A 112816-nucleotide genomic window follows, 5' to 3' on the forward strand; every position below is an offset into this window, starting at 1 on the left:
AACGGCTGTATAGCGGCCCTTTTTATCGCCTGGTTCACGCCGAAGGCGACCTGCTGCCGGGGCTGGTGGTCGATCGCTTCAGCGACGTCGTCGTGGTGCAGCTCAACACCGCCGGTATGGAGGTGCTCGGCGAGGCGATTGTCGATGCCCTGGAAAAGGTCATCAAGCCCGCCGCCATCGTGTTTCGCAACGATACCGGCGAGCGTCGCCAGGAAGGGCTTGCCGAACGGGTGGAAGTCGTCAGCGGCACGCTGCCCGAGGAGGTGCTGATCGAGGAGAACGGCGTGCGCTTTGCGGTGCCGGTGCTCGACGGTGACTACACCGGCTGGCGGTTCGGCCACCGCGACAGCCGCGCCTGGCTGAACCGCCACGTGGCCGGCAAGCGCGTGCTCGACCTGTTCAGCGGCGCGGGCGGCTTTGGCGTACAGGCCGCCGCCAGCGGTGCTTCAGAGGTTCTGTGCGTGGATGCCTCGGGCGACGCCCTGGAGCAGGCGGCGCATAACGCCGAGCTCAACGGCGTGCACGAGCAGGTCGCCATCGGCGAGGGCGATGCCCTGGAGGCGCTGGCCGCGCTCAAGGCCGACGGCGAGCGGTTCGACGTGGTGGTGCTCGACCCGCCGGCGCTGATCAGAAAGCGCCGGGACAGCAACAGCGGCGAACGCGCCTACGGCCGCTTCAACCGCGAAGCCATGCGCCTGCTGGGTCGGGACGGGCTGCTGCTGACGGCCTCGTCGTCGATGCACCTGGCGCCGGAGCGGCTGATGGACGTGGTGCGCGGCGCGGCGCGCCACCAGGATCGCCATGGACAGGTGATCTTCCAGGGCCATCAGGCAGCCGACCACCCGGTGCATCCGGCGATCCCCGAAACCTCGACGCTCAAGGCGCTGGGCGTGCGCGTGTTCCGCGACTGAGGCGCGCCGGGTCGGCAGGCGACAGTGCGTGAGGCATGATAACATCGCCGTCTTGTAAAGTATGGTCGGCGGCGCCTCCACGCCGCCGGTCGAGAAACGGCACTGGCCGCCGTGCAAGGCGGCCAGTGCCGCGTGTCGGGACGACGTAGTGTCCATCCTTTGTCATCTATACAACAAGCGAGCTTTTTATATTCATGAAACCAAAAGTCGTGTTGCGCTGTATTCTCATCAGCCTGTTACTGGCCGCGCCGGCGCCGTTTTTGCTGACGGGCATTTTTCAGCTGGTCAGCGCGCCGCTCATCAATGAGTGGGTTGCCGAGCTTGCCCTGGTGGGCGGTGCCGGCGTGTATTTTGCCACGGCGCTGGGCTGTTTTGTGCTGCTCTGCGTGGGCACCGTTACCGCCGCCGCGCTGGCGCCGCCCATGGTCGTTCGGGCGCCTGCTGCTCCGGTAAAGGAGGCCGCGAGCCCGGCCCCCGAGCCGGTTGAAGAGGAGGAGGTCGACCACGAAGACAACGTCATCGACCCCGACGACGGGCGCGAAGAAGGCGACGTCAAGTGGTTCAACACCAACAAGGGCTACGGCTTTATCACCCGCGACAGCGGCGAGGACGTTTTCGTCCATTTCCGCGCCATCCGCGGGCGCGGCCCGCGCATGCTGCATGAGGGCCAGGTGGTCCGCTATCAGGTGATTCGCAACGAACGCGGTCTGCAGGCCGACGACGTCAGCATCATCGAATAGCGCCTGCCACGGTTACGGCCAAAAGCAGGCTCCAGCATCTAAACCCCGCTTCGGCGGGGTTTTGCGTTCTAAAAAGCAGGGGTTGATTCAGCCGGCGCGCCCCGGGCGGATGACCGCAACATCGCCGCTGGCATTCAGGTATTGGTATTCTTTGCCCTTTTCGCCCCATAGGGGGCGCCGCTGCCGTGGACGAAGGAAACAGCCTGGCGGGTGTAAGGCCGCATTAGGGGGGCGCTATGGGGTTTACGTGGTATTGCCGGATTCGAGCGGATAGGTAAATTGGCGTATGTATTCGCGTCTCTGCTCCTCGTCGTTGCGGTGGCCGTTTGCCTTCGGCGGTAGCCACAGTTCGGCACCTTGCATCCTTTTTGTCTGACGCAATGCGCGCATGACCTGGCGGCACGCTTGAGCAGTGGCTTGGGACAGGCTGGCTCCCCTGGTCCAGTGCCCGGTCAGGGTGGCGCAGAAAAGATCGCCAATGCCCTTGGGGGCGGCTTGAATAAACGGGTGTGCAATAACCTCGACTTGTGTTCGGGTCACGAGCACCACCTGCACTTCATTGCCAGCTCGAGTATCGGGCGCCGTGCTGGTTACTGCGACCCATTGCGTGCGCCCCGTCAGCAACGTGCGGGCAGCGATAATGATGCTGTCAACGTCGTTCACCGCCAGCCCGGTCAGGTGCGCCAGCTCAAAGCCATTCGGCGTTATCCCGTCAGCCAGAGGCAGCAGAGCGCTACGGTAGACGTCGATCAGGCCGGGATCGACATAGATACCGTGATCGTGATCGCCGATCACCGGGTCGATCACGATGCCCGGCTGTGCATATTGTTTCAGCAAGGACCGTATCCAGCGGGCCAGGGCTTGAGCCTGTGCCGGGTTGCCAAGATAGCCCACGAGAATGGTACGAAGCGCATGCAAGGCTCCGCGCGCTGAAAGATCCTGCAAATAGCCAGCGAACCACTCGATGGGCAACGCGCCGCCGTGCATCGTCCGGTAGTGCGGTGTATTGCTGAATATCACGGTGGGCACAGCGGCTACCGTCAATGCCAGCGCCTCCAGGGTCGGAACCGCAATGTTGTTACCCACCCGGCCATACACCACTTGAGACTGCACCGAGACCACATCCAGCTGCAGTGGGTATAGGGCGGCGCCAGAGGCTGCTTCGGACATGGCGTATCCACTCTTGTTGGTTGAGATCCTGGGCGTGATCTGTCAACAGCATACGCCACCTTTCCTGCCTCTTCCCATACTCCAGACTTGAGCTTAACGCCTTAACAGGGCTTGCCTTCGGAGATACCTATGCTTCTACCCTGTTATTCGGCCGCTTGGTCGGGTACGAAAAGCGCTTCGAGGATGGCCGTGTAGATATCCTTGAGCGTTTCCAGGTCGGCGACGCGGACGCGCTCGTTGATCTTGTGGATGGTGGCGTTGGGCGGGCCGAGCTCGACGACCTGGGCGCCCAGAGTCGCGATGAAGCGCCCGTCCGAGGTGCCGCCGGAGGTGGAAAGCCGCGGACGCTCGCCGGTCACGGCTGCGATGCCCTTGACGGTGGCGTCTACCAGCGCGCCTTCGGCGGTGAGAAAGGGGTTGCCGTTGAGCGCCCAGTCCAGCTCGTAGGTCAGCCCGTGGGCGTCGAGCAGCGCCTCGGTACGCGCTCGAAGCGTTTCCTGGGCGATTTCCGTGGAGAAGCGAAAGTTGAATATCGCCTCAAGCTCGCCGGGAATGACGTTGGTGGCGCCGGTGCCCGCGCGCAGGCCGGAGAGCTGGAAGCTGGTGGCGGGAAAGAAGTCGTTGCCGCCGTCCCAGCGCTCCCGGGCCAGCGCATCCAGCGCCGGCATGGCCTGATGAATGGGATTTTGTGCCAGGTGCGGGTAGGCCACGTGGCCCTGAATGCCCTTGACCCGCAGCGTGCCGCCCAGCGAGCCGCGCCGGCCGTTCTTGATCACATCCCCCGGCCGCGCGGTGGACGAGGGCTCGCCGACAAGGCAGTAGTCCAGCCGCTCGTGGCGTTCGCGCAGCTGCTCGACCACGGCGCGGGTGCCGTCAATGGCGGGGCCTTCCTCGTCGGAGGTGATCAGAAAGGCGATGCGCCCGTCATGGTCCGGATGCGCAGCGACAAAGCGCTCGACGGCGGTGACCATGGCGGCAAGGCTGCCTTTCATGTCCGCCGCGCCGCGCCCGCAGAGCATGCGGTCGGCGTCAATGCAGGGCGCGAACGGGGGGTGTTCCCAAGCGTTTTCCGGGCCGCTGGGCACGACGTCGGTGTGCCCGGCAAAGGCCAGTACCGGGCCGTGGTGGCCGCGCACCGCCCAGAAGTTATCGACGTCGCCGAAGGGCAGGCGCTCCACCTGGAAGTCCAGCGCTTCCAAACGCTCAATCAGCACGGCCTGGCAGCCTTCGTCGTCGGGGGTGACCGAGGGCCGGCGTATCAGCTCAAAGGCCAGCCTGAGCGTCGGCGACAGGCCGGCCGGATCAGTTGTGGACATGCAGCGCCTCGTTCAGCGCCGCGGCGCTCTGGTTGGTCAGGCATTCGATGCGTCCGGTTCGGGAGTGACGGCGCAGCAGCAGGTCGCTCTGGCCGGCGAGCTCCCGGGCAGTGACGATGCCGGCCTCATTGCCGTCGGCGTCGATCAGCGTGACCCTGGTGCCGGCGGTCACGTAGAGGCCGGCTTCGACGGTGCAGCGATCGCCAAGGGGAATGCCGACGCCGGCGTTGGCGCCGATCAGGCAGTCTTCGCCCACCCGGATGGTCAGGCTGCCGCCGCCGGAGAGCGTGCCCATGGTCGAGCTGCCGCCGCCCAGATCCGAGCCCCGACCCACGATGACGCCGGCGGAGACGCGACCTTCGATCATGCCCGGGCCTTCGCTTCCGGCGTTGAAGTTGACAAACCCTTCGTGCATGACCGTGGTGCCTTCGCCCAGGTAGGCACCGAGACGAACCCTGGCCGCGTCGCCGATGCGCACGCCTTCGGGCACCACGTAGTCGGCCATGCGGGGAAACTTGTCCACGCTTGCCACGCTCAGGGGGCGGCCCTCGAGGCGGGCCTTCAGCCGGCGGGCGGGCAGCTCGTCGACGTCGATGGCGCCTTCGCTGGTCCAGGCCACGTTGCGCAACAGGCCGAACATGCCGGTCAGGTCAACGCCGTGGGGCTTGACCAGCCGATGGGACAGCAGATGCAGCTTGAGGTAGACCTCGGGGGTCGTCTGCGGCGGCCGGTCGCTATCCAGCAGCATCGCCACCAGCGGGCGCCGGCTGTGGCTCAGCGCCTCGGCAAGCTCGGCCTGTTCGGGGTGGCCTGCGCTCTGAAGCGCGTCGGCCAGGGCCGCGCAGTCCTCGGGCAGAAAGCTCACGGCCGCGGAGCCCGCCGGTGCTTCAAGCGCCGTTTGAACCGCGGCGGCCAGGCCGTCGTCGGGGTGCACGAGCGGTGCCGGGTAGTAGACCTCCAGCCAGTCGCCCCGGGTGTTCTGGGTGCCGATGCCGAGAGCAAAGCTGTGCATGTGTGGTGTCCTCCATGCAGATCGTCAAGGGCCGGGGTGGCAGGCTATACGTCCAGCACTTCGATCAGACGCTCGCGCAGCTGATTCTGACGTTCCGGGTTGGTGAGCGGCTCGCCGGCCTTGGTGGTGATGAAGAATACGTCCTCCACGCGCTCGCCCAGGGTGGCGATCTTGGCGGCGGAAAGGGCAATGTCCTGCTCCATGAAGATACGCCCCACCCGGGCCAAGAGGCCGGGGCGGTCCGGGGCGGTGAGCTCCAGCAGGGTGCGCTCGTTGGCCGGATCCTGCTCGATGAGCACGCTGGTGGGCACCTTGAAGTGCTTGAGTTTGCGCGGCGTGTGCCGGGTGACGATGCGCGGATAGTCGTCCGGGTCGTCGAGCTCTTCGACCAGGTGGCGGCGCATTTCTTCGATGCGCTCGCCGTCGCGGATGGCCTGATGCTGGTTATCCAGCACGATGAAGGTATTGAGCGTCCAGTCGTTGCGCGAGGTGGCGATGCGCGCATCGTGGATCGACAGCCCCAGCTGCTCCATGGCCGCCGCGGTGGCGGCGAAGAGATCGTCTACCGAGCGGGTGTGGATGAACACCTGGGTGCCGCCTTCGGCGGTGTCCTCGGGGGCGCTGATCAGCACCAGCGGCAGGTGCGCTTCCCGGTGGGCAAGGATGCCCCGGGTCTGCCAGCTGATCTCGGCGGGGGCGTACTGGAGAAAATAGTCTTCGCCCAGCGAATCCCACAGCGGGTCGATGTCCACGTCGTCGATGCCGGCGTCGTGGAGCAGCGCGCGGGCTTCGCCCCGGGTTTCGCGCACCCAGTCGTCGCGGTCCGGCGGATTGTGCAGTCCCCGGCGCAGGGCGCGCTTGGTTTCGGCGTGGAGCTGGCGCAAGAGCGTGGCCCGCCAGCCGTTCCACAGCGACGGGTTGGTGGCGTTGATGTCGGCCACGGTGAGCACGTAAAGATAGTCCAGCCGGGTTTCGTTTTGCACCTTGAGGGCGAAGTCGCGGATGACGTCGGGATCGGTGATGTCGCGTTTCTGCGCGGTCATCGACATCAGCAGGTGATGCTCGACCAGCCAGCTGGCCAGGCGAGTGTCGTGGGTGGACAGCCGATGGCGCTGGCAGAAGGCTTCCACGTCCCGGGCGCCGATGATCGAGTGATCGCCGCCGCGGCCCTTGCCGATGTCGTGAAAAAGCCCGACGATCCACAAAACGTCGAGCCTGGGCAGCCTGGGCATCAGCTCGGCGGCTACGGCAAAGTTCGTCCGGGCGTCGGGCTTGCGAAAGCGGTGCAACAGCTTGAGCAGCTTCAGCGTGTGGGCGTCGACGGTGTAGAGGTGGAAGAGGTCGTGCTGCATCAGCCCCACTGCCCGGCCGAAGTCGGGCAGGTACTTGCCCAGAATGCCGTAGCGGTTCATTCGCCGTAGCTGGCGCGGGACGTTGCCCGACGAGCGCAGAAGCGCCATGAACAGCCGCTGGTGCTCGGGGTCGTCGCGGTAGCTGTCGTCGATCAGGTGGCGGTGGTCGCGGATCAGGCGGATGGTATCGGCGCGCACGCCTTCGATCTCGGGGTGCTCGGCCATGAGCAGGAAGAGTTCCAGAAGCGCCTCGGGGTGCTCGCGAAACAGGCTTCGCGAGCGCGCCTGGATATAGCCGCCCCGGGTTTCGAAGCGCGCGTTGAGCGTGACCGTCGCCAGGGACTGCTCGCCGCGCAGGATGACTTCGTCAAAGTGCTGCAGCAGCATGTCGTTGAGCCCGGCAAGCGCCGTCACGTGGCGATAGTAGCGCTTCATGAACTGTTCGACGGCCAGGCGCTCGGCGGTGTCCTTGAAGCCAAAAAGCTCGGCGATGCGGCGCTGGTGGTCAAACAGCAGGCGGTCTTCGGCGCGCCCGGCGAGCATGTGCAGGGCGTAGCGTACCTGCCACAAAAAGGCCTGCCCTTGGCTGACAATGCGCAGCTCGGCGTCGTTCATGAAGCCCTTGGCGACGATGTCGGCGTAGTATTCGGTAGCAAAGTGGCGTTTGGCCACCCAGCCGATCATCTGGATGTCGCGAAGCCCCCCGGGGGAGCTTTTGATGTTGGGCTCGAGATGGTACTCGGAGTTGTTGTAGCGCTGGTGGCGGGCGATCTGCTCGTCGCGCTTGGCGGCGAAAAAACGATCCGCCGGCCACAGGCGCTCGGTGTCAAGGCGCTCGCGCATGGCATCGCGAAGACGCCCGGGGCCCTTGATCAGGCGCGTTTCCAGCAGATTGGTCATCACCGTGACGTCGGCTTCGGCTTCGCGCTCGCAGTCGGCAAGCGAGCGCACGCTGTGGCCGATCTCCAGGCCGATATCCCATAAAAAGGTGATGAACTCGGTGAGCGGCTCGCGGTAGGGACGATCGTCCTCGTCTTCGAGCAGCACCATCAGGTCGATATCGGAATGCGGATGCAGCTCGCCGCGGCCAAAGCCGCCCACGGCGAGCAGGGCAATGCCGTCGTCGGGCCAGGCGTGCTGCTCCCAGGCGATCGCCAGCAGCCGATCGAGGTGCCAGGCGCGGCCGCGCACCAGGTCGCGGATGTCGGCACCCGCGCGAAACCGCGCGTCGAGCCGTTCCTGCAGGGATTCCAGCGCCGCCTTGAACGGCGCCACCGGCGAGCGCGAGCCGGCAAGCTCGGCGCGAAAGGTGTCAAGGTCGAGCAGGGTGGTGTCCGGCACGAAGCGGTAATGGTGGAGTAGCATCAGCGCTCGAGAAAGCTCAGGTCTTCGTCGCTGCGCGCGGTGAGCACTTCCACGCCGGTGTCGGTGACCAGCAGGGTATGTTCCCACTGGGCGGACAGGCTGCGATCCCGGGTCACGGCCGTCCAGCCGTCGCGCAGCACCTTGGTCTTGTAGCTGCCGACGTTGATCATGGGCTCGATGGTAAAGCACATGCCCGCGGCCAGCTCGATGTCGGCTTCCGGGGCGTAGCCGTCGTAGTGGAGAAACTGCGGCTCCTCGTGAAAGCCCGCGCCGATACCGTGGCCGCAGAAATCGCGCACCACCGAGTAGCCGTGCTCTTCGGCGTGGTCCTGGATAACTCGCGCCAGCTCGGACAGGCGCACGCCCGGCCTGATCGCCGCCATGCTTTTATACAGGCATTCCTGGGTCACGCGGCTCAGGCGTTCGCCCTGGATCGACTCGCCGACGATGAACATGACGCTTGAGTCCCCGTGGTAGCCGTCACGGGTCTTGACGGTGATGTCGAGGTTCATGATGTCGCCTTTCTTGAGCTTTTTGGCGTCATCGGGGATGCCGTGGCAGACCACGTGGTTGATCGAGGTGCACGTCGCCTTGGGAAAGCCGTGGTAGTTCAGCGGCGCCGGGGTGGAGCCCAGCTCGTCGACGATATAGGCGTGGCACAGCCGGTCGACTTCCCCGGTGCTGGTGCCCGCCTTGACGTGGGGGGTGATCATTTCAATCACGCTGGCGGCCTGGCGGCCGGCTTCGCGCATCTTGTCGATTTCGGCGGGCGTTTTAATCGGAACGTTCATGGACACTCGATCGCTTCAAGGGTGGAAAAAGCAAGGTGAAAAACGGCGGGGGCCGCGTGCTGCCCGGGGCCTGGCGTATGGTAAACCATGCCTTGCCAGCCGGATTGCAAAGGCGCAGCGACTTCATCTTGACGGGGAACTATGGTATAAAGCCGCGCGCTTTCCTGCAATCTTCCGCCTGCCGGCGGGCCTTCCTGGGAATGGCCATGCCCGGTCGATGGCGCCTGGAGAGAAGCGCAGCGGTAAGCTTTGCCGTGCGCGGCTACCATCACTACATTAACCGCAAGCCTTGAAAACACACATGCACCGGCACATGGTCCCGGGTGCCGGCTGAGCGCCGCGCGGCGTCACCGGTCGGATCCATGGGGTGCGTGGAGGCCTAACCCGAGTTTCAGGAGTTTTACCATGGCACATGTCAACATGCGTGACCTGCTCAAGGCAGGCGCCCACTTCGGCCACCAGACCCGTTACTGGAACCCGAAGATGGGTCGGTACATCTTCGGTGCACGCAACAAGATTCATATCATCAACCTTGAGCACACGCTGCCGGCGCTGAACGAAGCGATCGACGTGGTGGCCAAAATGGCCGCGGCCAACAACAAGATCCTGTTTGTGGGCACCAAGCGCAGCGCCAGCAAGATCATCAAGGAAGAAGCCACCCGCGTGGGCCAGCCGTTCGTCAACCACCGCTGGCTCGGCGGCATGCTGACCAACTTCAAGACGATCCGTCAGTCCATCAAGCGCCTGCACGATCTGGAGGCCATGCGCGAAGACGGCACTTTTGACAAGCTGGTCAAGAAAGAAGTGCTAATGGCCACCCGCGAACAGGACAAGCTCGAGCGCTCCATCGGCGGCATCAAGCACATGAACGGCCTGCCGGACGCGCTGTTTGTGGTCGACGTGGACCACGAGCGCCTGGCCATCAACGAGGCCAACAAGCTGGGCATCCCGGTCATCGGCGTGGTGGACACCAACTCCAACCCCGACGGTGTCGACTACGTGATCCCGGGCAACGATGACTCCATCCGCGCCATCCAGATCTACGTCACGGCCATGGCCGATGCCTGCGCCAGCGCCAAGGAAGGGGACCCGGACGAGTTCGTCGAAGTGACCGACGAGGAGCCCGCTGCCGAGCCGGGCGCCGCGGATCAGAGCGCCGCCGCCGAGTAAGACGGCTCGCCCCTGGTGCCGGTCAGGGAGCATGCGCTCCCTGACCCTGGCGTTTCATCATTCAGTCAGATTCATTAGAGGTGAATTTTCATGGCAGCTATCAGTGCCTCTCAGGTCAAGGAACTGCGCGAGCGCACCGGCCTTGGCATGATGGAGTGTAAAAAAGCACTCACCGAAGCCGACGGCGATATCGACGTTGCGATCGAAAACCTGCGCAAGAACTCCGGCCTCAAGGCCGCCAAGAAAGCCGACCGCACCGCCGCCGAAGGCGCCGTGGTGACCAAGGTGGCCGACGACGGCAGCTACGGCGTGATGGTCGAGATCAACTCGGAGACCGACTTCGTCGCCCGGGACGATAACTTCACCGCCTTTGCCAACACCATCGTTGATGCCTTCTTCGCCGCCAAAAGCGACGACGTGGCCACGGTCATGAACAGCGATCTGGAAAAGACCCGCGAAGAGCTGGTGCAGAAAATCGGCGAGAACATCAGCGTGCGTCGCGCCGTGGTCGTGGAGCCCGGTGAGGGCAGCACCGTGGGCGAATACGTGCACGGCGGCCGCATTGGCGTGCTCACCGTGCTCAAGGGCGGCACCGTCGACGCCGCGCGGGACGTGGCCATGCACGTAGCGGCCATCAATCCCGCAGCGACGCGTCCGGAAGACATGCCCCAGGAACAGCTGGACGAAGAAAAGGCGATCATCCTGGCCCAGCCTGACATGGCCGGCAAGCCGGAAAACATCGCCGAAAAAATGGTGCAGGGCCGTCTCAAGAAATACCTGGCGGAAAACAGCCTCACCGAGCAGGCCTTCGTCAAGAACCCCGACCAGACCGTGGCCGAGTACGTCAAGGAAGCCGGCGGCGAAGTCACCAGCTTTACCCGTTTTGAAGTGGGTGAAGGCATCGAGGTCGAGGAAGTCGACTTTGCCCAGGAAGTGATGGAACAGGCTGGCCGCGCCTAAGGTCAGAGGTTTCATCGCCCAAGGCGTGCGTCTCGGCGCACGCCTTCGTGTATCTGCTCCCCAGGCGGGGAGTCATTGCCATACCATCCGGTGTTCAGGCCTGCTGCAGGAGACTTGCCATGCCCAACGAGACGAATGATCCGCTAATTCCCGCCGGGCAACCGGCCGAGAGCTCGAAGTCGAGCGCTACCCCATCGAGCTACAGACGCATTCTGCTCAAGCTGTCGGGCGAGGCGCTGATGGGGGATCATGAGTTCGGCATTGATCCCAAGGTGCTGGACCGCATGGCGCTGGAAATCGGCCAGCTGGTGGGCATCGGCGTCCAGGTGGGGATCGTCATCGGCGGTGGCAACCTCTTCCGCGGCGCGGCGCTTAACGAAGCCGGGATGGACCGCGTGACCGGCGACCACATGGGTATGCTGGCCACGGTGATGAACGCGCTGGCCATGCGCGACGCCCTGGAACGCTCCAATATCCGCTCCCGGGTCATGTCGGCCATCCAGATGAGCGGCGTGGTCGAGCACTACGACCGCCGTTCGGCGATTCGCTATCTGACCTCGGGCGACGTCGTGCTGTTTTCCGCCGGTACCGGCAACCCCTTTTTCACCACCGACTCCGCCGCCTGCCTGCGGGCTATCGAGGTTGACGCCGACGTCGTGGTCAAGGCCACCAAGGTCGACGGCGTTTACGACAAGGACCCGGTCAAGCACGCCGATGCGGTGAAGTACGAGCAGCTGAGCTACGATGACGCCCTGGAGCAGAAGCTCGGCGTCATGGATTTGACCGCTATCTGCCTGGTACGGGACCATAATATGCCGGTGCGGGTATTTGACATGAACAAGCCCGAGGCCCTGCTGAATCTGGTCGTCGGGGGCCGGGAAGGCACGCTGATCAACAGAGGGTAGACGTAATGGAAGACATCAAGAAAGATGCCGCAGCCCGCATGAAGAAGAGCGTGGATGTGCTGCACACCAACTTCAACAAGATCCGTACCGGTCGCGCTCACCCGAGCCTTCTCGACTCGGTCACCGTGGACTACTACGGCGGCGAGGTGCCGCTCAACCAGGTGGCTTCCATCAACGTGGAAGACGCGCGCACGCTGGCGGTGAGCCCCTGGGAGGGCAGCATGGTGCCCAAGATCGAGAAGGCCATCATCGCCTCGGATCTGGGGCTCAACCCCGCCAGCGCCGGCAACGTGATCCGCGTGCCCTTGCCGATGCTGACCGAGGAGACGCGCAAGGGCTATATCAAGCAGGCGCGCAGCGAGGCGGAAAACGCGCGGGTCGCTGTGCGTAACGTGCGAAGGGATGCCAACCACAGCTTCAAGACGCGGCTCAAGGACAAGGAAATCAGCGAGGACGACCAGCGCTTGGGTGAAGAAGAGATCCAGAAGCTGACCGACAAGCACATCGCCGAAATCGACAAGGCGCTGGCTTCCAAGGAAGACGACCTGATGAAGGTATGACATGCGGCCGCATGCCGTTTTTTTATGCACGATCACGGGGCCGAGACGCTATGACGCCACCGCCGCTTTCTGATGAGCCAAGTGTCGACAAGGCAGGTCCGGCCAGCGCCGGCCAGCCCCGCGCGACGTCGGGCGCCCCGCCGCTGCCTTCTCATGTGGCCGTGATCATGGACGGCAACAACCGCTGGGCCAGGCAGCGCGGCCTTTCCGGCGTGCGCGGCCACCGCGCCGGCGTCGAGTCGGTGCGCGCGGTCATCAAGCGCGCCGCCGAGCGCGGCGTCGACACGCTCAGTCTGTTCGCCTTCTCCAGCGAAAACTGGAAGCGTCCGACATCAGAGGTCAACGCGCTGATGGAGCTGTTTCTGATGGCGCTCAAGCGCGAGGTCAAAAAGCTTCACGAGCGCGGCGTTCGCCTCACCGTTCTGGGCGATCGCGAGGCCTTTTCCCACGCCATCCAGCAGCAGATCCAGCGGGCCGAGGCGCTGACCCGGGACAACCCCGGGATGCACCTGGTGATTGCTGCCAACTACGGCGGCAAGTGGGATATCGCCTGCGCCGCCCGGCGCCTGGCCGAGCAGGTGGCCGCCGGCGAAATCGAGGCTTCCGAGGTGGACGCCGAGCGCCTGGATCAGGCCATGGGACACTCCGGCGTGCCGCCGGTGGATCTGTGCATCCGCACCAGCGGCGAGCAGCGCCTGTCCAACTTCATGCTTTGGCAGCTGGCCTACGCCGAGCTGTACTTTGCGCCGCTTTTGTGGCCGGACTTTGGCGCCGAGGCGCTGGACGCCGCCCTTGACGACTTTGCCGGGCGCAAGCGCCGCTTTGGCAAGACGCACGAACAGATAGAGGCTCGGGGTGCTTAAACAGCGCATTATGACCGCCGCCTGGCTGGCGCCGCTGGCGCTTGCCGGGCTTTTTGGCCTTGAGGGTGGCGCCTTTGCGCTGTTTGCCGGCGCCATTGTCCTGCTGGCCGGCCGCGAGTGGGCCAATCTGGCCGGCGTGACCACGCGGCTCGGGCGCGGGCTGGTGGTGACCGGCCTGGCCGGGGTGCTGCTGGCGCTGTGGTTTGCCGGCGCGGCCCACGCCGTCTGGCCGCTGGTGCTCGGGACGCTGGGCTGGGCACTCAATTTCTACTGGGTGTCGCGCTACCCCGCGGGCACCTCCCGGTGGCGCTCGACGCCCCGGCGACTCGCCATGGGCCTATGGGTGCTGGTGCCGTGCTGGGTCGGTTTCAACGTGCTGCGCGCCACCGAGCCTTCCGGCGTCTGGCTATTGTTCGTGCTGCTGCTGGTATGGGCGGCGGATATCGGCGCCTACTTCGCCGGCCGGCGCTTTGGCCGGCGCAAGCTCGCCCCCGGCGTCAGCCCGGGCAAGACCTGGGAGGGCGTGGCGGGCGGCATGGCCGCCACGGCGCTGTTGGCGCTGGGATTCGCCGCCTGGCAGTCGCTGGAGGCCACCGCCGCCGCCGTGCTGCTGGCGATCGCCGCCGTTGTGACCCTGGTGTCGGTGCTCGGGGACCTGCTGGAAAGCATGCTCAAGCGCCACCGCGGCATCAAGGATTCAAGCCGGCTGCTGCCCGGCCACGGGGGCGTGCTTGACCGTATCGACAGCCTGACCGCCGCGGTGCCGACGTTTGCGCTTTTGTATCTGCAGGTGCTGCCGCTATGACCGACGCCGCCGTTCGCCGGGTGACCGTGCTGGGTTCCACGGGCTCCATTGGCCAAAGTACCCTGGACGTGATCGCCCGCCACCCGGAGCGCTATCGAGTGCATGCGCTGACCGCTCACCGTTCCCGCGAGGCGCTCCTTGCCCAGTGCCTGACACATGGCCCGGCGGTGGCGGTGCTCGACGACGAGCAGGACGCCGCCTGGCTGCGCCGCGAGCTCGCCGCCGCCGGCCTGGAGACGGAGGTGGCCGCCGGCGCCGAGGCGCTTTGCGACGTGGCCCGGGACAGCGCGGCGGACACCGTCATGGCGGCGATTGTCGGCGGTGCCGGGCTGTTGCCGTCGCTGGCCGCGGCTCGGGCGGGCAAGCGCGTGCTGCTGGCCAACAAGGAAGCCCTGGTGATGAGCGGGGCGCTGTTCATGGACGCCGTGGCGCGATCCGGGGCGACGCTGCTGCCGATCGACTCGGAACATAACGCCATCTACCAGTGTCTACCCGCCGAGCATCGCGGGGGGCTTTCCCGCCACGGCGTTTCGCAGCTGCTGCTCACCGCCTCGGGCGGGCCGTTTCGCCATCTGGGGCACGAAGCCCTGGAGCGAGTCACCCCCGAGCAGGCCTGCACCCACCCCAACTGGTCCATGGGGCGGAAAATTTCCGTGGACAGCGCCACGCTGATGAACAAGGGGCTCGAGCTGATTGAGGCCTGCTGGCTGTTCGACGCCGAGCCGGGCCAGGTGCAGGTAGTGGTGCATCCCCAGAGTATCGTGCACTCCATGGCGGCCTACGACGACGGCTCGGTGATCGCGCAGATGGGTAACCCCGACATGCGCACGCCCATTGCCTACGGCCTGGCCTGGCCCGAGCGCATCGATGCCGGGGTACGCTCGCTTGATCTTTTCCAGGTCGCGCGGCTGGACTTCGAACGTCCGGACGAGACGCGCTTTCCCTGCCTGCGGCTGGCGCGCCAGGCCATGCTCGCCGGCGGTACGGCGCCCGCGGTACTCAACGCTGCCAACGAAGTGGCCGTCGACGCTTTTCTGAATCGCCGGCTGGGGTTTGCCGCCATCGGCCGGGTGGTGGAAGACGTGCTCGATGGCCAGGCGGTGGCGGCTGCAGAAAGCCTTGAGGCGATTATCGACGCCGATCGGCGGGCACGCGCGGCTGCGGTTCGGCAGCTGCAGCGCCACGCCGGGGTGCGGCAGGCTTAATCGCGCAGCAAGCGCGCAGGAGACAGGGTCGATGGGTCTGGTACAGAACATTCTTGCGGTCATCGTGGTGCTGGGGCTTTTGGTTACCTTCCACGAGTTTGGCCACTTCTGGGTGGCACGTCGCTGTGGGGTCAAGGTGCTGCGCTTCAGCGTGGGATTCGGCAAGCCGCTGTGGTCCCGGGTGGATCGCCACGGCACCGAGTTTGCCGTGGCGGCGATTCCGCTGGGCGGCTACGTCAAGATGCTCGACGAGCGCGAGGCGCCGGTGGCGCCGGAAGAGCAGCACCGCGCCTTCAACCGCAAGAGCGTCTGGCAGCGTATCGCCGTGGTGGCGGCAGGCCCGGCGGCCAACTTTCTGCTGGCGATCGTGGCCTACTGGGCGCTGTTTGTGGTCGGCACCAGCGTGGTGGTGCCCAAGGTAGGCGCCGTGGCGCCCGAGTCGCCGGCCTTTGAGGCCGGGCTTCGCGAAGGCGACGAGCTGACCGGCGTGGCGGGGGAAACCGTGCGCTCCTGGGAAGACGTCAACCTGGCGCTGGTGGGCCAGATCGGCCTTGACGGCGAGCTCTCCCTCAAGGCGCGGCCGGAAGGAGCGAGCGCTTCCCGGCGCTATACGCTGGCGGTAGAGCGCTACCTGGTCCGTCAGGACCCGCCCAAGCCGCTCAAGACCCTGGGGATTACGCCCTGGCAGCCGGCGTTTCCGCCGGTGCTTGGCCAGGTCCTCGACGACGAGGGGGCAGCGCGCGCCGGGCTCGAAGCTGGCGACCGCATCGTCGCGGTCGACGGCGAGCCGGTCGACGACTGGATGGGCTTTGTCGAGGTCGTTCGTCAAAGCCCGGGCCGGGACCTGGCGCTGCGCTTCGAGCGCGACGGCGATACTCGGGAAACGACGCTGACGCCCGGCAAGCAGACGCTGTCCGGCGATACCCGGATCGGCTATATCGGCGCCGGCGTTGCTCCCGCCGAATGGCCCGAGGAAATGCGCCGCGAGGTGCGTTTCGGTCCGGTGGCCGCGGTAGGCCGGGCGGTGGCGCGCACCGGCGAAATGACGCTTTTGACCCTGGACTCCATCCGCAAGATGCTGGTGGGACTGATCTCGCCGTCGAACCTGTCGGGCCCTGTCACCATTGCCAAAATCTCCGGGGACTCCGCCCGGGCGGGCATGGACGCCTTCGTCGGCTTTCTGGCCTATCTGTCCATCAGTCTCGGGGTGCTCAACCTGCTGCCCATCCCGGTGCTCGACGGCGGCCATCTGCTTTACTACGTCGTCGAACTGGTGCGAGGGCGGCCGGTGTCGGAAAGGACTCAGGCCCTGGGACTCAGGATTGGTCTGGCCATGGTGGGAACGCTGATGCTGATGGCGCTATATTTCGACCTGATGCGCCTGTGGTAATGACGTGTGTCGTGGTAGCGTGCCTTGTCATCTGCCCGCACAAATGTATAAGGTGCCTGTCTGATACGGTGGGCAGACCAACGCGAGCGAACTGACTGCATGAAAATAAAGTCCCTTGGAATGGCGGTATTCCTGCTGGCCACGGCCGGCGGTGCCCAGGCGCAACCCTTTGACGTTTCCGATATTCGTGTAGAAGGACTCAAGCGGGTCTCCGCCGCCTCGGTCTTTAACGCTTTTCCGGTAAGCGCAAGCGATACCGTCACCGAGCGCGAGCTGGCCGCTGCCTCCCGGGAGCTCTTTGCGACCGGCCTTTTTGACGACGTTTCCCTGGCCCGGGAAGGCAACGTGCTGGTGATCAAGGTCGTCGAGCGGCCCACCATCGCTCGCCTGGACATCAGCGGCAACGACCAGATCAAGGAAGACGACCTGCGCCGCGGCCTGACCGAGGCGGGCCTGGCCGAAGGCCAGGTGCTCGAGCTTTCCACCCTGGAGGAAATCCAGCGCGAGCTGGAAAGCGTCTACCAGGCTCAGGGGCGCTATAGCGCGCGCATCGACGCCAGCGTCGAAAAAATCGATACCGGCCGGGTCAAGGTCAATATCGATATCAACGAAGGCGAGGTTGCCAAGATCCGCCAGATCAACATTGTGGGTAACCGCGCCTTTGACGACGAGACCCTGCTCGACCTGTTCGAGCTCGAGGACAAGCCGGGGATGTTCTTCGGCTGGTTCTCCAGCGACGAATATTCGCGTCAGGCGCTGGGCGGCGACATCGAGCGGCTGCGCTCCTGGTATCTCGACCGCGGCTACGCCAACTTCGAGGTGACTTCGACCCAAGTGTCCATCGGTCCGGAAAAGACCGATATCTACATCACCCTGAACGTGGACGAAGGCGAGCAGTACCGAGTGGGCGACATCCGCTTTGCCGGAGACATGGCCATTTCCCGGCGCGAGGCGCGCGATCTGCTCGAGATCGAGTCCGGCCAGCAGTTTTCGCGCAGCAAGCTCAACGCCTCGACCGAAGCCCTGCGCAAGCGGCTGGGGGCCGAAGGCTTCGCCTTTGCCGAGGTCAACGGCCGGCCCGAGATGCACGATGACGGCACCGTGGATCTGATTCTTGACGTCGAGCCCGGCGAGCGCACCTATGTGCGACGCATCGAGTTCAAGGGCAACACCACCACCCAGGACGAGGTGCTGCGCCGGGAGATGACCCAGATGGAGGGCGCGCCGGCCTCCACCGACGAGATCACCCAGTCGCGCCAGCGCCTCAATCGTCTCGGATTTTTCAGCCAGGTCGAGGTCGATACCCAGCGCGTCCCCGGCGAGCCCAACAAGCTTGACGTCACCTACGAGGTGGAAGAGCAGCCCTCGGGCTCGGTGTCGGCAAGCATCGGCTTTTCCCAGAGCGCCGGGGTGATCTACGGCGCCTCGCTTGCGCAGAAAAACTTTCTGGGTACGGGCAACCGCGTCAACCTCGGGGCTCAGCGCAGCGACACCTTCACCAGCGTCAACTTCGGTTTCACCGACCCCTACTGGACGATCAACGGCGTCTCCCGGGGCTATAACGTCTTCTACCGCGAAACCGACTACGAAGATTCGGACATTTCCACCTACTCCACCGACGCCTACGGGGCCGGCATCAACTTTGGCTACCCCATCAGCGAGCTCTCCAGGCTGAACTTCGGCGCCAGCGCCGAAGACCTCAAGGTCAAGACCTACTACGACACCGCGTCGGAAATCGAGCGCTACGTCGAGGACGAAGGCGACAGCGCCCAGAGCGTGAAGCTCACCGCCAGCTGGACGCGCAACAACCTTAACCGCGGCATCATGCCCACCGACGGCAGCTATCAGCGCCTGTCGCTGGAAACCGCCGCGCCGGGCAGCGACGTCAGCTATTACAAGCTGCGCGGCCGGGCCCAGAAGCTGTTTGCTCTGGACGACGACGATCTCTGGTCGCTGAAATTCTCCGGTAACCTCGGCTATGCCGACGCCTTTGGCGGCGACGACCCCTATCCCTTCTACGAGAACTTCTACGCCGGGGGCCTGGGCTCGGTGCGCGGCTTTACTTCCAACACTCTGGGCCAGCGCACCACGCCCAAGTATGTGGGCGGGCGCGACCGTACCCTGGGCGGCAACGTGCTGGTGGAAGGCAGCGCCGAGGTGCTGTTCCCCATGCCGTTCGTGGAAAACCAGGACTCCATGCAGACCTCGCTGTTCGTGGACGGCGGCAACACCTTCCTCACGTCCTGCTACGACGTGCTCGAGGACGACGCCGAGCGTCAGAACTGCAGTTCTGGCGTGGACCTGGGCGACTTGCGCTACAGCGCAGGCATCGGGCTTTCCTGGCTGACGCCGGTAGGTCCCTTGACCTTCAGCGTGGCGAAACCGCTCAACGACAAAAGCGAGGACGATACCCAGTTCTTCCAGTTTTCGCTGGGTCAGTCCTTCTGACGGCCTGAGTCGGCTCGGGCAGACGTGAGCCATCACTTCCGGTCGGTATTGACAAGCCGGATTGACGACGAATACTGACGCACAGTATCCATGAACCCTAGCCACGCGCGTTTAGCAAGCGGGATGAACGAGGAGAGAGCATGCGCAAACTGATAGCGGCCGTTACGCTGTTCGCCATGACGGCGCCGACGTACGCTGCAGAGGTGGCGGTGCTTGACTGGCGTGCCGCCTTGATGAACACCGACTCGGCCCAGTCCTCTTTGCGTCAGCTGGAAAGCGAAGTGGGCACCCAGCAAAGCCAGGCCAAACGGCTGGGTGATGAGCTTCAGCGTCTGCAGCAGCGCCTGCAGGACGAAGGCGACGTCATGTCGGATGACGAGCGCCAGCGGCTGATCGAGGAGCTGCAGCAGAAGGGCAGCCGCTTTGAAAGCCTGCGCCGGGAAGTGATGACGGCTCAGCAGCGCTCGGAACAGCAGTTTCTCAAGCAGGCCGAGCCGACGCTTGAGCAGGCCGTTGACCGGGTCATCGAGCGCCACGGCATCGATATTCTGGTTGAGCCCCAGGGCGTTCTGCATTCTTCCATGGACCTGCCTAACCTCACCGAAGAGGTCACGCAGGAGTTCAATTCGCTGAATTAACCTTATTCGGTGCGGGGTGCCGCACTGCCAGCAGGCTTGAGCTCTTATGACGCACGCTCCTCACTCTTTGACCTTGGCCGACGTTGCCCGCCACCTGGGCGCTACGCTCAGCGGCAGCGGAGAGACACCCATTCGCGGCCTGGCGACGCTCCGGGGCGCCGGGCCCGACCAGGTGGCCTTCGTCACCAGCCGCGCCTACCTCAAGGACCTGGCGGCGACCCGAGCCGGGGGCGTGCTGCTGCACCCCGATCACGGCGGAAGCTGCCCGGTGCCGCGCCTGGAGATGAACAACCCTTATCTTGGCTACGCTCGGCTTTCCCAATTGTTTGATCCGCTGCCGTCCCGGGACCGGGCGGGAATTCATCCCGCGGCAACAGTGGCTGACGATGTCCGTCTGGGCGAAAACGTGTGCGTGGCCGCCAACGCCGTGATCGAGGCCGGCGCGGTGCTGGGCAGCGGCGTGGTCGTGGGGCCGGGCAGCTTCATTGGTGCCGACAGCCAGCTGGGCGAGAACACCCGCCTGCACGCCAACGTCACCGTCTGTCACGGCGTGGTGGTCGGCAAGCGGGTCATCTTGCAAAGCGGCTGCGTGATCGGCGGCGACGGTTTCGGCTTTGCCCACGACGGCAGCGCCTGGCACAAGATCGCCCAGCTGGGCGGCGTGGTGCTCGGCGACGACGTGGAGGTGGGCAGCTGTTCGAGCATCGATCGCGGCGCGCTTGGCGACACCCTGATCGGCGACGACGTCAAGATCGACAGCCAGGTCCAAATCGCCCATAACGTGCAGATCGGCGATCACAGCGCCCTTGCCGGCTGCGTGGGCATCGCCGGCTCCACTCGGGTGGGGCGACACTGCATGCTGGGCGGCGGCGTCGGGCTTTCCGGCCATCTCACCCTGTGTGACGGCGTCCAGGTCACGGGCATGAGCCTGGTCACCAACTCCATCCATGAGCCCGGCGTGTACTCTTCGGGCACCGGCGCCATGGACAACCACCAGTGGCGCAAGAACGCGGTGCGTTTCAAGCAGCTGGATGACATTGCCAAGCGGCTGGCCCGGCTGGAAAAGCGCCGCGGCTAAAAGACCGTCGGCGCATTTGTGCGGTGGCGCGCTTGAGGCTCTCGGTTGGCGCGGTATAATCCACTGCTTTTTTTTACCGGCGGGAGCGCTGGAGCACCCGGGACATTCCCGGGTATCTTGTCATACAGAGGTCGCTACGATGGCTATGGATATCAACGAGATTCGCGAATATTTGCCCCACCGCTACCCGTTTTTACTGGTGGATCGGGTCACGCAGCTGGTGGAAGGCGAAACCATCGTTGCCTACAAGAACGTCAGCATCAACGAGCCGTTCTTCAACGGTCACTTCCCCCATCATCCGATCATGCCCGGCGTGCTGGTTATCGAAGCGCTGGCCCAGGCCTGCGGCATCCTCGGGTTCAAGACCGTCAACAAGCGCCCCGCCGACGGCTACGTCTACTATCTGGTGGGCAGCGACAAGGTGCGCTTCAAGCGCCCGGTCATGCCCGGTGATCAGCTGGCCCTGGAAGCCAACGTGATTCGCGGCAAGCGCGGCATCTGGAAATTCGCCTGCCGGGCGACGGTGGACGGCGAAGTGATTTGCGAAGCCGAGATCACCTGTGCCGAGAGGAAGGTGGCTTGATTCATCCTACTGCTCTGGTTGACCCGTCGGCGAGCCTTGCCGAAGACGTCGAGGTCGGTCCCTTCTGCGTGATCGGCCCCGACGTCACCGTCGGCCCGGGTTCCGTCATCGGGCCCCACGTCGTGATCAAGGGCCCCACGGTGCTCGGAGCGCGGACGCGCATTTTTCAGTTTGCCTCGGTGGGCGAGAACTGCCAGGACAAGAAGTATGCCGGCGAGCCCACTCGCCTGGTGCTGGGGGACGACAACGTCATCCGTGAGGGCGTGACGCTGCACCGGGGAACGGTCCAGGATCGCGGCGAAACCACTATCGGCTCGCGCAACCTCTTCATGGCCTACGTTCACGTGGGCCACGACTGCGTGATCGGCGACGACTGTATCCTGGCCAACCAGGTGACGCTTGCCGGCCACGTCCACCTGGGGCATTTCGCCATTCTCGGCGGGCTTTCCGCCGTGCACCAGTTCTGCCATTTCGGCGAGCACGCCATGGCCGGCGGGGGCTCCATCATTACCAAGGATACTCCCGCCTTTATCATGATCAACGGCAACCCGGCCCAGGCCCACGGGCTCAACGCCGTGGGGCTCAAGCGCCGCGGGTTTGACCGCGAGACGATCAAGGCGCTGACCGATTCCTACAAGCTGATTTATCGTCAAGGGCTGACCGTGGACCAGGCGCTTGCCACCATGCGCCAGCGCTATGACCTCGACGCGGTGGAGCGCTTTGCCGCGTCCATCGAATGCTCGACCCGGGGCATCATCCGCTAGACAGGCCGCCCGGGGGCGCGTTAACCGACCGCTTTGGCGAGGCTTGCCATGACGCTCAGGCGAATTTACTTGGTGGCCGGGGAGCTCTCCGGCGATATTCTCGGCGCGGGGCTGATGCGCGAGCTGAAAAAGCGCCACCCGGGCGTCGAGTTTCGCGGCGTCGGCGGGCCGCGGATGCTTGCCGAGGGGCTGCACGGCTGCTTTGCCCTGGAAACGCTCTCGGTGATGGGGCTGGTCGAGGTGGTCAAGCACCTGCCCGAGCTTTGGCGGGTGCGCCGCACGCTCACCGCCGACGCGCAAGCCTTCCAGCCCGACGTGATGCTGGGCATCGACGCGCCGGACTTCAACCTGGGCCTCGAGCGCCGCCTGCGCGACTCCGGGATTACCACCGCCCACTACGTCAGCCCCTCGGTGTGGGCCTGGCGTCGTGGCCGGGTGAAAGGCATTGCCCGCTCGGTGGACGCCATGCTCACGCTGTTGCCGTTCGAGGCCGACTTTTACCGAGAGCACCGGGTACCGGTGGCCTTTGTCGGCCACCCCCTGGCCGACGAGATGCCGCTCGCCCACGACCGCGCTGGCGCCCGTGGGGCGCTTGGGCTTGCGCCCGAGGCGCTGACGCTTGCCGTGCTGCCGGGCTCTCGGGCAAGCGAAATCCGCTTTCTCGGCGCGACCTTTCTCGCGGCTGCTGAGCGGCTGTGCCGGCGCTTTGCCTTGCTGCAGGTGGTGATCCCCGCGGCCACGCTGGCCCGGCGCGAAGAGCTTGAAAGCCTGCTGGAGACGCTGCCGGCCGGCTCGCCGGCGCGTGGCCGTGTCACGCTGGTCGACGGTGAGTCCCGCCAGGCCATGGTGGCCGCCGACGCGGTGCTTCTGGCCTCGGGCACCGCCGCGCTTGAGGCCATGCTGTGCCACCGGGCGATGCTGGTGGCCTATAAAATGGCCCCGGCGACCCACTGGCTGGCGAAGCGGCTGGTGAAGACGCCGTGGATTTCGCTGCCCAACCTCATCGCCCGGGAAACGCTGGTGCCCGAGCTGATCCAGAACGCCGCCACGCCGGAGGCCATCAGCGATACTCTGGCCGCGGTGCTTGGCGATGCCGACGAGCGCGCCGCCCTGGAAGCCCGCTTTGCCCGCCTGCACGCCGAACTCCGGCGCGGCGCCAGCGCTCGCGCGGCGGACGCCGTCGAGTCGCTGGCCGCGGGGCAAAGCGTGGAAAAAGACCTCGAGGAGTCACCCCATGACTGAGCTGCCCCCGCTTGTGATCGACTATGCCGGCGAGCGGCTGGCCGGCGTGGACGAAGTGGGCCGCGGGCCGCTGGTGGGCAGCGTGGTTGCCGCCGCGGTGATCCTCGACCCGGCACGCCCGCTCGACGGGCTCGCCGACTCCAAAAAGCTCACCGCCCGGCGCCGCGAGGCCCTTGACGAGGTGATCCGCCAGCGGGCGCTGGCCTTCGCCGTGGCCGAAGCAACGGCGGCGGAAGTCGACGCGCTCAACATCTATCACGCCACCCACCTGGCCATGCGCCGGGCGATTGACGCCCTGGCGCTTCGAGCGGAGTATCTGCTGGTGGACGGCAACCGACTGCCGGGGCACGCGCTGCCGGGGCAGGCCGTGGTCAAGGGTGACGCCCGCCACGACGCCATTGCCGCCGCCTCGATACTCGCCAAGGTGGCAAGGGACGCCCAGATGCTTAGCCTGGACGCCCGCTACCCGGCTTACGGCTTTGCCCGCCACAAGGGCTATCCGACAAAGGCCCACCTGGCCGCGCTTGAACGGCTCGGGCCGCTTCCTGAACACCGCCGCAGCTTTGCGCCGGTAGCCCGGCAGCTGGCGCTTTGGTGAGCCGGCGCCGGACGGTTTTTCTTTTCCCGCGTTCTACCGAGACTGCCATGACGGTTCCCTTTGTACATCTGCGCGTTCACAGCGAGTTTTCCCTGGTGGACGGCCTGGTCAAGCTGACATCGCTGGTGAACACCACCGCCGAGCGCGAGGCGCCGGCGCTGGCGCTGACTGACGAAGCCAACCTGTTCGGCCTGGTCAAGTTCTACACCGCCGCCCAGGGCGCCGGGCTCAAGCCGATCATCGGCGCTGATCTGTGGCTGGCCAACGCCCACGACCCGGCCCATCCGTACCGGGTGACGCTGCTGGCGATGAACGAAACAGGCTACCGCAACCTTACCGAGTTGATTTCCCGGGGCTGGACCGAGGGCCAGCACCAGGGCCGAGCGCTGTTGCAAAAGCAATGGGTGCTTGCACAGAGCGACGGGCTGATTGTGCTGTCCGGCGGGCGTGAAGGCGACGTGGGCCGCCACCTGCTTGCCGATCACGAACGCGACGCTCGCCGCGAGCTGGAGGCGTGGCAGGCGGCGTTTCCCGGGCGCTTTTATCTGGAGCTTGTGCGCACCGGCCGGGCGCTGGAGGAAGACTGCGTGCACAAAAGCGTCGAGCTGGCGCTTGCCACCGGCACCCCGGTGGTGGCTACCAACGACGTGCGCTTTCTCGAGCGCGACGACTTCTGGGCCCACGAGACCCGGGTCGCCATCGGCGAGGGCAAGGCGCTTGACGACCCCCGCCGGGAGCGGCGCTACAGCGAAGAGCAGTATCTCAAGTCGCCGGAGGAAATGGCCGAGCTCTTTGCCGACGTGCCCGAGGCGCTGGAAAACAGCGTGATGATTGCCAGGCGCTGCAGCGTGGACGTGCGCCTGGGCGAGATTTTCCTGCCCGAGTTCGGCATCCCCGAGGGCATGACCCAGGACGAGTACTTCCGCAAGGTCTCCCACGACGGTCTCACCGAGCGGCTGGACTTTCTCTATCCGCCGGCCGAGCACCCGCGCGACAGCGACGCCTGGCGCGAGATCGACGCCCGCTACCGCGAGCGGCTGGACTTCGAGCTCGACATCATCCTGCAGATGGGCTTTCCCGGCTACTTTCTGATCGTCATGGATTTTATCCAGTGGGCCAAGGACAACGACGTGCCGGTAGGGCCCGGGCGCGGCTCCGGCGCCGGCTCGCTGGTGGCCTACGCCCAGAGGATCACCGACCTTGACCCGCTGCGCTACGATCTGCTGTTCGAGCGCTTTCTCAACCCGGAGCGCGTGTCCATGCCCGACTTTGACGTCGACTTCTGCATGGAAAAGCGCGACCGGGTGATCGAGTACGTCGCCGAGCGCTACGGCCGCGACGCCGTGTCCCAGATCGTCACCTTCGGCACCATGGCGGCCAAGGCCGTGGTGCGCGACGTGGCCCGTGCCCAGGGCAAGCCGTATTCCCTGGGCGACAAGCTCTCCAAGCTGATTCCCTTCGACGTGGGCATGACGCTTGCCAAGGCCATCGAGGCCGAGCCCGCGCTCAAGGAGTTTATCGACGCCGACGAGGAGGCCGAAGAAATCTGGGAGATGGCGCTCCGGCTCGAGGGCATCACCCGGGGCACCGGCAAGCACGCCGGCGGGGTGGTGATCGCGCCGACCAAGCTTACCGATTTCTCGCCGCTTTTGTGCGACGAGGACGGCTCCGGGCTGATGGTGCAGTTCGACAAGAACGACATCGAGGATGCGGGCCTGGTGAAGTTCGACTTTCTCGGCCTGCGTACCCTGACCATCATTGACTGGGCGCTGGAGATGGTGGACAAGGTGCGCGCCGCGGACGGCCAGGCGGCGCTTGATATCGACGCCATTCCGCTCGACGACAAGCCCACCTTCGAGATGCTCAAGAAGGCCGAAACCACGGCCGTCTTTCAGCTCGAATCCCGGGGCATGAAGGAGCTGATCAAGCGTTTGCAGCCGGACTCGCTGGACGACATGATCGCGCTGGTGGCGCTGTTCCGCCCGGGCCCCCTGCAGTCGGGCATGGTCGATGATTTCATCAACCGCAAGCACGGCCGCGCCGAGGTGTCCTACCCCCATCCGGACTATCAGCACGAGCTGCTGCAGCCCGTGCTCGCGCCCACCTACGGCATCATTCTCTACCAGGAACAGGTGATGCAGATCGCCCAGGTCATGGCCGGCTACAGCCTGGGCCAGGCCGACATGCTGCGCCGGGCCATGGGCAAGAAAAAGCCCGAAGAGATGGCCAAGCAGCGCGCGGGCTTCATGGAGGGCTGCCAGGCCAACGGCATCGACAAGGAGCTGGCGGGCAACATCTTCGACCTGGTGGAAAAATTCGCCGGCTACGGCTTCAACAAGTCGCACTCCGCGGCCTACGCGCTGGTCTCCTACCAGACGGCGTGGCTCAAGGCGCACTATCCCGGGCCGTTCATGGCCGCGGTGATGTCCACCGAAATGGACAACCTCGACAAGGTGGTGCCGCTGATCGAAGAGTGCCGTCACCAGGGCCTGACCGTGACGCCGCCGGACGTCAACGTCGGTACCTATCGGTTCAGCGTGGACGAAGAAGGCCGGGTGGTGTACGGCCTGGGGGCGATTCGCGGCGTGGGCGAAGGCCCCATCGGCGCCATCGTCGAGGCGCGCCAGGCAGGCGGCGCCTTTGCCGATCTTTTCGACTTCTGCCGGCGGCTGGACCCCAGGCGCATCAACAAGCGTACCCTGGAGGCGCTGATCCGCGCCGGCGCGCTGGATACCCTGGGGCCGAGCCGCGCGGTGCTGGCCGTCGCCATGGAGGACGCGCTCAAGGCCGCCGCCCAGAACCACACCAACCAGAGCGCGGGCATGATGGACATGTTCGGCGAGGCGTTTGCCCTGGCGGAGGACAGCGACGTCTACGCCGACTACCGCGGCGTGCGCGACTGGCGCGATCGCGAACGCCTCGCCGGCGAGAAGGATACCCTGGGGCTTTATCTCACCGGCCACCCCATCGACGAATACGAGGCCGAGCTCAAGCGCTTTGTGGCCACCCGCATCAGCGACCTCAACCCGTCCCGGGAGCCCCAGCGGGTGGCCGGCCTGGTGGTGGGCGTGCGCACCATGAAGTCCAGGCGCGGCGATACCGTGGCGTTCATTACCCTGGACGACCGCACCGGGCGCATCGAGGCGTCGCTGTTCGGCGAGCTTTACGACGCACTGCGCGGCCAGATCGATACCGGTCAGGTCATCATCGTCGAGGGCGAGGTCTCCACCGACGACTACTCCGGCGGCGTCAAGCTGCGCGGCAAGGACGTCACCCCGATGATGGCGGCTCGGGTGCGCTACGGAAAGTCGGTGGACCTGGCGCTGGACGCCACCCGGATCAACGGTCGTCTGGTCGATAGCCTGCGTGATAGCCTGAGCCCTCACTGCGATGCCGAGGGGCTACCGGTGCGCCTGCAGTATCGCCACCCCGACGCCACGGGCTGGCTGGCGTTCGACGAGCGCTGGCGGGTGGCACCGAACGACGAACTGCTGCTGGCGCTGCGCGACGTCGAGGGCCAGGTTGGCGTCAAGCTGCGCTACGACTAGCCTGGCAGCGGCGTTTGCCGGCTGCCTTGCGTGGCCGCACCAAGCTGCGATAATGCCACCCAGATACGCTCGATCGACAAGGTTTGCTTTTTCCCCACAGGTTTTTTACAGGCAACGTCCATGAATCCCAACTACCTCGATTTTGAACAGCCGATTGCCGAGCTGCAGGCAAAAATTGAAGAGCTCAGGCTGGTCAGCTCCGACAGCCAGGTCAATCTGGGCGACGAAATCGAACGTCTGGAGGTCAAGCGCCGCAAGCTGACCGAGTCCATTTTCCGCGACCTCACTCCCTGGCAGGTCTCCCAGCTGTCGCGCCACCCCAAGCGCCCCTATACCCGGGATTACCTGGAGCACGTCTTTACCGACTTCGACGAGCTTCACGGCGATCGCCGCTTTGCCGACGATGACGCTCTGATAGGCGGCGTGGCGCGCCTCAACGACAAGCCGGTGATGGTCGTCGGCCACCAGAAGGGCCGCGACGTCAAGGAGAAGGTGCGGCGCAACTTCGGCATGCCGCGCCCCGAGGGCTACCGCAAGGCCTGCCGGCTGATGGAGATGGCCGAGCGCTTTCGCATGCCGGTGCTGACCTTTATCGACACCCCCGGCGCCTACCCGGGTATCGACGCCGAAGAGCGCGGCCAGTCCGAGGCGATCGCGAACAACCTGGCGGTGATGTCGCGGCTGAAGACCCCGATCGTTTCCACCGTGGTGGGCGAGGGCGGATCCGGCGGGGCGCTTGCCATCGGCGTATGCGACGAGCTTGCCATGCTGCAGTATTCCACCTACTCGGTGATCTCGCCGGAAGGCTGCGCCTCGATCCTGTGGAAAAGCGCGGACAAAGCCTCCGAAGCCGCCCAGGCCATGGGCATAACCGCCGAGCGACTGCAGGAGCTGGGCTTCGTCGATACGCTGATCGAAGAGCCCCTGGGCGGTGCCCACTGCTACCATGAGCAAACCGCCGAGCGGGTGAAAGAGGCGCTTGCCCAGAGCCTCGAGCGGCTGGAAGCGCTGGATACCGAGACGCTGCTGGAGCGCCGCTACGAGCGGCTGATGAGCTATGGCGCATCCGTCGCATAGTCAACGGCTGCAAACCCTGCTTGAGCGCGCCCTGGCGGATGTTCCGCCGGGGCGCTGCGTTTGGGTGGCGCTTTCCGGGGGCATGGATTCGGCGCTGCTGCTGACGCTTGCCGCTGAGCTCTGCCGCGCCCGGGGTCGCCCACTCAGGGCGCTGCACATCAACCACGGCCTGCAAGCCGCCGCCGCTGATTTTGAGCACCGCTGTCGTGCTCTGTGCCGAGAGCTTGGCGTACCGCTGACGGTGGCCAGGGTGGCCGTCGATGCCCTAGGCCGAGGCGTGGAAGGCGCGGCGCGAAAGGCCCGCTACGCCGCCTTTGTCGAGCAGGTACCGGCAGGTGATACGCTCATGCTCGCTCAGCACCGCCGCGACCAGGCGGAAACCTGGCTTTTGGCCGCCATGCGCGGCAGCGGCGTGCGCGGGCTCGGAGCGATGCCCGAGCGCCGGGTGTTTCACGGCATTACCCTGGCTCGCCCCTGGCTCGAGGCGGAGCATGGCGCGCTTGCCGATGCGGCCAGGGCGCTGGCCGGGGAAGGGCGGCTAGACTGGTGCGACGACCCGACCAACGCCGATACTCGCTTTGAGCGCAACTATCTGCGCCACCGGGTTCTTCCCGCTCTAAAGGCGCGCTGGCCGCACGCCGAGCGCTCGCTGGCGGCTGCAGCCCTGCATATGCAGGACGCCGACGCGCTGCTGGAAGCCTACGCCGCCGAGGAGCTTGCCACGCTCCAGGTCGGCGCAGAACAGCTTGACGCCGCGGCGCTTGCCGGCCGCTCCCGGGGCCGTCAGCGGCTATTGGTACGCACGTTTTGCCGTCAGCAAGGCCTGGCGACGCCGCCGCAGAAGCGGCTGGAAACCCTGCTCGCTCAGCTGGGCGCCGCGGCGGATGCGCAGGCGCACGTGACCTGGCCCGGCGGCTGTGCCCGGCTATGGCGGGGGCGGCTTTATCTGTTACCGGAAGAGCACCAGGCGGCGGCGCCCGACTGGCGCAGCGCCTGGGACGGCTGCGCGCCGCTCGCCACGCCGCTGGGCGAAGTGGACGTCCAGCTCAAGGCCGGGGCGGAAGGGGCCGCGCTGCCGCTTATCGCGAGCTGGCGCCGGGGCGGCGAGGTTATCCGCCTCGCCGGGCGCGGTCGGCGGGATCTCAAGCGGCTGCTGGCCGAAGCCGGCGTGCCGCCCTGGGAGCGCCATACGATCATTGTCGTCTGGGCAGAAGAGGCGTGCGTGGCGGCGATCAAGGCCCCCGATACGCTACTCTACCAGGCCGCGGGCTGGCGGTTTGCGCCTGCGCGTCAGGCAGCGCGCTGAGCATGTCATGGAGCATGCCCTCGCGCAGGGCGCCGTCGACAAAGCGCAGCTGCTGAAGGTCAAAGGTCTGGAATATAGCGCTGACAATGGCAATGCCGGCGGGAAAAATGCCGGCTCGATTAGCCTTCAGTCCTTTGAGCGCCAGCTCATCAAGATGGCGGTAGCGCAGTACCCGGGCGCGCAGCTGCTCGAGTCCCGGGCGGGTGATCAGGCCTTTTTCGCGGCTATCGCCGCAGGCGTAAAGGACGCGCGCCACCGACTTGAGCGTGCCGCTGGTACCCACGGCCTCGTCCCAGCCGGCGCGGCGATACTTCGCCTGAACGCTCGCCAGCCGCTCAAGCGCGGCCTGCTCGGCAGCCTGGATATTCGCCGGGCTGATGACGCCGCCGGGAAAAAAGCGCCGGGAAAACGTCACGCAGCCCATGGCGAGGCTCTCCAGCAGCTGCGGCGCCATGCCCTCGCCGATCACGCATTCGCTTGAGCCGCCGCCGACATCCACCAGCAGCCGCCGCCCGTTGAACTCGCGCGCGTGGCCGGCGCCGAGGTAGATCAGGCGGGCCTCCTCGCGCCCCGAAATCACCTCGACGGGCTGGCCCAGCAGCGCCGCGGCGCGGTCGAGAAAGACGTGGCGGTTGCCGGCATCGCGCAGGGCGCTGGTGCCGACGATGCGAAGCTGCGCGCAGGGCGCCTTGTGCAGCATGGCGGCGAACTGCTCGAGGCACTCAAGGCCGCGCTGCATGGCGCCGCGGTCAAGGTTGCCCCGGGCGTCAAGCCCCGCCGCCAGCTGCACCTTGACGCCGCGCCGGGTGACGATGTGCGGGCGGGCGCGGATCACGCTTGCCACCAGCAGGTGGAAGCTGTTGGAACCCAGGTCGATGGCGGCGAGCCGCCGGGCGGCCCGGCCCGGATGTCGGGAGACGGCGCGTCCGGCAGCGGCGGAAAAAGGCGTATCCTTGGGCATGGGCAGTCCTTCCGGTTGGTTCGGGCAAGGTTGCGTGCCCCCTGGCGGATTGTCAATTGGCAAGGCTTGCGTTTGCGGCAGGGCTTGACTACCATCCGTTTACTGGTTTGAGCCGAAAAGACACCGTGGTACGGTGGACTGGCCGCCGGTGGGCTCTCACGGCAAGATGGCAAACGGCCATGCGTGCCGACGTCCAAAGCCCGCCAGGCACCCTGGGTGCCGACGGCAACAGGCCAGGCGTTACTTTCGGCTATCTCAAGCTTTACCCCAACCTCATCCACGCCGAGCCGGGCGTTTTCTCGTTTTCCGCGGCGTCGCCACGCGCCTGACATCGATGCAACAAGGCGTCGGCGCCGTGACGTTCCCGGTGCGCCGAGCCGCACGGCGGTTTGGTACGGGGTGTTGTACGGGGGCAAGCCTGCCAGCTGTCCAAGTCGTCAGATAGCCCGTTTGTCCGGCCCATCCGGTGCCGGCCTTGAAATCAGGAGTGATTCGTCGAGCTGAATCCGATGCGTTCGGGTCAGTCTGGCTTCCTGCATATCGAGCGCGCGTCTTGTCGGGATCTGAACGCATCATACGGCGCGTTACTGCCACGCCTCCTTTCTACTTTGCGGCGCCCGGCGCCTCGCTTTCATGAGCAACGTTCTAACACACCGATGAATCTTACCGAACTCAAGCAAAAATCCGTTCCTGAGCTGCTCGATATCGCCCGCCAGATGGGGATCGATAATCTGGCTCGCTCGCGCAAACAGGACATCATTTTCGCCATCCTCAAAAAGCACGCCAAAAGCGGCGAGGACATCTACGGCGACGGTGTGCTGGAAATTCTCCAAGACGGCTTTGGCTTTCTGCGCAGCGCCGACAGCTCCTATCTGGCCGGCCCCGACGACATCTACGTCTCGCCGTCGCAGATTCGCCGCTTCAACCTGCGCAAGGGCGACTCCATCGCCGGCAAGATACGCCCGCCCAAGGACGGCGAGCGCTACTTTGCCCTGCTCAAGGTCAGCCAGATCAACTTTGACCGGCCGGAAAACGCCAAGCACAAGATCCTGTTCGAGAACCTCACGCCGCTGTTTCCCGACGAGCGCATGCGCATGGAAATGGGCAACGGCTCGAAAGAGGACCTGACCGCGCGGATCATCGATCTCACTGCGCCCATCGGCAAGGGCCAGCGGGGGCTTCTGGTATCGCCGCCCAAGGCGGGCAAGACGTTGATGCTGCAGAACATCGCCACCTCGATCACGCGCAACAACCCCGAGTGCCACCTGATCGTGCTGCTCATCGACGAGCGCCCGGAAGAGGTTACCGAAATGTCGCGCACCGTGCGCGGCGAAGTGGTGGCCTCGACCTTTGACGAGCCGCCGGCGCGTCACGTCCAGGTAGCCGAGATGGTCATCGAAAAGGCCAAGCGGCTGGTCGAGCACAAAAAGGACGTGGTGATCCTGCTCGACTCCATCACCCGCCTGGCCCGGGCCTACAACACCGTGGTGCCCAGTTCGGGCAAGGTGCTCACCGGCGGCGTCGATGCTCATGCCCTGGAAAAGCCCAAGCGCTTTTTCGGCGCCGCGCGCAATATCGAGGAAGGCGGCAGCCTGACGATTCTCGCCACCACGCTGGTGGATACCGGCTCGAAGATGGACGAAGTCATCTTCGAGGAGTTCAAGGGTACCGGCAACATGGAAGCCCATCTGGACCGCAAGCTCGCCGAAAAGCGCGTGTTCCCCGCGTTCAACATCCGCCGCAGCGGCACCCGCCGAGAGGATCTGATCGCCTCGGAAGAAGAAATGCAGCGCATGTGGATTTTGCGCAAGCTGCTGCATCCGATGGACGACGTTGGCGCTACCGAGTTTCTGATCGACCGGCTGAAGGATACCAAGACCAACCTGGAGTTTTTCGAGGCCATGAAGCGTCGCTAGGGTGACGACTGGCCGGCAGTGCCGATAATAGGGAGGCCTGATGTGAAATACCGCGATCTTCGCGAATTTGTCCAGGCGCTGGAAAGGCAGGGCGAGCTGGTGCGGGTCTCCGCCGAGGTCGATTCGTACCTCGAGGTCACCGAAATCTGCGACCGCACCCTGCGCGCCGGCGGCCCGGCGCTGTTGTTCGAGAACGTCAAGGGCCACGACATGCCGCTGCTGGGCAACCTGTTCGGCACGCCCGAGCGGGTGGCCATGGGCATGGGCGAGGACTCGGTCGAGGCGCTGAGCGAGATCGGCAAGCTGCTGGCGTTTCTCAAGGAGCCCGACCCGCCGAAGGGCTTGAAGGATGCCTGGCAGAAGCTGCCGATCTTCAAGCAGGTGCTGAGCATGGGGCCGAAGACGGTCAAGCGTGCCCCGGTGCAGGAAGTGGTGGAAGAGGGCGACGACGTGGATCTCGACCGCCTGCCCATTCAGCACTGCTGGCCGGGAGACGCCGCGCCCCTGGTCACCTGGTCGCTGGTGGTCACCAAGGGTCCCCACAAGGAACGTCAGAATCTGGGCATCTACCGCCAGCAGAAGATTGGCAAGAACCGCCTGATCATGCGCTGGCTGTCTCACCGCGGCGGGGCGCTGGACTTTCAGGAGTTCCAGCAGGCCCACCCCGGCGAGCCGTTTCCCGTGGCGGTGGCGCTGGGCGCGGACCCGGCCACCATTCTCGGCGCGGTCACGCCGGTGCCGGACACGCTCTCGGAATACGCCTTTGCCGGCCTCTTGCGCGGCTCGCGCACCGAGCTGGTCAAGTGCGGCCACGCCGAGCTTGACGTGCCGGCCTCAAGCGAGATTATTCTCGAAGGCTTCATCTACCCCGACGACATGGCCCCGGAAGGCCCCTTCGGCGACCACACCGGCTACTACAACGAGGTGGAGTCGTTCCCGGTGTTTACCGTCACGCGGCTGACCCGTCGCCGGGACGCGATCTATCATTCCACCTACACCGGCCGCCCGCCGGACGAGCCGGCGATTCTGGGCGTGGCGCTCAACGAGGTGTTCGTGCCCATACTGCGCAAGCAGTTCCCCGAGATCGTCGACTTCTACCTGCCGCCGGAAGGCTGCTCCTACCGCATGGCGGTGGTGACCATGAAAAAGCAGTACCCGGGCCACGCCAAGCGCGTGATGATGGGGGTGTGGAGCTTTCTGCGCCAGTTCATGTACACCAAGTTCGTGGTGGTGCTCGACGACGACGTCGACGCCCGGCGCTGGGAAGACGTGATCTGGGCCATGACCACGCGCATGGACCCGGCCCGGGACACCACCGTGGTGGAAAACACGCCCATCGACTATCTGGACTTTGCCTCGCCGGTATCGGGGCTGGGCTCCAAGATGGGCTTTGACGCCACCAACAAGTGGCCCGGCGAAACCGACCGCGAGTGGGGCGTACCCATTGCCATGGACAGCGCGGTCAAGGCGCGGGTCGACGAGCGCTGGGAGACGTTTGGCATCGGTATACCGCTGCCGCCGGCGCGAAGCGGCGGCGACTGACATTCATCCCGTCGCATCGCCTGGATGAGACGCTGAACAAGAGGTTTGCATGAGCGCAAGGACGATGACCTGCTTGGTCACCGAAGTGGAAGATCTCAATCCCGACGTGTTCGGCGTTACCCTGGAAGGGCGCGCCGAAGCGCTGGTGCACGAGCCAGGGCAGTACCTGGAGCTGGCGCTGGACGAATACACCTGGGTGCCGTTTTCCATTGCCAGCGGCAGTCGCGACGACGGCCGGCTGGAACTTCACGTGCAGCACTGGCCCGAACGCAGCAACTCCGCGCGGCTGCGCGAGCTGCTGCAGGTTGCCGAGCAGCTGACCGTGCGCCTGCCCGGCGGCGACTGCAAGCTGGCGGACAACAGCACCCGGCCGCTTCTGCTGATTGCGGCCGGCACCGGCTTTGCCCAGATGAAGGCGCTGATCGAGGCGGCGCTGGCGCGCCACCCCGAGCGCCGGATTGACCTCTGGTGGGCGGCCCGGGAGCATCGCGAACTGTATCTGGAGCCGCTGGCCACGCGCTGGGCGCAGACGTATCCGCATTTCACGTTTCATGCGGTGACCGAGCTTCCGCTTGCCGAGCCGCTGGCGGAAGGCGAGCGCCTGATCCACCACCAGGGCCGCATCGACGAGGCGCTGGAAGCGGCAGACATTGACCCGATCGAGTGCGATATTTATCTGTCCGGCTCGCCGGGCATGGTGTACGCCTGCCTGGATGTGCTGGAAGACAAGGGCATCGACGAAGCCCGGGTGTTTTCCGACGTCTTCAGCTACGCCCCCCGGGATAAAGCCTGAAACGGCGATGAAGAGTTTGCTAGACTGGGAGCGCATCGACCTTACCAGCGCAGACCGCGTATAACAGGACATCAAGGAGGTTTGTATGGCCCGTGACGAGAACTCTTACGACGACAGCGGCATTTTGGCCATACTGGCCGGGCTGGTGGTGCTGGTTGGCATGGCCTGCCTGCCGGCGACCATCGCCTGGATCCAGACGTTCGCCGGCTGATAGCCGCTTGTCAGGCAGCCCGTTATCGGGCTACCCTGACCGTTAACCAAAGGATGTATCACGACAATCCGGCTGACTAGGCAAACCCCATGCATATCGCAGCGCTTCTGGACACGGCAGGTATTTCATCGGTGCACGGCACCGCGCCTGGCTGCGGTTATGGTTACTGGTTTAGCCAGGGGATGGCCGTGGCCGGCAGCTGAGCTGCGCCAACGGGCATCCCGCCGGGTTGCCTGCCGCGAAAGCCCCGGTGGGTAATCCCCGCCGGGGCTTTTTGCGTTTAAGGCCCCGGATCACGGCGGCGCTGGAACCCCCAGTGACGCTAATCGCTTATGTTACACAGGAGCTGCACCATGAGTTACCGCGCACCGGCCAACTTCGCTACCCCCGCCCTGTACGGCTATCCGACGTATGGCGACGGCTGGCGATTTAGCCCCGCGCGGCCGGCAGCAGCTGCCACCTCCGGCCGTGTTCACCGCGGTGGCGAGAGCCCACGATGTCCCTTGCCGACGGAGCGCTAACTCATGAACGCGACTGCCACTATTCTTAAAACTGCTACCGCCACTGCCCCGCAAACGCCGACGGTGTCCGACGCCGTGACGGCCCGCCAGCCTGCCACGCCGACCGGCCCGCAGGCGCTCCCCGCCCCGTCCGCGCTGCACGCCGAGTACCCGCTCAGCCGGGCGCTGGGCGACGGCATCGCAAGCCAGCGCTCGACGGTCAAGCGCATCCTGTCGGGCGAGGACTCGCGCCTTTTGCTCGTGGTCGGGCCCTGCTCCGCTCACGACCCCCGCGCCGTGCGGGAATACGCCGAACGCCTGGCGCGCCTCGCCGACGACGTTGCCGAACAGATCCTGCCGGTAATGCGCGTCTATGTGGAAAAGCCCCGCACCACCGTAGGCTGGAAGGGGCTCGCCTACGACCCGGACCTGGACGGCCGCGGCGATATTGCCCGGGGGCTCGCGCTATCCCGCGAGCTGATGCGCGACGTGGCCGAGTGCGGCCTGCCCGTGGCCACCGAGCTTTTGCAGCCCATGCTGGCGCCGTACCTGGAGGACCTGCTGAGCTGGGTGGCCATCGGCGCCCGGACCACCGAGTCTCAGCTTCACCGCGAGCTTGCCAGCGGCCTCGACGCGGCGGTGGGCTTCAAGAATGCGACCCACGGCGGCGTGCAGGTAGCCGTTGACGCCATGGGCGCGGCGGCACACCCGCACCAGCGCTTTGCCATGGACGCCGCCGGCCGTCCGGCGGTAGCGCAGACCCCGGGCAACCCGCATACTCATCTGGTGCTGCGCGGCGGCAGCGGCGAGCCCAACTATCGGGCGGACCACGTCCGGGCGGCAGCGGCGGCGCTGGAAAGCGCCGGGCAGAATCCGCGGCTGATGGTCGACTGCAGCCACGCCAACGCGCGCAAGGACCACCGCCGCCAGAGCGAGGTGATGCTCGACGTGCTCGCCCAGCGCGAGGCGGGCAATCTGAACCTGGCCGCGCTGATGCTGGAAAGCTTTCTTCACGAAGGCAAGCAGCCCCTGACCCCGGGCGCGCTGCGCCACGGCGTTTCCATTACCGATGCCTGCATTGGCTGGGAGACCACCGAGCGGCTTGTGAAAACCGCCGCCGAACGGCTGGCATAACGCTTGACGCATGACACGAGAGGCCGACCATGGCGCGTTTTATACTGCAGCATCAGGATGCCCACGCCTACCGGCGAAAATCGCGCATCATCAGTCTGGTCATGGCCGGACAGTTCGCCGTGCTGGGCATGCTGTTTGCGCTGATACTGACCTCGGCCTTTGGCTCAAGCCTTGCCATGAACGCGCTGGGCGTGGTGCTGGGACTTTTGGCTACCAGCGCGATGTTTGCCGTACTCAAGGATCGTCCCTGGATGAACGAGGTGCGCTATGCCTGGCAGCTCAAGCACCACCTGGGCCAGGTTAGCGGGTATCTGGTGACGCTGCGCCCGGCCGTTGAGCAGGACGACACCACGGCGCTGGATATCCTGACCTTTTATCATCAGGGTATGGAACAGCTGGCCGAGCTCAACGGCCGCACCACCGACGACGACGCCGAGCGGCTAGCGGAAAAGATGCAGGTCAGGCTCAAGCGCGAAGCGCTGGGCCTGCCCGAAGAGGTGGGAAGCTTCAATCCCGACGACCTGCAGCGCTACCGGCGGGCGTGAACATCGGCAACGTTAACAACATCAAGGATCAGGGAGACCGGATGGGAACTTATCGCGACTTTTGGCCGGCGGCCGTGGCCGGTGCGCTGCTCGTTGGCGGCTGCGCCGCCCCGGGCACGATGCCTTCCGAGAGCCCGTCGGCCGGGGCGGGCGAGCCTGCGGACCATGCCGCGGACACATCGCTGGGCGCCGACGTCTCCACGGCGCCGCTCTTTCCGCCGGCGCTTTTCCCCGGCGCGGCCGAAGGTTTCGAGGCCTGGCGCTGCGCGCCGGCCAACCAGCACCTGGTCACCGCCTTCGGCGACGAGCAGCTCAGGCTGTGGTCGCTCCACGGCGCCTGGCAGCTGCCCCAGGCGGTGGTGGCCAGCGGCGCGCGCTACCAGAACGGCGAGCTAAGCTTCTGGAACCGCGGCGACAAGGCCCAGGTGGAAACGCCCCGGGGCCAGCTTCAGTGCCAACTGGCGCATGAGCGCGACGCCCGCACTCGGGCAGAGCACCCGGGCGTGATGTTTTTCGGCCACGGCAACGAGCCGGGGTGGACCGTTGAGTTGGATAATCACGAGCCCAGGCTGGTGCTGACTACCGACTACGGCGAGACCGCGCAGACGCTGCCCTACATGGTCAGCACCATGGACAACGACGCCGGGCGCGTGGTGCTGGAAAACGCCGACGCCGGCCGATTCTTCCGCGTGCGCATCGAAGCCGCCGCCTGCTTTGACGACATGAGCGGCAAGCCCTATCCGGCCCGGGTGACGCTTTCCATCGACGGCGAGCAGTACAGCGGCTGCGGCGAAGGTATCGCGCCCTGAGCTTGTTAAGAGCCGACGGCGGCGTTAGCCTCGGAGCGACTACTTGGATGTCTTCACTGGCACTGCGGTATCTAGGGGGCGTTAACAATTAGGCCAGCCATATGGCGGCTGACACGAGGCAGAGGAGTGACTGGTAGTTTCTTGCCAGTCGCTCATAGCGTGTAGATAACCGCCGGAACTTCTTGATTTTCTGAAAGAACCTCTCCACCAGATTGCGATCTTGGTAACAGTGCCAGTCTACTTCAATGCGCGCCAAACGATTCTTTTTCGGAGGAATCACCGGCTCGGCACCTGCGGCCTGAATCATGTCCCGCAGAGCAGTGGAGTCATACCCCTTGTCGCCCAGCACTGCTTGCGGGGAAAAACCTTCCAGTAGAGCGGGAGCAGCACCATACTCCGACGCCTGGCCCGGTGTGAGAACCAATCGTACTGGGTTACCTAACGCATCGACTGCGGCATGAATTTTGGTGCTCAATCCGCCTCGAGATTTGCCCATGGCTTCGACGTCTTGCGTGTTTTTTTTGACGCTCCATGCTGGTGCACCCTGACGATGCTACCGTCGATCATTAGCTGCTCTAGATCGGGATCGTCGGCTACTGTGTCAAAAATACGCTGCCAAACGCCCTTTCGTGACCAACGGTTATACCGCATGTAGACGGTGTGCCAGCGCCCAAAAGATTCGGGAAGATCACGCCACGGGGCGCCGGTCCGAGCGATCCAGAGCACGGCTTCCACGAACAGGCGATTGTCCTTGGCAGTTACCCCACAGTCTGAGGCTTTGCCGGGGAGCAGGTGCTCGATTCGCTCCCACTGATCATCGCGTAACTTCAACCGACTCATGGCCCACCAAAATCTATGAATACTAAATCAGTTTAAACGAAACTAATGATTGTTAACACACCCTAGCTGGGTGGGAGCGCAATTTATTGCGCGAATGCTGTGTAAAGGCAGTATCTTCGCGGACTGAAGTCCGCTTATATGGACCCGTCCTGTTGTGCAAGCTAGAAGCAACCACGCATAAAGGTGAGGACTGCACGCTTATATCCGGCCTGTTGGTGGCACCTGCGGTGCCTGGCCCTGATGGAATACGCGCTCTCTGCTCTGATCTCCCACTCGGCCTCGCCATGGGCCTGCGCACTTCACAGAGTGACAGAGAGTCGGTCTGACCCGTTATGCCATCGAAGCATCTCGCCTGCGCAACCTCGGGGTTGGGTAACTTATCGTATGCTGAACGATCTCGCCTGTTTATTCGGTATCATTAAGCGGCCTCCTGCGGCTGGTAGCGGCGCTCATGGGCCAATAGCGACCAGCAAATCCGCGCCATCTTGTTTGCCAGGGCCACAATGGCCTTGCGTTGTCCAAGACGCGCCGCTAATGAGCAGGCCCAGCGGGACAGCCGGTCGGGCTGTTCCTGGCGCTGAAACTGGCGTAATGCCGCGCGGGCACCGTGCACCAGCTGCCGTCGAACCTCGCCATTGCCGCGTTTGGTGATACCCATTAACTGATGGCGGCCACCACTGGAATGCTGGCGTGGCACTAGCCCTAACGAGGCGCTGAACTGACGCCCGTTGGGAAACCGTGCCGGATCGCCCAGGTGGCTGAACAACAGCGTGGCGTTGATCGGGCCGATGCCGGGCAGACTCATCAGCCGCTGCATGTCGGCTGACGCTTTGGCCTGTCGCTGCAGCCGCTTGTCATAGCGCGCGATCCGCGCATCGTTCTCGAGCCACTGGTCGAGCAGATCGTTCAGCAGGGTGTAGAGTTCTTCACCCAGCCGCGCCCGTTGCTCGTCCAGGCGTTCACGGATCACACCTTGGCGTATTACCGCATGCCCTTGCGACACGATCAGGCCAAACTCTCCCAGTAGGCCGCGCAGCTCATTGCCGATGGCAGTGCGCTCGCGCACTAACCGGCTGCGCACCCGGTGCACCGCTTGCAGGGATTGTTGCGCTTCTGTCTTGATCGTCACCCGAGGCGTCGCCGGGCGTGCTGCGGCCTCGGCGATAGCCGCGGCATCGCGTGCATCATTCTTGTGGCCCAGCACGAAGGGCTTGACCGCCTGCGGCGGCAGTAGTTCTGCCTCATGGCCCAGGGCGCGAATTTCGCGTGCCCAATAATGGGCCGAGCCGCACGCCTCCATGGCGATGCGGCAAGGCGGCAGCTGGGCCAGCGTGAGCCGCAGCTGATCACGCTTAACCTGCTTGTTAAAGATGTTATGGCCGCGCGCATCGGCGGCGTGCAACTGAAAAACGTGTTTGGCCAGGTCAATGCCGACAATGCTAATCTGTTTCATGGATGGGCCCTCCTTTCAGATGCCGTCAGTGTTCTGTGCACTGCTAGCTAGATGTCATATCCAGCTTGGCACAGAAGGACGGGTCCATCCCATTTCCCACAACAGTTTACTGATGAGTTTTGCCCGATAAGTTGCGACGACCTGTTTTTTTATCGTTGAGGTGAGTCATGCGCTATCTGCACACCATGGTCCGGGTCAGCGACCTGGACGCCGCGCTGCATTTCTACTGCGACCTGCTGGGGCTCAAGGAAATGCGCCGCAAGGACAATGACAAGGGCCGCTTTACCCTGGTGTTTCTCGCCGCCCCGGAGGACGAAACCCGCTCGACGGAGGAGCAGGCGCCGGAGATCGAGCTGACCCACAACTGGGACCCGGAAACCTACGACGGCGGGCGCAACTTCGGCCACCTGGCCTATGAGGTGGACGACATCTACGGCCTGTGCCAGCACCTCCAGGATAGCGGCGTCACCATCAACCGCCCGCCGAGGGACGGCCGCATGGCCTTCATGCGCTCCCCGGACGGCATCTCGGTGGAGCTTTTGCAAAAGGGCGAGCCCCTTGAACCCGCCGAGCCCTGGGCCTCCATGGACAACACCGGCACCTGGTAGAGGCCGCACCGAGGACACCCCATGACGCCATCCGTCACGAAACTTTCTGCTCTTGCCCGCCGTTGGGGCGCCATCAGCCTGGCAGCGTCGGCCTCGCTGCTGGCCGCCTGCTCCAGCACCCCGCCGGCATCGGCGCCCGAGGAGCCGGGCGGCAGTGCCAAACCGCTCGCCGGCGAGGTGATTGACCAGCGCTGGAACCTGCTGCTCATCGGCACCCACGAGCGGCTGGAGCTGCCCGAATCGGCGCATTTTCGCATCGCGCCGGACGGTCGCGTCAGCGGCAGTGACGGCTGCAACCGCTTTACCGGCGAGGCTGAGCTTGGCGACAATCAGCGCATCAGCATCGAAGAGCTTGCCACCACGCGCAAGGCCTGCCCGAGGCTTGAAGATGCCCGGCGCGTCACCGAGATGCTGGAAAACGCCTATCGCTATCTGATCGACCACGACCGGCTGGTGTTCTTTGGTCCAGACAGCGGGGTCATCGGCGGCTGGCGCAAGGCAAACTAGCCGTCAGCGAATCGGGCCAGGGTTCAAGCGGGCGATAAAGCGCCCGTCGATGCGGGCCTTCCAGCGCCATGCCCAGCGTCCGCCCGCCCCCAGCGGGCCGTAGGCGGCCACCGCGCGGCCGTCGCCGGTGCCGATCAGCGAAAGCACCCGCCGGGGCGGCCGCCAGTCTCTGAGCGGCTCGCCCCGGCACGCCCGACGCAGGTTGTCTGCCAGCACAGGTCCCGCGCGCACCGCATAGACGCCGGCCTTGGGCAGCGCGGTCGGGAATGCCGCGCCGTCCCCGGCGGCAAACACCCCGGGCGCGCCCCGCGCTTCAAGGTTTTTTTCCACCTCGATAAAGCCCCGCGCGTCGAGCGCCAGATCGCTTTCCTCGAGCCAGTCGTGACCCGCAGCACCGGTGGCCCAGAGCACGATATCGGCCGGCACCGGCGCACCCTGCTCCAACAATACGGTCTCTTCCCCAAGCCCGCTTGCGCGCACGCCCGGGCGTAGAGCTACCCCGGCGCGCTTCAGCGCGTGTACGAGCAGCGTTCTTGGCAGCCGGCCCGTGCCGAGCAAAAGCGTTTGGCCGGCGTTGATCAGGGTGGCGTCAAAGGTCACGTCCGGCCGCCGGGCACGCAGCGCGGCCAGCACGGCAAGCAGCGTTTCGCAGCCGGCCGCGCCGCCGCCCGCGCTCACCACCCGTTGCCGGCTTCCCGGTGCCAGAGCGTCAACGCGCGCGCAGAGCGCCTGCCAGCGCGTCGGGAGCCCGGCCAGCGGGCGCAGGGCGAGCAGGCAGGGGGGCGTCTTCGCCGTTTGGCGCGGCGGCTCAAGGGTGGCGCCGACGTTGATCGAGGCCAGGTCAAAGCCCAGCCATTCGCCGCTTTCAAGCGTGACTTCTCGCCCCGCGGCGCTGAAGGCCGTGGCTCGCCGCTGAATAAACCGCGCGCCGGCCCGGCGGCAGAGCGCGGCGACGTCAATTTGTGTCTCGCGCAGGGTGCACTCCCCGGCGAGCCAGGCGGGCACCCGGCCGGAATACGCCGCAAGCGCACTTTCGCTGATCACGCTCAGGCGAACGCCGGGCTCGGGGCGGCGGGCAAAGGCGTCGAGCACCAGGGCGTGGGCGTGGCCGCCGCCGATCAGTACCAGCTCTTTGTGTGCGGCCTCCGCGTTCATGCGCCGCGCCGCCAGCGGAAGTAGCGCTCGAGGAGCCGTAGCACCCGCTCGGGCTTGTGGGCGTTTTTCCATGCCCCGGCGGTGGCCTTGGCCGCCTCGCCAAGGGTGGGGTAGGGATGAACCGTGCCCAACAGCTTGTTCATGCCGAGCCCGTGCTTCATAGCCAGGCTGAACTCGCCCAGCCACTCGCCGGCGTTTTCGGCCACGATCGTCGCGCCCAGAATCCTGTCCCGGCCGGGTACGGTGAGCACCTTGACAAAGCCCGCCGTGGCGCCCTCGGCAATGGCGCGGTCGCTGTCCGCCATGGCGTAGCGGGTGAGCTCGTAGTCGATGTCCTGTTCCTTGGCCTCGCGCTCGTTGAGCCCCACTCTCGCTATCTCGGGCTGGGTGTAGACCACAGAGGGGATAAAGCGGTAGTCCACGTTGAAGCGCTTGACCTCGCCGAACAGGGCGTTGACCGCGGCGTGCCAGGCCTGGTGGGCGGCGGCGTGGGTCAGCTGGTAGGGGCCGGCGACGTCGCCGCAGGCCCAGACGTTGGGCAGCCGGGTCTGCAGCTGGCGGTTGAGTTCAAGCGTACCGTTATCCGTCGCGATGCCCAGCGCTTCGAGCCCCAGCCCCTCCACGTTGGCGCGGCGGCCCACGCACACCAGCAGGGTGTCGAATTCGACGCTTTGCTCGCCGCCGTCGGCGCGGCACAGGCGCAGCCGCTGGCCGCCGTCGTGGTCGATACGCTCGGCCCGGGTATTGGTCAGCACGGCCACGCCGTCCTGCTCGAGGGTCTTGGCCATGTGCTCGCTCACCTCGGCGTCTTCGCGACCCAACAGCTGCTCGCTGCCCTCGATCAGCGTCACTTGGCTGCCAAGCCGGGCGAAGCTCTGCCCCAGCTCGCAGCCGATGGCGCCGCCGCCGAGCACCGCCAGCCGCCCGGGCAGCTCTTCAAGCTGCCACAGGGTTTCCGAGGTCAGCACCCGGGCCTGGTCGATGCCGGGGAGCCCGGGTATTGCCGGGCGCGCGCCGGTGGCAATGACGATGTGCCGGGCGCTTAAGCGCCTGTCGCCGACGTCGACCTCCCAGGGCGTCACAAGCGTCGCTCTTGCGCTATGCACGTCCACGCCGAGCGCGGTATAGCGCTCGACGCTGTCGTGGGGAGCCACGCCCTTGATGGCACCATGCACGTGTTCCATGACCCGGGCAAAGTCGACCCTGGGCTTGCCGGCGTTGTGGCCGGCATGAATGCCAAAGCGCTCGGCGTGGCGCACTTCGTGGGCCGCCCGGGCGGCGCGGATCAGCGCCTTGGAGGGCACGCAGCCGGTGTTCAGGCAGTCGCCACCCATCTCGCCTGCTTCCACCAGCGCTACTTTGGCCTTCACCGCCCGGCCGATGTAGGCGCTCACCAGGCCCGCGGAGCCGGCGCCGATGACCAGGATGTCGTAGTCAAAGCGTTTGGGGCGCGCAAAGCCCCGGTAGGCCTTGCGCCGCTGGGCCAGGCGCATGAGCTTGCGTGCGACCCAGGGAAACACCGCCAGCAGGGCAAAGGAGAGCAAGAGCCCCGGGGATACCACGTCGCCCAGGCGCTGGATCTCGCCCAGCTGGCCGCCGGCGTTGACGAACACTGCCGTTCCCGGAAGCATGCCCGCCTGGCTGACCCAGTAGAACGTCCGCGCTCTGATCCGCGTGAGCCCCATTACCAGGTTGATGACAAAGAACGGAAATGCCGGCACCAGCCGCAGACTAAACAGGTAGAACGCGCCGTCCCTGTCTACCCCTCGGTTGATGGCGGCCAGGCGGCGGGGAAAGCGCCGCTCGATGGGGCGGCGCAGCAGGTAGCGCGAGATCAGAAACGCAAGCGTCGCCCCGATGGCGCTGGCAAAGGAGATCAGCACAAGCCCCACGGCCAGGCCGAACAGCGCCCCGCCCAGCAGGGTCATGATGGCTGCTCCGGGAAGCGACAGCGCGGTGATGATGACGTAGACGACGAAAAAGGCCCCGGCGATTTGCCAGGGGCGGCGGTCAAACGCCGCCTGGAAGTCGCTTTGGTAGGCCTTGAGCGTGTCCAGGCTGAACCATTCGTGGGCGCCGGTAGCAAAAAAGGCACCGATGGCGATCAGCAGCAGGGCGGCAAGCAGCAGGCGTTGTCGGTTCACGGGTCTCTCCGGCGGGTGAAAGGGTCGAGGGGCGAGCGCATTCAGGGTCGGGCCGAGCTTTCAACCCGAGCTTTGAGGCAGGCGGGCCTGCCCTGCTTTTTCAGCTGCCGGCTCAGCGCGATGGCTTCTCGTGGCGGCCGTTCGGGAAAGCCCCCGGCAGCGGCGAAGGCCGACCGGGTCATGAACAGGGCCTGGGCGCCGGCAGCGACGCCGGTGAGCCGCGAGCCGGCGTTGATCAGCGCGGCAATGACGCCAGGCTGGTGGGTCAGGGTAACGTCAAAGCGGCCCCAGCGGTGGGTCTCAAGCGCCCGCTGAATCTGCCTCGGGGCGTCTTCGGGCAGGCGGGTATCGGCGTGGAGAAACAGCAGGGTGTCAAAGCCGGCGGCGCTGGCGCCGAGGTTCATCTGCGCGCCGCGGCCGGGCGCGGCGGTCATCACGGTATCAGCCAGCGGCAGGGCCAGGGCGGCGCTGGCGTCCCGGCTTTCGCCGTCGACCACCACCAGCTCCGCGCCCCGGCGGCGCAGAGGCTGAAGGGCCTCAAGCGTTGCCGCAAGCGTCGTTGCTTCGTTGAGCACCGGGATGACGATGCTGAGGTGAGCCGGGTTGGGTGCAGCGGTGTCAGCCAAGCGTAGCCTCCTTTGTCACAGTCTGCGCCGTGCGCCCTGTCGCGCCCAGGCGGCCGGGCAGCACGGCGGCGAGGGTAAAGCCCACCAGCGGCAGGGCGGCCTGCACCAGCGCCCAGACGCTGATCAGCCTTCGGTTGCCGCCCGAGGCCAGCGCCACGGCCTCGGTGGTCACGGTCTCGACCCGCCCTGCGCCGAGAAGCCGGGTAGGCAGATACTGGCCGATGCTGATAGCAAGCCCCACGGCGAAGGCGGTGGCCAGCGGGGCGGCCAAAAGCGGCAGGCGCACCCGCCAGAAGGCGGCGTTGCGCGAGACGCCGAGCGTGCGGGCAATTTCCAGCCAGCGCGGGTCGAGCCGCCGGTAGGCCTCGGCCAGCGACAGGTAGACGTAGGGCAGCACAAACAACAGGTGCCCGGCAATCACCAGCCCGAGGTTGGGGCCGATGCCGACGCTTTCGGCGGCCACCACCAGGCCGAAGAGAAAGGCGATCTGCGGCACCAGCAGCGGCACGTACAGTAGCCACAGCGCTCGCCAGGGCCGTATATTGCGCCGGTGCTCGTTTTCCAGCACGGCGAGCACCAAAAGCGTGGCCACAAGCGTGGCCGCCAGCGCAATCACCGCGGTGCGGGAAAGCGCTTCGCCGAGCATTGGGGTAAAGCGCCGCCAGTGATCAAGCGTCAGCGCTTGCGGCAGCGCCTCGGGGAAGCGCCAGTACCCGGCGAAGGAAAACAGCACCAGCCCGGCGAGCGCGGCCACGGCGGCAAGGCTCGCGCCGCTTAGCCCCACGCGGCCGATGGCGCGCAGCGTCCTCTCGCCGCGCCGCCGGCCGCCCCCGGTCAGCCAGGGGCGCAAAAGCCGCGCGGCCAGCCGCTCGCCGAGCCACCAGATACCAAGGGCAGAAAGCGTCACGCCCAGCTGCAGCACCGCCGCGGCCGAGGCCATGAAACGCTGACTCAGATCGGGATCGTTGAACCACTCAAGAATCGACACCGCCAGGGTTGGTGGAAGCGTGGGGCCCAGAATCAGCGCCATGTCGACGTTGGCGCTGGCGTAGGCGATGACCGCGTAGACCGGCAGACGGATCAGCGGATAGAGCGCGGGCAGTACGGTTTTCAGCCAGCCAAGGGTTGGTGCATAGCCAAGCGCTCGGGCGATCTCCACGCGCTTTTCCGGCCGCAGCCGCTCGAGGGCGGCGAGGCTCATCAGCAGCAGAAAGGGCATTTCCTTGAGAATAAGCCCGGCCATCAGCGCAAACCCCAGCGGGTCGTTGACGATCAGCGCATCCGGCGGCTGGCTGGCGCCGGTTAGCCAGGGCGATGCCAGCCGCATGGCGAGCCCCGAGGGCGCAATGAGAAACGCCAGGCCAAAGCCCAGCGCGGCGTGGGGGACGGCTAGCAGCGGCGATACCAGCCGGCGCACGCTGCGCGCCAGCCGGCCGTTTTGCCCCGCGGCCAGAAACAGCACCACGGCGGCAAGGGCGACGGCCGGCGTGACCAGCCCGCTTGCCAGGCTCAGCGCGGCGGAGCGCCCAAGTCCCGGCTGGCCGAACAGCTCCCGCCAGGGCGCCAGGCCAAAAGCGTTGCCGCCGAGCGCCGGCAGATAGCCAAAGGCCGGCAGCACAATCATCGCAAGCCCCGCCGCCACCGGTAGCGTCAGCAGGCCGATTACCAGCACCGGGGCCAGCCGCAGCACGGCTAGTTAACTCCGTAACGCTTGAGCCAGGCGTCCTGCAGCGCGCCCGTCCAGCTGGGATGGGGCTCGGCCAGGGTGTTGTCGAACGCGCCTGCCGGGGGCAGCGCGGGATTGTCCGACGGCGCGTCAAACAGCGCCCGGTCGTCTTCGCTCAGCCGGGCTACGTCGAGCACGGTGCGATCGCCCCAAACGTCCAGCGACTGCTTTCGCGCCTGGGCTTCGGGCGAGAGCAGAAAGTTGGCCAGCGCCATGGCGCCGGCCTTGTGCGGCGAATTGTAGGGAATGGCGATAAAGTGCACGTTGCCCAGGGTGCCGCCGTCGAGCACGTAGCTGCGTACGCTTGGCGGCAGCTGGTATTCCTTGACCGCGACGGCGGCATCGGTGGGGTAGAAGGAAAACGCCAGCGACAGCTCGCCGTCGCTCATCAGGGTACGTAGCCGGGGGCCGGAAGCGGGGAAGCTCTGACCTTGGCGCCACAGGTGCGGGTGCAGCGCGTCGAGATAGTCCCACAGCGGCGCGGTGACGCTGTCAAAGTCGCTTTGCGCCACCGGCTGGTAAAGCGCCTCGTCCCGCCCGGTCAGCTCGATCAGCGCCTGCTTCAAAAAGGTGCTGCCGGTAAAGTCGGGGATGCGCGGGTAGGTAAAGCGTCCGGGATTGTCTCTGGCCCAGGCGAGCAGCTCGTTCATGCTGCCCGGCGGCGTCCGGCCTGCGCTAAAGCCTGGCGCTTCGCTGTCGTGGTAGAAAGTGATCTGAGCCTTGCCCCAGGGCGACTCGAAGCCGTCGGTAGGCAGCGTGAAGTCGGTGACCACCTCGGGGTTGTTTGCCGGGCGGGTCAGCGCAAAGTGGGGCAGCGACTCGGCAAAGGGGCCGAACAGCAGGTCGCTCTCGCGCATGGCGGCGAAGTTCTCGCCGTTGAGCCAGAGCGCATCGATGCTGCCGTCGGCCTCGTTGCCCGCCTGCTTTTCCGCCAGCACCCGGGCCACGGCGCTGCCGGTATCCTCGAGCTTGACGTGTTCGACGTCGACGTCAAAGCGCGCCTGCATCTGCTCGGCGACCCAGTCGATGTAGCGGTTGACCCGCGAATCGCCGCCCCAGGCGTTCCAGTACACCGTCTGGCCCGCGGCGCGCTCGAGCACCGCGCTCCAGCTATCGGGGTCGGGTGCCGGCGGCGCGGCGGCAAAAGCGGGCAGCGAAAGCGCGGTCAGCACGCCGGCGGTGAACAGCAAGCGGTGGGGCATGCAGGGTACCTTGGGTCGCGACGGAGGCGGTGACGCCCTCCGGTTGGTCTGAGAAAGCTTGACGATAGTGTTACAGGGTTTTCGTTTATTGTACATGGCGAAGCGCGACAAGTTAGCGCAGTGCGGGACGGCCGCATAGCACAACGCCCGCGCGGGGCGGGCGTTGGGCAGGGACACGTGCGGGGGCAGCTGCGATCGGAAGGGTTAAAGCGAACCGATTTTCTGGCGCTGCTCTTCCAGCAGGGCCCGAGCACCGCGCACTTCGGCGAGCTTGCCGCGCTCCTTGTCGACCACCGCCGCGGGCGCCTTGGCGATGAAGTTCTCGTTGTCGAGCTTTTTCTCGATACCCTCGATCTGCTTGTTCTGCCTGGCAATTTCCTTGTCCAGCCGGGCAAGCTCGGCGTCCTTGTCGATGAGTCCGGCCATGGGCACCAGCACCTCCATCTCGCCCACCAGCTGGGTGGCCGAGAGCGGGGCGTCGTCGGGATCATCCAGCCAGGTGGCGCTTGCAAGCTTGGCCAGCTTCATCAGAAACGGCCGGTTTTGGCGAAGGCGCGCGGCGTCTTCGGCGCGGCCCTTGGTCAGCAGCACGTCGATTTCCCGGCCCGGGGCGATGTTCATCTCGGCGCGGACGTTGCGCACGGCGACGATCACGCCCTTGAGCCAGTCGATATCCCGCTCGGCGGTCTCGTCGATGCTATCGCCATGGGACTCGGGCCACGGCTGCACCATGATGGAGTCGCCCGCGCCTGCGTGGGTGCCGGCCAGCGGGGCCACGCGCTGCCAGATCTCTTCGGAGATGAACGGCATCATCGGGTGGGCCAGGCGCAGCACGGCCTCGAGCACGCGCACCAGCGTTTGCCGGGTGCCGCGCTGGCGTTTGGCAAGCTCTGCTTCTGCCGCTCCCGACGTCCTGTCTCCCGCGGCATTAGTACTTCCCTGTACGTCATCCCACAGCACCGGCTTGGACAGCTCCAGATACCAGTCGCAGTATTCGTTCCAGACGAAGTCGTAAAGCGCCTGGGAGGCGTGGTCGAAGCGGTAGGCGTCGATGTGGCGCGTCACCTGGGCGGTGGTTTTCTGCAGCGCCGAGAGAATCCAGCGGTCGGCCAGCGACAGCGTGACCTCGCCCCCGTCCGCGCCGCAGTCCTCGCCGTCGGCGTTCATCAGCACGTAGCGCGAGGCGTTCCACAGCTTGTTGCAGAAGTTGCGGTAGCCGTCCAGCCGGCTCATGTCGAACTTGATGTCGCGCCCGGTGGTGGCCTGGGAGAGGAAGGTAAAGCGCAGCGCGTCGGTGCCGTGGGGCTCGATGCCTTCCTTGAACTCGTCCCGGGTGGCCCTGGCGATGGCCTTGGCCTTTTGCGGCTGCATCATGTTGCCGGTGCGCTTCTCCACCAGGTCGTCGAGGCTGATGCCGTCGATCAGGTCGATGGGGTCGAGCACGTTGCCCTTGGACTTGGACATCTTGTTGCCCTGGCCGTCGCGCACCAGACCGTGGACGTAGACCGTCTTGAACGGTACCTCGCCGGTGAACCTGAGCGTCATCATGATCATCCGGGCGACCCAGAAGAAGATGATGTCAAAGCCCGTGACCAGCACGCTGGTGGGGTGAAAGGTGGCAAGCTCCTCGGTCTGCTCGGGCCAGCCGAGAGTGGCGAAGGTCCAAAGTGCGGAGCTGAACCAGGTGTCGAGGACGTCTTCATCCTGGGTGAGCGCCACGTCGGCGGCGATGCCGTACTTTTCTCGGGCTTCGGCCTCGGTGCGGGCGACATACACGTTGCCGCTCTCGTCGTACCAGGCGGGAATGCGGTGGCCCCACCACAGCTGGCGGGAGATGCACCAGTCCTGGAGGTCGCGCATCCACGAAAAATACATGTTCTCGTAGTTTTTTGGCACGAACTCGATATCGCCGTCTTCCACCGCCTTGATCGCCGGGCGGGCCAGCTCTTCCACGGCGACAAACCACTGGTCGGTCAGAAGCGGCTCGATGAGGTCGCCGGAGCGATCGCCAAAGGGCAGGGTGTTGTTGACCGTCTCGACTTCCTGCAGCAGGCCGGCGGCGTCCATGTCGTCAACGATTTGCCTGCGCGCCTCGAAGCGGTCGAGACCGGCGTACTGGGCCGGCAGGCTGGCGTCTTCGCCCGGCTGGAGCTGGCCCTTGAGGTTGTAGATCTCGGCGCGCTCAAGGACGGTGGCGTCCTTGGCCAGGACGTTGATCAACAGATGCCCCTGGCGCTTGCCCACCTCGTAGTCGTTGAAGTCGTGGGCCGGGGTGATCTTCACGCAGCCCGAGCCCTTGTCCATGTCGGCGTGCCCGTCGGCCACAATCGGAATGCGCCGGCCCACCAGCGGCAGCTCGACGAACTTACCCACCAGCGAGGCGTAGCGCGGGTCGTCGGGGTTCACCGCCACGCCGGTGTCGCCCAGCAGGGTTTCCGGGCGGGTGGTGGCGACCACCAGGTGGTCCCGGCCGTCGTCGGTCTTGACGCCGTCGGCCAGCGGGTAGCGGAAGTGCCAGAAGCTGCCCTGCCGGTCGCGGTTTTCCACCTCCAGGTCGGAAATCGCGGTGTGCAGGGTGGGGTCCCAGTTGACCAGCCGCTTGCCGCGGTAGATAAGGCTGTCTTCGTGCAGGCGGACAAAGACTTCCTGCACCGCCTTGTAGAAGCCGTCGTCCATGGTGAAGCGTTCGCGGGACCAGTCGACGCTTGCGCCCATGCGGCGCAGCTGGCGGGTAATGTGGCCGCCGGACTCCTCTTTCCATTCCCACACCTTGTTCATGAAGGCGTCGCGGCCGAGATCGTGGCGGGTCTTGCCTTGCTCGGCGGCAAGCTTGCGCTCCACCAGCATCTGGGTGGCGATGCCGGCGTGGTCGGTGCCGATCTGCCACAGGGTGTTGTTGCCCTGCATGCGCTTGTAGCGGGCCAGGGTGTCCATGATGGTGTCCTGAAACGCATGGCCCATGTGCAGGCTGCCGGTGATGTTGGGCGGCGGAATCATCATGGAAAACGGCGTGCCCCTGCCGGCGGGCGCAAAGCGGTTGTCGGCTTCCCAGCGCTGATACCAGCGGGTTTCGATGCTTTCGGGTTGGTAGGTCTTTTCCATGGAGTCACTCATAGCAAGGATGCCGCGCCGGGGCATCGCATGGATGTTGTGGGGCAGCAGGCGAAAATGGCGTCGAGTATAACCCCTGAAGCCGTCCGGCGTCAGGCTTTGTCCCGGTCGCTTCCCGACTGACGGTGGCGGCTGCCCATGGCCAGAAGGCCGAGCACCGGGCCGGGCAGCAGCCACCAGAGCACGGCCGGGCCGTGCTCGGCCCACTGTGTGGTCACCAGCGCGATGGCGGGAATGGTCAGAGCAAAGCCGATGGCGTTCATCCCGGCCAGGGCTGCCCCCAGCCGGTCCGGCGGGGCGCTTTGGGAGGCCAGCGCGGAGAACTGCGCCGAGTCGGCAATCACGCTGACCCCCCAGACGCCGAGCAGCGCGATCAGCACCGACGGCGGGGCGCTGCCCAGCAGCGGATAGACCAGGCACAGCGTGCCGGAGGTAGCCAGCGCCGCGCGGGCGACCGCCGCGCTTCCGTAGTGGCGGCTGGCCCGGCCGGCCAGGATACAACCCGGGGTACCCAGGGCCATGACGGCGAAGCTCAGCCAGGCCACGCCCGCCAGCGAAGCGTCAAGGCGCTCGAGCTCCCGGGTGACGAGCAGCGGCACCAGCGCCCAGAAAGCGTAAAGCTCCCAGGAATGGCCGAAGTAGCCAAGCGCCGCGGCGCGGAACGGCCGCTGCCTGAAGGCGCGGGCGCCGGCCCAGGGCGTCCCCGCGGACGCTTTTTCCGGCAGGTGCGGCCCCACGCCCAGCATCAGTATGAGCGTTGCCGCGGCTACCGCCAGCAGCGAGGCCAGCAGCAGCGGCCACTGCCAGGGAAGGGCAAGGGTGAGCCCGCGCAGCAGGTGCGGTGAGGCGGTGCCCAGGGTGAGCATGCCCACCAGCCAGCCGAGGGCGGCGCCGGCCTGTCGGGGCGTCCAGCTGACCACCAGCTTCATGCCCAGCGGGTAGATCCCGGCCAGGCACAGCCCGGTGAGAAAACGCAGCAGCGCGCCGAGCGCCAGCTGATGGGCGGTGAGAATAAAGGCGCCGTTGACCAGCGCGCCGGTGAGCGCGGCGCCGGCAAAGAGGTGACTGGCGCGCACCCGGTCGGCAAGGCCGGTGACAGCAATGGCGATGGTGCCGCTGATGAACCCCGCCTGCACCGCAATGGTCAAAAGTCCCAGATCGCCGTCGGTGAAACCCGCCGCCCGCTTCAGCGCTTCGCCGACGCCGTTGACGCTGAACCACAGCGAGGTGCCGAAAAACTGGGCGATCACGATGGTCACCAGCGGAAAGCGTGCAAGCCGCAGCATAAAGTCACCGGAGAGAAAACGGAAAACGATGTCGCAGGCCGGCCGCTAGCCCAGCCGGTGCGGCACCACCTCGTGACCCAGCGCGCGGTAGCGCTGCCAGCAGGCGCGCTTGGCCATGAGCACGGCCTGATGCTGGTTGATGATTTCGGCTATCCGGGCGTAGCGCTCGAAGCCCTCGGGAATGTCCGGATGCAGGTTCAAAAGCGCCGTCTCGCCCTGGGGGGCGGGCAGCTCCCCTGTGCCCAGCGTCACCGGCACGCTTGCGGCCATCTCGCTGTCTTCCAGCGCGTGGGGCAGGTAGGCGTCCGGGCGAAAGTCCCAGAGCGCGGCGTCGGCCTGCTCGGCAAGGGCGCGGTCTTCGCAGTGCAGGTGCAGCCGGTAGCCCCGGCGCCAGATGGTGTCGGCCAGCCGGCAGGCAAAGGCCAGGCGCGCCTCGAGGGTGGTATCCGGCAAAATATAGAAGTCGATGCGCGCCATAGGAGTGCTCGGGGCTATACCAGCCGGGTCAGCCAGCCGCGGGTGTCTTCGCAGCGGCCGTACTGCAGGTTCAAAAGCTGGGTGCGCAGACGCTTGGCCACGGCGTTGTCGCCGCCGGCGGTCAGGCGAATGCGCTCGTGCTCGGTGACCAGTTCGCTGACCGGGGTGATGACCGCCGCCGTGCCGCAGGCAAAGACTTCGATGATCTCGCCGGATTCGGCGCCCTCGCGCCATTCGTCAAGGCTCACCGGCCGTTCTTCCGGCGTCAGGCCCTCGTCTCGCGCCAGGGTCAGCACCGAGTCCCGGGTAACGCCTTCGAGGATGGTATCGGTCAGGCGCGGGGTGACCAGGCGGCCGTCCTTGAAGACGAAAAACAGGTTCATGCCGCCGAGCTCCTCGATCCAGCGATTCTCCGCGGCGTCGAGAAACGCCACCTGGCTACAGCCCTGGGCATCGGCTTCTTTCTGGGCGGCGAGCGACGCCGCATAGTTGCCGCCGCACTTGGCAAAGCCGGTGCCGCCGGGGGCGGCGCGCTTGTAGTGGCGGGAAAGCCAGATCGATACCGGCTCCACGCCGCCCTTGAAGTAGGCCGCCGCCGGCGAGGCGATCACGTAGAAATCCACTTCGTGGGAGGGGCGCACGCCGAGAAACGCCTCGGTGGCGATCATGAAGGGGCGCAGGTAAAGGCTGCACTCGTCGGACTCGTCGGCCGGGGTAGGCACCCAGGCGTGGTCCTGGGCCAAAAGCGCCTTGAGCGCACCGATGAAATCGGCATCGGAGAGCTCCGGCAGGGCCAGTCGGCGGGCGCTTTTGCGAAAACGCTCGGCGTTTTTCTCCGGGCGAAAGGTCCACACCGAGCCGTCGGCGTGGCGGTAGGCCTTGATGCCCTCGAAGATTTCCTGAGCGTAGTGCAGCACCGCGGCGGCCGGGTCCAGGGTCAGCGGGCCGTAGGGAGAGACGCCGTGGGCGTGCCAGCCGGCTTCCAGCGTCCAGCGGATGTGCGCCATGTGATCGCTGAAGTGGACGCCGAACCCCGGGGCCTGAAGAATGCTGTCGCGGACGTTGTCGGGCACAGGCTGGTTGGACGGTACCAGTTGAAAGGCGTCGGCAGAAAAGGAGTCTGAAGGCACGGGCGTGTTCTCCGCTGAAAACCAGCGCGGGGCTGGCGGATAAAGGACAGGCGTAAAACCGGAGTAGAAAGCCGGCGCGGGCTTGCCGGCAGAGTGCCGGCAAGCCCCGGGAAGGCCATGTTAGCGCTCGACGTCTTCCACGTCAGCCTCGTTTTGCCGATCCAGCAGGTACTGGGTCAAAAGCCCGACCGGGCGGCCGGTAGCGCCTTTCTGCTTGCCGGAGTGCCAGGCGGTGCCGGCGATATCCAGGTGCGCCCAGGGAAAGCGGTCGGCAAAGCGCGAGAGAAAGCAGCCGGCGGTAATGGTACCGGCGGGCTTGCCGCCGATGTTGGCCAGATCGGCGAAGTTGGACTCCAGCTGCTCCTGGTACTCGTCCCACAGCGGCAGGTGCCAGGCGCGGTCCCAGGCGGTCTCCCCGGCGTCGAGCACGTCCAGGGCGATATCGTCATCGTTGGCCAGCAGCCCGCTGGCGTGGTGGCCAAGGCCGATGATGGCCGCGCCGGTAAGAGTGGCGATATCCACCACGCTTGCCGGCTTGAAGCGCTCGGCGTAGGTCAGCGCGTCGCACAGCGCCAGGCGGCCTTCGGCGTCGGTGTTGAGCACCTCGACAGTGAGCCCCTTGAGGGTGGTGACGATATCGCCGGGCTTGGTGGCCTTGCTTCCCGGCATGTTTTCCGCCGCGGCGACGATGAACACCAGGTTGAGTTTGGGGCGGATGCCGAGCACAGCCTTGGCCGTGCCGAACACGCTCGCCGCCCCGCCCATGTCGAATTTCATCTCGTCCATGCCGGCGCCGGGTTTCAGCGAAATGCCGCCGGAGTCGAAGGTAATGCCCTTGCCCACCAGCACGTGGGGCGCCTCGTCAGGGTTGTCGGCACCCCGATAGTGCATCACGATCAGCCGCGTGGGTTCGACGCTGCCGCGCCCCACCGACAGCAGCGAGCCGGCGCCGAGGGCCTCAAGGGCCTCTTCGTCGAGGATGTCGGCGGTAAGCGCGCCGTCGGACTCGGCCGCCAGCGCCTCGGCCGCCTCGGCCAGATAGCGCGGCGTGCAGACGTTGCCCGGCAGGTTGGCAAGCGTGCGGGTATGGTTGACGCCTTCGCCAACGGCGCGGCCGATGGCGGCGCCCTGTTCGATGAGCGCGGCCTCGTCGCTGTCCCGAGCGCAGAGCGCCACCCGCTCAAGCACGGGCGCCTCGGCCGGCGATGTCTTGAAGCGGTCGAAGCGGTAGCCGGCGCCTATAACGGCCTCGAGCACCTTGCGCGCTTTCCAGGCGCTGTCGCGGTCGTCCAGCGGCACGTCGGCGAAGGCGATCACGGCGTCGTCCGCGGGCAGCTTGATCAGCGCTTCGCTGGCGGCGTCCAGCGCCTTGAGGAAGGCCGCCTCGCGGCAGTCTTTCCGCTCGCCAAGCCCCACCAGCATCAGCCGTTCGGTGCAAAGGCCGGGGGCAAAGGGCACCATCAGCACGTTGCCCAGGGCGGCGTCGAAGTCGCCGCGCTCCGCCAGCTGGCCAATCAGCCGCTCGCTGGCGTCGTCCAGCCGGGCGGCGGCGGGCAGAAGCTCGCCGTCCTTGAATACGGGGACGACGACGCAGGCGGTTTCGGCCTTGGCGGGGTTGGCGGTCTGAACGGAAAATTGCATGGCGTCTCCAAACAAGACAAGCATCGAGAGATTCAGGATAATGCCCGCCAGTGTAACCAAGCCGTGGGCGCATTGCATGGCATCCTGCAAGACTGGCCGGAGATCACGTTGATTCTATTTCGCTATCTGACCCGTGAAGTGCTGCTTACCATGTCGGCGGTGGCCGGCGTGTTGCTGCTGGTGGTCATGGGCGGGCGCTTTATCCGCTATTTCGGCAAGGCGGCAGAGGGCGATTTCCCGGTGACGGTGCTGGGCAATCTGATGCTTTATCATCTGCCGGGATTCATGGAGCTGGTGCTGCCGCTGGCGTTTTTTCTGGGCATCCTGCTGGCCTACGGCCAGCTTTACATGAACAGCGAAATCACCGTCATGGTGGCCTGCGGGGTGAGCCCGGCGAAGCTGTTGCAAATTACTCTGCTGCCCTCGCTGCTGGTGGCCCTGCTGGTGGGCGCGTGCAGTATCTGGCTGACGCCCTGGGGCAGCATGCTCAACGAGGAGGTGATTCAGGAGCAGCGCAGCCGGCTGGATGCCTCGATACTGGCGCCGGGCCGCTTTCAGAACTTCGGCCAGGGGCGCACGGCCTACATCAGCGGCTTTTCCCGGGACGGCCAGCAGATGGAGAACGTGTTCGTCCATCAGCTCGGCGGCCGCGGAGAAGAGGTGCCCAACTACGTGACCCGGGCCGAGCAGGGGCATCAGGAGAGGCGCGACAAGACCGGCAGCCGTTTTCTGGTGCTGGAAAGCGGCGACCGCTTCGGCGTGACGCCGGGGGAGCACCAGGCCGAACACCTGGCCTTTGAGCGCTACACCATCCGGCTGGGGGTGAGCGACGATCGCCGGGAGCTGGATGCCGCGGAGTTTCAGAGCACCGCGTCGCTATGGCAAAGCGGCGAGCCCGAGGCCATGGCGCAGTGGCAGTGGCGCATGGGCGTACCGCTGATGGTGTTCGTGCTGGGGCTTATTGCCCAGCCGCTGTCCCGGGTCAACCCGCGCCAGGGACGCTTTGCCAAGCTGCTGCCGGCGGTGTTTCTGTACGTCGCCTATCTGAGCCTGTTGCTGGCCGCCGTGGACGCCGTGGGTAACGCCACCCTGCCCGTCGCGATTGGCGTCTGGCCGGTTCACGGCGGCTTTCTGGCGCTGGGGCTGGGGCTACTGTGGCGTTCGCAACGCAAGGGGATGCGCTGATGCTGATGGATCGTCTGGACCGCTATATCGCCCGCAATGTGCTGGCTTCCATACTGGTGGTGCAGGTCGTATTGCTGGGGCTTGATCTGATCATCGCCTATATCGATGACCTGGACGACGTGGGCGGCGACTACTCAAGCCTGGACGTGCTGCTGTATCTGGGCATGCGCCTTCCCTGGCGGTTTTACCAGTACGCCCCGGTAGCGGTGCTGATCGGCGCGCTGATCGGCCTTGGCAGCATGGCATCACACAACGAGCTGACCGTGATGCGCGCCGCCGGGCGGTCGCTTGCGCGTATTGTCTGGGGGGTGATGAAGCCGGTGCTGCTGGTGGTGGTGGCGGTGCTGCTGGTGGCGGAATTCGTCAGCCCGCGCACCGAGCAGTTTGCCGAGGCCTGGCAGTTCGAGCAGCGCCGGGGCGAGGGGGCGCTGCTCACCAGCCGCAGCGCCTGGCAGATCGAGGAGGACAGCATCTATCGCTTCGGAGCCATTCGTGCGGACAACGTGGTGCTCGACCTTTTGCGCTATCGCTTTGACGATCGCCAGCTGGTCGAGGCCTCCTACGCCGAGAGTGCCCACTGGGAAAACGGCGAGTGGCGCCTGAGCAACGTCTCGACCACGCGCCTGTACGCGGAGCATACCGAAGCCAGCCACCGTGCAAGCGAGCGCTGGGAAACCGCGCTGACGCCCAAGCAGCTTGAGCGGCTGCTGCGCGACGTCGAAAGCCAGTCGCCAAGCGAGCTTTATGCCTACGCGCAGTTTCTGGAGTCCCAGGGGCGCAGCGCCGAGCAGCCGCTTTTGTACTTCTGGCAGAAAATGCTGCTGCCCTTGACCATGGGCTCGCTTGTCCTGATTGCGGCCTCGTTCGTGTTCGGCCCGCTGCGCTCCGTGGCCGCCGGTACCCGAGTGTTTTACGGCGTGATTACCGGGCTGTTGTTCAAATACACTCAGGATTTGCTTGCTCCGGCGTCGACCCTCTTCGGCTTTTCGCCGGTCTGGGCGGTGCTGGTGCCTATCCTGGCCTGCGCGGCGGCAGGGCTTTTCCTTTTGCGCCGCAACGGCTGAGGCGACGCCACGGCTTTTGAGCGCAACGGCTTTTTGAGAGAGACCATGACTCAACGACGTTTTACCCAGCTGGACAGCGTCACCCCGGCGGCGCTGCCCCGGCGGCTGGCGGCGATGCTTTACGACGGCTTTCTGGTGCTGGCCATCTGGCTGGTGGTCACGGTGATGCATATGGCCTTTCTGCGCTTTGTGCTCGGCCGCAGTGCCGAAAGCATCGGTACCGGGAATCTGGCCGTGGCGACGCTGCGGCTGCTGTTGGTGTGCTCGGCGGCGGCGTTTTTTACCTACTGCTGGCGCCGAGGGGGCATGACCCTGGGGATGCAGACCTGGCGGCTACGGGTGCAAAACGCCCAGGGAGGGCCGATTAGCCTGTCCCAGAGCCTGATCCGCTGTATGGCCGCCTGGGTGTCGCTTGCCGCCGCGGGCCTGGGCTACTGGTGGGTGCTGGTTGATCCGCAGAAGAGAAGCTGGCCGGATATCGCCTCGGGGACGCAAACGGTGGTGCTGCCCAAGGCGGCAGGCAAGAAGGCAGCTCGCCACAAGGCAGCACAAAACAAGGCAGCACAAAAATAGTGCCGTTACCACTTGCGATTAACTATGGGAATCATTTACATTAACCTCGTGTATTGAGCGAGGTGTTGTCATGTACGTCTGTATGTGCAAGGGAGTCACGGATCACCGGATCCGCCGTGAGGTCGATGACGGCGCGCGCAGCTGGCGGGACGTCCGCGAAGCCACCGGCTGCGGCACCCAGTGCGGCAAGTGCGCCTGCACGGCCAAGGCCATTACCCGTGAGGCGGTCAGCGAAGCGCGTGCCGAAGCTGACATGGGGCTGGCCTATGCCATTTGACCGCCGGGAAGATTGACGACAACGCCTCGTGACGCGAATCGCTCTTGTTTTTGTTGCCTTTAGCAACTATCTGATTCGTTTTAACTTTCCCCTTTTTACCCTATACTCCCGGAAAGCTCCGGGAGCAGGCTTTTTATGCCTGCCACCCTGGTGGAACAACCCTGACCGCAGGCCAGGCCTCGTCAGGCAATACGGGATGGCGTTGCGCGCTGCAATGCCCAACCAAGAGGTGTGTCATGAAAGGCGATCCGAAAGTTATCGAACATCTGAACATTGCGCTGGGCAATGAGCTCGTCGCGATCAACCAGTACTTCCTGCACGCCAAGATGTACAAGGACTGGGGGCTCAAGGCGCTGGCCAAGTGGGAGTACGACGAGTCCATCGAGGAGATGCAGCACGCCGACAAGCTGATCGAGCGCATTCTCTTCCTCGAAGGCATTCCCAACCTCCAGGATCTGGGCAAGCTTTACATCGGCGAGAACGTCAAGGAAATGCTCGAAAGCGACCTCAAGATCGAGCACGATGGCCGCCGCGACTATATCGAAGCGATTACCTACGCGGAAAGCGTCAAGGACTACGTTAGCCGCGATCTTCTGCGCGACCTGCTGGCCGAAGAAGAAGACCACATCGACCATATCGAAACCGAGCTGCACCTGATCGAGCAGGTAGGTATTCAGAACTACCTGCAGCGCCAGATGCAGATGGCCGGCGACGAAGAGTAACTGCCTCGCTGCGACATCGCAGCGGGAACAAAAACGGGCAGGCCGCGATGGGGCCTGCCCGTTTTCACGTGTGCTTCACAATTACTGTTCGATCACGCCGCAGGCGACGCGGGCGCCGCCGCCGCCCAGATGGGGCTCGTCGGAGTAGTTATCGCCGCCTTCGTGGATCATCAGGCTGCGGCCGTTCATGTCGTCAAGGCTCAGCCGCGGTGCCAGGGTGGGCAGGCTGGCCTCGCCGTTGTCATCGACGGCAAGGGCCGGCAGGTCACCGAGATGGCCGTCGCCGTAGGGCCCCTGGTGGGTCTCGGTGGACTCAGGGTCGTAGTGGCCACCCGCCGCCAGCGCGGCAACGGTTTCGCCGTTGTCGTCTTCCTTGGGTTCGCAGCTGGCGTTCTGGTGAACGTGAAAGCCGTGGATGCCGGCTTCCAGGCCTTCAAGAGAGGGCGTCAGCAGCAGGCCGTGATCGGTCTGCTCCAGGGTGACGGTGCCCAGGGAGTCGCCGACGCCGTCGGCGCTGACGCTGTGGACGTCAACGTCGAGCGTGTCGGCGGCGTGAGCCGAGGCAGCGAGCAGCAGCGATGCGGCAATACCGGTAAGCGGTGCAATGTAGCGCATGGGGTTACCTCCTTGCTGATAAAAGACTGCCCGCAGGGGCAGCGTTGGCTTGAAAGCCTGAATCGAGCCTAGCAAAGTTTTGCCCCGTGACCCAATGCCGCACCGAAATGGCAGGGCAGGCCCTGAGCTTGCCCGCTGCGGCTGCCGGTGCCCTTGCCTATTTTCGCCTCTATGACCGAAGGGGCGTTCAAGCAAACAGGTGCCCGATGTTCTGGCTGTATCTTACCCTGGCCGCGCTGGCGCTTCTGGCGGCGGCCGTGCTTGCCACGCGGCTAACGTTTCGTCTGGAGGACTTGTCGGCGCTGGACCGGCAGGCGCATGCCGTGCGCCAGCAGGCGCCAAGCCCCGAGCTTCAGCGAGCGCACGAGCTTGTCGAACAGGCGCACGCCGTCGCCAAGAGCCGCTCCGGCAAGGCCGGGCTGGCGGCGCTGCGCGAGCACATGGATGCGCTGAGCGATGATTTGGTGCTGCACTCGGCGCGGCAGCTGCAGAAGGCGCCCCGGGGCGAATGGATGATTGCCCCGGGCACGGATACCCGGCGGCGAGTGCTGTATCTTCACGGCGGCGGCTGGACCGCCGGCAGCCCGCGCAGCCACCGGGCGATCACCGACCGTCTCTCCCGAGCAACCCGGGCCGCCGTCTTCGCCGTGGACTATCGGCTGATGCCGGAACACCGCTTCATGGACGGCGTAAAAGACTGCCGAGAGGCCTATTGCTGGCTGCTCGACAACGGCCCGGAGGGCGCCGCCGCGGCCGATTTCATGCTGGTGGCCGGGGACTCCGCCGGCGGCAGCCATACGCTTGCGCTGCTGGCCTGGCTGCGCGATAGCGGTCTGCGCCAGGCCGACGGCGCCGTGGCGTTTTCCCCCTCCACGGACCTGACGCTGACCGCGCCCAGCAACCGCGGCAATATTGCCGCCGACCGGCTGCTGGGCCCGATGTTCGGCCGCCTGGCCAGGCTGCCTCGGCCGCTGGTGTGGTGGGGCGTGCTGGCGCTGTTTCGGGTGTCGCCGACCGATCCCCAGGCCTCGCCGCTGCGCGGCAGGCTGGCCGGCCTGCCGCCGACGCTGATTCAGGCAAGCGCGGATGAAATGCTGGTGGACAACGCCCGGCGCTACGCCGCCAGAGCCGCCGCTGAGGGCTCGCCGGTCACGCTGCAGCTCTGGCCCGGCATGGTGCACGTCTGGCAGATTTTTGCTCCGCTGCTGCCCGAGGCCGACGAGGCTTTTGCCGAGGTGGCCGCCTTCGTCGCGCAGCTGGAGGCGGAGCAGACGTAGGCGAGTTGCCGGCGCAGAGGTGACATCCGCGCGCCAAGCCGCGACAATAGCCGTCTGCTTTGCCGGAGTTGCCATGCCCTCGTTGACGCTGCTGTATCAGGACGCGCATTTGGTCGCCGTGCACAAGCCGGCGGGGCTTTTGGTCCACCGCACGGCGCTGGCCCGTGGCGAGCGTGAGTTTCTGCTCCAGCGCCTGCGCGACCGGCTCAATCAGCGCGTCTACCCGGTTCACCGGCTGGATCGGCCGACCTCCGGGGTGATGGTGTTTGCGCTGACGCCGGACATCGCCGCGCGGCTGTGCGAGGCCTTTGCCGAGCAGCAGCTCGACAAGCGTTACCTGGCGGTGGTGCGGGGCATAGCCCCCGAGAGCGAACGGCTGGATTACCCCCTGCGCGACGAAAACGGCAGCCGACCCAAGGCGGAAATGCCGGCCATGCCGGCGGTGACCGATATCACCCGGCTGGACAGCGTCGAGCTGCCGGTGCAGGTGAATCGCTACCCCCAGGCGCGCTATTCGCTGGTGGAGGCGCGGCCGCTGAGCGGGCGACACCACCAGATTCGCCGGCACCTGTCCCGGCGCGGCTACCCGATCATCGGCGATACCAGGCACGGGAAAAGCGTGCACAACCGCTTTTTTGCCCGTCACCTGGAGGCGCCCCGGCTGCTGCTGGCGGCGACCGGGCTGGCGTTCGAGCACCCGGTATTCAAGCAGCGGCTGACGCTTGAGTGCGCTCTGGACGCGCCCATGGCCGCGCTGTTCGAGCATTTTGGCTGGGCCGGCCACCTGCCGGTGGACCGCCAGCGCCTGACGCCGCTGCCGGCTCGCAACCCTTGAGTTTAACGTCACGTGATGAGAACCCGAATGGCTGAAACCGAGACAGTACCGGCGCCGGTTGAGGCGCCGGCTCCGGCCGATGACTACGGCCTGCGCTTTGGCGGTATCCGCCGGCTTTACGGCACCCGCGCCGCCGAGGCCTTTCGCCACGCCCATGTGGTCGTGGTCGGCGTGGGCGGCGTCGGCTGCTGGACGGTCGAGGCGCTGGCGCGCTCCGGAGTGGGCAAGCTTACCCTGATCGATCTGGACGACGTCTGCGTGTCCAACGTCAACCGCCAGCTGCACGCCCTGGACGGCACCGTGGGCCGGCCCAAGGTCGAGGTGCTCGCCGAGCGCTGTCGGCTGATTGCCCCCGAGATCGAGGTGGTGGCGGATACCGCCTTTGCCACGCCGACCAACCTGGAAGCGCGTATTCCCTCGGACGCCAGCCACGTGGTCGACGCCATCGACAGCGTGATCGCCAAGGCGGCGCTGATTGCTTTTTGCAAGCGGCGCAAAATACCGCTGACCGTGACCGGCGCGGCCGGCGGGCAAACGGATCCCACGCGTATTCAGGTGGCCGATCTGGCGCGTACGCAGCAAGACCCTCTGCTGGCCAGAACCCGCGCCCGGCTACGCCGGGAGTTCGGCTTTTCGCGCAACCCCAGGCGGCGCTTTGCGGTCGAATGCGTCTACTCCGACGAGCAGCTGACCTACCCGGCTCCGGACGGTGAGGTATGCGGGCAAAAGCCCGCCGGCGGCGAAGCCATGCGGCTAGACTGCGCCAGCGGCTTCGGCGCCGCCACCTTCGTGACCGGCTCCTTTGGCTTTACGGCCGCGTCCCGGGTGCTTGCCCGGCTGGCCAACACTGCCCGAGCCCGGAGCGAGGCGTCGGTCGGCGCTTCATCCGCGCTGGCGGTAGAGGAGCAGCCATGAACCCGATTCCCGGTATTTATCGTCACTACAAGGGGCCGCTGTACGAAGTGCTGGGCGGCGCGCAGCACAGCGAAACCGAAGAGCGGCTGGTGGTCTACCGCGCGCTCTACGGCGATTACGACCTCTGGGTGCGCCCGCTTGCCATGTTCAACGAAACCGTGGAAAAGGACGGCCGGCAGCAGCCGCGCTTTGCCCTGGAAAAGGCGTTTTAACGGTTTTGGCCCCGGCTTGTGTCAGGGGTTGTCCATCAAGGTTTACCCATCAAGGATTGCGTCATGCGGATCAGCTTCTGGAAGCGCCTTGCCTTCTACATCCTGGTGTCTCTGGTCATCATGGTGCTGTTAAGCCTGTTCGCCGAGGACAGCGACGCCCGAGCCGGTATCCGGCCGGCCGGCGCGACGGCGTGCGCTATCGCGCCGTCGGCGACGCCTGAGTCGCGATAAGCGCGCGAACCACCGAGCCCATCAGCACCGGCGTATCGCGTTTGACGATAAAGCCGGCGTCCTCGAGCAGCGGCGTGGCCCGGCGGGTAATGTCGGTGGCGATAGCCGAGGTAGCGGCGTTGAGCAGGCGCCGCCCGGCCCCGGCGGGGCGGTGATCGGGCTGGAACTTGTCCAGCAGACAAAGCTGGCCGCCGGGTTTGAGTACCCGGTACGTCTCGGCCAGCCCGCGGGCCGGGTCGGGCATGACCGCGAGGATGAAGTGCATCACCACCACGTCGAAGTGCGCGTCGGGGTAGGTAAGCGCCTCGGCGTCCATCACCCGGCAGTCCACGTCGCGGTTAAGGCGCGCTGCCCGGTCGGCGGTGCGCTTGACCATGGCCGCCGAGAGATCGGTGGCGTGTACTCGGGTATCTGGCGGCAGCAGCGGTAGATCGAGCCCGGTGCCTGCGCCTACCAGCAGCACGCGCATTCCCGGCGCCCATGCCACCTGAGCAAGCGCCGCCTCCCGGGGCTTGTGCAGCACCCGCGCCGCCACCGCGTCGTAAATCGGGGCGTAGGCGGTATAGCGCAGGCGATTCCAGGCGGTGGTGTTGAACATGGCAATACCCTCAAGGCCGGAAGTGGTAGCGTCGGGTCGAGTCTAGCCCAGCGCCGGCGTGAACCCCAGACGCAAAAACCCCGAAGGCCGAACGGGGTGTCCGGCTTTCGGGGTGTCTTGCTGCGAGGCATTCGAACTTGTTACGTCAAACGGCAGGCTAGTGCCGTGTCAGGCGGCTTGCTGCTTAAAAGTCGTACTGGGTGGCGAACAGCACGCGGTTGGCTTCGCTGGTATTGCCGCCTTTGGTTTCCTGGTGATAGTAGCCGTACTCGACGCCCATCATAACGTTGGTGACCGGCGTCCACTGGTAGTTGAGCATGGCGTTCTGGTTCTTCTCGGCGGCCTCGTTGGTCATGGCGCCTGCGTCCACCGCATCGTCCAGGTCCAGCTTGGTCATGCCGTAGCCCAGGTTGATGCTGCGGCCCTGGCCCAGATCCAGGCTGGTACCCAGCGAGCCGCCGTAGCCCTTGACGGTTTCGATGTCGCTGCCGTCAACGTAGGCGCTGGTGCCGTAGAAGTTGTTGCCCGAGCGGTACAGGTAGTCGTTGGCGCCGTCGGTAAAGTTCACCGCGCCGTGCACCGCGATCATGTCGTTGAGGTCGATGGTTGTTGCGCCAAATACGCCGTAGCCGATAGCGCTGTCGTCGCTTGCGGCGTCGTCGGCGCTGACGCGGTTGACCAGGCCCGCGGCGGAGTAGGACACCGCACCGGCAGAGTCTTCAACGCGCGCGGTGAGTGCCGGCGCTGACTGACGGGTATCGGCGAAGTTGGCAACGTCTTTGCGGTCCAGTTCATTACTACCCGGACGTGGGGTGCTGCCGGAGGCAATATCGGGTCCTCTAACGGTGTCCTCGACGGAGAAAGACAGCGGGCCGGTGGTGTAGCGCAGCTGCTCGGTACGGTCCTGGAGGCCGGCAAGCCCCGCCAGGCTGTCAAAGTCCAGCGTAGGCGTGGCGCCGACGAAGCTGTTGTAGTTGGACCAGGTGCGGCCCGCGAGGAAGCCGCGGTATTCGCCAAAGGCGTGACGCAGGCGGAAGTCACCGCCGTCGCCGCCGCGGAAGCCACCCTCTACGGTAAGGTCGACGCCCGTGGCGTGCTTGACCTTGACGCCCAGGCGGCTCTGGTAAGCGTCAGCGCCGAAGTGGCCCTTGTCGTCGTTGTCCATGTCGAAGGTGCCGGCGCGGGTGCTTACCGCGTTGTCGCCGTCAAAGTCGTAGCTCATGTTGAGGCGTGCGAAGCCGTAGAGGCTGACCTCGGCATCGTCGGTGACGTTCAGGTCAACGGCGCTGGCCTGGCCGGCAATGCCGAGCGCCGCTGCGGCAGCGGCCGTTTGAATGGCAAGCTTGAGCGTGTGCTGCGGTTTCATGATTTTCGTTCCCATCCCTTCGTTTTTGTGGGTTTTAGACTCTTTTTTTATATCTTTTTATCATAAAGACTACTATAACCGAGAAGCCGTAAGTTTCAAGGGCTTCCTCGGCAGGCGAGGCTTCCCACGCCGGGGTAAGCCACTTATCCTTTGGTCTAGAGTCGACAAAACGCTAACCGCTGACGAGGAGCTGCATGTCCGGACTGAACTTTACTTTGCTTGCCGGTGACGCGGCGGAAAAAGAGGCCCAGCGCTGGTACGCGGTCAACGACGGCGTCATGGGCGGCGAATCGTCAAGCGGCTTTCGCGTGGCTGAGGGAGAGGGGCGCTTTGTGGGCAGCACCTCGCTTGCCAACGGCGGCGGCTTTGCCTCGATACGCCGGGAGCCGGCGGCGTTTGAGTCGTCGCTGACAGGCGCCGGCGGCGTGGCGATGCGTGTCCATGGCGACGGCCGCACCTACCAGCTGCGATTGAAAAGCCGCGCTCTGGACGACGGCAGCGCCTACCGCGTGGCGTTTACCCCCAAAGCCGACGAATGGCAGACGTGGCGCTTTGCCTGGAGCGAATTCGAAGCCGTCCGTCGCGGCAAGCGTCTGGACGCTGCGCCGCCGCTGGCGCCGGGCGATATCTACCAGCTTGGCCTGCTGATCGCCGACCGCCGGGCCGGCGCGTTTTGTCTGCGCCTTGGGCATATCGCGGCAATAGCCTGACAGCGGCGGTGCCACCAAAGTCGTCTCGTACGCGATCGCCGCGTCGGCGAAGCTTGCCAAAACGCACAAGGAGGCGCCCGTGAAACTTTCCGCTGCCTATCGCCTCGCGGCGACCGTGCTCCACGGCTTTGACGAATACCGCGCGCGCTTTCAGGCGATTACCCGGGATGCCAGCCGGCGCTTTTGTGACGCGGCCTGGCAGGAAACCCAGCGCGCCAGCGCCGAGCGCATCAACCTGTACAAGGAAAAGGTGGACGGCACCCGGGATCGTTTGCAGCGCACCTTCAGCCGGGAAGTGCTGACCGACTGCGAATACTGGCGCGCGGCACGCGGCCATTACGCCGAGCGGATCAGCCAGCGGCTGGACTACGAGCTTGCCGAGACGTTTTTCAACTCGCTGTTCTGCGCCGTTTTCCAGCACCGCCATATTCGCAACGACTGGGTGTTCGTCTACAGCTCCCGGGACGACGCGGCGCGCCGCTCGGGGATCGAGCTTTGCCGGCAGCGGCGGGTCGACGGCGACTGGCAGGCGGCTTTGACCTGGGCGCTTGCCGAGGCGCCGCTTGAGCTCCCCTTTGCCGATCTATCCCGGGATACCGGCCTTGGCGCGGCGTTTCTGCGCGAGCATTTGCCTGCGGCCATCCTCGAGGCGGACGATGCCGAGATCGAGCTCTTGCACAGCGTGTTCTACCGCAACAAGGGGGCGTATCTGGTGGGGCGAATCCGCGGCGGCGGCGAGCAGGTACCGCTGGCCCTGCCGGTGCTGCACGACGGAGCCGCGGTGCGCCAGCGCTGCCTGAGGCTGGATACCGTGCTTATCGAGCCCGACGAGGTTTCGATTCTGTTTTCCTTCACCCGGGCGTATTTTCAGGTCGATGTGCCCGTGCCCGGCGAGTTCGTCGGCTACCTGCAGGACTTGATGCCGCGCAAGTCGGCAAGCGAGCTTTACGCGGCGATCGGCTTTTTCAAGCACGGCAAGACCGAGTTCTTCCGCACGCTCAACCGTCAGGTGGCCCGGCGCGAGGACCGCTTTGTGCTCGCGCCGGGGATTCCCGGCATGGTCATGGCGGTGTTTGTGCTGCCGTCCCACCGCACGGTGTTCAAGATCATCCGCGACGTCTTCGACCCGGCCAAGGACATCACCCACCAGGGAGTTAGGGAGAAATATCGGCTGGTCAAGCGCCACGACCGGGTGGGGCGCATGGCCGACACCCAGGAGTTTTCCAACTTCATTACCCGCAAGGATCACTTTGACCCGGAATGCCTTGAGCACCTGCTGGAAACCGCCCCCTCCACGGTTTCCATGAAGGGCGACAAGGTGCTTATCCGCCACTGCTATACCGAGCGCATGATGACGCCGCTCAACCTCTACCTCGAGCAGTGCGACGAAGACGAAGTGCGAACCGTGCTCAACGACTACGGCAACGCCATCAAGCAGCTGGCCGCGGCCAACATCTTCCCCGGCGACATGCTGCTGAAAAACTTCGGCGTTACCCGTCACGGCCGGGTCATCTTCTACGACTACGACGAAATCAGCTACCTGACCGACTGCTGCTTTCGCGCTCTGCCGCGCACTCCCGGCGGCCAGCTGGCCGATGCCTCGGCGCTGTCCATCGGCCCCTACGATATCTTTCCCGAGGAGTTTGGCCCTTTCATGATTGCCAACCCCGAGCGCCGGGCGCTGTTTCATCGTCTGCACCCGGAGCTCTTTGATCCGGCCTACTGGCAGGGGCTGCAGCAGGACGTGCGCGACGGCCGGGTGATCGACGTCTACCCCTACCGCAACAAGCAGCGGTTTAACGGCGGCTCTGACGCGCTGGTACACTGAGGCCGTCAACCATCAACGGGAGCCTGAGATAACCATGAGCAAAGCGCCGCATCTGGTGGTATTCAGCGGTTCGGGGATCAGCGTGGAAAGCGGCATCAAGACGTTTCGCGCAAGCGACGGCCTGTGGGAAGAGCATAACGTGCAGGACGTGGCGACCCCCGAGGGCTTCGAGCGCGACCCGGCCCTCGTGCTCGAGTTTTACAACCGGCGCCGGGAGCAGGTGCGCAAGGCCAAACCCAACGCCGCCCATCGGGCGCTTGCCGAGCTGGAAGCCGCCGGGTTTCGCGTCAGCGTCATTACTCAGAATATCGACGACCTGCACGAGCGCGCCGGCTCGCAGCAGGTGATGCACCTGCACGGCGAGATACTGAACGCCCGCTCCAGCGTGGACGAGCGCATGCGCTATCCGCTGGCCAAGGGGGGCATTGCCCTGGGGGATCTGTGCGACAAGGGGAGCCAGCTGCGCCCGGACGTGGTGTGGTTCGGCGAGGCCGTGCCGCTGTTCGACGAGGCCTGCGCGCTGGTGGAAGAGGCGGATTTCTTGCTGGTGGTGGGCACCTCGCTTGCGGTGATGCCGGCGGCCATGCTGCTGCACTACCTGGGGCCGGACGTGCCCTGCGCGCTGGTGGATCCCAGCGCCGACGCGCTGAGCCCGCCGGGAGTGACGCCGGTAAGCGCCGCCGCCGGCGAAGGCGTGCCGGCGCTGGTTGAGCAGTGGCAGCGCGAGGGAAACCTGGCCATGCCCCGCGCGGCGGCGCGGCCAGGGCCCGGTGCCTAGGCTATTGTCGGCAGCGCCAGGCCGAACGCGAACAGCAGCGAGTGCGCGGCTAGCAGCTTTGCCACCCGGGCGAGCGCCGGATTCAACGCGTCGCTGTCGGTTCGCTGCAGGATCGTACGCGTGACGGGAACGGCGTAGGGCAGGGTTACCAGCGGCGCGAGCACGAGCGGCCCGTAGCCCGCGTACCAGAACACGACCGGTATCGCGTACGCGATACCGATCATGGCCAGAAACTCGACTCGGCTCCAGCGGTATCCGATCAGCACCGCCAGCGAGCGCTTGCCAGCCGCCTTGTCGGTCTCGCGATCGCGCAGGTTATTGACCACGAGAATATTGGTCGCCAGCGCCGCTGCGGGAAGGCTTGCCGCCACGGCGGCGGCCGGCAGCGTGCCGGAGGGCAGCCAGAGCGGAAAGCCGGGGAGAAAAGAAGCCGCCTGCACGTAGTAGGTGCCGGTCACGGCGACGAGGCCGAAAAACACGAACACAAACAGATCGCCCAGGCCGTAGGAGCCGAAGGGATACGGGCCTCCCGCATAGAGGAGGCCCGCAGCAACGCTGGCCAGCCCGATAATGACAATCGGCAAGCCGCCCACCGCCACCAGATAGGTGCCCACCAGTACCGCGAGCGCGAAGGTCACGATCATGGCGCGCCGCACGTCGCCCGGCTCGATAAGGCCGGACTGGGTCACCCTCGTGAACCCCTGACGGTCGTCGGTATCGACGCCGGAGCGGGCATCGTAGTAGTCGTTGGCGAAGTTCGTGGCGATCTGTATGAGCAGCGCGCCGACCAGCGCTGCGAGTGCCGGCAGCGGCGCAAATACGTTCATGTGAATCGCCAGCCCGGTGCCCACGAATACCGGCGCGGCGGCTGCCGGCAGCGTGTGTAGCCGCGCAGCGATCAGCCAGGCGTTGCGGCGGGGCATCTGCTGTATGGTCATTTGGGCCTTCCAGGCTATCCACGGGCGAGCGCTCGGCAACGCGAGTCGCAAAGAGCTCGCGGTTGCCCTTGGGGCCCGCCCGTGGGCGTTGTGCAGCGCTTGGCGCGCTCCGGGATAGCGTACGCGCCGAACGCTCGACGGCTATTGAGCGCGTCGAGCGCCGGCGACGCTCGGCAGGTGCAGGATCAGGCCGCGCCGATCGGCGGCTCGAAGGCGGTCAGCTCGGGCGCGGTACCGGTGAACTTCTCGAACTGCACCAGCGCGGTGTAGCCGCAGGTGCCCTGGGCGAGCTTGGAGGTGCCGCGGTCGACGACCAGCACGTTCATGTTGCCGTTCTTGCACAGGGCGTTGTCGCCGTCGTCGGCCGGGTCGTACCAGGCGCCCTCGTGGATCGCGATCACCCGGCGCTTGATGCCCTCGTCGAGTACCGCGCCGCACAGGATCTGGCCGCGATCGTTATAGACGCGTACCAGATCGCCGTCGGCGATGCCCCGCTCGGCGGCGTCCTCCGGGTGGAGAAACACCGGCTCGCGGTTGGCTACGGCATATTCGTCGCGCAGGCGCGTGTAGTTGAGCTGGGAGTGCAGGCGGTAGGCCAGGTGCGGGGTCATCAGGTGGATCGGATGCTCCGGCGTGGCGTTGCCCAGATATTCCACCGGCTCGAGCCAGGACGGGTGGCCCAGGCAGTCGTCGTAGTTCATGGCGTCGATGGTCTCGGAAAAGATCTCGATCTTGCCCGAGGGCGTGCCCAGCGGGTTGAGAACGGGGTCTTCGCGGAAATCGGCGTGGCGTACCCAGTCACCGCGGCTTTTATCAACCGGGTTCTTGATAATGGCATTTTCTTCCCAGAACTGCTGGAAGCGCGGCATTCGTACGCGCTTGGCGCGGGCCACGTCTGCCGCCTGTTCGTAGAAGTGCTTGATCCAGCCCATCTGGGTTCGGCCTTCGCTGTATTCCTGTTCGACACCAAACCGCGCGGAGAGCTCGCGAAACACCTCATAGTCGTCGCGGGCTTCGTGCTGGGGCTCGACCACCTTTTTCATCGGCACGATGTGCATGTTGGAGAAGTCACCGGTCATGGTGATGTCGTCGCGCTCGTAGCTGGTGGTGATCGGCAGCACGATATCGGCGTGCTTGGCGGTGGCGGTCCAGTAGGGCTCGGAGACGATGACCACCTCGGGCTTCTGCCAGGCCCGGCGCAGACGGTTGGTGTCCTGGTGGTGATGAAACGGATTGCCGCCGCACCACCAGATCAGCCGGATGTCGGGCAGGGTCACCTGGCCGCCGTTGTAGTCGAGCTTGTCGCCCGGGTTTTCCAGCGCCTCGACGATGCGCGCCACCGGCAGCGTGTATTCGCTGGTGTCTTCGATCTGGTCGGCCAGGTGCGGCGCGTCGGGGGTGGCGCTGATGCCCGGCACGACAATGGCCTCATGGGGGGGAACGCCGCCGTTGGAGTAGTGATAGCTGAAGCCGAAGCCGCCGCCGGGCAGGCCGATCTGGCCGAGCATGGCGGCAAGCGTAACCAGCGTCCAGTGGGTCTGCTCGCCCTTGTCGGCGCGCTGCATGGCCCAGCCGGCCATGAGCATGGTGCGGTTGTCGGCAAACAGCGTGGCCAGCTCGCGGATCTTGTCGGCCGGCACGTCGCAGATGTTCGCTGCCCATTCCGGCGTTTTTTCGGTGCCGTCGTCCTCGCCGCGCAGATAGGCGGCAAAGCGCTCGAAGCCCACCGTGTACTCGTCGAGAAACGCCTGGTCGTGGCGCTCGGTGGTCAAAAGCTCGTGGGCGATGCCCAGCATCAGCGGCACATCGGTGGTCGGGTTGGGCGCGATCCACTCGGCGCGGTCGCCGAAAAAGCGCGCGGTTTCCGAGTACATGGGGTCGATGATGATGATGCGCTTGCCGCTGTCGCGCAGCTTCTCGAAGTATAGCCGGCCCTTCTCGTCGGAGCTGGTCCAGGCGATCTCCAGCGTATTCATCGGGTTGGCGCTCATGATCATGACCACGTCCGAATGCTCGAGGATCACCGGCCAGGTGGTTTGCGGCACGGTGGTTTCGGCGTTGCCCATGATATGCGGCATGATCACGCTGATCGCGCCGGTGGAATAGGAGTTCACGCGGTCGACATAGCCGCCGGTGAGCCGCAGAAAACGCTGCAAAAGCGTTTGCGCGGCGTGCAGGCTGCCCGACGAATACCAGCCGTAGGAGCCGCCCCAGATCGATTTGGCGCCGTGCTCCTGGCGCACCCGGCGCAGCTGCTGCTCGACAAGGTCGTAGGCGCGCTCCCAGCTCACGGCGACGAACTCGTCCTTGCCGCGCTTGCCGTCCGGGGTTTCGACGTCGTCGAGGCCGTCGAGAAAGCCCTTGCGCACCATCGGCTGCTTGACGCGCACGCGGTGGTGGACCTGGTCGGCAACCACGCTCTGCAGGTAGTTTTCGCGGCGGTCAGCCAGCGCCGGGCCCGACCCGGTGATCTTCCCGTTTTCGACGGTGACTTCAAGCGGCCCCCAGTGGGCGGCAGTGATAACGGTTTTTGCCGGCGCCTGGGCAAAGGCGCGCAGGGCGCTGGCAGGCGATACGAGAGCGGCCGCGGCAACGAAACTGCTGCCGCCCTTGAGAAAAGTGCGCCGCTTCATGTTCCAGAAAGTATTCATCAGTGCTTCTCCTGCTTGGGCATGTCGCTTGCATGGGTTTGCAGATAGAACGTCAACAGGGCTTTGTCGTTGTCGCTGATCGAGGTGCGGTCGGCATAGGCATCCACCATGCTCGGCCACTGGTTGGCGGTATAGTCCTTGGGGCCCTTGACGGAGTGGCAGCTGCCACAGTAGGCGTTGTTGAGCTCTTCGCCGTAGTCCCAGATGGCCTGGGCGTCCGCGACCATGGCGTCGGCCTTGACCCAGCCCGTCAGCTGGGCGCGCTCCCAGCCGGCGTCGTTGTCATCCGCTTCCACGCTCAGGCGCTGCTGGCCGGCGTCGGCGATGGAGGCCGAAAGAATCCGTTTGCCGGGGTGGCGATACAGAATGCGATCGGCATCCGGCGGCTGATAGCCGTTGACGCGGACCTGGCGCCAGTCGCCGTCCTGCTCGATGATATCAAGCGGCGTACTCGGCAGGAGGCGGGCCATCGGCGTGCTGTCATCGCGGTGCTCGAACAGCGCGTGCTGGCGGATGGGATAGAGCGTCTCCGGACTTTTCGGCAGGTTGGCGGCCAGCTGGTTGAGCTCGCCCGACGCCGCCTTGGCTTCGTCGCCCAAGTCCGGCGGGAAGTGCGCAATGCCGCGGTGGCAGCTGATGCAGGTATCGCCGCTGTCCGCCATGGTGCGGTGCTCGCTTGCCGCCTTGGGGCTCTGCTCGTAGAGATCCCAGTGCTCGGCGTCGTGACAGCTGCGGCAGGTGCGCGAGTCGTTGGCTTCCATCTCGGCCCACACCTTTTTGGCCATCTCGGCGCGCTTTTCTTCATAGGCGTCGGCGTCGGGAATGCCTCCGGACAGCTCAGCGATCACGTCGCTGATGCCGCTGGTCATCTTCTTTTCCAGATAGGCGAAGCCTTCGTGAGGAATGTGGCAGTCGGCGCAGCCGGCCTGGATGCCCTTGGCGTTGGCAAAGTGGTTGGTGCCCTTCCACTCCTCGTAGGGGACGTCCATGGAGTGGCAGCTGACGCAGAACTCGTTGGTCGAGGTTGCCTTGAGTGACCACTGCGTGCCGTAGAGGGCTGCCGCGCCGATGCAGGCGCCGATGACGAGCAGGCCGGCGCCCCAGGCGAGGCTCTTGCGGCGGCGTTTTTTTTCTGTCATGCGTTTTCCTTCATGCTGTGCCACGAATGGACTCTGTTCATTAACAATATATCAGCGTACATGAAAATATAGTTTGATTTATGTCAGACTTGCGTCGTAACAGGACTTATTCCCGACGTTAGAAGCGATTGGGCGCGATTTATTGGGATATCCTGTGACGCTGATTCCGCCATTGGCGGCGGGTCGAGTACCGTTTTGTCGCGCCGCGGGCGCGACCGGAACCGGAGAGAGTCCATGCAAAATATTGCCGCTACCTGGCAGGCATCGCGCCCCAGCTTTCTTGTGTTGGCGCCGCTGTGCGTGCTGCTGGGAATCGTCGTCGCGCTGGTGCAGGGGGCGACCCCTGCGGGGCAGGATATTGCGCTGGTCATGCTGGGCGGGCTGCTGGGGCATGCCGCCGTCAACTGGCTTAACGAATACGATGACTATCGTTCGGGGCTCGATTTCACCACCGCGCGCACGCCGTTTTCCGGGGGCAGCGGGACCTTGCCGGCGATGCCGTCAGCCGCTGCCTGGGTGCTGACGGCCGGGGCGCTCAGCCTGCTGGGGGTGGTGCTGATCGGCGCCTATTTCATTTGGCTGCGCGGGGCGGTACTGCTCTATCCGGGCGTGGTGGGTATTGCGCTGGTGGTGGCCTATACTCGCTGGCTGACGCGCTCGCCGACGCTTTGCCTGCTGGCGCCGGGGCTGGGCTTTGGCCCGGTCATGGTCGCCGGTACCGTACTGGCGCTGGGCGGGCATCTCGACGCTACCGCTGCCAGCGTGGCGCTAGTGACCTGGCTGTTGACCAGCGAGCTCCTGCTGGTCAACCAGCTCCCCGATGTCGAAGCCGATGAAGGTCACGGACGGCGCCATTTGCCGATTCTTTTGGGGCGCAAGGGGGCCTCGCGCTGGGTCATGGCCATGCTGCTGGCCAGCTACGCCGTCGTGGCGCTGGGGCTGCTGCTGGGATGGTTGCCTTGGCCCGCGGCCCTCGCGCTGCTGCCGCTGCCGCTTGCCGTGTGGCTGGGGCGCGGAATCAGCGCCGACTGCAACGCGCCTGCCCGGCTGCCGTTTTGGATGGGGATCAACGTGGTCACGTTACTGAGCACGCTGGCGCTGTTGAACCTGGGCATCGCGCTCGGCCTTGCCTAGCCGTGCCAAGAGTCCGCTGTGGGCTAGAAACCACGCCTTCATCACGTCGGTGATGGTGACCATTTCGGCCTCGGTGGTGATGTAGGCGGGCATGGTGTACAGGTAGTTCTTGAACGCCCGCAGCCACACGCCGCGCGCCCGGGCGAAGTCGCGCAAGCCGTCAAGGTCGGCGGCCTCATAAACTTCGATCACCGCGGCCGCCCCCAGCACCCGCACGTCCGCCACCGCGGGGTGGGCGGCAAGCTCGGCATCCTCGCAAAGCTCCCGGGTCAGCACCCGGCTGAGCCGGGCAATTTTCTCCAGGTAGTGCTCTTCTTCAAACACCGCCAGGCTCTCGAGCGCCACCCGGCAGGCCAGCGGGTTGCCCATGAAGGTGGGCCCGTGCATGAAGGCGTGGCGGTCGCTTTCGCCGCGGAAGGCGTCGTGGATCCGGTCGGTGGCAAGGGTTGCGGCGTGGCCCAGGTAGCCGCCGGTGAGCCCCTTGGACAGCACCATGATATCCGGCGTCACCTCGGCGTGGTTGGCGGCGAACATCTTGCCGGTGCGGCCAAAGCCGGTGGCGACTTCGTCGAACACCAGCAGCACGTTGAACTCGTCGCACAGCTCGCGGGCGCCGCACAGGTAGTGGGGCGAGGTCATGTTGAGCCCGCCGGCGGCCTGGAGTAGCGGCTCCATGAGCAGCGCGGCGATCTCGTGATGGTGCTGCTCCAGCACCGCGCGCAGCCCGGCCAGGTCGTCTTCCACGTCTTCGGGGGCGGCGTCAAAGGGGGCCGTGGGCGCCGGGGCAAAGTGGTGCCGGGGTAAAAGCGGGCTGAACAGCCTGTGCATGCCGCTTTCCGGGTCGCACACCGCCATGCAGCCGCTGGTATCGCCGTGGTAGCCGCGCTTGAGCGCGAGCATTCGGGTTTTCTCGGGGCGGCCGGTGAGGATGTGGTACTGCAGCGCCATTTTCATCGCCACTTCCATGCCCACCGAGCCGCTGTCGATGAAGAACACGTGGTTGAGCCCTTCGGGGGTGACGCGCACCAGCGCCCGGGCAAGCTGTTCGGCGGGGTCGTGGGTCAGCCCCGCGAGCATCACGTGGCTTAACGTGTCGGCCTGCTCGGCGATGGCGCGCACCAGGCGCGGGTGTCGGTAGCCGTGGATCATGCACCACCAGGAGCAGCAGGCGTCCAGCAGCCGCTCGCCGCCCTCGAGATAGAAGTACGGCCCTTCGCCGCCGATGACCCTGGGCACGGCGGGGTCCTGTTCGGGGCGCGGGTTCAGGCGCTGGTAGGGGTGCCAGACGGGAGAAGTCATGCGGGCTCCTTCAAGGTCAAACGAGACAGGCTGAGGTAGCGAGCGGCCGCCTCGGCGCTCGGGGCGTCAAGGTGCGGAATCACGCCCAGGCAGGGCGCGCCGAGCCTGGCTTCCAAAAGCTCAAGGTTGGCGCGAAAGCGCGGCGCGTCGGCGGCAAACGCCGCGTCCGTTGCGCTGCCCACCCAGCCGGCAAGGGGCAGGCCGTCGGCGGCGATGGCCTCCGCCGTCAGCCGCGCGTGGTTCAGGCATCCAAGCGTGAGCCCCACGGTGAGAATCACCGGGGTATTGAGCCTTGCGGCCAGATCGGCAAAGTCTTCGCCCTCGTTGAGCGGCACCCGCCAGCCCCCCGCGCCTTCGATCAGATAGAAGTCCCGTGAGTGGTGGGAAAACGTTTGCTCGATGGTCGTGGCAAGGCCGTCGACGCCGAGCGTGCAGCCGGCCTCCATCGCTGCCAGATGCGGGGCAATGGCCGGGGCGAAGGCGTAGGGGTTGACGGTTTCGTAGCTGACGGCAGGCGCACTCTGGGCCTGCAGCGCCAGCGCGTCGGCGTTGCGCAGACCCTCGGGCGTGGCGTCGCTGCCCGAGGCCACGGGCTTGAGCCCCAGCGTGCTCAGGCCCTGTTGGCGGGCGGCGCACAGCAGGGCACTGGCGGCCAGGGTCTTGCCGGCGTCGGTGTTGGTGCCGGTGACGAAGTAGGCATTCATGGGCGCTCCAGCACAAGCGTGAAACAGCGGTAGCTCACGGGCAGCCCTTCGGGCGTGCGCCGCGCTTCCATGCGCGCCGTGGCGGCTTTCAGGTCGCGGCGGGTCAGCCCCGCGCTTTGGGGGCGGGCGACCTGCGCGCCCACGCCCTTGATCGAGGCCAGCACCGCGGCCATGTCGGGGTAGTAAAAGCGCTCAAGGTGAGAGCGCTCGTGGGACACCCTGAGCCCGGCGGCCGCGGCGGCGTGCAGGTGGGTGTCGCGGTCGGCATAGGCCAGCAGCGCCTGGGGGCGCTGAAAGGCCGCGCCGATTTCTTCCAGGGTGCCGTCCAGCAGGGTGGTGAATACCGCACGCCCGCCCGGGGCCAGCACCCGGGCGAACTCGGCCATCACCGCGCTTGTGTCCCGGCACCATTGCAGGGCGAGGTTGGAGAAAATCAGCTCCACGCTTTGCGCCGTTACCGGCAGCGCCTCGGCGGAGCCTTCGCGAAAGCGTACTCGCCCGCCGCGCTTGCGCGCTTCCAGCAGCATGCCCGGGGCGATGTCCACGCCCATGACCTCGGCGTCGGGGTAGCGCTCGGCAAGTTTGCGGGTCCAGTCGCCGGTGGCGCAGCCCACGTCCACCACGCTTGCCGCCGACGCGGGCAGGTACTGCCACAGCGCCTGGCCGATGTGGCGCTGGGCGCTGGCGCGGCGGTCGTAGTGGGCGGCGGCCCGGGAAAACGCCCGGGCCACCCGGGCCTGCCAGTCGTGCGTTGTGGCAGGCCCGCCATCGTTTAGCGCAAGCGTGCTCATGGAGCCTCCGCGGGGGATGTCATGTCAGCGGCGATGCGGCAAAGCGCATCAGCGAGTGGAGCAGGCCGGGAAACCATGGGGCAGTGGCCGACTCCGGGCAGCCGTTCGCCGCCGGTGGCGGGCAGCAGCGGGTCGCGCTCGCCGGCAAGCGCGGCCACGGGGCAGGGCAGCGCGGCCAGCCGGTCGCGGTGATCCAGCGCTTCCAGAAAGCCGAGCCCGGCGGCAAGCGTGGCGGTATCTGCCGGCGGCGTCTGGCCCAGAAGCTCCGTCAGCCGCTTCAGGGCTTCGCGGGGCTCGGGCTCGCCGCTGCTCTGCCAGCGCAGAAAGTGCCGCCAGGCGGCGGCGGGGCTGCGCTCGAAGGCGCGGGAAAACTCGGCAAGCGCGTCGGGGGTGACGCCGCCGAGGGCGCAGAACCGCGCGCCGGCACCCAGCAGGATAATCCCCCGGGGCGGCGGCAGGTGCTCGGCCATGGCCACGGCCAGAAGCCCGCCCAGCGACCAGCCCACCCACACGCTGTCTCGGGAAAGGCTCGCGGCCATGGCGTTGGCCGTGGCGGCAATGTCGGCCGGATCGGCAAGGGCAGGCTGGTCGTCGTAGCCCGGCCAGTTGGGCGCGGTAACGCGCATGCCCTCGGGCCAGTGGGGTGCCAGCGGCTGCCAGATCCGGGCGTCGATGCCCCAGCCGTGGAGCAGGGTGAGGCTCAGGCCGTGGCGCATGGCGTATCCTCCTGCCGGCAGCGCGCCAGGCCTTCAAGCAGCCGTTCGATGTCGGCCCGGGCATGCCGGGCGCTCAGGGTAATGCGCAGCCGCGCCTGGCCGTCGGGCACCGTGGGCGGGCGAATGGCGCCCACCGCCACGCCGCAGGCGTCAAGCCTTGCCGCCCAGCGCAGGGTGCGCGCTTCATCGCCCAGCGTCAGCGGCTGAATGGGGGTGGTGGCGTCTGAAAGCGGCAGGTCGAGGCTTGCGGCCTCCCGGCGAAACAGCGCGATGTTGTCGGCCAGCCGCGCCCGGCGTTCGGGCTCGTCGCGTACGATCTTCAGCGCCTCGAGGGTCGCGGCGGTCACCGCTGGGGGCTGGGCGGTGGTGTACACGTAGCTGCGGGCAAACTGGGCGATGTGGTCGATCAGCGAGGCGTCGCCGGCGACGAAGGCCCCGCCGGTGCCCAGCGCCTTGCCGAAGGTACCCACCAGCAGCGGCACCTCGGTCGGGCTCGTGCCCTCGGTGCAGCCGCCGCCGGTATCCCCCAGCACGCCGATGCCGTGGGCGTCGTCGATCATCAAAAGGCCCTCGTGGCGCCGGGCGACGGCGGCCAGCTCGGTGACGTCGGCCACGTCGCCGTCCATGCTGAATACGCCGTCGCTTATCACCAGCTTGAGGGCGGCCTCGCTGCGGGCAAGCAGCCGCTCAAGGTCCGCCGTGTCGCGGTGATGAAAGCGCCGGGAGCGCGCGCCGGCCAGGGCCGCGCCGTCGAGCAGCGAGGCGTGGTTGAGCCGATCCTGAAACAGCGCCGTGCTGCGGTCGGCCAGCGCCTGAATCACGCCCAGGTTGGCCATGTAGCCGGTGGAAAACACAAGCGCCCGCTCGCGGCCGAGCCACTCGGCAAGCTTTTGCTCAAGGGTTTCGTGAACGGACAGATGCCCGCTGACCAGATGCGAGGCGGTGGCCCCCGCACCAAAGCGGCGTGCGCCGTCAGCGGCGGCTTCGCGCACCCGGGGCTCAAGGGCCAGGCCCAGGTAGTCGTTGCCGGCGAAGTCCAGCGCGGCATCGGGCAGCACTCGGCGGGTGCGCCAGCGGTTGGCTGTCTGACGCGCGTGTTTGGCCGCGCTCAGGTAGTCGTGCCAGGGCTGCGGGGCGTTTGGCGTCGCGTCAGGCACTGGCGTCCACCGCCAGTTGGTTGGCTCGGTTGACATGCAGCTGCCGAGCCAGCCGGGCGGCCTCGGCGTTGTCGCTTGCGCTGCGGCAGTCGGCGTCGCGGGTTTCCGGGTACAGGCCGAGCTTTTGGAACAGCCGGCGATCGCGGCTGGCCTCGGGGTTGTCGGTGGTCAGCAGCCGGTCGCCGTAGAAGATCGAGTTGGCCCCGGCCATGAACGCCAGCGCCTGGGTGGACTCGCTCATGTTCTCGCGCCCGGCGGACAGGCGCACGTGGCTTTGGGGCATCATGATCCGTGCCACGGCGATGGCGCGGACGAACTCCAGAGGGTCGAGGTCGTCGACGTTCTCGAGCGGGGTGCCCGGCACCTTGACCAGCATGTTGATGGGCACGGATTCGGGGTGCGGGTCGAGGCTTGCCAGCTGCTGCAGCAGCGCGCTTCTGTCGCGCTCGCTTTCGCCCATGCCCAGAATGCCGCCGGTGCAGACCTTCATCCCCGCGCCGCGCACGTGGTCGAGGGTTTCCAGCCGCTCGTCGAAGGTGCGGGTGGTGATGATCTCGCCGTAGTACTCCGGCGAGGTGTCGAGGTTGTGGTTGTAGTAGTCAAGCCCCGCTTCGGCCAGCCGCCCGGCCTGTTCGCCGCTGACGCTGCCAAGGGTCATGCAGGTTTCAAGCCCCAGCGCCTTGACCTGGCGGACCATCTCTTCCACCGCCGGCATGTCGCGCTCCCGGGGGCTTTTCCACGCCGCCCCCATGCAGAAGCGGCTGGCCCCGGCGTCCCGAGCTTCCCGGGCCTGGCTGACCACCTTTTCCACCTCCATCAGCTTTTCCTTTTCCAGCTCGGTGTTGTAGTGGCCGGACTGGGGGCAGTACTTGCAGTCTTCGGGGCAGGCCCCGGTCTTGATCGACAACAGCGTCGAGACCTGCACCGCGTTGGGCTCGAAGTGGGCGCGGTGGGTCTGCTGGGCGCGCAGCAGAAGATCGTTGAACGGCAGGGCGAACAGCGCGTTGATCTCGTCAATCGACCAGTCGTGGCGCTGCCGGGAGGCGGTGGCGGACATGAGTAAACCTTGTGGTTATTTAAAGTTGACGGAACTTTAGCGACGCGCCGGGTTTTGTGTCAACTTTAAATATATTTATGGTTTACCATAAAGCTGAGCGGCCAAGCGGCAGGGAGTGGCGAAAACGCGGTAAATCCTGAGGAATCCCCATGAAATGGGTAATAAAATCAGCATGATAGGATTGAAAAAGCCTGCATGAGTCATGCATGTTGTGAGTTACGACACACAACAACATGCGAAGGAGACCCATGCAGGCCCCTCGATTCTTGCATAACTTGCTGACGTCTTCACTCTCCGTGATCCATGCCAAGCGGCTACAGACCGTCCTCGATACCGTTGGCGCTCTGCTGGGCGAGCGACGTCTGGGATTAACGGCCATTGGCCGTGCGTTGCCGAGCTCGACGGATGCCAAGCACGCCATCAAACGAGTCGATCGACTATTAGGCAACCCTCACCTTCATCAGGAACGACCGCTGTTCTATTGGCTCATGGCCTCGCTGCTGATCGGCCATACAACGCGCCCACTGATTCTGGTGGACTGGTCGCCGATTGATGACCGCGGCAGGCATTTCCTGCTGCGTGCGGCGGTGCCCTTCGCCGGGCGATCGCTGCCCATCTTCGAGAAGGTTCATCACAAGGAAGGATGCCCATACTGTGAAGCCTATCTGCTGGATGCGCTGGCAAGGATCCTGCCCGACAAGGCCACGCCGATCCTGGTGACCGATGCCGGCTTTCGTAACCCGTGGTTTCGGGCCGTTGAAGCGCGCGGCTGGTATATCGTTGGACGGGTCCGTCAGCCCGCCCGTTACCAGGCGTCAGGCGAAGCATGGCAACCCGTGAAGACCCTGTTTCAACACGCGACATCGGAACCGCAGGCGTGGGGCTCCGTCCGGATCGCCGAAAACCATCCGTTCCGCGCTCAGATGGTGCTCTATTATCGACCGCCACGGGGACGTAAGCATCGCAATAAACAAGGCCGGATCTCTCGGGACGGCGGCAGCCGGACGATCGCCCGGCGTCAGCAGGAGCCCTGGGTGCTGGTCAGCAATCTGCCGGACCGCTCAACGCTGGCGAATAAAGTGGTAACGATCTACCGACAGCGCATGCAGATTGAGGAAGGGTTCCGCGATGTCAAAAGTCCCTTGTTCGGGCTGGGCTTCGGCATGCATCAGTCTCGCCAGGGCAAGCGCATCGAGGTCCTGCTGCTGATCGCCATGTTGGCGAACGTGGCCATGATGGTGGCCGGCCTGGATGTCCGAGCCCGGGGGCAACAGCGGCGCTATCAGAGCAACAGTATCCGGCACCGGAGCGTGCTTTCCGTGTGGCGCCTGGGCTTGGAATGTCTTCGTCGTCATCAACCCGACGCCGTGCCTTGGCCTGCTTGGACAACCCTCCGAGCACGACTTCGCGAGGAAGTCAGGGAGCAGAGCCTATGCGGCGAGTAGCAACATATTCGTGGGGATTCGTCAGCGGTAAATCCTTCCCTGGACGCTCCCTACGCCATCCCTGGCGTAGGAGTTTCGCTACTCCCAGCCGCTTGGCTGATATCGTATTGCCGTGACAATAAACGATTGGAAATAGGGATGGAGGTAGTTCGTCAGCGGGTAGCGGCTGCTTTATACTGCGGCGCTTTAATCGCCTGGAGAACGCCATGTCAGAGGCCGATACGGCGCGGGAAGAGAACCCGCCCCGGCGGGAGTTCAAGGCGCGGGGAAGCTTTGTGGTGCGCTGCGAGGGCTGCAACCTGCCGGCGCTCAACTGCCTGTGCCCTTACCGGGTGAGTGCCCAGAGCCATGCCAGAGTATGGCTGATTACCCACCGCATGGAGCATTACAAGCCCACCAACACCGGCCGGCTGATCGGCGACGTGCTGGACGACACCCGGGTGTTTACCTGGCACCGCACCGAGCCCGACGCCGAGCTGCTGGCGCTGCTCGCCGACCCGGGCTACGCGCCCTTTGTGGTGTTCCCCGACGACCAGCCGGACTACGACCACGGCCGGGTGGCCGGCAACGACGCCGTCGGGAAGGCCATGGCTGACGGCCGCACGCCGGTGTACATCCTGCTCGACGGCACCTGGCGCCAGGCCCGGCGGATCTTTCGCAAAAGCCCCTATCTGGATAGCCTGCCGGTGCTGCCGCTGCGCACCGCGCGCCGCAGCCGCTACCGGCTGCGCAAGTCGGCCGCCGCCGAACAGCTGAGCACCGCCGAGGTAGCGGCCGAGCTTTTACGCCAGAACGGCGATATTGACGCCGCCAACGTGCTCGACGACTACTTCGACGCCTTCAACGACAGCTACGCCGAAAGCCGCGGCCACCGCAAAATCCATACGCCCAGCCCCGCCATGAAGCGGCTGCTGGAAAGACAACACCAAGTAGAGAACGACAGCGAAAATGCAGTACTTTGAGCGTTTTAATCGGTTTTTTCCCGTTTGGGCCGTACTCCTCGCCGCGATAGCGGCGGCGAAGCCGGGCTGGTTCACCGGCCTGGCCGATCAGATCCAGCTGCTCTTGACGGTGATCATGTTCTCCATGGGGCTGACGCTGTCCGGTAGCGACTTTGCCCGGGTGGTGAAATCTCCGGCGCCGATACTGGTAGGCGTGGCGCTGCAGTTTTTGATCATGCCGCTGGCGGCGCTGCTGATTTCGCTGGCACTTTCCCTGTCGCCTGAGCTGACCCTGGGCATGGTGCTGGTGGGGGCAACAGCCGGCGGCACGTCGTCCAACGTCATGGCCTGGCTGGCCGGCGGACGCGTGGCGCTGTCGGTGTCGATGACCATGGTGTCAACGCTGATCTCGGTGGTGGCCACGCCGCTGCTGACGCTGCTGCTGATCGGGCAAAGCGTTGACGTACCCACCGTGGGGATGCTCTTGAGCATCGCCCAGCTGGTCGTGATACCGGTAGCGGCCGGGGTGGTGGTGCATCACTTCCTGGGCGAGCGCATCAAGCCGGTAGAACCGGTGCTGGCCACGCTTGCCATGCTGGCCATCGTGCTGATCATCGCCATTGTGGTGGCGCTGAACGCCGACCGCCTGCTGACGCTGGGGCCTACGGTGGCGCTGGCCGTGGTGCTGCACAACGGCGTGGGGCTTGCCGGCGGCTACGGCATGGCCAAAGCGGCGCACTTTGACGAGCGTACCGCGCGCACCATTGCCTTTGAAGTCGGGCTGCAAAACTCGGGGCTGGCGGTCAGCCTGGCCAGCCAGTTCTTTACCGTGGGGGCGGCGTTGCCGGGAGCGATATTTTCAGTCTGGCACAACGTCTCCGGCTCGGTACTCGCCGGCTGGTGGAAGCGGCGGCCGGTGCCGGGATCAGAAGACGCGCCGGGGGAGTAGGCGACGTTCGCTGGCCGCAGCTTACGCGGGCTTGTGACGCAGCGCTGAGGTGATCCAGCGCCAGCGGCTGATCAACAGGGCGGTAAAAATCAGCCCGCAGCCGCCAAACTTCAGCGCGGTCATGGTTTCGCCGAACCACAGGGCGGAAAACAGCGCCGTCCACACCGCCTCCAGCATCAGGATGACCGAAGCGTGACTGGGTGTGGTCAGGCTTTGTCCCTTGATCTGGAGGAAAAACCGCAGGGCGGTGGCGGGAATGGCGCTGGCCAGAAACCAGCCCAGAACGGCCGGCGTCAGCTGGTAGCTTCCGTGCTCCAGGAGCAGCGACGCCGGGGTGAGGACAATCCCAACCACCAGCAGCTGCAGGGCGGTGAGCGGCAGCGCCGGCAGATGGCGCACCACGCGGATATTGGTGTTGATCAGCAGAGCAAAGCACGCCGCCGAGCAAAGCATGAACAGCTGCCCTGCCTCGAGTTGGAAGCCGCTATTGAGCGACAGCAGGGCAAAGCCAAGAAGGGCTACCGGCAGTGCCACCCAGGTGGGGCGCGGAGGGGGCTCGCCAAACAGCAGCAGGGCCACAACGGGCACCATGAGGATGCCCAGACTGTTGATAAAGGCGCTTTCGCCCAGATGGCTCGAGTGCGCCAGGCCGAGTACCCAAAAGCCAATGGCCGCGCTGAACAACAGCCCCACCAGCAGCCCGCGGTAAAGCGCCGAGCGGGATAGCTGGCACAGCCCCGGCCATGCCATGCCGGCCAGCAGAATACCTGCCAGCAAGAAGCGCGTGCCGATAAAGCCCACAGGCGGCATGCCGGCCAGCGCTTCCTTGGAAAAAATCCAGCCGGCAGCGGCAATCATGGTGACGAGCAGCAGCAGGGCATCGGCCTGCCATAGCGTGCGTGGGCGATCCATTACGCTATCCGAACAGCGCGCCGGCGATGCGGAAGCCGGCGATCCAGGTGCCGGCGGCGGAGCCCAGGGTGGCCAGCAGAAATACCAGCAGAGTGCGCGAAACCCGGTTTTGCCACCAGCCCTTGAGCCGGGTGACGTCGTGGCGCAGGGTGGCGAAGTCGCGCACCTTGGGTCGGCGCATATAGAGCTCCACCCCGGCGGCGACGAAGCCCGCGCCGATAGTCGGGTTGAGCGACGTCAGCGGGGCGGCGAAAAACGTTGCCACCACGGTGACCGGGTGCGCCAGGGCGGCCACGGTGGCCCCGGCGGAAAGCACGCCGTTGATCAGAAACCATTCGCTCACCAGCTGCCAGCCAAGCTCGGTATTGCGCGAAAAGCCCACGGCAAAGCCGGCAATTACCAGCGCCGAGATGGCCCAGGGCAGCGCTTTCCAGAGCTTCGACGGCGGCGGCGTGGCCTCCAGGCGTTCGCGCTCTTCCGCCGGCGCCTGGGGCAGCGGTGCCGACAGATGCTCTTCGGTGCCCTGAAGGTGGCCGGCGCCGAGTACCACCAGCACGTTTTTATAGCGCCCGGGCGGCGCGGTTTCGGCCAGGCGCAGAGCCATGTAGCGGTCGCGCTCGCGGATCAGCGGCGTGTAGAGCGCCTCGGACTCGGCGGCGAACTCGCTGAAGGTAGCCTCCAAAACGTCGCTTTCCTTGAGTTTTTCGATCTCCTCGCCGGAAATCTTCTGGCGCGACATCACGCTGCCCAGAAGCCCGGAAAGCAGCCCGAAACGCTGCCACCAGGGCACGCTGTGATAGACCCGCTTGAGCGTGGTGCCCACGTCGCGGTCGATGAGCAGCAAGGGCAGTCGGCTGCGCTCGGCCTGCTCCACCGCGGCACGCATTTCCGCGCCGGGCTGAATGCCCGACTGGTCGGCGATACGCTGCTGGAAGGCGCCCAGCGCCAGGCTTGCCGCTACCATGCCGGCCTTGCCCTGCTTGAATACCTGAAACAGGTCCTGCTCGCCCATGGCGTCGGGCTGGGTCATGCTCTGGTGGCGGGCGGCGCACAGCTCGATGGCCACGGCGTCAAACCTGGCGGTGGCGAGCAGGGCGGCGACATCGTCGGCGCTTTCCCGGGAAACGTGGGCGGTGCCCAGCAGGGTGTAGTGCGTATTGCCCACGGTGACGGTATGCAGCGGCCCGCTGGTAGCGGGCAGCGCCTCTGGCGCGGGTGACAGAACGTGATCTTCGCTCATGCAGGAGGTCTCAATCGTCGACAAATGAAAGACGCCGCTAGCGGCGCCAGAAAGCGGGGGTAAACAAAACCAGAACGGTAAAGATTTCCAGGCGGCCGAGCAGCATGGCCAGCACCAGCACCCATTTGGCAAAGCCGGGCAGGTTGCCGTAGTGGGTGCTGGCCTCGCCCAGCGCCGGGCCCAGGTTGTTGAGCGCCGAGCCCACCGCCGACCAGGCGGTGACTTGATCCACGCCGGTCGCCATGACGCCCACCATCATCAGAAAGAACAGCATCACGTAAACTGAAAAAAAGCCCCATACCGCCTGGGCGACGCTGTCGGGCACGCTGACCTTGCCCACCTTCACCGCAATGACCGCGTTGGGATGGATCAGCCGCATGATTTCACGCATGCCCTGCTTCAAAATCAGAATGATGCGAATGACCTTCATGCCCCCGGCGGTGGAGCCGGAGCAGCCGCCGACAAAGGCCGCCACGAACAGCAGAAACGGCAGCGCGCCCGGCCAGACAGAGAAGTCGGCCACGCCAAAGCCGGTGGTGGTAGCCACCGAGACCACCTCGAACAGCGCGTGGCGCAGCCCCAGCGGGCTCTGGTAGGTCTGGGTCAGCCACAGGGTGAGCACGGTGATGCTGACCAGCCCCAGCAGGAACAGCATCAAAAACCGCGCCTCGGGATCGACAAAGTAGTGCAGCAAGCGCTTTTCCCGCCAGGCGATGAAGTGCAGGCTGAAGCTGAACGCCGAGATCAGCATGAAGCCCACGCAGATCAGCTCCACGGCGGCGCTGTCGAAAAAGCCGATGCTGGCGTCGTGGGTGGAAAACCCGCCGATGGCCACGGTAGAGAAACTGTGCCCCAGGGCGTCGAACCAGCCCATGCCCGCGGCCATGTAGGCCAGCATGCAGGCCACGGTCAGGGTGGCGTAGATGTACCACAGCGCCTTGGCGGTCTCGGTGATGCGCGGGGTGAGCTTGGAATCCTTGAGCGGGCCGGGGATCTCGGTGCGATAAAGCGCCATGCCGCCGACGCCCAGGGTCGGCAGAATGGCGACGGCCAGCACCACGATGCCCATGCCGCCCAGCCACTGCAGCTGCTGGCGATAGTAGCGGATGGACTCGGGCAAAAAATCGATCCCGGTGATCACCGTGGCGCCGGTGGTGGTGAGCCCGGAAAACGATTCGAACACCGCATCGGTGAGCGTAAGCGCGCCTTCGCCAAACAGCATCAGCGGCAGCGAGCCAAAAAGCGCCAGCACCGCCCAGAACATGGCCGCGATCAGAAAGCCGTCGCGGATGCGCAGCTCCTTGCGTTCGCGGCGGTTGGGCAGATACAGCGTAAGGCCGGTGAGCACGGTGATCGCGATCCCCAGGCTGAAGGCGTTCCACACGCCGTCGCGAAACCACAGCGACACCAGCATCGGCGGCAGCATGGTGAGGCTGAACAGCATCAGCAACAGTCCCAGAATACGCAGAATCACCCGCAGGCTCATGGTCGGCGCGGCTCCTTGTGATCGCGTTGGCGCCGCATTTGCGGCATGTCGGAAAGCGGCATGTCAGAAAAAGGTCAGCCCGACCTGAAACAGGCGCTCGACGTCGCGGATACGGCGCTTGTCGATGACGAACAGGATGACGTGATCGCCTGACTCTATCACGACGTCGCGCCGGGCGATCATCACTTTGCGGCGGCGTACCACGGCACCGATGGTGGTACCTTCGGGCAGGTCGATCTCGCCGATACTGCGGCCGACTACCCGGGACGACTGCTTGTCGCCGTGGGCGATGGCCTCGATGGCTTCGGCCGCCCCCCGGCGCAGGGAGTGGACGTTGACGATATCGCCCCGGCGCACGTGGGTGAGCAGGCTGCCGATGGTGGCCTGCTGGGGGGAGATGGCGATGTCGATTTCGCCGCCCTGGACGAGGTCCACGTAGGCGGCGTTGTTGATCAGTGTGAGCACTTTCTTGGCGCCCAGGCGCTTGGCCAGCAGCGACGACATGATGTTGACCTCGTCGTCGTTGGTCAGGGCGCAGAAGATATCGCAGTCCTCGATGTTTTCTTCTTCCAGCAGGCGCTTGCTGGTGGCGCCGCCGTGAAGCACCACGGTGCGGTCCAGGCGTTCGGACAGCTGGGTGCAGCGCTTGAGACTGTGCTCGATGATCTTGACCTGATGGTTGTGCTCCAGATGCTCGGCCAGGCGCTCGCCGATGTTGCCACCGCCGGCGATGACCACCCGGCGGAAGTTGCGCTCGAGCCGTCGAAGCTCGCCCATCACCGCGCGAATGTCGCGCCGGGCGGCGAGGAAGAAGACCTCGTCGTCGGCCTCGATGACGGTATCGCCCCGGGGAATCAGCGGCCGGTTGCGCCGGTAGATAGCGGCGACGCGAGTATCCACGTTGGGCATGTGGCGGCGCAGAAACCCCAGGTTCTGCCCCACCAGCGGGCCGCCGTAGAAGGCCTTGACCGCGACCAGCTGGACCAGCCCGCCGGCAAACTCCAGCACCTGCAGCGCCCCGGGGTGCTCGATCAGCCGGCGGACGTGGTCGGTGACCACCTGTTCGGGGCTGATCAGCACGTCGATGGGGATGGCTTCGTGGGCAAACAGCCCCTTGCGCGTGAGGTACGCCGTGGTGCGTACCCGGGCGATCTTGGTCGGGGTGCGAAACAGCGTATGCGCCACCTGGCAGGCGATCATGTTGATTTCGTCGGTGTTGGTCACCGCGATCAGCATGTCGGCGTCTTCGCAGCCGGCTTCGCGCAGCGTATTGGGGTAGGAGCCGGGGCCGGCCACGGTGCGGATGTCGAGCCGGGTATGCAGCCCGCGCAGGCGCTCGCCGTCGGTGTCCACCACGGTGATGTCGTTTTCTTCGTGGGCCAGGTGTTCCGCCAAAGTTCCGCCGACCTGGCCGGCCCCGAGAATGATGATCTTCATCGCGCCTCAGCGTCTGCAGCAAAAGGACGGCGACGTAGCGCCGTCCAGGTCAGGGCGGCCGGCCTGCACCGGCCGCAAGGGAACAAGCAGGCTGCCCCCGCGGGGCGATTATTCAATGGTGAAGCCGACCTTGACGGTGACCTGCCAGTGAGCGACCTGGTTATCCTCGATGTGCCCCCGGGTTTCGACGACTTCGAACCAGCGCATGTTGTGCAGGGTTTCCGAGGCTTTGGTGAGGGCGCGCTGAACGGCGTCTTCGATGCTTTTCTCCGAGGTGCCAACGAGGTCGACGTGCTTGTAGACGTTGCTCATTTCTACTCTCCTTTACGAATCGATAGCTTTTGCCAACCGATGGTCTTCACCAGCCGATAGCCTTTACCAGCCGAATAGCGCTTGGCCGCCGGGCCGCTCAGGCGGCCGCTTTCACGAGTCTGGCATAGAAAAAGCCGTCGTGTCCGTCATCGAGCGGTAAAAGCTGGCGACCGGCGCCGCTTGGCTGCCCCCAGGCCACGTCGTCCGGCGTGGTGTTCCGGGCATCCGGGGTGCGGGCCAGAAAGGCGTTGATCTGATCGGCGTTTTCTTCCGGCAGCACCGAGCAGGTGGCGTAGAGCAGGGTGCCGCCGGGGGTCAGCAGCGGCCAGAGGTTGTCCAGCAGGCGCGCCTGCAGCTCGGCAAGTCGGGGAATGTCCGCGGGCCGGCGCAGGCGCTTGATATCCGGGTGACGGCGGATGACGCCGGTGCCCGAACAGGGGGCGTCGAGCAGGATGGCGTCGAATTCGGTCTTGCTCCAGTCGCCGCGCTGGGTGGCATCGGCGTGGTGCAGCTGGGCGTTAAGCCCCAGCCGCTCCAGGGTGGCTTCTACCCGGGCCAGGCGTTCGCCGTCGCTGTCGAGCGCGGTCAGCGCAATGTCGAACTGTTCGAGCAGGTGCGCGGCCTTGCCCCCGGGGGCGCTGCAGGCGTCCAGCACCTGGGCGCCGGGGCGCGGGGCAAGCGTCGGCCCCAGCAGCACCGCGCTGAGCTGGGCGGCTTCGTCCTGGACGCTTGCCCGGCCTGAGTCGAAGCCGGGCAGGGTGGCGACGTCGCAGGGCCTGTCCAGGGTGATGCCGTCCGGCGCGTGGGCGCAGGGCCGCCCCGTCATGCCCAGCTCGGCCAGGTCAGCGAGATAGGCCTCGCGGTGCCCGTGGCGGGCGTTGACGCGCAGCGTCATGGGGCCGGGCCGGTTGTTGGCCTCGGCCAGGGCGCGCCACTGCTCGGGCCAGGCGCTTCTAAAGGCGTCCAGCAGCCATTCGGGGTGGGCAAGCGCCACGCTCGGGGTGCGGTCGACCCGGGCCTGAAGCGCAGCGGCTTCGCGCTGCAGGCGGCGCAAGCAGCCGTTGAGCACCCGGGTGGCCCAGGCCTTGCCCAGAAGCCGGGCAGCGCCGGCGGTTTCGCCCACGGCGGCGTGGGCGGGGATGCGCATGTACAAAAGCTGGTAAATGCCCAGCAGCAGCAGCGCCTGCACGTCCTGGTCGCGCTTTTTCAGCGGCTGGCGCAGAAGCTCGCCGGCCAGCGCTTCCAGGCGCGGCAGGTGCCGGCAGGTACCGAAGCATAGCTCCTTGAGCAGGGCGCGGTCCCGGGGGGCGACGCTGGCCTCGTTGAGCCCGGCAAGCGAGCCCTGATCCTTGAGCACCGGCGCCAGCCCCCGGGCGGCGGCGGCGCGGACATCCGTCCCGGTAGCGTCGGCGGGCGTTTGCCGAGTCATGGCGTAGCTCCTTTGGCGTGGCGGCCCAGGCGGCTGCCTTCGGCCAGGCGCGGGGACTGGGCGTTGAGCAGCTCGCTTACCGCAAGTGCCTTGCCGCCGGGCAGCTGGGCTTGGGTCACGCGCAGCACCTCATCGCCGTTGTCGCCGCAGGCGATGCGCAAGGCGTCGGCGTCCGGGGGCAAGAGCGTCCCCGGCGGCAGGGCCGTACCGGTGACTTCCTCGGCGTTTGCCATCAATAGCCGCAGGCGAGCGTCGTCGTTGCCGCCCAGCGTGCACCAGGCCACCGGCCAGGGGTTGAAGGCGCGAATCCGCGCGGCAAGCTCGGCGGCGGGGCGGGTGAAATCCAGCTCGGCCTCGGCCTTGGACAGCTTGGCGGCGTAGGTCACGCCCTCTTCGGGCTGGGGGGTGGCGCTGGCGCGGCCTTCCGCGATGGCGTCAAGGGTGGTGGCGAGGGTTTCGGCGCCGAGGTCGGCCAGGGCGTTGTGGAGCTCGCCGGCAGTAGTCGTCGCGGTGATCGGCGTACGCGCCTCGGCGAGCACCGCACCGGTATCAAGCCCGGCGTCCATCTGCATGATCGATACCCCGGTCTCGGCGTCGCCCGCCTCGATGGCGCGGTGAATGGGCGCCGCCCCCCGCCAGCGCGGCAGCAGTGAGGCGTGGACATTGACGCAGCCAAGCCGCGGAAGGTCCAGCACCGCGCGCGGCAGCAGCAGTCCGTAGGCGACCACGACCATGACGTCGGCGTTGAGCGCGGCAAGCGTTTTTTGGGCGTCGGCGTCTTTCAGCGTCGCCGGCTGGTGGACGTCCAGCCCCTGTTCCAGCGCCAGCGCCTTGACCGGGCTCGGGGTCAGCCGCCGGCCGCGTCCGGCGGGGCGGTCGGGCTGGGTATAAACGCCCACCACGCGGTGGCGGCTTTGCAGCAGCGCTCGCAGGCTCGAGGCGGCAAAATCCGGCGTACCGGCGAAGACAACGCGCAGTGCAGGCATGGCAGTGTTCCTGAAGCGAAAAGGGCGGATAGAGATAGCCGCCGAGGCGACGGCGAAAGGCCGATAAAGCGGTACGTGCAGAAAGGGGGCGGCGCGAGCTAGGCGTCCTGCAGCTGTTTTTGGCGCTTGTGCATTTTCTTCAGCACGCGTTCGCGCTTGAGCGGCGACAGGTAGTCGACGAACAGCACGCCCTCCAGGTGGTCGCATTCGTGCTGAATGCAGTGGGCCAGCAGATCGTCGGCCTCGAGCTCGTAGGGCTCGCCGTCGCGGCCGGTGGCGCTCAGCCTGACGCGCAGGTGGCGGGGCACCTCGGCGTAGTACTCGGGGATGGACAGGCAGCCTTCGGACATCGGCGCCTGCTCGTCGCCCAGCGGTTCGTAGGTCGGGTTGATGAGCACGAGAGGCTCGTTGCCGGTTTCGCTGACGTCCATCACGATAACCCGACGGTGGTCGTCCACCTGGGTGGCGGCAAGGCCGATGCCGCGGGCGTCGTACATGGTTTCCAGCATGTTGTCGACCAGCGTGCGTACCTCGTCATCGACGGTGTCGACCGGCGCGGCTTTTGTCCGCAGTCGCTCGTCGGGAAAGGTCAATATAGGTAGTTTAGCCATAGCGTTATGTGTACCGTTATGCTGATTCCGTAAGGCGCCCGGCGCTGTGCTTTACCGCCTTGGGGAAGGCCGGCCTGGGCGCTTTTCTGCCGTTCATTATATCATGGCCGCCCGGGCATGCCGACAGCGCGCGCCAGGAACCCGCATGAGCCAACACAGGGAGAGGCAAGCATGAGACAAGCTGAGGGAGCGCGTCGCGGCCGGAGGGCGGGGCTGGCCGCTGCCGCCGCGGTCGCCCTGCTGGCGTGCGGGGCGGCCGCGGCGGACGAGGTGCGCTGGCGCCAGGACGCCCCGGCGCGCTATACGGTGAAAAACGGCGACACCCTGTGGGATATTGCCGGGCAGTTTTTGCACTCGCCCTGGCGCTGGCCACGGGTATGGCAGCAAAATCCCCAGATCGACAACCCCCACCTGATTTATCCCGGCGACCGGATCACGCTGCGCGACTGCGATGGCCGCCCCTGCCTTGATCTGGAGCGCGGCCAGAACGTGGTGAAAATGTCGCCGGAAATGCGCGCGCTGCCGCGCCGTCAAGTGGTCCCGCCGCTGCCCATGAGCGTGCTGCAGGCCTTTTTGCGTGAGCATCGCGTGGTCGATACACCCCAGGAGCTTGAGGCGCTGGCCTACGTCGTGGGTACGGAAAACAAGCGCCTGATTAGCGGCGCCGGGGATCAGGTCTTCGTCAGGCCGGTTGAGGCATCGGCGAGCGCCGGGCTTGAGCGCGGCCAGCGGCTGGGCATTTTCCGCCAGGGCGAGGTGTACCGCGACGCCGCCGGCGAGCCGCTGGGGCTCGAGCTGATCGGCATCGGCGAGGGCGTGCTGGCAGACAAAAGCGCCGACATGATGCGCATGAACGTGCAGAAATCCGCCCGGGAAGTGCGCAGCAACGACATCATCCTGCCCCTGGAAACGCGCCTGGCGGCGGCAGAGATGGAGCCCCGGGCGCCCCGGCGTGACGTGGCCGGCCATATCGTCGGCGTGCCCGGCGGCGTGCGCTTCATCGGCCGGCTGCAGGTCGTGGCCATTGATCTGGGGACCGAAGACGGCATACAGCCCGGGCACGTGCTGAGTATCGAACAGCGGGGCGAGCGCGTCGTGGACCCGCGCACGGACAAAGCGGTTCGCCTGCCCGGTGAGGTAGCAGGCACCCTGGTGGTGTTCCGCCCCTATGACCGGGTGAGCTACGCTATCGTCATGGAAGCCACCAACACGCTGGCGGTAGGTGACGCCGTTCACCCGCCGCGCTGAGCGGGGCAAAAAAACTGGAGCGGGCAGCGCCCGCAAGGAGCCGCAGTGGATACCCGGGACTGGCTTGCCGCGTGTTTTCTGCCGGGGCTTGGGCCCCAGCGACTGGCCAAACTGCGGGAGCGAGCGCCGGCGTGGCCCGAAGGCTGGCTGGCGCTCTTGCCGCCTCAGCCCGCGGCGGCGCTGCGCCTGTGGCTTGAGCACCCGGAGAGAAGCCCCCTGGCGCCCGCCGTTGAGGCAAGCCTTGCCTGGGAACGGGCGGCTCCGGGGCGGGCGATTCTGCACCGCGACCATCCGGACTTCTCCGCGCTTCTGGGCGAGATTGCCGACCCGCCCGCGGTGCTCTGGGCACAGGGAGACCTGGCCGCGCTGCGTCGGGCGGGCATTGCCGTGGTGGGCAGCCGCCGACCCACGGCGGAGGCCGTGGCCAACGCGCGAACCTTTGCCCGGGAGCTTGCCCGGCGCGGATTCTGCGTGACCAGCGGCATGGCCCTGGGCATCGATGCCGAGGCTCAGCGCGCCGCGCTTGACGCCGGCGGGGCCAGCATTGCCGTGCTCGCCACCGGCATCGACGTCATCTACCCCGCCCGCCACCGGGCGCTCTATCAGCGGCTTTGCCATGCGCCCGGCGGGCTGCTGCTGGCCGAGCACCCGCCGGGGACGCGCGCCCATCCGGCTTTTTTTCCCCGGCGCAACAGAATCGTGACCGGGCTTGCACTGGGCACCTTGGTGGTGGAAGCCGCCGAAAAAAGCGGCTCGCTGGTCAGCGCCAGGCTGGCGCTGGAGCAGGGGCGCGAGCTCTTTGCCCTGCCCGCCTCGCTCAATAACGTCCAGGCCCGAGGCTCACTGCAGCTGCTGCGCACCGGCGCCAGCCTGGCGCGCGACACCGCCGATATTGTCGCCGAGCTTTCCCACTGGGACGGGCACTACGCTGCTTGCCGGCCGGATACCGAGGGGCGACCGTTGCCGGAGCAAGCGCCGCCGGCCCCTCCCGCAGAGCCGGCGGACCCGCTGCTGGCCGCGCTGGGCGCTACCCCCGTGCCGATCGACGTGCTGGTGGCGCAGGTCGGCTTGACGGTAGGCGAATGCCAGCAGCGCCTGCTGATGCTCGAACTTGACGGCCTGGCGGCCCACCGCCCCGGCGGCTGGGCACGGTGCTGAGGCGCAGCGCTGGCGGGCGCCGCTGTGATACGATGACCGCCGCCCGATCGACGCCGCGAGGAGAGCCCATGCCAACGGCAGACCGCCACTCTGATACCCCTGACGCCGCTGCGCTTGCCAGGGCCGCAGACGCCCTGCGCGCGGGCCAGGTGATTGCCTGCCCCACCGAAGCCGTATGGGGGCTTAGCTGCGATCCGCACAGCGAGGCGGCGTTAGCGCAACTGCTGCGGCTGAAGGCCCGGGACCCGGCCAAGGGGCTGATCGTGGTAGCCGCCAGCATGGCGCAGCTGGCGCCCTGGCTTGACGGACTCGACGAGGCGCTTCGTGCGCCCCTGCGGGCGAGCTGGCCGGGGCCGGTCACCTGGCTGGTGCCGGATAACGGCACGGCGCCGACGCTGGTGCGCGGCGAGCATGACAGTGTGGCCCTGCGGGTAACTGACCATCCCGGTATGCAGGCGCTGTGCGACGCCTTCGGCGGCCCGCTGGTGTCTACCTCGGCCAACCGCACGGGGGAAGCTCCGGCGCTGACCGCGGAGGCGGCGGGCGCGATGTTTGGCGAGGCGCTGGGGATGGTGGTGCCCGGCAGGCTCGGCGGGTACGCGCGCCCCAGCCAAATCCGCGATCTGGCAAGCGGGCGTGTGCTGCGCGACTGACGCCCGGGCGCTCCGCTGTCGTCGGCGATCCTTTCCGTTTCACTCTGCCAGTTCCCTGGAGCAAACCGTGGCTCATGAACACCTTGACGACGTAAAACGCTATCTTCTCGATCTGCAGGAGCGCCTGTGCGACGGTATCGCCGACGCCGACGGCAAAGCGGCTTTCCAGGAAGACAGCTGGAACCGCGAAGCCGGCGGCGGCGGACGTTCCCGGGTCGTGGAAAACGGCGCCGTGTTCGAGAAGGGCGGGGTCAACTACTCCCACGTCTACGGCGATACGCTCCCGCCCTCGGCCACCGCGGCGCGCCCGGAGCTCGCCGGACGCAGCTTTCACGCCGTGGGCGTCTCCTGGGTGCTGCACCCGGAAAATCCCCACGTGCCCACCAGCCACGGCAACGTGCGCTTCTTCATCGCCGAGAAGGCCGGCGAAACGCCGGTGTGGTGGTTCGGCGGCGGCTTCGACCTGACGCCGTTCTATCCGGTGCTCGAGGACGTCTGCCACTGGCACCGGGTGGCAAAGGCCGCCTGCGAACCCTTCGGCGAGGACGTCTACCCGCGCTACAAGGCCTGGTGCGACGACTACTTCTATCTCAAGCATCGGGACGAAACCCGGGGCGTGGGCGGGCTCTTCTTCGACGACGTCAACGACGGCGGCTTTGACGACTGCTTCGCCTTTCTGCGCGCGGTGGGCGACAGCTTTCTCGACGCCTACCTGCCCATTGTCGAACGCCGCCGGGACACGCCCTACGGCCAGCGCGAGCGCGACTTCCAGCTTTATCGCCGGGGGCGCTACGTGGAGTTCAACCTGGTGTGGGACCGCGGCACCCTGTTTGGCCTGCAAAGCGGCGGGCGCACCGAGTCGATTCTGATGTCGATGCCGCCGCTGGCGCGCTGGGAATACGCCTACGCCCCGGAAGAGGCAAGCGCAGAGGCCGAGCTGGAGGCCTACCTGGTCCCTCGGGATTGGCTATCGCCTGCGCCTTTTCAGCCCCAGGAATCGGAGTAAACCATGGCAGATCGCTACGCCGTATTCGGCAATCCGGTGGCGCATTCCAAATCGCCGCTGATCCATGCCGCCTTTGCCGAGCAGACCGGCCAGGCGCTGACCTATACCGCGGTGGAGGCGCCAAAGGACGACTTTGCCGGCGCCTGGCAGCGCTTTGCCCGGGAAGGCGGACGCGGCGCCAACGTCACCGTGCCGTTCAAGGGCGAGGCCTTCGCGCTGTGCGATACCCTGAGCCACCGCGCGCGCCAGGCCCGGGCGGTGAATACGCTGATCCTGGGCGGCAACGGGCGCCTCTACGGCGATAACACCGACGGCATCGGCATGGCGCGCGACCTGGCCCACCACGGGGTGGCGCTGAAGGGCAAGCGGGTGCTGATCGTGGGCGCCGGCGGCGCGGTGCGCGGCGTGCTGGCGCCGCTGCTGGCCGAAACGCCCGGGGAAGTGGTGATCGCCAACCGCACCGCGGCCAAGGCGGCGGACCTGGCCGCGGCGTTTGCCGATGCCGGGCGCACAAGCGGCGGCGGTTTTGCAGAGATCGAGGGCGCGTTCGACCTGGTGATCAACGGCTCAAGCGCCAGCCTTGCCGGCGATATGCCGCCGCTGCCGGAACGTCTCTTCGCCGAGGGCGCCACCGCCTACGACATGATGTACGGCGCCGCGCCCACGGTCTTTCTGCGCTGGGCCGAGGCCCGGGGGGCGCGGCCCGTGGACGGGCTGGGGATGCTGGTCGAGCAGGCGGCGGAGTCGTTTTTCCTGTGGCGCAGCGTGCGCCCCGAGACCGCCGCCGTGCGCGCCACCCTGCGCCGGACCCTGGCCGAGGCCTGAAGCCTTCCCGCGGCGCTATCGCTGGCGCCGCTGGGCAAGCCCGACCATGCACAGAAGCAGGCCGACGATGGAAGTCAGCATGCCGCCGTTGACCAGAAACGGCGCGCGCTCGACCCAGGGAGCAAACTCCTGGGCCGAGTCGCGGCAGACGCTGGCCACGTAGTCCCAGTGGCCGCCGTCGAGCTGGCAGGCGCGCACGTCAGCAAGCTCCCAGAAATACAGGCCGAGCATGACAAGCGGCGGGACAATCAGCAGCAGCAATCCTAGGCGAATCATGGGTTCCTCAGCGAGCGGTGGTGTCTTCGAGGCAGGGCTCAGGGCCGCGAACAGTTGGGGGTGCGGCCGGCGCTGCGGGCGTTCTCGTAGGCGTCGAGCGCCTGGGGCATGCCGGCTTCAAGCCCGCTGATGCGCTGGCCCTGGCTTGGGTGGGTGGACATCCATTCGGGCGGCGCGCTGCCGCCGGCGCGCTGCATGTTTTGCCACAGCGCCACGCTTTCCCGAGGGTCGAAACCGGCGTTGGCCATCAGCTCAAGCCCGATGGTGTCGGCTTCGCTTTCGTGGCGCCGGGAGAAGGGCAGCAGGATACCGTACTGCGCGCCCATGCCCAAAAGTCCCATCAGCTGCTCGCCGCTGGCGGAATCCACGCCGGAGGCGCTCGACAGGACCGACAGGCCAAGCTCGGTGGCGTTTTCGGTGGAAGCGCGCTCGTTGGCGTGGTTAGCCAGGACGTGGCCGACCTCGTGGCCGAGCACCGTGGCCAGCTGAGCCTGGTTTTCGGCGACCTTGAGCATGCCGCTGTTTACCCCCATATAGCCGCCGGGCAGGGCAAAGGCGTTGGGCTCGTCGGCCTGAAACACTTCCACTTCCCAGTTCTGCCGGCGCTGCTCGGCGGGAAGCTCAGCGACGATGGCCTGGGCGACGCACTGCACGTAGCGCTGGTTTGGTGCGTCGGCGGCGGGCAGTTTCTGCTGATACTGGTCGAACGCCTTGGCGCCCATCTCACCGAGCTGCTCGTTCGACATCAGCAAAAGCTGGGAGCGGCCGGTGGGCGAGGTGGTGCAGGCAGCAAGCCCCGCCAGCAGGGTGGTACAAAGGGCGGTGACGGCAAGGGGACGAAACCAGCGCATAAGCGTTTCCTTCTCGGTCAGTGACATGGTGCCTCAAGGGCCCTGTAAGCAGTTGCCGGATATGAACAATCTCGCAGGATACCAATCAGCGAGTGTAACGCCAGCATAATCGACAACGGAGGAAATTCGATGGATGCCGAGTTAACGCATCGACTGACCCAGCTGCTGGACCGCGTCGAGCACTGGCTGCCGCCGGCTCCCGAGCAGGTGGACTGGAACACCCACGTGGCGGCACTTTGGCAGCGCCACCCCCTGGGCGGGCGGCTGGTGCCGGTGCCCGTGCGCGACGGCGTGACGCTTGACGACCTGCTGGGGATCGAGCACCAGAAACTGGCGCTGGTGGACAACACCCGGGCCTTCTTGCAGGGCCTGCCGGCCAACCATGCGCTGGTCTGGGGCGCGCGCGGCAGCGGCAAGTCATCGCTGGTGCGGGCGCTGCTCAATTCGCTGGCGCCCGAGGGGCTCAGGATGATTCAGGTCGACCGCCACGATCTTGGCCGCCTGCCGGCGCTGGTGGAAGAGCTGCGCGCGCTGCCGCACCGCTTCGTGGTGTACTGCGACGACCTCTCGTTCGAAGGCCACGACGACGCCTACAAGGCGCTCAAGAGCGTGCTTGACGGCGCGCTCACCGGGCCGCCGGACAACGTGCTGCTCTACGCCACCTCCAACCGCCGTCACCTGCTGCCGGAATCCATGGACGACAACCGCGATTCGCACCTGGTCGGGGACGAGCTGCACCACGGCGACGCCGTGGAAGAGCGCATATCGCTGTCCGATCGCTTCGGGCTGTGGCTGGGGCTGCACCCGTTCAACCAGGATATGTACCTGCAGACCTGCGCGCACTGGGTGAGCCAGCTGGGAGCGCCCGCGGACTGGGACGACGCCGCCCGGGCCGAGGCCGTGCGCTACGCTACCCTGCGCGGCAGCCGCAGCGGCCGGGTGGCCTGGCAATTTGCCAATTACTGGATCGGCACCCGGCGTCTGCATGCGCAAGGCGGGTGAATGTTTTATGGGAAAAACAGGGTGGAAATGCCTTGACCCTGATGTGGCTCACAGGTGCTAGGGTGCCTTTTGTGATGGTTCAAGGAAAACAGACTATAGACTATATATAAAAGAGCCACTTGATTCAGGGGAAGGCATCGTCATGGAATTGCTCGCCCTTCTGCTTATAGTGTTGCTGAGCCTGGGTGGCGGTTTATTGATACAGCGCTGGCCAGGCTATCGTCCCGCTGCGCCTGCGTATCCGCAGCGCGCTCCTTTTCTGGGCGGTGGTACGCCCGATACGCACGCCTGGAGTCGCTATCACATTCGCTACTATCCGATGGCGCTGCTGCTAATCGCCTTCGAGATGGAAATGATGTTCATGTACCCGTGGGCGGTGGTCTATGTGGAGCAGGGCATGAAAGCAGTGATGGAAATGGGGATGTTTCTTGCCATTCTTGGCGTAGGCCTCCTTTATGGCTGGCGAGAGGGGGTGTTCAAGTGGCAGTAGGCTGGCTTTCTCGTCTGGCCATGCGCGGCCCGGCAACGGTATTTCCGGCTTTGGGAATGCACGGGGAGGAGGCCTTGTATCGGCTGGCACGGGAGCCCGGCATCACGCTGGTGGATACCCCGCGCCACGCCACCATTCTGCTGGTGGCCGGCGGTGTGCCGCCACACTTCCACGACTCGCTGCGCCGGGTGCATGACCAGCTGCCGGCCCCTTTTGCCGCGCTTTGGTATCGGAGCGAGCCGCTGCTGGAGCTTCAGCAGCCGGGTAGCGGGAAAATGGATGACCTGGCGGCTCTGCCCGATACGATCATGGATACCTGTCGCCGGTTGATGGCGGGAGAGCAGGATACGGCTTCCCGGCTGCTGTCGGATACGCCGCCCCACCCGTGGCAGGGCCTGGGCGACGATGGCCACGGCGGCGAAGGCATGATGGGTGGCGTACCGTACGGCCGGCCCATGGCCATGCCGCCGACGCCGGATCTGCGTGACGGCCTGGCGCTGGATATTCTGACGTTTCGCCTGGGGCCGTTTTTTCCGCTTTGGCCGGCGGGGCTTGAAGCCGAGGTGACCCTGCAGGGTGATATCGTGCAGCAGTTCTCCGTGCTGTCGGCGCCGTATCCCCGCGCCTTGCCGCGGGTTTTCCTGGAGGCGCAAAAGGGGCCGGTCGCCATCGCCGAGCTGGAGCGCAAGCGTATCCGCTATCATATGCGCGCCTTTTTTCACGCTCTGCGCCTGGCCCACCTGCCGGATCTTGCCCGGCGCGCGCTGGTGTTGGCCGAGCAGTGCGATAGCCAGCCGGTGGAGAAGCTGAGCAAGCGCTTTCGGGCGTTTGAACGGGCGCTTGCCCGCCGCGGTTTTTTTGCCCTGTACCTGCCGCAAGGCGGCACCCTGGATAGCGAGCAGTCCCGCACCCTCAAAGGCTTTGCCGCCCGAGCGGCCGGCGTGGAAGACGATGTGCGCCAAGCGGACGAAGGCTATCGCCGGCTGGGATTTTCCGTACTCACCCAGCAGGCTGGCGATGTGCCGGCACGCTGGCGGCAGCGCCTGATGGAAGTTGAACAGTCGCTGGGGCTGATCGCCCGAGCGCAGCAGAAGGGGACCGTCACGGCCGTTACCGATGTGGTAGAGCTGCCGCACGGCGCGGGTAGCGCCGATGGGCTGCTGGAAAGCCTGCTGCCGGGGCTTGAATGGAGCGAAGCCCTGGCCACTCTGGCAAGTCTTGACCTGGCGGAGGTGTCCCCATGGCCTTGTCCGTGATGCTGGAGCAGCTGGTCTGGCCGCTGGCGATGGTGTTTGCCGTTCTGGGAGGCGGAGTCTATCTCTGGGCGGTGCTGGACGGCCTGGCAGCGCGTTCTTTCGGTTTGCCCCAGGCGCAAAGCGTTTGGCTGACGCCCTTGAGCCGGGGCACCTGGCTGCTGATTCAGCAGGCCAATAGCACCGAGGCACCGGACCTTTGGGCGTGGCGCCTGGCACCGGCGCTTTATCTGGCGTTGGCAGCGGTAGGGCTGGCGCTTGTGCCGTGGTCCCAGGGCTGGGTGGCAACGGATCTTGCTACCAGCCTGGTGCTGTGGGGGAGCCTGGAGGCGCTTGCCACCGTGGTGATTTTCCTCCAGGGCTGGTCAGCCAACAGCCACTTTGCCCTGGTGGGCGCCTACCGCTACGTGGCGCTGGGGCTGTCTTACATCCTGATCAGCATGTTCGTGTTGATTGGCGTCGCACTGCCGGCGGAGTCGCTGGCGCTTACCCGGATAGTAGCGTCTCAGCAGGACGTCTGGAACCTGGTGCGCCAGCCTCTGGGCCTGCCGCTGTTCTTGATGGTGGGGCTGGCGCTTACCTTTCGCGGCCCTTTTAATCTGGCCGACCCCCGGGACCTTGCCGGCGGTACCAGCGTCGAGGTCTCAGGCCCCCCGCGGCTGGTCTGGGAGCTGGCGCGCAGTGCCATGCTGGTGGCCTTTAGCGGCATCGCGGCCACCGTGTTTCTGGGCGGCTGGCTGGGGCCGTGGCTGCCCGGGCCGCTTTGGGTGATGCTCAAGATGCTGGCGATACTGGCATTGTTGGCCTGGCTGGGGCGCTGGTTTGCCGTGATGACGCCGTCCCGTTGCCTGAGTCTGATGTGGCTCATACTTTTGCCGCTGGCGTTTGTCGACCTTGTCTGGGCAGGAGTGGTGGCGCTTTTATGAAGACGTCTATCGTGGTTGATGTGGCTTTCTGGCTGCTCGCCGTGTTTGCCGTTTATACGGGGTGGCGGGTTTTTCGTACTGACTCCATGGTGCGGGCCTCGTTTTTTCTTTTGCTTTCCTTTATTGCCGTCGGCGTGATCATGCTGCTGCTGTCGGCGGTGTATCTGGGCGTGGCGATGTTTTTCATGATGGGCGTCGAGATGATGGTCATGGCGCTGTTCATGGTGATGTTCATGATGAATCCGGCAGGCCTCAATCCCATGATGATGGTGCATCAGCACAGGCTTTCCATCGGTGCAGGCGTTGCCAGCTTCGTCATGTTGGCGGCGATGGCATTGCTGGCCGAGTTTCCCCGGCACCCCTTGCCAAATGACGTGCAGCCCGTGGCGGCTCTGGGCAATGAGCTGATGGGCGAGTCCATGCTGATCTTTGAATCCGCCGCCGTGGTGCTGTTGGCTACCATGATTGGCGTGGTGGTGCTATCCAGCCAGCGAGGACGCTTTGGCTCGGCCGAGCAGGGGTCGATGCCGCCCGGACTCGAACCCGGCGGTGATCCGGCGGGAATGCCCGACGAAGATGAGCAAGCCGGCGGTCACCACCACTGTCATTAAGAGGAGCTGACCATGACCTTGACCACGGTACTGCTGCTGGCCGCCGCCCTGATCGGGATCGGCGTTTACGGTGCGCTTTCCCAGCAGTCTTTTGTGATGCTGATGATGGGGCTTGAGCTGATGCTTAACGGCGTGATGCTGGCGGCTATCGGCTTCTGGGCCATGAGCGGTGCCGGCGCGCCCGAAGGGCAGCTTCTGACCATTTTGGTCATGGCGGTCATGGCGATTGAAATGGCCATGGGGTTTGCCCTGGTCGTGGCGGTTTATCGGGGCAAACAGGCGGATGTCACCGAGTCCATCGCTGACTTGAAGGGCTGACACATGATGCTGTGGATAGTGCCGTTATTGCCGGTGCTCATGGCGCCGGTGATCTATCTTGGCGGCCGCCGGGAAGGGCGTATCGGGGTTACGCTTTTGGCGCTGTCCGCGTTGATGGCGGTTATCGGTACGCTCGTTTCGGCGATGGCCGGCCACTGGCAGGGAAGCTATGCGCTGAACGCCGCGCTGGTGCTGCAGCTAGGAGTGGGACCGTCAAGCCAGTTCGTGGCGCTGGCCATACCGATCATGGCATTCCCGGTGCTGCTCTTCGCCGGCGCCTATGAACAAGCCCCGCTCGGGCGGCTGCTGGCGGTCATGGTGGCGTTTGTGGGCGCCATGGAGCTGCTGGTACTGGCCCAGGATATGGTGACTCTGCTGGTCGCCTGGGAGCTGATAGGAGCCTACTCGTGGGCATTGGTGTCCCATCACTGGCGGGACAGGGACAGGGTGAAAAATGCCGGTCAGGTATTTCTGGTCACGCGCTTTGGCGACCTGGGGCTTTATATAGCGGCGGCGGCCGTGTTTGCGGGTAGCGGTGGCTTTGGCTATCAGCAGCTTGCCGGGCTGGAAGGCAGCCTATTGCAGGTGGCGGCCGCGGGGATTTTGCTGGCCGCCGTGGCCAAGTCGGCGCAGGTGCCTTTCTCGGCCTGGCTGTTTGCCGCCATGTCCGGTCCGGTGTCGGTCTCCGCCCTGCTGCACGCGGCCACGCTGGTAGCAGCCGGTATGTACGTCCTGGCCCGGCTGCAGCCGCTGCTGGCAGACGCGGCGTGGTTGATGCCGGCGGTTATGCTGATCGGGCTGACAACGGCGCTGCTGGGCGCCGTGACAAGTCTGGTGCAGAGCCACGCCAAAAAGCTTCTGGCGGCGTCGACCTCGGCGCAGTACGGGCTGATGTGGGTGGCGATAGGCGCCGGTTTTCCCGGCGTGGCCCTGCTGCATTTTCTGAGCCACGGCTTTTTCAAGGCCGGTTTGTTTCTGACTACCGGCGTTGCCGAGCGCCAGGCCCGGAGCTATCAGCTTGCGAACATGCGTTTAGGGGGTCGCGTGCCGACTATCGCCTTGCTTGGCGGCATCTTTTCCCTGGCGCTTGCCGGGATGGTGCCGCTTGGCGCGGCCTGGACCAAGGAACAGATCATCTCGGCGGCGTATACCACCTCGCCGTGGCTGGCGGCCGGCGTGGCGCTGGCCGGCGGGCTCAGTGCCGTCTATGCCACCCGGTTTCAGCTCACCATGTTTGGCCCCGTTCGCTTCGGGCGCACCCGGCAGCGCAAGCCGCCGCTGTCAGAGGCTTGCCGGTTTGAGCTTCTGGCGCTGAGCGTTCTCGCCGCGCTGACGCTGGGGCTTTCTCTTTTCTGGTGGCCCGAGGCCCGGCGCTGGCTACGGCAGCCGGGGTGGGAGCTTGCTGATGGCCATCTCTGGCTTCTGGCGGTGTCGCTGGTGCTGGTTGTGCTGGGCATGGCCCTCGGAGCGATGCTGGTTCAGCGTGGTCGGCTTGACGTGCAGCAGGGGTGGAAGCGTTCTGCCTTTTGCTGGTGGGGGCTTGAGCCCTTGACGCTTGGTGCGGGCGCCACCCTGGTGAAGCTGAGCGACCGCCTGGCACGCTTTGATCGCGACGTGCTGGAAAGGGCCACGCGCCTGTTATCGCGGCAAGCATCGCAGGCCGCTTCTGTCCTGGCCCGGCGCGATACTGACGGCGTCGATGCCAGCCTGCGCGGCAGCGCTGCTGCCGTGACGCGGATAGCCAACGTCGGGGCTACCGCCGGCGAAGCCTTGTCGGAGCGGCTGCCTGGTTCCCTTTCCGGCCTGGTGAATCGCGGTGGCGGCCGGGCGCGCCAGGCCCAGTCCGGACAAACCCATCACTACTACGCCGGTATGGCCATCGGCTTTGCCGTTTTGTTGACCCTGTTGCTACTCGGCGATGCGCTGTAAGGAGCAAACACCGTGATTTTGACACTGGCCTGGTGCTTACCGCTGTTGGGTGCGTTGCTGCTGGCGTTTTTACCGCGCTGGACGGAGCGCAATGCGCGCGCGTTCGCCACTCTCATCGCCGCGCTTTCCCTGCTTGTCCTGATAGGGGCCTGGTTTGGCTTCGACCCTGACGGTCCGCTGTTTCAGCACGTGTGGGAAGTTCCCTGGGTACCGTCCATTGGCGTTGCCTATCGGGTCGGAGTCGACGGTATCGCGCTGGCGGTTGTCACCATGAGCGCGCTGATTTTTGTGGCGGCCATTGCCTATCCGCTCGATACCCGGGAAGACAGTCAGCAAACGCAGGTGCATCAGTACTACGGCTGGATGCTGTTTTTGATGGCTACGTCGCTGGCCGTCTTTATGGTGCTGGATCTACTGCTGTTTTACGTATTTTTTGATTTAAGCCTGGTGGGCATGTATTTCCTGATCGGGCGCTGGGGGCACGGCCGGCCGCAGCTGTCTGCCCTGACCTTCTTTCTGTTTACGTTCGCCGGCTCGCTGGCGCTGTTGCTGGCGATCATTGGTCTGTATCTCTCGCTGGATTCGCCCAGTTTCGATATGCGCCTGCTCATTGAGCAGCAGCCGCTGGCGGGCGGCGGACTCTATGCGGGGCTCGTGTTTTTCGGTTTGATGCTGGGACTGGCGATCAAGACGCCGCTGGTGCCGTTACATACCTGGCTGCCCCAGGCGCACGTGGATGCGCCAGGCCCTGCCTCCGCGATCCTTGCCGGCGTACTGCTGAAGATGGGCACCTACGGCATGATACGCCTGCCGTTGGCTATGCTGCCGGAAACGTTTGAGCGCTATGCGTTAATTGTCGGTCTGATGGCGCTGGTGGCGATTCTTTACGGTGCCCTGGTGGCGCTTGGACAGCGCAACCTCAAACGGCGCATTGCCTATACGTCCATCAATCACATGGGCTATACGGTGCTGGGCATTGCGATAGCCGCCAGCTTCAGCGACAACCTGATGGCAAAACAGCTGGCGCTCACCGGAGCGACGGTAGAAATGGTCGCCCACGGGCTGATTACCGGCGGGCTTTTTCTGATCTGTGGAAGTTTTTGGTATCGCGCCGGCACCTATGACCTGGACAGCTACGGCGGCCTGGCGCAAAAGACGCCCTGGCTTGCCGGGCTGACCCTGCTGCTGGCGTTTGCCAGCCTGGGCATGCCGGGCCTGGCCGGCTTTGTGGCGGAATTCCAGATCTTTGCCGGCACTTTTGCCGTCTATCCCTGGCTTGCCGTGCCGGCGGTAGTCGGCATTCTGGTGACCGCCGCGCTTTTTCTGGATATGTTGCGGCGGCTGTTTTTCGGCAAACTGCCGGACTCTTCAAGCGAATTCAAGGAGCTCGACCGCATTGAGCTTGCGGTACTCGGCGTGCTGGGGCTGGAGGTCGTTGCGATCGGGGTATATCCCGGCGCTCTACTGGGCGTCATCGATAGCGCCAGCGTGCTGCTGCTCGGAGGTCGCTGATGCCCCTCGGTAGCTTGCTTCCCGAAATTGCGCTGCTGCTGGGCGCGGTGGCGATTGTGCTATTGGCGTCCTTTGCCCCGCGGCACCGTCAGGTCTGGGCGGCAGCGCTGGCGCTGGCGACTTTGCTGGTGGCAGGGGTGACGACGCTTGCCCAGTGGGAGACGCCTGCCGAGCTGGTCTTTTCCGGCGTATGGGCGCTGGACGGCATGGCCATTGCCGCCAAGCTGCTGATGCTTTGCAGCGCCGCGGCGGTGGTGACGCTGTCGCCGGACTGGATGTACCGCGATCCTCGCCACGGCGAGTATTACGCGCTGTGCCTGTTTTCGCTGCTGGGCGCGATCATGATGGCGTCCGCCCATGACGCCATGGAGCTGGTAGTGGGGGTATTGCTTTCGTCCGCCGCCAGCTATCCGCTGGCGGCCTACCATCGTGGCTTCACACCGGCGCTGGAAGCGGCGATGAAGTATTTTCTGATTGGGGCGCTGGCCAATGCGCTGTTGACCATTGGCGTGGTGATTCTTTTTGGCCTGGTGGGAGATACCGACTATGTTCGCACCGCCCAGGTCTTTCAAGCCGGGACGGACTCGATAGCGCTCAGCGTAGCGGTGGCCTGCATTATCGTGGGGCTGACCTATAAGCTCGGGGCAGTGCCGGCTCACGCCTGGATGCCGGATGTGGCCCAGGCGGCACCGGCACCCATTGCCGCGTTTCTGACCGTGGTGCCCAAAATCGGGGCGGCGGCGGCCCTTACGCGGTTTGTGATGCTACTGTCTGACACCCTGATGTGGCCGGGCGTTGTCGCGCTGATTTCCGCGGCCACCATGACGCTTGGCAATCTTGCAGCGCTTGCCCAGACAGACCTCAGGCGGCTGTTGGGCTGGTCGAGCGTTTCCCAGTCCGGCTATATGCTAATGGCGATTGTCGTCGCCGGAAGCGGTGGCAACGCGCTGCCGGCATTGCTGGCTTTTCTGGCGGCCTATGCGCTGGCCAACCTGCTGGCGTTTGCTATTGTTACCCACCTTAGGGGGCGCACGGATATCGAGCACTATCACGGCCTGGCCTATGGTCAGCCGCTGATCACCGCTGCGTTGATTGTCGCCCTGCTGTCTCTGGTGGGGATTCCCCCGCTGATCGGCTTTTTTGGCAAGTTTCTGCTCTTCGAGGTCACCATTGAGGCGGGGTATACCTGGCTTGCCGTGGCGGCGGCGATTAATACGCTGATATCGCTCTACTACTATCTCAGAGTGATAGCGGTGACCGTGTTCAAGGAGCCCCGGGGCGAGGTGCATGTGCTGGGCCGCTGGTCCGGAGTGACGCTGTTTATCACGCTAGCGCTTTTGGTGGTGATAAGCCTGGGCTTTGAAGCGGTGCTTGATGCGCTTGAGCCGATTGCCCTGGCTGCGCCATAGACTTTTATATGTAGGGTGCCGGAGGTTCAGGCTAAACCCACATGAAACGTCGAAGAGCTAGGGGGCGTTAACAATTAGGCCAGCCATATGGCGGCTGACACGAGGCAGAGGAGTGACTGGTAGTTTCTTGCCAGTCGCTCATAGCGTGTAGATAACCGCCGGAACTTCTTGATTTTCTGAAAGAACCTCTCCACCAGATTGCGATCTTGGTAACAGTGCCAGTCTACTTCAATGCGCGCCAAACGATTCTTTTTCGGAGGAATCACCGGCTCGGCACCTGCGGCCTGAATCATGTCCCGCAGAGCAGTGGAGTCATACCCCTTGTCGCCCAGCACTGCTTGCGGGGAAAAACCTTCCAGTAGAGCGGGAGCAGCACCATACTCCGACGCCTGGCCCGGTGTGAGAACCAATCGTACTGGGTTACCTAACGCATCGACTGCGGCATGAATTTTGGTGCTCAATCCGCCTCGAGATTTGCCCATGGCTTCGACGTCTTGCGTGTTTTTTTTGACGCTCCATGCTGGTGCACCCTGACGATGCTACCGTCGATCATCAGCTGCTCTAGATCGGGATCGTCGGCTACTGTGTCAAAAATACGCTGCCAAACGCCCTTTCGTGACCAACGGTTATACCGCATGTAGACGGTGTGCCAGCGCCCAAAAGATTCGGGAAGATCACGCCACGGGGCGCCGGTCCGAGCGATCCAGAGCACGGCTTCCACGAACAGGCGATTGTCCTTGGCAGTTACCCCACAGTCTGAGGCTTTGCCGGGGAGCAGGTGCTCGATTCGCTCCCACTGATCATCGCGTAACTTCAACCGACTCATGGCCCACCAAAATCTATGAATACTAAATCAGTTTAAACGAAACTAATGATTGTTAACACACCCTAGGGCCTGTTGACGTTTCACATTGGTAGCCATAAAAAGCCGCATGCCAAGGCCACCATGCTTTCGTAATTTCGTTTGAGCTTATCGTAGCGCGTCGCAATGGCGCGATACGGGGTTCTTCGTCGTTTCATGTGGATTTGGCCTGATCGAACAGGCGCCCCACCGGGCTGCCAATCAGGTAGATCATGGCGATGAAGTTGGCTTCGTTCCGGTAACCCCGTGCGCGTGACCGAGCCGCCTGAAACAGACCGTTCATGCCTTCCAGTCGTGCGTTCGTCAGTCCCGAAATCCAACGCCTAACCACCGCATCGGCGTGGCGCTCCAACGTCGCCAGGGCCTTTCCCATCGGCTTCAGCAATGGCTTCTCCGAGACCGCCGCCTTCATGACCCTGAGGTAGTGCGTGATGCGCCATCGAGCCGCTCGTGGCGTCGGCGCCTTCTGGATCCAGCGCAGCTTCTCCTTGATCACCCAGGCATCGGACGTGGCGCTCTGGTCAGCCACCAGCTCCTGGAGAGCCGCCAGCTGCTTGGGCGTCAGGTTCTCGTTGTCCAGGCTCTTCAGCAGGGCCCAGCGCAGCGACTTGGGGTGTTCCTGCTCGCGGCGCTCCTTCTTGCGCACCTCGTCTAGCCGCTTGGTGAAGGTCTGCACGATATGGAACCAGTCGACCGTGACCTCGGCCTTGGGAAGGTACTCAGCCACGCCGCTGAGGAAGGCTTGTGACATGTCGCAGACGACCTCGACCACGTTGTCCGGATCGCCGCCATGGGCCGCCAGGAAGGCGCTAAAGGCCTTGATGGCGTCCTTGCCGTGGCCGGGGACGGCGAAGATCACCGGTTCCTGCTTGCGTTGCATATCAAGGAACACCGTCACATAGCGCTGGCCACGCCGGGACGCGGTTTCGTCCACGCCAACGGTGGCCACGTTGCTCAGATCCAGCTGCCCCAGCATCCGACCGACGTAGTGATGCACGATGCGCCACAGCCGCTTGTCGGAGATCTCCAGCTGTCGGGAGACGGCCAACACCGGCATCTCCTTGACCAGTGACATGGCCGCCTGCTCGAACAGCAGGGTGAAGTCGCTGCCCGGCCTCGCCCAAGGGACCTCGATACGCTTGACGCCATGCTCCGGGCACTTGGTACGCGGCACGCGAGCATGCAAGTAGCAGTGATGCTGGAAGAAGTTCAGGTGCCGCCACGTCTTGTCAGCGAAGTCATGAGCCGGACAGGCCTCGCCGCACTCAGGGCAGGGGTAGAGGCTGCCACGCTCGGCCTCGACGTAGAGGTCCAGACGGTGGGGCGATACGGAGGTGTCCAGGTGCTGGTCCTTGAGAATCCAGGGCGCTTCCAAGCCCAGGCCGAGGGTCAGAATCTGGGTGCCGTCCATGTCATACCTCCTGTCGTCGTGGAGGTCATATTCTGGCCCAGCTCAGGGGGCGAATTCCACACCCAACGACGAAGAGCCCGATACGGGTTCAATCGAGCAAAGGCATTCTCAACCAGATGCCGGTAGCGATATAACCCTCTGTCCAGATTGGCATTTCCTTTTTTCGAGTTACGCCTGCGTGGAATGACGGCAGCCATTCCTTTGGCTTCGACCTGCTCACGGATACGTTCACTGTCATAGCCTTTGTCAGCCACCAGCGCGTCACCTGCCGGCAAACCGTCAATCAATGCCTGGGCTTCCGTGCTGTCGTGCACTTCACCCCCGGTTATTCTGAAGGCGATCGGCAACCCATAAGCATCCACGGCCAAGTGGATCTTGCTGGTATTGCCTGCACGACTTTTGCCAATGGCTTCTGCATCTTCCGTGGCAGCCCCAGTGCTATCTTGGTGAGCCTTGACGTAGGAACCATCAATAAATAGCCACTCGACATCAGGATCTTCCACCAGAGAGATGAAAATCCTCATCAGCTTTCCACTCGCTGACCAGGCGTTGAAGCGCTTGTAGACCGTGTTCCAGGGGCCAAACGCCTCCGGTAGGTCCCGCCACGGGCAGCCGGTTCGCATCCGATAAAGGATGCCTTCCACCGTGGTACGCAGATCGGTCTTGTCATAAATACCTTGTTGAAGCAGGATAGATTTCAGCTTCGGCCAGTGTTCATCCGTGAGCATTTGTCGGGGCATGGCAGGCTTGCAGTTTGTTGGCTTAGGAACCTTTATTCTGTGAGCTTGCCCCTATCCTGCCAATACCCCTGCCATGAAACGTCAACAGACCCTAGGGCTTGGGGCTGCCGAATATTTCGGTGACTTCATTCCCCTGGGGCAGTCCCTGCTTGACGCTTACGTCGCCGTTGGCCTTTTTATAGAGGATCGTGGGCGTGGCGAAGTACCCCAGCGATTTCATGAGCGCGTTGTTATCGGCGACTTTCTGGCGCGCCGTATCGGGAATGTTATCCGCGACTTCAATGCCGCCCTGGTCGTAGTTGCGCTCGCTGCGGTTCAAGGCCGCAGAGGGATCGTCAGCGGCGAGTATGGTGGCCGCTTTGGGCGCGCTGTCCTGCTTCAGGATGCCGACGAGAATATGGCGAATCTGTACCTTCCCGGCGTTCACCCAGGGCCTTGCCTGCTGCCAGAACTGATGGCAATAGGGGCAGTTGGGGTCGGTAAATTCATAGATGATGACCTCGGCATCCTCGCTGCCGTCGCGTACCCAGTCGGCGGATTCCACCTGCTCCCAGGCTTTTTCGCCCTGAGGGCCCGAGACGATGCGCTCAAGGGGCTCAGCGCTGAGGTCTTCGCCCTGGGCGCCGATCATCGTGCCCAGAATGGCTTGCTGTCCGTCTTCCGTCAGGTAGATAGCCACGGGTTTGCCCCGCAGCGTGGCCGCGTAGCCGGTCAGGTTGCCGGGGGCATTGAAGGTGTCGATCACCTCAACGCCATGGCCGGTAATCGCCGCTACCGGGTCGGGCAGCTCGTCCGGGGAAATATCAGCGCTGGCGCTGGTGGCCAGGGTGGCAAGCGAGAGTGTCAGTAATGCGCGTGGGGAACGTTTCATGAAAGCTCCTTTACCGGGTGAATGGGCCATCGCCTCGCGGGTGGCGCGCTTGCGCCCCAGGGGAGATGGCCTGATGAAGTGAGTTCGGGTGTCAATCAGGAACCCTGGGCCTGGGAGAGCCGCTGAAGAAATTCATCCGGCCCCAGCTCGCCGACGATGCGAGCGGCGCGTCGCTCTTCGCCGTCAGGCCCGATGAGCAGGAGCGTGGGCGGACCAATAATGTTGAAGGCCTGCATCAATTCGCGGTCGTCCGCATCGTTTTCGGTAACGTCAGGGCGCAGCAGCTGAAAGTCGCCAAGGGCCTGCTGCACTTCGGCGTTGCCAAAGACTTCTTCTTCAATGACCTTGCAGGAGATGCACCAATCGGCATAAAAATCCACCAGCGTCCACTGGCCGTTTGTGGTGGCGGTATCGACCTGGGCCTTTAGCATGTCGAGATCGGCGGTCTCCTCGAAGCGGTCCATGAAGTCACCCTGCGAGGCACCGGCCGCGGCCGCGCCGTTGCCGGGCGTGGAGACAAACCCGAGCGGCTGGCTCAAGCTGTCGGCACCGCCGGCCGCGCCGATTACCAGTAGCCCGCCCCAAAGGCTGAGAATCAGGCCAGCGATCCGCGAGATCATGCGCGACGGCGCCGTGGGCGCGGCTGTATGCACCGCGAACTGGTAAAGCGTGACGCCGATGGCCAGCACCCATGCGCCCCAAAGCCCCAGCGTTACGCTTGCGGGCACCACGCGTTCGACAAACCAGATGGCAGTACCCAGCAGAACGAAGCCGAAGACGACCTTCACGCCGGTCATCCAGCCTCCCGGCTTGGGCAATAGCCGCGCGCCG

Annotated in this window: 105 protein-coding genes and 2 pseudogenes (2 of these 107 cut by a window edge); 61 read left to right on the forward strand and 46 right to left on the reverse strand. The window is 65.7% G+C overall.

Features of this window, described 5'->3' with window-relative positions; translation table 11 throughout:
* On the forward strand, positions 1-911 hold the 3' portion of the coding sequence (locus P1P91_RS03490) for a class I SAM-dependent rRNA methyltransferase (RefSeq protein WP_311884553.1). It extends 280 nt beyond the left edge of the window; only the last 911 of its 1191 coding nucleotides appear in the window; its start codon lies off the left edge, out of view; it ends in the stop codon at positions 909-911.
* A 194-nt stretch (positions 912-1105) separates the two neighbouring features.
* The gene (locus P1P91_RS03495; protein ID WP_311884554.1) at positions 1106-1651 is read left to right on the forward strand and encodes a cold-shock protein; all 546 of its coding nucleotides are present in this window, start codon (positions 1106-1108) and stop codon (positions 1649-1651) included.
* Positions 1652-1894: 243 nt separating this feature from the next.
* On the opposite strand, the gene pdxK is transcribed toward P1P91_RS03495, so the two are convergent.
* The 5 genes from pdxK to map all read right to left on the reverse strand — a co-directional run bounded on the left by pdxK (position 1895) and on the right by map (position 8657).
* A complete protein-coding gene (gene pdxK, locus P1P91_RS03500) occupies positions 1895-2821 on the reverse strand; it encodes a pyridoxine/pyridoxal/pyridoxamine kinase (RefSeq protein WP_311884556.1) in 927 nt (308 codons plus the stop codon).
* A gap of 143 nt (positions 2822-2964) precedes the next feature.
* Complete coding sequence (gene dapE / locus P1P91_RS03505) at positions 2965-4137, reverse strand: succinyl-diaminopimelate desuccinylase (protein ID WP_311884558.1); 1173 nt, start codon at positions 4135-4137, stop codon at positions 2965-2967.
* A complete protein-coding gene (dapD, locus tag P1P91_RS03510) occupies positions 4124-5149 on the reverse strand; it encodes a 2,3,4,5-tetrahydropyridine-2,6-dicarboxylate N-succinyltransferase (RefSeq protein WP_311884560.1) in 1026 nt (341 codons plus the stop codon). Before dapD ends, dapE begins: the two co-directional genes overlap by 14 nt.
* Positions 5150-5193: 44 nt before the next feature.
* Positions 5194-7866, reverse strand: a complete 2673-nt coding sequence (locus P1P91_RS03515; protein WP_311884561.1) for a [protein-PII] uridylyltransferase — start codon at positions 7864-7866, stop codon at positions 5194-5196.
* Positions 7866-8657, reverse strand: a complete 792-nt coding sequence (gene map / locus P1P91_RS03520; protein ID WP_311884562.1) for a type I methionyl aminopeptidase — start codon at positions 8655-8657, stop codon at positions 7866-7868. The genes P1P91_RS03515 and map overlap by 1 nt, the downstream gene beginning before the upstream one ends.
* A 405-nt stretch (positions 8658-9062) precedes the next feature.
* On the opposite strand from map, the gene rpsB reads away from it, so the two are divergent.
* The 18 genes from rpsB to tilS all read left to right on the forward strand — a co-directional run bounded on the left by rpsB (position 9063) and on the right by tilS (position 29797).
* Positions 9063-9827, forward strand: a complete 765-nt coding sequence (gene rpsB, locus P1P91_RS03525; RefSeq protein WP_311884563.1) for a 30S ribosomal protein S2 — start codon at positions 9063-9065, stop codon at positions 9825-9827.
* 90 nt (positions 9828-9917) lie between these two features.
* Positions 9918-10787 (forward strand): translation elongation factor Ts, encoded by an 870-nt coding sequence (gene tsf / locus P1P91_RS03530; protein ID WP_311884564.1) that lies wholly within the window; start codon positions 9918-9920, stop codon positions 10785-10787.
* A 119-nt stretch (positions 10788-10906) separates the two neighbouring features.
* The gene (gene pyrH / locus P1P91_RS03535) at positions 10907-11692 is read left to right on the forward strand and encodes a UMP kinase (RefSeq protein ID WP_311884565.1); all 786 of its coding nucleotides are present in this window, start codon (positions 10907-10909) and stop codon (positions 11690-11692) included.
* 5 nt (positions 11693-11697) lie between these two features.
* Complete coding sequence (gene frr / locus P1P91_RS03540) at positions 11698-12252, forward strand: ribosome recycling factor (protein ID WP_311884567.1); 555 nt, start codon at positions 11698-11700, stop codon at positions 12250-12252.
* Positions 12253-12419: 167 nt separating this feature from the next.
* Entirely contained in the window at positions 12420-13115 is a 696-nt protein-coding gene (gene uppS / locus P1P91_RS03545) for a polyprenyl diphosphate synthase (RefSeq protein ID WP_311884569.1), read from the forward strand.
* A complete protein-coding gene (locus P1P91_RS03550) occupies positions 13108-13920 on the forward strand; it encodes a phosphatidate cytidylyltransferase (RefSeq protein ID WP_311884571.1) in 813 nt (270 codons plus the stop codon). Before uppS ends, P1P91_RS03550 begins: the two co-directional genes overlap by 8 nt.
* Positions 13917-15125, forward strand: a complete 1209-nt coding sequence (gene ispC, locus P1P91_RS03555; RefSeq protein WP_311884572.1) for a 1-deoxy-D-xylulose-5-phosphate reductoisomerase — start codon at positions 13917-13919, stop codon at positions 15123-15125. The genes P1P91_RS03550 and ispC overlap by 4 nt, the downstream gene beginning before the upstream one ends.
* A 31-nt stretch (positions 15126-15156) precedes the next feature.
* Positions 15157-16515 (forward strand): RIP metalloprotease RseP, encoded by a 1359-nt coding sequence (rseP, locus tag P1P91_RS03560; RefSeq protein WP_311884574.1) that lies wholly within the window; start codon positions 15157-15159, stop codon positions 16513-16515.
* Between the two features lie 99 nt (positions 16516-16614).
* Positions 16615-18963 carry an outer membrane protein assembly factor BamA gene (gene bamA, locus P1P91_RS03565; protein WP_407650581.1) on the forward strand — a complete coding sequence of 783 codons (2349 nt, stop codon included), beginning with the start codon at positions 16615-16617 and terminating at the stop codon, positions 18961-18963.
* A 140-nt stretch (positions 18964-19103) separates the two neighbouring features.
* Complete coding sequence (locus P1P91_RS03570; protein WP_311884576.1) at positions 19104-19601, forward strand: OmpH family outer membrane protein; 498 nt, start codon at positions 19104-19106, stop codon at positions 19599-19601.
* Between the two features lie 46 nt (positions 19602-19647).
* The gene (lpxD, locus tag P1P91_RS03575; protein ID WP_311884577.1) at positions 19648-20679 is read left to right on the forward strand and encodes a UDP-3-O-(3-hydroxymyristoyl)glucosamine N-acyltransferase; all 1032 of its coding nucleotides are present in this window, start codon (positions 19648-19650) and stop codon (positions 20677-20679) included.
* Positions 20680-20818: 139 nt separating this feature from the next.
* Entirely contained in the window at positions 20819-21262 is a 444-nt protein-coding gene (gene fabZ, locus P1P91_RS03580) for a 3-hydroxyacyl-ACP dehydratase FabZ (RefSeq protein WP_311884578.1), read from the forward strand.
* A complete protein-coding gene (gene lpxA / locus P1P91_RS03585; RefSeq protein WP_311884580.1) occupies positions 21259-22026 on the forward strand; it encodes an acyl-ACP--UDP-N-acetylglucosamine O-acyltransferase in 768 nt (255 codons plus the stop codon). The genes fabZ and lpxA overlap by 4 nt, the downstream gene beginning before the upstream one ends.
* A gap of 48 nt (positions 22027-22074) precedes the next feature.
* Positions 22075-23268, forward strand: coding sequence for a lipid-A-disaccharide synthase (gene lpxB, locus P1P91_RS03590; RefSeq protein ID WP_311884582.1), 1194 nt, complete (start codon positions 22075-22077; stop codon positions 23266-23268).
* A complete protein-coding gene (rnhB, locus tag P1P91_RS03595; protein ID WP_311884584.1) occupies positions 23261-23866 on the forward strand; it encodes a ribonuclease HII in 606 nt (201 codons plus the stop codon). The genes lpxB and rnhB overlap by 8 nt, the downstream gene beginning before the upstream one ends.
* A 47-nt stretch (positions 23867-23913) precedes the next feature.
* A complete protein-coding gene (gene dnaE / locus P1P91_RS03600) occupies positions 23914-27414 on the forward strand; it encodes a DNA polymerase III subunit alpha (protein ID WP_311884585.1) in 3501 nt (1166 codons plus the stop codon).
* A 120-nt stretch (positions 27415-27534) separates the two neighbouring features.
* Positions 27535-28491, forward strand: a complete 957-nt coding sequence (locus tag P1P91_RS03605; RefSeq protein ID WP_311884586.1) for an acetyl-CoA carboxylase carboxyltransferase subunit alpha — start codon at positions 27535-27537, stop codon at positions 28489-28491.
* The gene (tilS, locus tag P1P91_RS03610; protein WP_311884587.1) at positions 28472-29797 is read left to right on the forward strand and encodes a tRNA lysidine(34) synthetase TilS; all 1326 of its coding nucleotides are present in this window, start codon (positions 28472-28474) and stop codon (positions 29795-29797) included. Before P1P91_RS03605 ends, tilS begins: the two co-directional genes overlap by 20 nt.
* Here tilS and P1P91_RS03615 read toward each other — a convergent pair.
* Positions 29724-30758: a Ppx/GppA phosphatase family protein gene (locus tag P1P91_RS03615; RefSeq protein WP_311884589.1), complete on the reverse strand. Its 1035-nt coding sequence runs from the start codon at positions 30756-30758 to the stop codon at positions 29724-29726. The genes tilS and P1P91_RS03615 overlap by 74 nt on opposite strands.
* A 179-nt stretch (positions 30759-30937) precedes the next feature.
* Between P1P91_RS03615 and P1P91_RS03620 the strand changes: the two genes are divergently transcribed.
* The 8 genes from P1P91_RS03620 (at position 30938) to P1P91_RS03655 (ending at position 38208) form a co-directional block, all read left to right on the forward strand.
* Positions 30938-31087 (forward strand): hypothetical protein, encoded by a 150-nt coding sequence (locus P1P91_RS03620; protein ID WP_311884591.1) that lies wholly within the window; start codon positions 30938-30940, stop codon positions 31085-31087.
* Between the two features lie 327 nt (positions 31088-31414).
* Complete coding sequence (gene rho / locus P1P91_RS03625; protein ID WP_311884593.1) at positions 31415-32674, forward strand: transcription termination factor Rho; 1260 nt, start codon at positions 31415-31417, stop codon at positions 32672-32674.
* Between the two features lie 42 nt (positions 32675-32716).
* Positions 32717-34216: a 4-hydroxy-3-polyprenylbenzoate decarboxylase gene (gene ubiD, locus P1P91_RS03630; protein WP_311884595.1), complete on the forward strand. Its 1500-nt coding sequence runs from the start codon at positions 32717-32719 to the stop codon at positions 34214-34216.
* Positions 34217-34265: 49 nt separating this feature from the next.
* Positions 34266-35009 carry an FAD-binding oxidoreductase gene (locus tag P1P91_RS03635; RefSeq protein ID WP_311884596.1) on the forward strand — a complete coding sequence of 248 codons (744 nt, stop codon included), beginning with the start codon at positions 34266-34268 and terminating at the stop codon, positions 35007-35009.
* Between the two features lie 85 nt (positions 35010-35094).
* Positions 35095-35220 (forward strand): hypothetical protein, encoded by a 126-nt coding sequence (locus P1P91_RS03640; protein ID WP_311884597.1) that lies wholly within the window; start codon positions 35095-35097, stop codon positions 35218-35220.
* A 524-nt stretch (positions 35221-35744) separates the two neighbouring features.
* Complete coding sequence (locus P1P91_RS03645) at positions 35745-36854, forward strand: 3-deoxy-7-phosphoheptulonate synthase (protein ID WP_311884598.1); 1110 nt, start codon at positions 35745-35747, stop codon at positions 36852-36854.
* A 29-nt stretch (positions 36855-36883) separates the two neighbouring features.
* Positions 36884-37399, forward strand: coding sequence for a DUF3087 family protein (locus tag P1P91_RS03650; RefSeq protein ID WP_311884600.1), 516 nt, complete (start codon positions 36884-36886; stop codon positions 37397-37399).
* A gap of 41 nt (positions 37400-37440) precedes the next feature.
* Positions 37441-38208: a COG3650 family protein gene (locus P1P91_RS03655; RefSeq protein ID WP_311884602.1), complete on the forward strand. Its 768-nt coding sequence runs from the start codon at positions 37441-37443 to the stop codon at positions 38206-38208.
* A gap of 88 nt (positions 38209-38296) precedes the next feature.
* On the opposite strand, the gene P1P91_RS03660 is transcribed toward P1P91_RS03655, so the two are convergent.
* A protein-coding gene (locus P1P91_RS03660) for an IS5 family transposase (RefSeq protein ID WP_407650535.1) occupies positions 38297-39048 on the reverse strand; the annotation gives its coding sequence in 2 pieces (ribosomal slippage) (positions 38297-38713 and positions 38716-39048; 750 coding nt in all).
* Positions 39049-39466: 418 nt separating this feature from the next.
* The gene (locus tag P1P91_RS03665; protein WP_311882511.1) at positions 39467-40501 is read right to left on the reverse strand and encodes an IS110 family RNA-guided transposase; all 1035 of its coding nucleotides are present in this window, start codon (positions 40499-40501) and stop codon (positions 39467-39469) included.
* 167 nt (positions 40502-40668) lie between these two features.
* Between P1P91_RS03665 and P1P91_RS03670 the strand changes: the two genes are divergently transcribed.
* Both P1P91_RS03670 and P1P91_RS03675 read left to right on the forward strand, forming a co-directional pair.
* The gene (locus P1P91_RS03670; RefSeq protein WP_311884604.1) at positions 40669-41109 is read left to right on the forward strand and encodes a VOC family protein; all 441 of its coding nucleotides are present in this window, start codon (positions 40669-40671) and stop codon (positions 41107-41109) included.
* A 21-nt stretch (positions 41110-41130) separates the two neighbouring features.
* Entirely contained in the window at positions 41131-41616 is a 486-nt protein-coding gene (locus P1P91_RS03675) for an META domain-containing protein (RefSeq protein ID WP_311884606.1), read from the forward strand.
* 3 nt (positions 41617-41619) lie between these two features.
* Here the strand turns inward: P1P91_RS03675 and P1P91_RS03680 are convergent, their stop codons facing one another.
* The 10 genes from P1P91_RS03680 to P1P91_RS03725 all read right to left on the reverse strand — a co-directional run bounded on the left by P1P91_RS03680 (position 41620) and on the right by P1P91_RS03725 (position 56114).
* A complete protein-coding gene (locus tag P1P91_RS03680) occupies positions 41620-42771 on the reverse strand; it encodes an FAD-dependent oxidoreductase (RefSeq protein ID WP_311884608.1) in 1152 nt (383 codons plus the stop codon).
* Positions 42768-44915, reverse strand: a complete 2148-nt coding sequence (locus tag P1P91_RS03685) for an FAD-dependent oxidoreductase (RefSeq protein WP_311884610.1) — start codon at positions 44913-44915, stop codon at positions 42768-42770. Before P1P91_RS03685 ends, P1P91_RS03680 begins: the two co-directional genes overlap by 4 nt.
* 41 nt (positions 44916-44956) lie before the next feature.
* A complete protein-coding gene (locus P1P91_RS03690; RefSeq protein ID WP_311884612.1) occupies positions 44957-45541 on the reverse strand; it encodes a TIGR04283 family arsenosugar biosynthesis glycosyltransferase in 585 nt (194 codons plus the stop codon).
* Positions 45534-47231 (reverse strand): ABC transporter permease, encoded by a 1698-nt coding sequence (locus P1P91_RS03695; RefSeq protein ID WP_311884613.1) that lies wholly within the window; start codon positions 47229-47231, stop codon positions 45534-45536. Before P1P91_RS03695 ends, P1P91_RS03690 begins: the two co-directional genes overlap by 8 nt.
* A gap of 2 nt (positions 47232-47233) precedes the next feature.
* Positions 47234-48469: an ABC transporter substrate-binding protein gene (locus P1P91_RS03700; protein WP_311884615.1), complete on the reverse strand. Its 1236-nt coding sequence runs from the start codon at positions 48467-48469 to the stop codon at positions 47234-47236.
* A gap of 204 nt (positions 48470-48673) precedes the next feature.
* Positions 48674-51571: a valine--tRNA ligase gene (locus P1P91_RS03705; protein WP_311884616.1), complete on the reverse strand. Its 2898-nt coding sequence runs from the start codon at positions 51569-51571 to the stop codon at positions 48674-48676.
* Between the two features lie 101 nt (positions 51572-51672).
* On the reverse strand, positions 51673-52866 hold the full coding sequence (locus P1P91_RS03710) for an MFS transporter (protein WP_311884618.1): 1194 nt from the start codon (positions 52864-52866) through the stop codon (positions 51673-51675).
* A gap of 45 nt (positions 52867-52911) precedes the next feature.
* A complete protein-coding gene (locus P1P91_RS03715) occupies positions 52912-53343 on the reverse strand; it encodes a DNA polymerase III subunit chi (protein ID WP_311884620.1) in 432 nt (143 codons plus the stop codon).
* A gap of 14 nt (positions 53344-53357) precedes the next feature.
* Positions 53358-54437 carry a branched-chain amino acid aminotransferase gene (locus tag P1P91_RS03720; protein ID WP_376717468.1) on the reverse strand — a complete coding sequence of 360 codons (1080 nt, stop codon included), beginning with the start codon at positions 54435-54437 and terminating at the stop codon, positions 53358-53360.
* 156 nt (positions 54438-54593) lie between these two features.
* A complete protein-coding gene (locus P1P91_RS03725) occupies positions 54594-56114 on the reverse strand; it encodes a leucyl aminopeptidase (protein WP_311884623.1) in 1521 nt (506 codons plus the stop codon).
* 108 nt (positions 56115-56222) lie between these two features.
* Between P1P91_RS03725 and lptF the strand changes: the two genes are divergently transcribed.
* The 5 genes from lptF (at position 56223) to bfr (ending at position 59935) form a co-directional block, all read left to right on the forward strand.
* Complete coding sequence (lptF, locus tag P1P91_RS03730) at positions 56223-57299, forward strand: LPS export ABC transporter permease LptF (RefSeq protein ID WP_311885681.1); 1077 nt, start codon at positions 56223-56225, stop codon at positions 57297-57299.
* On the forward strand, positions 57299-58363 hold the full coding sequence (lptG, locus tag P1P91_RS03735) for an LPS export ABC transporter permease LptG (protein WP_311884624.1): 1065 nt from the start codon (positions 57299-57301) through the stop codon (positions 58361-58363). The genes lptF and lptG overlap by 1 nt, the downstream gene beginning before the upstream one ends.
* Positions 58364-58408: 45 nt before the next feature.
* Positions 58409-58936: an RDD family protein gene (locus tag P1P91_RS03740; RefSeq protein WP_311884625.1), complete on the forward strand. Its 528-nt coding sequence runs from the start codon at positions 58409-58411 to the stop codon at positions 58934-58936.
* Between the two features lie 70 nt (positions 58937-59006).
* Positions 59007-59213 carry a (2Fe-2S)-binding protein gene (locus tag P1P91_RS03745; protein WP_311884626.1) on the forward strand — a complete coding sequence of 69 codons (207 nt, stop codon included), beginning with the start codon at positions 59007-59009 and terminating at the stop codon, positions 59211-59213.
* Between the two features lie 236 nt (positions 59214-59449).
* The gene (gene bfr, locus P1P91_RS03750) at positions 59450-59935 is read left to right on the forward strand and encodes a bacterioferritin (RefSeq protein WP_311884627.1); all 486 of its coding nucleotides are present in this window, start codon (positions 59450-59452) and stop codon (positions 59933-59935) included.
* Between the two features lie 81 nt (positions 59936-60016).
* Here the strand turns inward: bfr and sodC are convergent, their stop codons facing one another.
* Entirely contained in the window at positions 60017-60550 is a 534-nt protein-coding gene (gene sodC / locus P1P91_RS03755) for a superoxide dismutase [Cu-Zn] SodC (protein ID WP_311884629.1), read from the reverse strand.
* A 206-nt stretch (positions 60551-60756) separates the two neighbouring features.
* On the opposite strand from sodC, the gene P1P91_RS03760 reads away from it, so the two are divergent.
* From P1P91_RS03760 to P1P91_RS03780, 5 genes are all read left to right on the forward strand, one after another.
* Complete coding sequence (locus tag P1P91_RS03760) at positions 60757-61827, forward strand: alpha/beta hydrolase (protein WP_311884630.1); 1071 nt, start codon at positions 60757-60759, stop codon at positions 61825-61827.
* Between the two features lie 73 nt (positions 61828-61900).
* Positions 61901-62662 carry a pseudouridine synthase gene (locus P1P91_RS03765; protein WP_311884631.1) on the forward strand — a complete coding sequence of 254 codons (762 nt, stop codon included), beginning with the start codon at positions 61901-61903 and terminating at the stop codon, positions 62660-62662.
* Between the two features lie 27 nt (positions 62663-62689).
* Positions 62690-63577, forward strand: a complete 888-nt coding sequence (gene tcdA, locus P1P91_RS03770) for a tRNA cyclic N6-threonylcarbamoyladenosine(37) synthase TcdA (RefSeq protein WP_311884633.1) — start codon at positions 62690-62692, stop codon at positions 63575-63577.
* Positions 63574-63789 carry a DUF1653 domain-containing protein gene (locus P1P91_RS03775; protein WP_311884635.1) on the forward strand — a complete coding sequence of 72 codons (216 nt, stop codon included), beginning with the start codon at positions 63574-63576 and terminating at the stop codon, positions 63787-63789. Before tcdA ends, P1P91_RS03775 begins: the two co-directional genes overlap by 4 nt.
* 63 nt (positions 63790-63852) lie before the next feature.
* The gene (locus P1P91_RS03780) at positions 63853-64020 is read left to right on the forward strand and encodes a hypothetical protein (protein ID WP_311884636.1); all 168 of its coding nucleotides are present in this window, start codon (positions 63853-63855) and stop codon (positions 64018-64020) included.
* On the opposite strand, the gene P1P91_RS03785 is transcribed toward P1P91_RS03780, so the two are convergent.
* Together P1P91_RS03785 and P1P91_RS03790 are read right to left on the reverse strand one after the other, a co-directional pair.
* Positions 63986-64618, reverse strand: coding sequence for a class I SAM-dependent methyltransferase (locus P1P91_RS03785; RefSeq protein ID WP_311884637.1), 633 nt, complete (start codon positions 64616-64618; stop codon positions 63986-63988). The genes P1P91_RS03780 and P1P91_RS03785 overlap by 35 nt on opposite strands.
* Before the next feature lie 184 nt (positions 64619-64802).
* Positions 64803-65984, reverse strand: a complete 1182-nt coding sequence (locus P1P91_RS03790) for a DcaP family trimeric outer membrane transporter (RefSeq protein WP_311884638.1) — start codon at positions 65982-65984, stop codon at positions 64803-64805.
* Positions 65985-66178: 194 nt separating this feature from the next.
* Between P1P91_RS03790 and P1P91_RS03795 the strand changes: the two genes are divergently transcribed.
* The 3 genes from P1P91_RS03795 (at position 66179) to P1P91_RS03805 (ending at position 69300) form a co-directional block, all read left to right on the forward strand.
* The gene (locus tag P1P91_RS03795) at positions 66179-66694 is read left to right on the forward strand and encodes a CIA30 family protein (protein WP_311884639.1); all 516 of its coding nucleotides are present in this window, start codon (positions 66179-66181) and stop codon (positions 66692-66694) included.
* 79 nt (positions 66695-66773) lie between these two features.
* The gene (gene aceK / locus P1P91_RS03800; protein ID WP_311884640.1) at positions 66774-68522 is read left to right on the forward strand and encodes a bifunctional isocitrate dehydrogenase kinase/phosphatase; all 1749 of its coding nucleotides are present in this window, start codon (positions 66774-66776) and stop codon (positions 68520-68522) included.
* Positions 68523-68556: 34 nt separating this feature from the next.
* Positions 68557-69300, forward strand: a complete 744-nt coding sequence (locus P1P91_RS03805) for an SIR2 family NAD-dependent protein deacylase (RefSeq protein ID WP_311884641.1) — start codon at positions 68557-68559, stop codon at positions 69298-69300.
* Here the strand turns inward: P1P91_RS03805 and P1P91_RS03810 are convergent.
* The 3 genes from P1P91_RS03810 to P1P91_RS03820 all read right to left on the reverse strand — a co-directional run bounded on the left by P1P91_RS03810 (position 69297) and on the right by P1P91_RS03820 (position 74028).
* The gene (locus P1P91_RS03810) at positions 69297-70238 is read right to left on the reverse strand and encodes a 1,4-dihydroxy-2-naphthoate polyprenyltransferase (protein WP_311884642.1); all 942 of its coding nucleotides are present in this window, start codon (positions 70236-70238) and stop codon (positions 69297-69299) included. The two genes, P1P91_RS03805 and P1P91_RS03810, sit on opposite strands and share 4 nt — an antisense overlap.
* 185 nt (positions 70239-70423) lie before the next feature.
* Entirely contained in the window at positions 70424-72889 is a 2466-nt protein-coding gene (locus tag P1P91_RS03815) for a molybdopterin guanine dinucleotide-containing S/N-oxide reductase (protein ID WP_311884644.1), read from the reverse strand.
* Positions 72889-74028, reverse strand: coding sequence for a NapC/NirT family cytochrome c (locus tag P1P91_RS03820; protein ID WP_311884645.1), 1140 nt, complete (start codon positions 74026-74028; stop codon positions 72889-72891). The genes P1P91_RS03815 and P1P91_RS03820 overlap by 1 nt, the downstream gene beginning before the upstream one ends.
* Before the next feature lie 234 nt (positions 74029-74262).
* Between P1P91_RS03820 and P1P91_RS03825 the strand changes: the two genes are divergently transcribed.
* Positions 74263-75162: a prenyltransferase gene (locus P1P91_RS03825; protein ID WP_311884647.1), complete on the forward strand. Its 900-nt coding sequence runs from the start codon at positions 74263-74265 to the stop codon at positions 75160-75162.
* Here P1P91_RS03825 and bioA read toward each other — a convergent pair.
* From bioA to bioB, 6 genes are read right to left on the reverse strand one after another with little or no spacing between them, the layout of a single operon-like run.
* The gene (gene bioA / locus P1P91_RS03830) at positions 75109-76461 is read right to left on the reverse strand and encodes an adenosylmethionine--8-amino-7-oxononanoate transaminase (RefSeq protein WP_311884648.1); all 1353 of its coding nucleotides are present in this window, start codon (positions 76459-76461) and stop codon (positions 75109-75111) included. The genes P1P91_RS03825 and bioA overlap by 54 nt on opposite strands.
* The gene (gene bioD, locus P1P91_RS03835; protein ID WP_311884649.1) at positions 76458-77165 is read right to left on the reverse strand and encodes a dethiobiotin synthase; all 708 of its coding nucleotides are present in this window, start codon (positions 77163-77165) and stop codon (positions 76458-76460) included. Before bioD ends, bioA begins: the two co-directional genes overlap by 4 nt.
* Positions 77162-77956: a methyltransferase domain-containing protein gene (locus P1P91_RS03840; protein ID WP_311884650.1), complete on the reverse strand. Its 795-nt coding sequence runs from the start codon at positions 77954-77956 to the stop codon at positions 77162-77164. Before P1P91_RS03840 ends, bioD begins: the two co-directional genes overlap by 4 nt.
* A complete protein-coding gene (locus P1P91_RS03845) occupies positions 77953-78672 on the reverse strand; it encodes an alpha/beta fold hydrolase (protein WP_311884652.1) in 720 nt (239 codons plus the stop codon). The genes P1P91_RS03840 and P1P91_RS03845 overlap by 4 nt, the downstream gene beginning before the upstream one ends.
* Positions 78657-79829 carry an 8-amino-7-oxononanoate synthase gene (bioF, locus tag P1P91_RS03850; protein WP_376717201.1) on the reverse strand — a complete coding sequence of 391 codons (1173 nt, stop codon included), beginning with the start codon at positions 79827-79829 and terminating at the stop codon, positions 78657-78659. The genes P1P91_RS03845 and bioF overlap by 16 nt, the downstream gene beginning before the upstream one ends.
* The gene (gene bioB, locus P1P91_RS03855) at positions 79822-80886 is read right to left on the reverse strand and encodes a biotin synthase BioB (protein WP_311884654.1); all 1065 of its coding nucleotides are present in this window, start codon (positions 80884-80886) and stop codon (positions 79822-79824) included. Before bioB ends, bioF begins: the two co-directional genes overlap by 8 nt.
* A 248-nt stretch (positions 80887-81134) precedes the next feature.
* Between bioB and P1P91_RS03860 the strand changes: the two genes are divergently transcribed.
* From P1P91_RS03860 to P1P91_RS03870, 3 genes are all read left to right on the forward strand, one after another.
* On the forward strand, positions 81135-82331 hold the full coding sequence (locus P1P91_RS03860; protein ID WP_311882096.1) for an IS4 family transposase: 1197 nt from the start codon (positions 81135-81137) through the stop codon (positions 82329-82331).
* 206 nt (positions 82332-82537) lie between these two features.
* Positions 82538-83293: a tRNA-uridine aminocarboxypropyltransferase gene (locus P1P91_RS03865; RefSeq protein ID WP_311884656.1), complete on the forward strand. Its 756-nt coding sequence runs from the start codon at positions 82538-82540 to the stop codon at positions 83291-83293.
* Positions 83280-84221: a bile acid:sodium symporter family protein gene (locus P1P91_RS03870; protein WP_311884658.1), complete on the forward strand. Its 942-nt coding sequence runs from the start codon at positions 83280-83282 to the stop codon at positions 84219-84221. The genes P1P91_RS03865 and P1P91_RS03870 overlap by 14 nt, the downstream gene beginning before the upstream one ends.
* A 21-nt stretch (positions 84222-84242) precedes the next feature.
* Here P1P91_RS03870 and P1P91_RS03875 read toward each other — a convergent pair whose 3' ends face one another.
* The 8 genes from P1P91_RS03875 to def all read right to left on the reverse strand — a co-directional run bounded on the left by P1P91_RS03875 (position 84243) and on the right by def (position 92634).
* The gene (locus P1P91_RS03875; RefSeq protein ID WP_311884659.1) at positions 84243-85133 is read right to left on the reverse strand and encodes a DMT family transporter; all 891 of its coding nucleotides are present in this window, start codon (positions 85131-85133) and stop codon (positions 84243-84245) included.
* 4 nt (positions 85134-85137) lie between these two features.
* The gene (locus P1P91_RS03880; RefSeq protein ID WP_311884660.1) at positions 85138-86373 is read right to left on the reverse strand and encodes a TraB/GumN family protein; all 1236 of its coding nucleotides are present in this window, start codon (positions 86371-86373) and stop codon (positions 85138-85140) included.
* A 37-nt stretch (positions 86374-86410) separates the two neighbouring features.
* Positions 86411-87859 (reverse strand): TrkH family potassium uptake protein, encoded by a 1449-nt coding sequence (locus tag P1P91_RS03885; protein WP_311884662.1) that lies wholly within the window; start codon positions 87857-87859, stop codon positions 86411-86413.
* A 63-nt stretch (positions 87860-87922) separates the two neighbouring features.
* Positions 87923-89296 carry a Trk system potassium transporter TrkA gene (trkA, locus tag P1P91_RS03890; RefSeq protein WP_311884663.1) on the reverse strand — a complete coding sequence of 458 codons (1374 nt, stop codon included), beginning with the start codon at positions 89294-89296 and terminating at the stop codon, positions 87923-87925.
* Between the two features lie 108 nt (positions 89297-89404).
* A complete protein-coding gene (locus tag P1P91_RS03895; protein WP_311884664.1) occupies positions 89405-89608 on the reverse strand; it encodes a dodecin in 204 nt (67 codons plus the stop codon).
* Positions 89609-89705: 97 nt separating this feature from the next.
* Positions 89706-91037: a 16S rRNA (cytosine(967)-C(5))-methyltransferase RsmB gene (gene rsmB, locus P1P91_RS03900; RefSeq protein WP_311884665.1), complete on the reverse strand. Its 1332-nt coding sequence runs from the start codon at positions 91035-91037 to the stop codon at positions 89706-89708.
* Positions 91034-92023, reverse strand: a complete 990-nt coding sequence (fmt, locus tag P1P91_RS03905) for a methionyl-tRNA formyltransferase (RefSeq protein WP_311884667.1) — start codon at positions 92021-92023, stop codon at positions 91034-91036. The genes rsmB and fmt overlap by 4 nt, the downstream gene beginning before the upstream one ends.
* 98 nt (positions 92024-92121) lie before the next feature.
* Positions 92122-92634, reverse strand: coding sequence for a peptide deformylase (def, locus tag P1P91_RS03910; protein ID WP_311884668.1), 513 nt, complete (start codon positions 92632-92634; stop codon positions 92122-92124).
* A 171-nt stretch (positions 92635-92805) separates the two neighbouring features.
* Here def and P1P91_RS03915 point away from each other — a divergent pair, with 171 nt between their 5' ends.
* The 5 genes from P1P91_RS03915 to aroE all read left to right on the forward strand — a co-directional run bounded on the left by P1P91_RS03915 (position 92806) and on the right by aroE (position 97524).
* Positions 92806-93882: a LysM peptidoglycan-binding domain-containing protein gene (locus P1P91_RS03915; protein WP_311884669.1), complete on the forward strand. Its 1077-nt coding sequence runs from the start codon at positions 92806-92808 to the stop codon at positions 93880-93882.
* A 45-nt stretch (positions 93883-93927) separates the two neighbouring features.
* Positions 93928-95040 carry a DNA-processing protein DprA gene (dprA, locus tag P1P91_RS03920; protein ID WP_311884670.1) on the forward strand — a complete coding sequence of 371 codons (1113 nt, stop codon included), beginning with the start codon at positions 93928-93930 and terminating at the stop codon, positions 95038-95040.
* A 68-nt stretch (positions 95041-95108) separates the two neighbouring features.
* Positions 95109-95693, forward strand: a complete 585-nt coding sequence (locus tag P1P91_RS03925) for an L-threonylcarbamoyladenylate synthase (protein WP_311884672.1) — start codon at positions 95109-95111, stop codon at positions 95691-95693.
* Positions 95694-95760: 67 nt separating this feature from the next.
* Entirely contained in the window at positions 95761-96699 is a 939-nt protein-coding gene (gene hemF / locus P1P91_RS03930) for an oxygen-dependent coproporphyrinogen oxidase (protein WP_311884674.1), read from the forward strand.
* A gap of 3 nt (positions 96700-96702) precedes the next feature.
* Positions 96703-97524, forward strand: a complete 822-nt coding sequence (aroE, locus tag P1P91_RS03935; protein ID WP_311884676.1) for a shikimate dehydrogenase — start codon at positions 96703-96705, stop codon at positions 97522-97524.
* Positions 97525-97539: 15 nt separating this feature from the next.
* Here the strand turns inward: aroE and P1P91_RS03940 are convergent, their stop codons facing one another.
* Positions 97540-97800: a hypothetical protein gene (locus P1P91_RS03940; RefSeq protein WP_311884677.1), complete on the reverse strand. Its 261-nt coding sequence runs from the start codon at positions 97798-97800 to the stop codon at positions 97540-97542.
* Between the two features lie 38 nt (positions 97801-97838).
* The gene (locus P1P91_RS03945; RefSeq protein WP_311885685.1) at positions 97839-98651 is read right to left on the reverse strand and encodes a M48 family metallopeptidase; all 813 of its coding nucleotides are present in this window, start codon (positions 98649-98651) and stop codon (positions 97839-97841) included.
* A gap of 129 nt (positions 98652-98780) precedes the next feature.
* Between P1P91_RS03945 and P1P91_RS03950 the strand changes: the two genes are divergently transcribed.
* The 9 genes from P1P91_RS03950 (at position 98781) to P1P91_RS03990 (ending at position 108101) form a co-directional block, all read left to right on the forward strand.
* Positions 98781-99653: an ATP-binding protein gene (locus P1P91_RS03950; protein ID WP_311884679.1), complete on the forward strand. Its 873-nt coding sequence runs from the start codon at positions 98781-98783 to the stop codon at positions 99651-99653.
* A 142-nt stretch (positions 99654-99795) separates the two neighbouring features.
* Positions 99796-100143 (forward strand): NADH-quinone oxidoreductase subunit A, encoded by a 348-nt coding sequence (locus P1P91_RS03955; RefSeq protein WP_311884680.1) that lies wholly within the window; start codon positions 99796-99798, stop codon positions 100141-100143.
* Positions 100134-101399, forward strand: coding sequence for an NADH-quinone oxidoreductase subunit D-related protein (locus tag P1P91_RS03960; protein WP_311884681.1), 1266 nt, complete (start codon positions 100134-100136; stop codon positions 101397-101399). The genes P1P91_RS03955 and P1P91_RS03960 overlap by 10 nt, the downstream gene beginning before the upstream one ends.
* Positions 101384-102322, forward strand: a complete 939-nt coding sequence (locus tag P1P91_RS03965) for a complex I subunit 1 family protein (RefSeq protein WP_311884683.1) — start codon at positions 101384-101386, stop codon at positions 102320-102322. Before P1P91_RS03960 ends, P1P91_RS03965 begins: the two co-directional genes overlap by 16 nt.
* Complete coding sequence (locus P1P91_RS03970; protein WP_311884685.1) at positions 102319-102933, forward strand: NADH-quinone oxidoreductase subunit J family protein; 615 nt, start codon at positions 102319-102321, stop codon at positions 102931-102933. The genes P1P91_RS03965 and P1P91_RS03970 overlap by 4 nt, the downstream gene beginning before the upstream one ends.
* 12 nt (positions 102934-102945) lie before the next feature.
* The gene (gene nuoK / locus P1P91_RS03975) at positions 102946-103251 is read left to right on the forward strand and encodes an NADH-quinone oxidoreductase subunit NuoK (RefSeq protein ID WP_311884687.1); all 306 of its coding nucleotides are present in this window, start codon (positions 102946-102948) and stop codon (positions 103249-103251) included.
* A gap of 3 nt (positions 103252-103254) precedes the next feature.
* Positions 103255-105180 (forward strand): NADH-quinone oxidoreductase subunit 5 family protein, encoded by a 1926-nt coding sequence (locus P1P91_RS03980; protein ID WP_311884688.1) that lies wholly within the window; start codon positions 103255-103257, stop codon positions 105178-105180.
* Positions 105181-105192: 12 nt separating this feature from the next.
* Positions 105193-106692: a complex I subunit 4 family protein gene (locus tag P1P91_RS03985; protein WP_311884689.1), complete on the forward strand. Its 1500-nt coding sequence runs from the start codon at positions 105193-105195 to the stop codon at positions 106690-106692.
* Positions 106692-108101, forward strand: a complete 1410-nt coding sequence (locus P1P91_RS03990; RefSeq protein WP_311884691.1) for an NADH-quinone oxidoreductase subunit N — start codon at positions 106692-106694, stop codon at positions 108099-108101. Before P1P91_RS03985 ends, P1P91_RS03990 begins: the two co-directional genes overlap by 1 nt.
* Before the next feature lie 74 nt (positions 108102-108175).
* Here the strand turns inward: P1P91_RS03990 and P1P91_RS03995 are convergent.
* The 6 genes and pseudogenes from P1P91_RS03995 to dsbD all read right to left on the reverse strand — a co-directional run.
* Positions 108176-108927, reverse strand: a protein-coding gene (locus P1P91_RS03995; protein WP_407650535.1) for an IS5 family transposase whose coding sequence is annotated in 2 segments (ribosomal slippage) — positions 108176-108592 and positions 108595-108927 — 750 coding nt in all. Because the reading frame shifts where the segments join, the coding sequence is not laid out codon by codon here.
* Between the two features lie 80 nt (positions 108928-109007).
* Positions 109008-109097, reverse strand: a pseudogene (locus P1P91_RS04000) (IS5/IS1182 family transposase); the annotation flags it as partial.
* Positions 109098-109117: 20 nt separating this feature from the next.
* Entirely contained in the window at positions 109118-110374 is a 1257-nt protein-coding gene (locus P1P91_RS04005; protein ID WP_311881765.1) for an ISL3 family transposase, read from the reverse strand.
* A gap of 71 nt (positions 110375-110445) precedes the next feature.
* Positions 110446-111114 (reverse strand): annotated as a pseudogene (locus P1P91_RS04010) (IS5 family transposase); the annotation flags it as partial.
* A 91-nt stretch (positions 111115-111205) separates the two neighbouring features.
* Positions 111206-111985: a thiol:disulfide interchange protein DsbG gene (gene dsbG / locus P1P91_RS04015; RefSeq protein ID WP_311884692.1), complete on the reverse strand. Its 780-nt coding sequence runs from the start codon at positions 111983-111985 to the stop codon at positions 111206-111208.
* Positions 111986-112080: 95 nt separating this feature from the next.
* A protein-coding gene (gene dsbD / locus P1P91_RS04020) for a protein-disulfide reductase DsbD (protein WP_311884694.1) crosses the window boundary here: on the reverse strand, positions 112081-112816 show its end. 1148 nt of this gene lie beyond the right edge of the window; only the last 736 of its 1884 coding nucleotides appear in the window; the start codon falls outside the window, past its right edge — the gene reads right to left on this strand; the stop codon is at positions 112081-112083.

Source organism: Halomonas piscis, from assembly GCF_031886125.1.
Taxonomy (GTDB): domain Bacteria; phylum Pseudomonadota; class Gammaproteobacteria; order Pseudomonadales; family Halomonadaceae; genus Vreelandella; species Vreelandella piscis.

Excerpts from the sequence above, each read along its gene's own strand:
- lpxB (WP_311884582.1), top strand. The coding sequence starts at position 22,075 with ATGACGCTCAGGCGAATTTACTTGGTGGCCGGGGAGCTCTCCGGCGAT.
- P1P91_RS03515 (WP_311884561.1), bottom strand. The coding sequence starts at position 7,866 with ATGCTACTCCACCATTACCGCTTCGTGCCGGACACCACCCTGCTCGAC.
- pdxK (WP_311884556.1), bottom strand. The coding sequence starts at position 2,821 with ATGTCCGAAGCAGCCTCTGGCGCCGCCCTATACCCACTGCAGCTGGAT.
- def (WP_311884668.1), bottom strand. The coding sequence starts at position 92,634 with ATGGCTAAACTACCTATATTGACCTTTCCCGACGAGCGACTGCGGACA.
- P1P91_RS03915 (WP_311884669.1), top strand. The coding sequence starts at position 92,806 with ATGAGACAAGCTGAGGGAGCGCGTCGCGGCCGGAGGGCGGGGCTGGCC.
- P1P91_RS03635 (WP_311884596.1), top strand. The coding sequence starts at position 34,266 with ATGAGCGCAAGGACGATGACCTGCTTGGTCACCGAAGTGGAAGATCTC.
- P1P91_RS03615 (WP_311884589.1), bottom strand. The coding sequence starts at position 30,758 with ATGCCCAAGGATACGCCTTTTTCCGCCGCTGCCGGACGCGCCGTCTCC.
- P1P91_RS03785 (WP_311884637.1), bottom strand. The coding sequence starts at position 64,618 with ATGTTCAACACCACCGCCTGGAATCGCCTGCGCTATACCGCCTACGCC.
- P1P91_RS03880 (WP_311884660.1), bottom strand. The coding sequence starts at position 86,373 with ATGAGCGAAGATCACGTTCTGTCACCCGCGCCAGAGGCGCTGCCCGCT.
- P1P91_RS03650 (WP_311884600.1), top strand. The coding sequence starts at position 36,884 with ATGGCGCGTTTTATACTGCAGCATCAGGATGCCCACGCCTACCGGCGA.
- dsbG (WP_311884692.1), bottom strand. The coding sequence starts at position 111,985 with ATGAAACGTTCCCCACGCGCATTACTGACACTCTCGCTTGCCACCCTG.
- P1P91_RS03665 (WP_311882511.1), bottom strand. The coding sequence starts at position 40,501 with ATGAAACAGATTAGCATTGTCGGCATTGACCTGGCCAAACACGTTTTT.
- P1P91_RS03980 (WP_311884688.1), top strand. The coding sequence starts at position 103,255 with ATGATGCTGTGGATAGTGCCGTTATTGCCGGTGCTCATGGCGCCGGTG.
- pyrH (WP_311884565.1), top strand. The coding sequence starts at position 10,907 with ATGCCCAACGAGACGAATGATCCGCTAATTCCCGCCGGGCAACCGGCC.
- rpsB (WP_311884563.1), top strand. The coding sequence starts at position 9,063 with ATGGCACATGTCAACATGCGTGACCTGCTCAAGGCAGGCGCCCACTTC.
- P1P91_RS03760 (WP_311884630.1), top strand. The coding sequence starts at position 60,757 with ATGTTCTGGCTGTATCTTACCCTGGCCGCGCTGGCGCTTCTGGCGGCG.
- P1P91_RS03940 (WP_311884677.1), bottom strand. The coding sequence starts at position 97,800 with ATGATTCGCCTAGGATTGCTGCTGCTGATTGTCCCGCCGCTTGTCATG.
- P1P91_RS03810 (WP_311884642.1), bottom strand. The coding sequence starts at position 70,238 with ATGACCATACAGCAGATGCCCCGCCGCAACGCCTGGCTGATCGCTGCG.
- P1P91_RS04005 (WP_311881765.1), bottom strand. The coding sequence starts at position 110,374 with ATGGACGGCACCCAGATTCTGACCCTCGGCCTGGGCTTGGAAGCGCCC.
- tcdA (WP_311884633.1), top strand. The coding sequence starts at position 62,690 with ATGGCTGAAACCGAGACAGTACCGGCGCCGGTTGAGGCGCCGGCTCCG.
- P1P91_RS03950 (WP_311884679.1), top strand. The coding sequence starts at position 98,781 with ATGGATGCCGAGTTAACGCATCGACTGACCCAGCTGCTGGACCGCGTC.
- P1P91_RS03700 (WP_311884615.1), bottom strand. The coding sequence starts at position 48,469 with ATGCCCCACCGCTTGCTGTTCACCGCCGGCGTGCTGACCGCGCTTTCG.
- bioD (WP_311884649.1), bottom strand. The coding sequence starts at position 77,165 with ATGAATGCCTACTTCGTCACCGGCACCAACACCGACGCCGGCAAGACC.
- P1P91_RS03815 (WP_311884644.1), bottom strand. The coding sequence starts at position 72,889 with ATGAATACTTTCTGGAACATGAAGCGGCGCACTTTTCTCAAGGGCGGC.
- P1P91_RS03965 (WP_311884683.1), top strand. The coding sequence starts at position 101,384 with ATGGCCTTGTCCGTGATGCTGGAGCAGCTGGTCTGGCCGCTGGCGATG.
- P1P91_RS03705 (WP_311884616.1), bottom strand. The coding sequence starts at position 51,571 with ATGGAAAAGACCTACCAACCCGAAAGCATCGAAACCCGCTGGTATCAG.
- P1P91_RS03945 (WP_311885685.1), bottom strand. The coding sequence starts at position 98,651 with ATGCGCTGGTTTCGTCCCCTTGCCGTCACCGCCCTTTGTACCACCCTG.
- bamA (WP_407650581.1), top strand. The coding sequence starts at position 16,615 with ATGAAAATAAAGTCCCTTGGAATGGCGGTATTCCTGCTGGCCACGGCC.
- uppS (WP_311884569.1), top strand. The coding sequence starts at position 12,420 with ATGGACGGCAACAACCGCTGGGCCAGGCAGCGCGGCCTTTCCGGCGTG.
- P1P91_RS03925 (WP_311884672.1), top strand. The coding sequence starts at position 95,109 with ATGCCAACGGCAGACCGCCACTCTGATACCCCTGACGCCGCTGCGCTT.
- bioB (WP_311884654.1), bottom strand. The coding sequence starts at position 80,886 with ATGTCCGCCACCGCCTCCCGGCAGCGCCACGACTGGTCGATTGACGAG.
- P1P91_RS03710 (WP_311884618.1), bottom strand. The coding sequence starts at position 52,866 with ATGCTGCGGCTTGCACGCTTTCCGCTGGTGACCATCGTGATCGCCCAG.
- rho (WP_311884593.1), top strand. The coding sequence starts at position 31,415 with ATGAATCTTACCGAACTCAAGCAAAAATCCGTTCCTGAGCTGCTCGAT.
- P1P91_RS03860 (WP_311882096.1), top strand. The coding sequence starts at position 81,135 with ATGCAGGCCCCTCGATTCTTGCATAACTTGCTGACGTCTTCACTCTCC.
- P1P91_RS03655 (WP_311884602.1), top strand. The coding sequence starts at position 37,441 with ATGGGAACTTATCGCGACTTTTGGCCGGCGGCCGTGGCCGGTGCGCTG.
- P1P91_RS03620 (WP_311884591.1), top strand. The coding sequence starts at position 30,938 with ATGCGTGCCGACGTCCAAAGCCCGCCAGGCACCCTGGGTGCCGACGGC.
- P1P91_RS03765 (WP_311884631.1), top strand. The coding sequence starts at position 61,901 with ATGCCCTCGTTGACGCTGCTGTATCAGGACGCGCATTTGGTCGCCGTG.
- dapD (WP_311884560.1), bottom strand. The coding sequence starts at position 5,149 with ATGCACAGCTTTGCTCTCGGCATCGGCACCCAGAACACCCGGGGCGAC.
- rnhB (WP_311884584.1), top strand. The coding sequence starts at position 23,261 with ATGACTGAGCTGCCCCCGCTTGTGATCGACTATGCCGGCGAGCGGCTG.
- P1P91_RS03775 (WP_311884635.1), top strand. The coding sequence starts at position 63,574 with ATGAACCCGATTCCCGGTATTTATCGTCACTACAAGGGGCCGCTGTAC.
- ispC (WP_311884572.1), top strand. The coding sequence starts at position 13,917 with ATGACCGACGCCGCCGTTCGCCGGGTGACCGTGCTGGGTTCCACGGGC.
- P1P91_RS03680 (WP_311884608.1), bottom strand. The coding sequence starts at position 42,771 with ATGAACGCGGAGGCCGCACACAAAGAGCTGGTACTGATCGGCGGCGGC.
- P1P91_RS03825 (WP_311884647.1), top strand. The coding sequence starts at position 74,263 with ATGCAAAATATTGCCGCTACCTGGCAGGCATCGCGCCCCAGCTTTCTT.
- tsf (WP_311884564.1), top strand. The coding sequence starts at position 9,918 with ATGGCAGCTATCAGTGCCTCTCAGGTCAAGGAACTGCGCGAGCGCACC.
- P1P91_RS03820 (WP_311884645.1), bottom strand. The coding sequence starts at position 74,028 with ATGACAGAAAAAAAACGCCGCCGCAAGAGCCTCGCCTGGGGCGCCGGC.
- dnaE (WP_311884585.1), top strand. The coding sequence starts at position 23,914 with ATGACGGTTCCCTTTGTACATCTGCGCGTTCACAGCGAGTTTTCCCTG.
- sodC (WP_311884629.1), bottom strand. The coding sequence starts at position 60,550 with ATGCGCTACATTGCACCGCTTACCGGTATTGCCGCATCGCTGCTGCTC.
- P1P91_RS03715 (WP_311884620.1), bottom strand. The coding sequence starts at position 53,343 with ATGGCGCGCATCGACTTCTATATTTTGCCGGATACCACCCTCGAGGCG.
- P1P91_RS03790 (WP_311884638.1), bottom strand. The coding sequence starts at position 65,984 with ATGAAACCGCAGCACACGCTCAAGCTTGCCATTCAAACGGCCGCTGCC.
- aroE (WP_311884676.1), top strand. The coding sequence starts at position 96,703 with ATGGCAGATCGCTACGCCGTATTCGGCAATCCGGTGGCGCATTCCAAA.
- fabZ (WP_311884578.1), top strand. The coding sequence starts at position 20,819 with ATGGCTATGGATATCAACGAGATTCGCGAATATTTGCCCCACCGCTAC.
- P1P91_RS03605 (WP_311884586.1), top strand. The coding sequence starts at position 27,535 with ATGAATCCCAACTACCTCGATTTTGAACAGCCGATTGCCGAGCTGCAG.
- P1P91_RS03670 (WP_311884604.1), top strand. The coding sequence starts at position 40,669 with ATGCGCTATCTGCACACCATGGTCCGGGTCAGCGACCTGGACGCCGCG.
- P1P91_RS03740 (WP_311884625.1), top strand. The coding sequence starts at position 58,409 with ATGACTCAACGACGTTTTACCCAGCTGGACAGCGTCACCCCGGCGGCG.
- P1P91_RS03955 (WP_311884680.1), top strand. The coding sequence starts at position 99,796 with ATGGAATTGCTCGCCCTTCTGCTTATAGTGTTGCTGAGCCTGGGTGGC.
- bfr (WP_311884627.1), top strand. The coding sequence starts at position 59,450 with ATGAAAGGCGATCCGAAAGTTATCGAACATCTGAACATTGCGCTGGGC.
- map (WP_311884562.1), bottom strand. The coding sequence starts at position 8,657 with ATGAACGTTCCGATTAAAACGCCCGCCGAAATCGACAAGATGCGCGAA.
- P1P91_RS03675 (WP_311884606.1), top strand. The coding sequence starts at position 41,131 with ATGACGCCATCCGTCACGAAACTTTCTGCTCTTGCCCGCCGTTGGGGC.
- trkA (WP_311884663.1), bottom strand. The coding sequence starts at position 89,296 with ATGAAGATCATCATTCTCGGGGCCGGCCAGGTCGGCGGAACTTTGGCG.
- P1P91_RS03640 (WP_311884597.1), top strand. The coding sequence starts at position 35,095 with ATGGCCCGTGACGAGAACTCTTACGACGACAGCGGCATTTTGGCCATA.
- nuoK (WP_311884687.1), top strand. The coding sequence starts at position 102,946 with ATGACCTTGACCACGGTACTGCTGCTGGCCGCCGCCCTGATCGGGATC.
- P1P91_RS03495 (WP_311884554.1), top strand. The coding sequence starts at position 1,106 with ATGAAACCAAAAGTCGTGTTGCGCTGTATTCTCATCAGCCTGTTACTG.
- P1P91_RS03745 (WP_311884626.1), top strand. The coding sequence starts at position 59,007 with ATGTACGTCTGTATGTGCAAGGGAGTCACGGATCACCGGATCCGCCGT.
- tilS (WP_311884587.1), top strand. The coding sequence starts at position 28,472 with ATGGCGCATCCGTCGCATAGTCAACGGCTGCAAACCCTGCTTGAGCGC.
- rsmB (WP_311884665.1), bottom strand. The coding sequence starts at position 91,037 with ATGACTCGGCAAACGCCCGCCGACGCTACCGGGACGGATGTCCGCGCC.
- P1P91_RS03870 (WP_311884658.1), top strand. The coding sequence starts at position 83,280 with ATGCAGTACTTTGAGCGTTTTAATCGGTTTTTTCCCGTTTGGGCCGTA.
- fmt (WP_311884667.1), bottom strand. The coding sequence starts at position 92,023 with ATGCCTGCACTGCGCGTTGTCTTCGCCGGTACGCCGGATTTTGCCGCC.
- bioA (WP_311884648.1), bottom strand. The coding sequence starts at position 76,461 with ATGACTTCTCCCGTCTGGCACCCCTACCAGCGCCTGAACCCGCGCCCC.
- P1P91_RS03970 (WP_311884685.1), top strand. The coding sequence starts at position 102,319 with ATGAAGACGTCTATCGTGGTTGATGTGGCTTTCTGGCTGCTCGCCGTG.
- rseP (WP_311884574.1), top strand. The coding sequence starts at position 15,157 with ATGGGTCTGGTACAGAACATTCTTGCGGTCATCGTGGTGCTGGGGCTT.
- P1P91_RS03795 (WP_311884639.1), top strand. The coding sequence starts at position 66,179 with ATGTCCGGACTGAACTTTACTTTGCTTGCCGGTGACGCGGCGGAAAAA.
- dapE (WP_311884558.1), bottom strand. The coding sequence starts at position 4,137 with ATGTCCACAACTGATCCGGCCGGCCTGTCGCCGACGCTCAGGCTGGCC.
- P1P91_RS03845 (WP_311884652.1), bottom strand. The coding sequence starts at position 78,672 with ATGCGCCACGGCCTGAGCCTCACCCTGCTCCACGGCTGGGGCATCGAC.
- lptG (WP_311884624.1), top strand. The coding sequence starts at position 57,299 with ATGCTGATGGATCGTCTGGACCGCTATATCGCCCGCAATGTGCTGGCT.
- P1P91_RS03990 (WP_311884691.1), top strand. The coding sequence starts at position 106,692 with ATGCCCCTCGGTAGCTTGCTTCCCGAAATTGCGCTGCTGCTGGGCGCG.
- P1P91_RS03895 (WP_311884664.1), bottom strand. The coding sequence starts at position 89,608 with ATGAGCAACGTCTACAAGCACGTCGACCTCGTTGGCACCTCGGAGAAA.
- P1P91_RS03875 (WP_311884659.1), bottom strand. The coding sequence starts at position 85,133 with ATGGATCGCCCACGCACGCTATGGCAGGCCGATGCCCTGCTGCTGCTC.
- frr (WP_311884567.1), top strand. The coding sequence starts at position 11,698 with ATGGAAGACATCAAGAAAGATGCCGCAGCCCGCATGAAGAAGAGCGTG.
- P1P91_RS03780 (WP_311884636.1), top strand. The coding sequence starts at position 63,853 with ATGCGGATCAGCTTCTGGAAGCGCCTTGCCTTCTACATCCTGGTGTCT.
- P1P91_RS03840 (WP_311884650.1), bottom strand. The coding sequence starts at position 77,956 with ATGAGCACGCTTGCGCTAAACGATGGCGGGCCTGCCACAACGCACGAC.
- P1P91_RS03885 (WP_311884662.1), bottom strand. The coding sequence starts at position 87,859 with ATGAGCCTGCGGGTGATTCTGCGTATTCTGGGACTGTTGCTGATGCTG.
- P1P91_RS03570 (WP_311884576.1), top strand. The coding sequence starts at position 19,104 with ATGCGCAAACTGATAGCGGCCGTTACGCTGTTCGCCATGACGGCGCCG.
- P1P91_RS03645 (WP_311884598.1), top strand. The coding sequence starts at position 35,745 with ATGAACGCGACTGCCACTATTCTTAAAACTGCTACCGCCACTGCCCCG.
- P1P91_RS03725 (WP_311884623.1), bottom strand. The coding sequence starts at position 56,114 with ATGCAATTTTCCGTTCAGACCGCCAACCCCGCCAAGGCCGAAACCGCC.
- P1P91_RS03865 (WP_311884656.1), top strand. The coding sequence starts at position 82,538 with ATGTCAGAGGCCGATACGGCGCGGGAAGAGAACCCGCCCCGGCGGGAG.
- P1P91_RS03805 (WP_311884641.1), top strand. The coding sequence starts at position 68,557 with ATGAGCAAAGCGCCGCATCTGGTGGTATTCAGCGGTTCGGGGATCAGC.
- lpxD (WP_311884577.1), top strand. The coding sequence starts at position 19,648 with ATGACGCACGCTCCTCACTCTTTGACCTTGGCCGACGTTGCCCGCCAC.